This window comes from Pseudomonas sp. NPDC090752 (genome assembly GCF_055584805.1).
On sequence record NZ_JBVJLI010000016.1, the window covers coordinates 1 to 114,184 of the forward strand.

General features: G+C 62.7%; 93 protein-coding genes, 1 tRNA gene and 2 pseudogenes (1 of these 96 cut by a window edge). 46 read left to right on the forward strand and 50 right to left on the reverse strand.

The genetic code is table 11. The features are described from left to right. Positions 1–101: 101 nt before the first annotated feature. The gene (locus ACZ6YA_RS19880; RefSeq protein ID WP_465898802.1) at positions 102–503 is read right to left on the reverse strand and encodes a lysozyme inhibitor LprI family protein; all 402 of its coding nucleotides are present in this window, start codon (positions 501–503) and stop codon (positions 102–104) included. A gap of 286 nt (positions 504–789) precedes the next feature. Between ACZ6YA_RS19880 and ACZ6YA_RS19885 the strand changes: the two genes are divergently transcribed. From ACZ6YA_RS19885 to etfB, 6 genes are all read left to right on the forward strand, one after another. Beyond that, positions 790–1,767, forward strand: a complete 978-nt coding sequence (locus ACZ6YA_RS19885) for a dipeptidase (protein WP_033703163.1) — start codon at positions 790–792, stop codon at positions 1,765–1,767. A gap of 77 nt (positions 1,768–1,844) precedes the next feature. Further along, positions 1,845–2,375: a DUF5943 domain-containing protein gene (locus ACZ6YA_RS19890; RefSeq protein ID WP_027594293.1), complete on the forward strand. Its 531-nt coding sequence runs from the start codon at positions 1,845–1,847 to the stop codon at positions 2,373–2,375. 15 nt (positions 2,376–2,390) lie between these two features. Beyond that, positions 2,391–4,451: a dimethylglycine demethylation protein DgcA gene (gene dgcA / locus ACZ6YA_RS19895; RefSeq protein ID WP_465898803.1), complete on the forward strand. Its 2,061-nt coding sequence runs from the start codon at positions 2,391–2,393 to the stop codon at positions 4,449–4,451. A gap of 173 nt (positions 4,452–4,624) precedes the next feature. Then, positions 4,625–6,577, forward strand: coding sequence for a dimethylglycine demethylation protein DgcB (dgcB, locus tag ACZ6YA_RS19900; RefSeq protein ID WP_465898804.1), 1,953 nt, complete (start codon positions 4,625–4,627; stop codon positions 6,575–6,577). Further along, positions 6,577–7,809, forward strand: coding sequence for an electron transfer flavoprotein subunit alpha (etfA, locus tag ACZ6YA_RS19905; RefSeq protein WP_465898805.1), 1,233 nt, complete (start codon positions 6,577–6,579; stop codon positions 7,807–7,809). Before dgcB ends, etfA begins: the two co-directional genes overlap by 1 nt. Before the next feature lie 10 nt (positions 7,810–7,819). Next, positions 7,820–8,590 (forward strand): electron transfer flavoprotein subunit beta, encoded by a 771-nt coding sequence (gene etfB / locus ACZ6YA_RS19910; RefSeq protein ID WP_465898806.1) that lies wholly within the window; start codon positions 7,820–7,822, stop codon positions 8,588–8,590. Between the two features lie 693 nt (positions 8,591–9,283). Here etfB and gbcA read toward each other — a convergent pair. Then, positions 9,284–10,576, reverse strand: a complete 1,293-nt coding sequence (gene gbcA, locus ACZ6YA_RS19915) for a glycine-betaine demethylase subunit GbcA (RefSeq protein WP_465898807.1) — start codon at positions 10,574–10,576, stop codon at positions 9,284–9,286. Between the two features lie 295 nt (positions 10,577–10,871). Between gbcA and gbcB the strand changes: the two genes are divergently transcribed. After that, positions 10,872–11,972 (forward strand): glycine-betaine demethylase subunit GbcB, encoded by a 1,101-nt coding sequence (gene gbcB / locus ACZ6YA_RS19920; RefSeq protein WP_465898808.1) that lies wholly within the window; start codon positions 10,872–10,874, stop codon positions 11,970–11,972. Between the two features lie 273 nt (positions 11,973–12,245). Here gbcB and ACZ6YA_RS19925 read toward each other — a convergent pair whose 3' ends face one another. Then, positions 12,246–13,118, reverse strand: a complete 873-nt coding sequence (locus tag ACZ6YA_RS19925) for a methyl-accepting chemotaxis protein (RefSeq protein WP_465898916.1) — start codon at positions 13,116–13,118, stop codon at positions 12,246–12,248. A 30-nt stretch (positions 13,119–13,148) separates the two neighbouring features. Continuing rightward, positions 13,149–13,871, reverse strand: a pseudogene (locus tag ACZ6YA_RS19930) (MCP four helix bundle domain-containing protein); the annotation flags it as partial. A gap of 275 nt (positions 13,872–14,146) precedes the next feature. Here ACZ6YA_RS19930 and ACZ6YA_RS19935 point away from each other — a divergent pair. From ACZ6YA_RS19935 to ACZ6YA_RS19950, 4 genes and pseudogenes are all read left to right on the forward strand, one after another. After that, positions 14,147–14,377: a hypothetical protein gene (locus ACZ6YA_RS19935; RefSeq protein ID WP_400803857.1), complete on the forward strand. Its 231-nt coding sequence runs from the start codon at positions 14,147–14,149 to the stop codon at positions 14,375–14,377. After that, on the forward strand, positions 14,374–14,676 hold the full coding sequence (locus tag ACZ6YA_RS19940; protein ID WP_465898809.1) for a cell division protein ZapA: 303 nt from the start codon (positions 14,374–14,376) through the stop codon (positions 14,674–14,676). Before ACZ6YA_RS19935 ends, ACZ6YA_RS19940 begins: the two co-directional genes overlap by 4 nt. A 228-nt stretch (positions 14,677–14,904) precedes the next feature. Continuing rightward, positions 14,905–15,933, forward strand: a pseudogene (locus tag ACZ6YA_RS19945) (HAMP domain-containing protein); the annotation flags it as partial. 135 nt (positions 15,934–16,068) lie between these two features. After that, entirely contained in the window at positions 16,069–16,797 is a 729-nt protein-coding gene (locus ACZ6YA_RS19950) for a methyl-accepting chemotaxis protein (protein WP_465898918.1), read from the forward strand. A 90-nt stretch (positions 16,798–16,887) separates the two neighbouring features. Here the strand turns inward: ACZ6YA_RS19950 and ACZ6YA_RS19955 are convergent, their stop codons facing one another. Next, positions 16,888–17,928 (reverse strand): threonine aldolase family protein, encoded by a 1,041-nt coding sequence (locus tag ACZ6YA_RS19955; protein ID WP_465898810.1) that lies wholly within the window; start codon positions 17,926–17,928, stop codon positions 16,888–16,890. A 302-nt stretch (positions 17,929–18,230) separates the two neighbouring features. Between ACZ6YA_RS19955 and ACZ6YA_RS19960 the strand changes: the two genes are divergently transcribed. From ACZ6YA_RS19960 to fdhA, 7 genes are all read left to right on the forward strand, one after another. Beyond that, positions 18,231–19,484 (forward strand): serine hydroxymethyltransferase, encoded by a 1,254-nt coding sequence (locus tag ACZ6YA_RS19960; protein WP_465898811.1) that lies wholly within the window; start codon positions 18,231–18,233, stop codon positions 19,482–19,484. A 15-nt stretch (positions 19,485–19,499) separates the two neighbouring features. Next, complete coding sequence (locus tag ACZ6YA_RS19965) at positions 19,500–20,750, forward strand: sarcosine oxidase subunit beta family protein (RefSeq protein WP_465898812.1); 1,251 nt, start codon at positions 19,500–19,502, stop codon at positions 20,748–20,750. 14 nt (positions 20,751–20,764) lie between these two features. Further along, positions 20,765–21,100 (forward strand): sarcosine oxidase subunit delta, encoded by a 336-nt coding sequence (locus ACZ6YA_RS19970; protein WP_465898813.1) that lies wholly within the window; start codon positions 20,765–20,767, stop codon positions 21,098–21,100. Beyond that, entirely contained in the window at positions 21,097–24,114 is a 3,018-nt protein-coding gene (locus ACZ6YA_RS19975; RefSeq protein WP_465898814.1) for a sarcosine oxidase subunit alpha, read from the forward strand. Before ACZ6YA_RS19970 ends, ACZ6YA_RS19975 begins: the two co-directional genes overlap by 4 nt. 170 nt (positions 24,115–24,284) lie before the next feature. Further along, on the forward strand, positions 24,285–24,917 hold the full coding sequence (locus tag ACZ6YA_RS19980; protein WP_465898815.1) for a sarcosine oxidase subunit gamma: 633 nt from the start codon (positions 24,285–24,287) through the stop codon (positions 24,915–24,917). A gap of 12 nt (positions 24,918–24,929) precedes the next feature. Beyond that, on the forward strand, positions 24,930–25,787 hold the full coding sequence (gene purU, locus ACZ6YA_RS19985) for a formyltetrahydrofolate deformylase (protein ID WP_403131640.1): 858 nt from the start codon (positions 24,930–24,932) through the stop codon (positions 25,785–25,787). Positions 25,788–26,056: 269 nt separating this feature from the next. Beyond that, positions 26,057–27,256, forward strand: coding sequence for a formaldehyde dehydrogenase, glutathione-independent (fdhA, locus tag ACZ6YA_RS19990; RefSeq protein ID WP_465898816.1), 1,200 nt, complete (start codon positions 26,057–26,059; stop codon positions 27,254–27,256). Between the two features lie 48 nt (positions 27,257–27,304). Here fdhA and ACZ6YA_RS19995 read toward each other — a convergent pair whose 3' ends face one another. Further along, positions 27,305–27,790 (reverse strand): TIGR02594 family protein, encoded by a 486-nt coding sequence (locus tag ACZ6YA_RS19995; protein ID WP_465898817.1) that lies wholly within the window; start codon positions 27,788–27,790, stop codon positions 27,305–27,307. Between the two features lie 159 nt (positions 27,791–27,949). Between ACZ6YA_RS19995 and ACZ6YA_RS20000 the strand changes: the two genes are divergently transcribed. Continuing rightward, the gene (locus tag ACZ6YA_RS20000) at positions 27,950–28,528 is read left to right on the forward strand and encodes a DUF2780 domain-containing protein (protein WP_465898818.1); all 579 of its coding nucleotides are present in this window, start codon (positions 27,950–27,952) and stop codon (positions 28,526–28,528) included. 3 nt (positions 28,529–28,531) lie between these two features. On the opposite strand, the gene ACZ6YA_RS20005 is transcribed toward ACZ6YA_RS20000, so the two are convergent. Together ACZ6YA_RS20005 and ACZ6YA_RS20010 are read right to left on the reverse strand one after the other, a co-directional pair. Next, positions 28,532–29,881 (reverse strand): APC family permease, encoded by a 1,350-nt coding sequence (locus tag ACZ6YA_RS20005; protein WP_465898819.1) that lies wholly within the window; start codon positions 29,879–29,881, stop codon positions 28,532–28,534. Positions 29,882–30,061: 180 nt separating this feature from the next. Beyond that, positions 30,062–30,949, reverse strand: a complete 888-nt coding sequence (locus ACZ6YA_RS20010) for an acyltransferase (protein ID WP_465898820.1) — start codon at positions 30,947–30,949, stop codon at positions 30,062–30,064. Between the two features lie 182 nt (positions 30,950–31,131). Between ACZ6YA_RS20010 and rloA2 the strand changes: the two genes are divergently transcribed. Next, a complete protein-coding gene (gene rloA2, locus ACZ6YA_RS20015; protein ID WP_465898821.1) occupies positions 31,132–31,632 on the forward strand; it encodes a retropepsin-like aspartic peptidase RloA2 in 501 nt (166 codons plus the stop codon). A gap of 11 nt (positions 31,633–31,643) precedes the next feature. Here the strand turns inward: rloA2 and ACZ6YA_RS20020 are convergent, their stop codons facing one another. The 5 genes from ACZ6YA_RS20020 to aceE all read right to left on the reverse strand — a co-directional run bounded on the left by ACZ6YA_RS20020 (position 31,644) and on the right by aceE (position 40,418). Further along, positions 31,644–32,267 (reverse strand): glutathione S-transferase, encoded by a 624-nt coding sequence (locus tag ACZ6YA_RS20020; RefSeq protein ID WP_465898822.1) that lies wholly within the window; start codon positions 32,265–32,267, stop codon positions 31,644–31,646. Between the two features lie 3 nt (positions 32,268–32,270). Beyond that, positions 32,271–32,939, reverse strand: a complete 669-nt coding sequence (msrA, locus tag ACZ6YA_RS20025) for a peptide-methionine (S)-S-oxide reductase MsrA (RefSeq protein ID WP_465898823.1) — start codon at positions 32,937–32,939, stop codon at positions 32,271–32,273. Between the two features lie 169 nt (positions 32,940–33,108). After that, positions 33,109–35,796, reverse strand: coding sequence for a putative bifunctional diguanylate cyclase/phosphodiesterase (locus ACZ6YA_RS20030; RefSeq protein WP_465898824.1), 2,688 nt, complete (start codon positions 35,794–35,796; stop codon positions 33,109–33,111). 319 nt (positions 35,797–36,115) lie between these two features. Continuing rightward, on the reverse strand, positions 36,116–37,759 hold the full coding sequence (gene aceF / locus ACZ6YA_RS20035; RefSeq protein ID WP_465898825.1) for a dihydrolipoyllysine-residue acetyltransferase: 1,644 nt from the start codon (positions 37,757–37,759) through the stop codon (positions 36,116–36,118). 13 nt (positions 37,760–37,772) lie between these two features. Then, positions 37,773–40,418 carry a pyruvate dehydrogenase (acetyl-transferring), homodimeric type gene (aceE, locus tag ACZ6YA_RS20040; protein ID WP_172227487.1) on the reverse strand — a complete coding sequence of 882 codons (2,646 nt, stop codon included), beginning with the start codon at positions 40,416–40,418 and terminating at the stop codon, positions 37,773–37,775. Positions 40,419–40,801: 383 nt separating this feature from the next. On the opposite strand from aceE, the gene glnE reads away from it, so the two are divergent. The 8 genes from glnE (at position 40,802) to ACZ6YA_RS20080 (ending at position 50,815) form a co-directional block, all read left to right on the forward strand. Beyond that, positions 40,802–43,735 carry a bifunctional [glutamate--ammonia ligase]-adenylyl-L-tyrosine phosphorylase/[glutamate--ammonia-ligase] adenylyltransferase gene (gene glnE, locus ACZ6YA_RS20045; protein WP_465898826.1) on the forward strand — a complete coding sequence of 978 codons (2,934 nt, stop codon included), beginning with the start codon at positions 40,802–40,804 and terminating at the stop codon, positions 43,733–43,735. A 119-nt stretch (positions 43,736–43,854) separates the two neighbouring features. Continuing rightward, positions 43,855–44,904, forward strand: a complete 1,050-nt coding sequence (waaF, locus tag ACZ6YA_RS20050) for a lipopolysaccharide heptosyltransferase II (RefSeq protein WP_465898827.1) — start codon at positions 43,855–43,857, stop codon at positions 44,902–44,904. Further along, complete coding sequence (waaC, locus tag ACZ6YA_RS20055) at positions 44,905–45,963, forward strand: lipopolysaccharide heptosyltransferase I (RefSeq protein WP_465898828.1); 1,059 nt, start codon at positions 44,905–44,907, stop codon at positions 45,961–45,963. Further along, the gene (locus tag ACZ6YA_RS20060; RefSeq protein WP_465898829.1) at positions 45,963–47,087 is read left to right on the forward strand and encodes a glycosyltransferase family 4 protein; all 1,125 of its coding nucleotides are present in this window, start codon (positions 45,963–45,965) and stop codon (positions 47,085–47,087) included. Before waaC ends, ACZ6YA_RS20060 begins: the two co-directional genes overlap by 1 nt. Beyond that, a complete protein-coding gene (rfaP, locus tag ACZ6YA_RS20065; RefSeq protein WP_465898830.1) occupies positions 47,084–47,890 on the forward strand; it encodes a lipopolysaccharide core heptose(I) kinase RfaP in 807 nt (268 codons plus the stop codon). The genes ACZ6YA_RS20060 and rfaP overlap by 4 nt, the downstream gene beginning before the upstream one ends. After that, the gene (locus ACZ6YA_RS20070) at positions 47,890–48,624 is read left to right on the forward strand and encodes a lipopolysaccharide kinase InaA family protein (protein ID WP_465898831.1); all 735 of its coding nucleotides are present in this window, start codon (positions 47,890–47,892) and stop codon (positions 48,622–48,624) included. The genes rfaP and ACZ6YA_RS20070 overlap by 1 nt, the downstream gene beginning before the upstream one ends. Then, positions 48,621–49,373: a lipopolysaccharide kinase InaA family protein gene (locus tag ACZ6YA_RS20075; RefSeq protein WP_465898832.1), complete on the forward strand. Its 753-nt coding sequence runs from the start codon at positions 48,621–48,623 to the stop codon at positions 49,371–49,373. Before ACZ6YA_RS20070 ends, ACZ6YA_RS20075 begins: the two co-directional genes overlap by 4 nt. Further along, positions 49,373–50,815, forward strand: coding sequence for a lipopolysaccharide kinase InaA family protein (locus ACZ6YA_RS20080; RefSeq protein WP_465898833.1), 1,443 nt, complete (start codon positions 49,373–49,375; stop codon positions 50,813–50,815). Before ACZ6YA_RS20075 ends, ACZ6YA_RS20080 begins: the two co-directional genes overlap by 1 nt. Here ACZ6YA_RS20080 and ACZ6YA_RS20085 read toward each other — a convergent pair. From ACZ6YA_RS20085 to ACZ6YA_RS20120, 8 genes are all read right to left on the reverse strand, one after another. Continuing rightward, positions 50,776–53,577 carry a dermonecrotic toxin domain-containing protein gene (locus ACZ6YA_RS20085; RefSeq protein WP_465898834.1) on the reverse strand — a complete coding sequence of 934 codons (2,802 nt, stop codon included), beginning with the start codon at positions 53,575–53,577 and terminating at the stop codon, positions 50,776–50,778. The genes ACZ6YA_RS20080 and ACZ6YA_RS20085 overlap by 40 nt on opposite strands. A 68-nt stretch (positions 53,578–53,645) precedes the next feature. Then, a complete protein-coding gene (locus ACZ6YA_RS20090; RefSeq protein ID WP_465898835.1) occupies positions 53,646–53,822 on the reverse strand; it encodes a hypothetical protein in 177 nt (58 codons plus the stop codon). Further along, the gene (locus ACZ6YA_RS20095) at positions 53,819–54,931 is read right to left on the reverse strand and encodes a PepSY-associated TM helix domain-containing protein (protein ID WP_465898836.1); all 1,113 of its coding nucleotides are present in this window, start codon (positions 54,929–54,931) and stop codon (positions 53,819–53,821) included. The genes ACZ6YA_RS20090 and ACZ6YA_RS20095 overlap by 4 nt, the downstream gene beginning before the upstream one ends. A gap of 83 nt (positions 54,932–55,014) precedes the next feature. Continuing rightward, on the reverse strand, positions 55,015–57,447 hold the full coding sequence (locus ACZ6YA_RS20100; protein WP_465898837.1) for a TonB-dependent siderophore receptor: 2,433 nt from the start codon (positions 57,445–57,447) through the stop codon (positions 55,015–55,017). 193 nt (positions 57,448–57,640) lie between these two features. Then, entirely contained in the window at positions 57,641–58,597 is a 957-nt protein-coding gene (locus tag ACZ6YA_RS20105) for a FecR domain-containing protein (protein ID WP_465898838.1), read from the reverse strand. Continuing rightward, on the reverse strand, positions 58,594–59,112 hold the full coding sequence (locus ACZ6YA_RS20110; RefSeq protein WP_465898839.1) for an RNA polymerase sigma factor: 519 nt from the start codon (positions 59,110–59,112) through the stop codon (positions 58,594–58,596). The genes ACZ6YA_RS20105 and ACZ6YA_RS20110 overlap by 4 nt, the downstream gene beginning before the upstream one ends. A gap of 100 nt (positions 59,113–59,212) precedes the next feature. Continuing rightward, positions 59,213–59,923: a 3'-5' exonuclease gene (locus ACZ6YA_RS20115; protein ID WP_465898840.1), complete on the reverse strand. Its 711-nt coding sequence runs from the start codon at positions 59,921–59,923 to the stop codon at positions 59,213–59,215. Beyond that, positions 59,920–61,857: a putative nucleotidyltransferase substrate binding domain-containing protein gene (locus tag ACZ6YA_RS20120; protein ID WP_465898841.1), complete on the reverse strand. Its 1,938-nt coding sequence runs from the start codon at positions 61,855–61,857 to the stop codon at positions 59,920–59,922. The genes ACZ6YA_RS20115 and ACZ6YA_RS20120 overlap by 4 nt, the downstream gene beginning before the upstream one ends. Positions 61,858–62,036: 179 nt before the next feature. On the opposite strand from ACZ6YA_RS20120, the gene ACZ6YA_RS20125 reads away from it, so the two are divergent. Beyond that, the gene (locus ACZ6YA_RS20125; RefSeq protein WP_465898920.1) at positions 62,037–62,483 is read left to right on the forward strand and encodes a response regulator; all 447 of its coding nucleotides are present in this window, start codon (positions 62,037–62,039) and stop codon (positions 62,481–62,483) included. A 33-nt stretch (positions 62,484–62,516) separates the two neighbouring features. On the opposite strand, the gene ACZ6YA_RS20130 is transcribed toward ACZ6YA_RS20125, so the two are convergent. Continuing rightward, a complete protein-coding gene (locus tag ACZ6YA_RS20130; protein WP_465898842.1) occupies positions 62,517–64,694 on the reverse strand; it encodes a malate synthase G in 2,178 nt (725 codons plus the stop codon). Between the two features lie 455 nt (positions 64,695–65,149). Here ACZ6YA_RS20130 and ACZ6YA_RS20135 point away from each other — a divergent pair, with 455 nt between their 5' ends. Next, the gene (locus ACZ6YA_RS20135) at positions 65,150–65,668 is read left to right on the forward strand and encodes a glycine cleavage system transcriptional repressor (RefSeq protein WP_465898843.1); all 519 of its coding nucleotides are present in this window, start codon (positions 65,150–65,152) and stop codon (positions 65,666–65,668) included. A 110-nt stretch (positions 65,669–65,778) separates the two neighbouring features. On the opposite strand, the gene rarD is transcribed toward ACZ6YA_RS20135, so the two are convergent. The 4 genes from rarD to ACZ6YA_RS20155 all read right to left on the reverse strand — a co-directional run bounded on the left by rarD (position 65,779) and on the right by ACZ6YA_RS20155 (position 69,326). Then, positions 65,779–66,666 (reverse strand): EamA family transporter RarD, encoded by an 888-nt coding sequence (gene rarD / locus ACZ6YA_RS20140; RefSeq protein ID WP_465898844.1) that lies wholly within the window; start codon positions 66,664–66,666, stop codon positions 65,779–65,781. 64 nt (positions 66,667–66,730) lie between these two features. Continuing rightward, positions 66,731–67,705, reverse strand: coding sequence for a serine/threonine protein kinase (locus tag ACZ6YA_RS20145; RefSeq protein ID WP_465898845.1), 975 nt, complete (start codon positions 67,703–67,705; stop codon positions 66,731–66,733). Positions 67,706–67,797: 92 nt separating this feature from the next. After that, a complete protein-coding gene (locus ACZ6YA_RS20150) occupies positions 67,798–68,562 on the reverse strand; it encodes a TOBE domain-containing protein (protein ID WP_465898846.1) in 765 nt (254 codons plus the stop codon). Positions 68,563–68,588: 26 nt separating this feature from the next. Continuing rightward, positions 68,589–69,326 (reverse strand): double zinc ribbon domain-containing protein, encoded by a 738-nt coding sequence (locus ACZ6YA_RS20155; RefSeq protein WP_465898847.1) that lies wholly within the window; start codon positions 69,324–69,326, stop codon positions 68,589–68,591. Between the two features lie 89 nt (positions 69,327–69,415). On the opposite strand from ACZ6YA_RS20155, the gene bioB reads away from it, so the two are divergent. The 9 genes from bioB to ACZ6YA_RS20200 all read left to right on the forward strand — a co-directional run bounded on the left by bioB (position 69,416) and on the right by ACZ6YA_RS20200 (position 79,905). After that, positions 69,416–70,474 carry a biotin synthase BioB gene (gene bioB / locus ACZ6YA_RS20160; RefSeq protein ID WP_465898848.1) on the forward strand — a complete coding sequence of 353 codons (1,059 nt, stop codon included), beginning with the start codon at positions 69,416–69,418 and terminating at the stop codon, positions 70,472–70,474. Position 70,475: 1 nt separating this feature from the next. Then, a complete protein-coding gene (gene bioF, locus ACZ6YA_RS20165; protein WP_465898849.1) occupies positions 70,476–71,648 on the forward strand; it encodes an 8-amino-7-oxononanoate synthase in 1,173 nt (390 codons plus the stop codon). Then, positions 71,641–72,372, forward strand: a complete 732-nt coding sequence (locus ACZ6YA_RS20170; RefSeq protein WP_465898850.1) for an alpha/beta fold hydrolase — start codon at positions 71,641–71,643, stop codon at positions 72,370–72,372. The genes bioF and ACZ6YA_RS20170 overlap by 8 nt, the downstream gene beginning before the upstream one ends. Beyond that, positions 72,365–73,183 carry a malonyl-ACP O-methyltransferase BioC gene (gene bioC, locus ACZ6YA_RS20175; protein WP_465898851.1) on the forward strand — a complete coding sequence of 273 codons (819 nt, stop codon included), beginning with the start codon at positions 72,365–72,367 and terminating at the stop codon, positions 73,181–73,183. Before ACZ6YA_RS20170 ends, bioC begins: the two co-directional genes overlap by 8 nt. Positions 73,184–73,193: 10 nt before the next feature. Continuing rightward, positions 73,194–73,874 (forward strand): dethiobiotin synthase, encoded by a 681-nt coding sequence (gene bioD / locus ACZ6YA_RS20180; protein ID WP_465898852.1) that lies wholly within the window; start codon positions 73,194–73,196, stop codon positions 73,872–73,874. A 117-nt stretch (positions 73,875–73,991) separates the two neighbouring features. Further along, positions 73,992–74,288 (forward strand): pyrroloquinoline quinone biosynthesis protein PqqE, encoded by a 297-nt coding sequence (locus ACZ6YA_RS20185; protein ID WP_465898853.1) that lies wholly within the window; start codon positions 73,992–73,994, stop codon positions 74,286–74,288. 332 nt (positions 74,289–74,620) lie between these two features. Next, complete coding sequence (locus ACZ6YA_RS20190; protein WP_465898854.1) at positions 74,621–76,426, forward strand: phenylacyl-CoA dehydrogenase; 1,806 nt, start codon at positions 74,621–74,623, stop codon at positions 76,424–76,426. A 293-nt stretch (positions 76,427–76,719) separates the two neighbouring features. Next, on the forward strand, positions 76,720–78,003 hold the full coding sequence (locus tag ACZ6YA_RS20195) for a GGDEF domain-containing protein (RefSeq protein ID WP_465898855.1): 1,284 nt from the start codon (positions 76,720–76,722) through the stop codon (positions 78,001–78,003). 123 nt (positions 78,004–78,126) lie between these two features. Next, complete coding sequence (locus tag ACZ6YA_RS20200) at positions 78,127–79,905, forward strand: acyl-CoA dehydrogenase C-terminal domain-containing protein (RefSeq protein ID WP_465898856.1); 1,779 nt, start codon at positions 78,127–78,129, stop codon at positions 79,903–79,905. 249 nt (positions 79,906–80,154) lie between these two features. Here the strand turns inward: ACZ6YA_RS20200 and ACZ6YA_RS20205 are convergent, their stop codons facing one another. Beyond that, positions 80,155–81,069: a LysR family transcriptional regulator gene (locus tag ACZ6YA_RS20205; protein ID WP_465898857.1), complete on the reverse strand. Its 915-nt coding sequence runs from the start codon at positions 81,067–81,069 to the stop codon at positions 80,155–80,157. Positions 81,070–81,278: 209 nt separating this feature from the next. Between ACZ6YA_RS20205 and ACZ6YA_RS20210 the strand changes: the two genes are divergently transcribed. Next, the gene (locus ACZ6YA_RS20210) at positions 81,279–82,562 is read left to right on the forward strand and encodes an aspartate aminotransferase family protein (protein ID WP_465898858.1); all 1,284 of its coding nucleotides are present in this window, start codon (positions 81,279–81,281) and stop codon (positions 82,560–82,562) included. Between the two features lie 139 nt (positions 82,563–82,701). Further along, entirely contained in the window at positions 82,702–82,860 is a 159-nt protein-coding gene (locus tag ACZ6YA_RS20215) for a YqaE/Pmp3 family membrane protein (protein WP_003177654.1), read from the forward strand. Between the two features lie 53 nt (positions 82,861–82,913). On the opposite strand, the gene ACZ6YA_RS20220 is transcribed toward ACZ6YA_RS20215, so the two are convergent. From ACZ6YA_RS20220 to ACZ6YA_RS20270, 11 genes are all read right to left on the reverse strand, one after another. After that, the gene (locus ACZ6YA_RS20220; protein ID WP_465898859.1) at positions 82,914–83,660 is read right to left on the reverse strand and encodes a hypothetical protein; all 747 of its coding nucleotides are present in this window, start codon (positions 83,658–83,660) and stop codon (positions 82,914–82,916) included. A 95-nt stretch (positions 83,661–83,755) separates the two neighbouring features. Continuing rightward, positions 83,756–85,594: a S9 family peptidase gene (locus ACZ6YA_RS20225; protein WP_465898860.1), complete on the reverse strand. Its 1,839-nt coding sequence runs from the start codon at positions 85,592–85,594 to the stop codon at positions 83,756–83,758. Then, positions 85,560–86,708, reverse strand: coding sequence for a pyrroloquinoline quinone biosynthesis protein PqqE (gene pqqE, locus ACZ6YA_RS20230; RefSeq protein WP_465898861.1), 1,149 nt, complete (start codon positions 86,706–86,708; stop codon positions 85,560–85,562). Before pqqE ends, ACZ6YA_RS20225 begins: the two co-directional genes overlap by 35 nt. Then, the gene (gene pqqD / locus ACZ6YA_RS20235) at positions 86,680–86,955 is read right to left on the reverse strand and encodes a pyrroloquinoline quinone biosynthesis peptide chaperone PqqD (protein ID WP_465898862.1); all 276 of its coding nucleotides are present in this window, start codon (positions 86,953–86,955) and stop codon (positions 86,680–86,682) included. The genes pqqE and pqqD overlap by 29 nt, the downstream gene beginning before the upstream one ends. After that, positions 86,952–87,707: a pyrroloquinoline-quinone synthase PqqC gene (gene pqqC / locus ACZ6YA_RS20240; RefSeq protein WP_465898863.1), complete on the reverse strand. Its 756-nt coding sequence runs from the start codon at positions 87,705–87,707 to the stop codon at positions 86,952–86,954. Before pqqC ends, pqqD begins: the two co-directional genes overlap by 4 nt. Before the next feature lie 9 nt (positions 87,708–87,716). Further along, a complete protein-coding gene (gene pqqB, locus ACZ6YA_RS20245; protein WP_465898864.1) occupies positions 87,717–88,628 on the reverse strand; it encodes a pyrroloquinoline quinone biosynthesis protein PqqB in 912 nt (303 codons plus the stop codon). Positions 88,629–88,715: 87 nt separating this feature from the next. Further along, complete coding sequence (gene pqqA, locus ACZ6YA_RS20250; RefSeq protein ID WP_008365141.1) at positions 88,716–88,787, reverse strand: pyrroloquinoline quinone precursor peptide PqqA; 72 nt, start codon at positions 88,785–88,787, stop codon at positions 88,716–88,718. 158 nt (positions 88,788–88,945) lie between these two features. Next, entirely contained in the window at positions 88,946–91,228 is a 2,283-nt protein-coding gene (pqqF, locus tag ACZ6YA_RS20255; RefSeq protein ID WP_465898865.1) for a pyrroloquinoline quinone biosynthesis protein PqqF, read from the reverse strand. A gap of 10 nt (positions 91,229–91,238) precedes the next feature. After that, on the reverse strand, positions 91,239–92,033 hold the full coding sequence (locus ACZ6YA_RS20260; protein ID WP_465898866.1) for a carbon-nitrogen hydrolase family protein: 795 nt from the start codon (positions 92,031–92,033) through the stop codon (positions 91,239–91,241). A gap of 14 nt (positions 92,034–92,047) precedes the next feature. Continuing rightward, positions 92,048–93,730: a flavin monoamine oxidase family protein gene (locus tag ACZ6YA_RS20265; protein ID WP_465898867.1), complete on the reverse strand. Its 1,683-nt coding sequence runs from the start codon at positions 93,728–93,730 to the stop codon at positions 92,048–92,050. Positions 93,731–93,911: 181 nt separating this feature from the next. Continuing rightward, complete coding sequence (locus tag ACZ6YA_RS20270) at positions 93,912–94,373, reverse strand: Lrp/AsnC family transcriptional regulator (RefSeq protein ID WP_465898868.1); 462 nt, start codon at positions 94,371–94,373, stop codon at positions 93,912–93,914. A 121-nt stretch (positions 94,374–94,494) separates the two neighbouring features. On the opposite strand from ACZ6YA_RS20270, the gene ACZ6YA_RS20275 reads away from it, so the two are divergent. Both ACZ6YA_RS20275 and ACZ6YA_RS20280 read left to right on the forward strand, forming a co-directional pair. Then, positions 94,495–95,049, forward strand: coding sequence for a serine acetyltransferase (locus tag ACZ6YA_RS20275; protein ID WP_465898869.1), 555 nt, complete (start codon positions 94,495–94,497; stop codon positions 95,047–95,049). A 100-nt stretch (positions 95,050–95,149) separates the two neighbouring features. Then, positions 95,150–95,803 (forward strand): glycosyltransferase family 25 protein, encoded by a 654-nt coding sequence (locus tag ACZ6YA_RS20280; protein ID WP_465898870.1) that lies wholly within the window; start codon positions 95,150–95,152, stop codon positions 95,801–95,803. Positions 95,804–95,850: 47 nt separating this feature from the next. Here ACZ6YA_RS20280 and ACZ6YA_RS20285 read toward each other — a convergent pair. The 5 genes from ACZ6YA_RS20285 to rpsU all read right to left on the reverse strand — a co-directional run bounded on the left by ACZ6YA_RS20285 (position 95,851) and on the right by rpsU (position 104,226). Next, a tRNA-Ile gene (locus ACZ6YA_RS20285) sits at positions 95,851–95,927 on the reverse strand. Positions 95,928–95,943: 16 nt separating this feature from the next. Continuing rightward, on the reverse strand, positions 95,944–99,687 hold the full coding sequence (locus tag ACZ6YA_RS20290; RefSeq protein WP_465898871.1) for an EAL domain-containing protein: 3,744 nt from the start codon (positions 99,685–99,687) through the stop codon (positions 95,944–95,946). Positions 99,688–99,808: 121 nt separating this feature from the next. Then, positions 99,809–101,659 (reverse strand): RNA polymerase sigma factor RpoD, encoded by a 1,851-nt coding sequence (rpoD, locus tag ACZ6YA_RS20295; RefSeq protein ID WP_465898872.1) that lies wholly within the window; start codon positions 101,657–101,659, stop codon positions 99,809–99,811. Between the two features lie 67 nt (positions 101,660–101,726). Next, entirely contained in the window at positions 101,727–103,709 is a 1,983-nt protein-coding gene (gene dnaG, locus ACZ6YA_RS20300; RefSeq protein WP_465898873.1) for a DNA primase, read from the reverse strand. A gap of 301 nt (positions 103,710–104,010) precedes the next feature. Further along, positions 104,011–104,226, reverse strand: a complete 216-nt coding sequence (gene rpsU, locus ACZ6YA_RS20305; protein ID WP_003255575.1) for a 30S ribosomal protein S21 — start codon at positions 104,224–104,226, stop codon at positions 104,011–104,013. A gap of 204 nt (positions 104,227–104,430) precedes the next feature. Between rpsU and tsaD the strand changes: the two genes are divergently transcribed. After that, positions 104,431–105,456: a tRNA (adenosine(37)-N6)-threonylcarbamoyltransferase complex transferase subunit TsaD gene (gene tsaD, locus ACZ6YA_RS20310; RefSeq protein ID WP_403131462.1), complete on the forward strand. Its 1,026-nt coding sequence runs from the start codon at positions 104,431–104,433 to the stop codon at positions 105,454–105,456. Positions 105,457–105,473: 17 nt separating this feature from the next. On the opposite strand, the gene plsY is transcribed toward tsaD, so the two are convergent. Continuing rightward, complete coding sequence (gene plsY / locus ACZ6YA_RS20315; RefSeq protein WP_465898874.1) at positions 105,474–106,043, reverse strand: glycerol-3-phosphate 1-O-acyltransferase PlsY; 570 nt, start codon at positions 106,041–106,043, stop codon at positions 105,474–105,476. A gap of 74 nt (positions 106,044–106,117) precedes the next feature. Between plsY and folB the strand changes: the two genes are divergently transcribed. Both folB and folK read left to right on the forward strand, forming a co-directional pair. Further along, complete coding sequence (gene folB, locus ACZ6YA_RS20320) at positions 106,118–106,474, forward strand: dihydroneopterin aldolase (RefSeq protein WP_465898875.1); 357 nt, start codon at positions 106,118–106,120, stop codon at positions 106,472–106,474. Then, a complete protein-coding gene (folK, locus tag ACZ6YA_RS20325) occupies positions 106,465–106,974 on the forward strand; it encodes a 2-amino-4-hydroxy-6-hydroxymethyldihydropteridine diphosphokinase (protein WP_465898876.1) in 510 nt (169 codons plus the stop codon). Before folB ends, folK begins: the two co-directional genes overlap by 10 nt. A gap of 94 nt (positions 106,975–107,068) precedes the next feature. Here folK and ACZ6YA_RS20330 read toward each other — a convergent pair whose 3' ends face one another. The 6 genes from ACZ6YA_RS20330 to ACZ6YA_RS20355 form a co-directional block, all read right to left on the reverse strand. After that, positions 107,069–108,175 (reverse strand): multifunctional CCA addition/repair protein, encoded by a 1,107-nt coding sequence (locus ACZ6YA_RS20330; RefSeq protein ID WP_465898877.1) that lies wholly within the window; start codon positions 108,173–108,175, stop codon positions 107,069–107,071. A gap of 57 nt (positions 108,176–108,232) precedes the next feature. Further along, complete coding sequence (locus ACZ6YA_RS20335) at positions 108,233–109,801, reverse strand: SpoVR family protein (protein WP_465898878.1); 1,569 nt, start codon at positions 109,799–109,801, stop codon at positions 108,233–108,235. Further along, a complete protein-coding gene (locus ACZ6YA_RS20340; protein ID WP_465898879.1) occupies positions 109,798–111,069 on the reverse strand; it encodes a YeaH/YhbH family protein in 1,272 nt (423 codons plus the stop codon). The genes ACZ6YA_RS20335 and ACZ6YA_RS20340 overlap by 4 nt, the downstream gene beginning before the upstream one ends. Positions 111,070–111,187: 118 nt before the next feature. After that, complete coding sequence (locus ACZ6YA_RS20345) at positions 111,188–113,110, reverse strand: PrkA family serine protein kinase (protein ID WP_400798294.1); 1,923 nt, start codon at positions 113,108–113,110, stop codon at positions 111,188–111,190. A 282-nt stretch (positions 113,111–113,392) separates the two neighbouring features. Further along, entirely contained in the window at positions 113,393–113,725 is a 333-nt protein-coding gene (glpE, locus tag ACZ6YA_RS20350) for a thiosulfate sulfurtransferase GlpE (RefSeq protein ID WP_465898880.1), read from the reverse strand. Positions 113,726–113,740: 15 nt separating this feature from the next. Beyond that, a protein-coding gene (locus ACZ6YA_RS20355) for a symmetrical bis(5'-nucleosyl)-tetraphosphatase (RefSeq protein WP_465898881.1) crosses the window boundary here: on the reverse strand, positions 113,741–114,184 show its 3' portion. Its footprint extends 423 nt past the window's final position; the window shows 444 of its 867 coding nt (coding positions 424–867); its start codon lies off the right edge, out of view; it ends in the stop codon at positions 113,741–113,743.

Here is a 114,184-nt window from a genome sequence, read left to right on the forward strand (position 1 = left end):
GGCGAAAACCGCGTCCAAGCCTCAAATGTGTAAACCATGTCCCCGGTTTACTATGTAAACGATGTCTCCGGTCGTACACCCGCGAAGAGGCCGGCACGGAATTACTGTTGACCAATGGACTGCAAATACTCCGACCGGTCATCACTACGCTGCGCCACGCAGGTATTCCAAGCCGCCTCAAAAGCCTTGCTCCCAGGCTTCTCGGCATAGGTCTCGACCTTGCAATCAGCATCCCGCAACTGCGCCCACAGCTTCTCGGCCGCCTCCATCCGCGCGCTGAGCGCCGTGGCTTTGTCCGCTTCATCGGCATACTGGTCGCGAATACGCTGGATCAGGTCATCGTACGCCGACTTGAGCTCGCGCTCGGCAGTCTGCTTGTTGAACGCCGCGCAGGCATAGGTCTGCTGGTCGCTGTCGACGTTGTCGCAGGGCGTGCTTTCTTCCTCGCCAGCGTGAACGCCGCCAACGACTGCCAGCAGCACCAGCCATGCCAATGATTTCATCCTTATTCTCCTCAACAGGCGGACCAATCGCAGGGATTCTCGCTCAGCCGGGGGCAGGGCGATAGCTCCCTGACGAAATGTTCATGAACGTGCCGAAAAGGTCGTTATCGAGACTGTCTCTCATCCCCGAACGCCGTGCCAGACACGCTCATGTCGCGCATTGACGCTTTCGGCAAACCCCCTGTCGTTTTTGCATCGGGGCGCCTCGAAGCACAGGCATATGCTGGCCCCAAAGCGCCGGCAATAAGGTTTGGCGCCAAACCATTCAATAAAAGGGGACAGCCTGATGAGCCCAGCCGAATTACACGCCGACAGCATCGTCATCGACGGTTTGATCATTGCCAAATGGAACCGCGAGCTGTTCGAAGACATGCGCAAAGGCGGCCTGACTGCAGCCAACTGCACGGTGTCGGTGTGGGAAGGGTTCAAGGCCACCGTCGACCAGATTGCCGCCAGCCAGAAGCTGATCCGCGACAACGGCGACCTGGTGATGCCGGTGCGCACCACCGCCGACATCCGCAAGGCTAAAGAGCTGGGTAAAACCGGCATCCTCTTCGGCTTCCAGAATGCCCACGCTTTCGAAGACCAGATCGCCTACGTCGACGTGTTCAAGCAGCTGGGCGTGGGCATCGTGCAGATGTGCTACAACACCCAGAACCTGGTCGGCACCGGCTGCTACGAGCGTGACGGCGGGCTGTCTGGCTTCGGTCGCGAGATCGTCGCCGAGATGAACCGCGTCGGCATCATGTGCGACCTGTCCCACGTGGGCTCGAAAACCTCCGAAGAAGTGATCCTCGAATCGAAAAAGCCGGTGTGCTACTCGCACTGCCTGCCGTCGGGCCTGAAAGAACACCCGCGCAACAAGTCGGATGAAGAGCTGAAGTTCATCGCCGACCACGGCGGCTTCGTTGGCGTGACCATGTTCGCGCCGTTTCTGGCCAAGGGCATCGACTCGACCATCGACGACTACGCCGAAGCCATCGAATACACCATGAACATCGTCGGTGAAGACGCCATCGGCATCGGCACCGACTTCACCCAGGGCCACGGCCAGGACTTCTTCGAGTACCTGACCCACGACAAGGGCTACGCCCGTCGCCTGACCAACTTCGGCAAGATCATCAACCCGCTGGGCATTCGCACTGTCGGCGAATTCCCCAACCTCACCGAGACCTTGCTCAAGCGCGGCCACTCCGAGCGTGTGGTGCGCAAGATCATGGGCGAGAACTGGGTCAACGTCCTCAAGGACGTCTGGGGCGAGTAAGCCGCTCTCCAAGCCTGATAGCCCCTGCCAGCAACGCCGGGGCACCCACATAAAAAATTTTCTGGAGTTGAGTTTCCATGGCCAAGATCGCCCCGCAATTGCCAATCGAAGTCGACAGCGAGACCGGTGTCTGGACCAGTGACGCCCTGCCGATGCTGTACGTGCCACGGCATTTCTTCGTCAACAACCACATCGGCATCGAGGAAGTGCTGGGCGCCGACGCCTATGCCGAGATCCTCTACAAGGCCGGCTACAAGTCCGCCTGGCACTGGTGCGAGAAAGAAGCCGAATGCCACGGCCTGGAAGGCGTGGCGGTGTTCGAGCACTACATGAAGCGCCTGTCCCAGCGTGGCTGGGGCCTGTTTGAGATCCAGGACATCGACCTGGATAAAGGCACCTGCAGCGTCAAGCTCAAGCATTCGGCGTTCGTGTACGTGTACGGCAAGGTCGGGCGCAAGGTCGACTACATGTTCACTGGCTGGTTCGCCGGCGCAATGGACCAGATTCTCGCTGCCCGTGGCAGCAAGATCCGCACCGTGGCCGAACAGGTCTACGGCGGGTCGGAAGAAGGCCACGAAGATGGCCTGTTCGTTACAAAGCCGTTGTAAGCCGGAGATAGCGTCATGGCCTTCGAAGCAATGTTCCAGCCGATCCAGATCGGCAAACTGACCATCCGCAACCGTGTGCTCAGCACCGCGCATGCCGAGGTGTATGCCACCGACGGCGGGATGACCACCGACCGCTATGTGAAGTACTACGAAGAGAAGGCCAAGGGCGGCATCGGCCTGGCGATCTGCGGCGGCTCGTCCGTGGTCGCCATCGACAGCCCGCAGGAATGGTGGGCGTCGGTCAACCTGTCGACCGACCGCATCATCCCGCACTTCCAGAACCTCGCCGACGCCATGCACAAGCATGGCGCCAAGATCATGATCCAGATTACCCACATGGGCCGCCGCTCGCGCTGGGATGGCTTCAACTGGCCGACCCTGATGTCGCCGTCGGGTATCCGTGAACCGGTGCACCGTGCCACCTGCAAGACCATCGAGGTGGAAGAGATCTGGCGCGTCATCGGCAACTATGCGCAAGCCGCGCGGCGTGCCAAAGAAGGCGGCCTGGACGGCGTCGAACTGTCGGCCGTGCACCAGCACATGATCGACCAGTTCTGGAGCCCGCGGGTCAACAAGCGTACCGACGAATGGGGCGGCAGCTTCGAAGGCCGCATGAAGTTCGGCATGGAAGTGCTCAAGGCCGTGCGTGCCGAAGTCGGCGACGACTTCTGCGTGGGCATGCGCATCTGTGGCGACGAGTTCCACCCCGATGGCCTCAGCCACGAGGACATGAAGCAGATCGCCGCCTACTACGACGCCACCGGCATGCTCGATTTCATCGGCGTGGTCGGCTCGGGCTGCGACACCCACAACACCCTGGCCAACGTCATCCCCAACATGAGCTACCCGCCGGAGCCGTTCCTGCACCTGGCGGCCGGCATCAAGGAAGTGGTCAAGGTCCCGGTGCTGCACGCGCAGAACATCAAGGACCCGAACCAGGCCACGCGCATCCTCGAAGGTGGTTACGTCGATATGGTCGGCATGACCCGTGCGCACATGGCCGACCCGCACCTGATCGCCAAGATCAAGATGGGCCAGATCGACCAGATCAAGCAGTGCGTCGGTGCCAACTACTGCATCGACCGTCAGTACCAGGGCCTGGATGTCCTGTGCATCCAGAACGCCGCGACTTCCCGTGAATACATGGGCGTGCCGCATATCATCGAGAAGACCACTGGCGTCAAGCGCAAGGTGGTGGTGGTTGGTGCCGGCCCTGCTGGCATGGAAGCCGCTCGCGTAGCGGCCGAGCGTGGCCACGACGTGACCCTGTTCGAGAAGAAAGATCAGATCGGCGGGCAGATCACCATCGCCGCCAAGGCCCCGCAACGTGACCAGATCGCCGGCATCACCCGCTGGTATCAGTTGGAGCTGGCGCGCTTGAAAGTCGACCTGCGCCTCGGCACCGCCGCCAGCGTGGACGCCATCCAGGACCTGCGCCCGGACGTGATCGTGCTGGCGGTGGGCGGCCATCCGTTCGTCGAGCAGAACGAGCACTGGGGCGCCGCCGAAGGGCTGGTGGTCAGCAGCTGGGACGTGCTCGACGGCAAGGTGGCGCCGGGCAAGAACGTGCTGGTGTACGACACCATCTGCGAATTCACTGGCATGTCGACGGCAGACTTCATCGCCGACAAGGGCAGCCAGGTCGAGATCGTTACCGACGACATCAAACCGGGCGTAGCGATGGGTGGCACGACCTTCCCGACCTACTACCGCAGCATGTATCCCAAAGAAGTGATCATGACCGGCGACATGATGCTGGAAAAGGTCTACCGCGAAGGCGACAAGCTGGTGGCAGTGCTCGAGAACGAATACACCGGCGCCAAGGAAGAACGCGTGGTCGACCAGGTGGTGGTCGAGAACGGTGTCCGGCCTGATGAAGAACTGTACTACGCGTTGAAGGACGGCTCGCGCAACAAGGGCCAGATCGATGTGGAGGCGCTGTTCGCCATCAAGCCACAGCCGATCCTCAGCCAGCCGGGCGAGGGCTATCTGCTGTACCGCATCGGCGACTGTGTAGCCCAGCGCAACGTGCATGCGGCGATCTACGACGCCTTGCGGCTGTGCAAGGATTTCTGATCGATCTGTCGGCACACACCGGCCCCTGTGGGAGCGGGCTTGCCCGCGAAAGCGTCAGCATGAACAACAGAGTTGTCTGACCTGACGCATTCGCGGGCAAGCCCGCTCCCACAGGGCCGGTGCAGGATTCCAGGGGCCTGAACCCCTTGCAACCGCTGTTGTGGGAGCCTCCCATGTTGAACACCCTTCTACCTATCCTGCTGTTCGCAGCCCTCGGCCTGGCGCTGCTCGGCGCCGTGCGCCGGGTGCGCATGTGGCGGCGTGGCCGGCCGTCCAAGGTCAACCTGCTCGGCGGCCTGCTGGCCATGCCACGGCGCTACCTGGTGGACCTGCACCACGTGGTCGAGCGCGACAAGTACATGTCCAAGACCCACGTGGCCACGGCGGGCGGTTTTGTGCTGTCGGCCGCACTGGCGATCCTGGTGCACGGCTTCGGCCTGCAGAGCAAGATCCTCGGCTATGCCTTGCTGGTGGCCACGGTGATCATGTTCAGCGGCGCCATCTTCGTCTTCAAACGCCGTCTGAACCCACCTGCGCGCCTGTCCAAGGGCCCGTGGATGCGCCTGCCGAAAAGCCTGCTGGTGTTCGCCGCAAGTTTTTTCATCGCCACCTTGCCGGTGGCCGGCATCCTGCCCGCCAATACCGGCGGCTGGGTGATGGTCGGCGTGCTCGGCCTGGGCGTGCTGTGGGGCGTGTCGGAGCTGTTCTTCGGTATGACTTGGGGCGGCCCGATGAAACACGCCTTCGCCGGTGCCCTGCACCTGGCCTGGCACCGCCGCGCCGAACGCTTCGGCGGCGGGCGCTCCACCGGCCTCAAACCGCTGGACCTGGAAGACCGCAACGCGCCGCTGGGCGTGGAAAAACCGGTGGACTTCACCTGGAACCAGCTGCTCGGTTTCGACGCCTGCGTGCAGTGCGGTAAATGTGAAGCCATGTGCCCGGCATACGCCGCCGGCCAGCCGCTGAACCCGAAAAAACTCATCCAGGACATGGTTATCGGCCTGGCGGGCGGCACCGATGCGCAGTTCGCGGGAAGCCCGTACCCGGGCAAGCCAATCGGCGAACACGGTGGCAACCCGCATCAGCCGATCGTCAATGGCCTGGTCGATGCCGAGACGCTGTGGTCATGCACCACTTGCCGCGCCTGCGTCGAGGAATGCCCGATGATGATCGAGCACGTCGATGCCATCGTCGACATGCGCCGCCACCTCACCCTGGAAAAAGGTGCGACCCCAAACAAGGGCGCCGAAGTGCTGGACAACCTGATCGCCACCGACAACCCGGGCGGCTTCGCTCCGGGCGGGCGGATGAACTGGGCGGCCGACCTCAACCTGAACCTTCTGTCGGAAGTGAAAACTACCGAAGTGCTGTTCTGGGTCGGTGACGGGGCCTTCGACATGCGCAACCAGCGCACCCTGCGTTCGTTCGTCAAAGTGCTCAAGGCCTCGGGCGTGGACTTCGCCGTGCTTGGCCTGGAAGAGCGCGACAGCGGCGACGTGGCGCGTCGCCTGGGCGACGAAGCGACCTTCCAGCACCTGGCCAAACGCAATATCCAGACCCTGGCGCAGTACAAGTTCCAGCGCATCGTCACCTGCGACCCGCACAGCTTCCATGTACTGAAGAACGAGTACGGCGCGCTGGGCGGCGATTACCAGGTGCAGCACCACAGCACCTACATCGCTGAACTGATCGCCGCCAAGAAGCTCAACCTCGGCCAGCACAAGGGCGGCAGCGTGACGTACCACGACCCGTGCTACCTGGGCCGTTACAACGGCGAGTACGAGGCGCCGCGCGAAGTGCTCAAGGCGCTTGGCATCGAAGTGCGCGAGATGCAGCGCTCGGGCTTCCGTTCCCGTTGCTGCGGCGGTGGCGGCGGTGCGCCGATCACCGACATCCCGGGTAAGCAACGTATCCCCGACATGCGCATGGACGACATCCGCGAGACCGAAGCCGAGCTGGTCGCTGTGGGTTGTCCACAGTGCACGGCGATGCTCGAAGGCGTGGTCGAACCGCGCCCACAAATCAAGGACCTCGCCGAGTTGGTAGCCGACGTGCTGATCGAAGAGGAAACCCCGGCGGCCCCAAAGTCGCCAACGGTCAAACGTGAACCTGCGGAGGTGCACTGATGAGCGACATCATCCGCCGCGACCCACGCGCCGAGTGGATCGCCCGTAACCGTCTGCACCCGTTGCACGCAGCGATGCAGACGCAACAAACCAGCTGGATGGGGCCAAGCGGCATCATCCGCAAGAACCCGCATGCCATCGCCGCTGGCTTCATCGGCCCCGCTGGCCTCAAGCGCATCGACCGCAGCGGCGCCCAGCAGGGCACCGGTGTCGGTGGCCGGCGTACGGCAGCGGCGGCTGTGCAGTTGCCACTGCACCAGGTGCCGGCACCGGCGTTCTACATTGCCGTGGTGCCGGACATGGTCGGTGGCCGCCTGAGCAGCCACGACCGCGACCTGTTGGGCCTGGCCCACAGCCTGGCCGGCAGCGACGGCGCGGTAATGGCCGTGGTGTTTGGCGAACACAAGGAAAACAACTTTTCCACAGCCGGCGTTGACCGCTTGCTGGTCATCGAAGGTGAAGCGTTCGAAGGTTATGCACCGGAACAACTGGTGCAAGGCCTGCGGGCTGTGGATAACCAATTCGCCCCGCACCATTGGCTGCTGCCCGACAGCCGTACGGGCGGCGGCGAGCTGGGCCGACGCCTCGGCGCCGCGCTGGGCGAACGCCCGGCGACGCGGGTCTGGCAGGTCAAGGACGGGCAATGCATCGGACGTGCTGGCGCCGGCCAGCAGGACCTGCAGCGCGCCGTGCCACGGTTGATCCTGGCGGCGGCAGAGTGTGCCGAGCCGGTCAGCGAAACGCGCCACGAAGCGCTGCCGGTGGAGTTGTCCACAAGCGTCGCGCGTAGCCTGTCACGTATCGAAGACCTTGGGTCGGTAGCTGTAGACCCGGCCACCATCGCCATGGCCGAGGCCGAGTTCATCGTTTCGGGCGGTAATGGCGTGAAAGATTGGGACCTGTACCACCAGGCGACCGCCGCCCTTGGCGCCACCGAAGGCGCCTCGCGGGTGGCGGTGGACGACGGTTTCATGCCGCGCAACCGCCAGGTCGGCGCTACCGGTACCTGGGTCACGGCGCGGGTTTATGTGGCTGTGGGTATCTCAGGCGCGATCCAGCACCTGCAGGGTATCGGCGCCTGCGACAAGGTAGTGGCGATCAACATGGACCCGGGCTGCGACATGATCAAACGGGCCGACCTGTCGGTGATTGGCGACAGTTCGGCCATCCTGAAGGCGTTGATCGAGGCTGTGGACAACTTCCGCAGCGGCGGCCAACGCGACGCGGCATAAGGGCACGAGCATGAGTACGAAAGTGATCAGCCTGGTTTCCATCGGTGCTCACCCCACTTCCGGCCGCGCTCGCCGCGCCGAGCAGGATGCGCGTGCGGTGGAGCTGGGCTTGCAGCTGGCTGGGGATAACTTGCAGGTGGTGCATGCCGGAGACCCAGGTGAGGAGGCCCTGCGCGGCTACCTGGGCATGGGCTTGGAATACTTGGATGTGCTCGAACAGCCGGCCGGGGCCGATGTGCTGGGCATACTTGGCGACTACCTGCGTGACTCGGGTGCACAGCTTGTGTTGACCGGCAGCCAGGCCGAAACCGGTGAAGGTTCGGGCATGTTGCCGTTCCTGCTGGCCGAGAAGCTGGGTTGGCCGCTGATCGTAGGGCTGGCAGAGGTCGAATCGATCGACAACGGCACCGCCCAGGTGTTGCAGGCGCTGCCACGGGGTCAGCGGCGCAGATTGAAGGTGCGCCTGCCCTTGCTGGCGACTGTGGATAACGCTGCGCCCAATCCTCGGCAGAGTGCCTTCGGTCCGGCGCGTCGGGGTGTGCTGGCGGCGCGCAACGTCGCAATCGTCGAGGATGAGCTGCTTGCAGATGCCGAGCTGCAGCCAGCTCGGCCGCGGCCAAAGCGGCTCAAGGTGATCAAGGCCAAGAGTGGTGCGGACCGAATGAAAGCGGCCACGGCCAAGGCCAGTGGGGGCGGTGGCAAGGTGTTGAAGGATGTTTCTCCACAGGAGGGGGCTGAGGCTATTTTGAAGCTGTTGGTGGAGGAGGGGGTTTTACGTTGATATGGCACGGGCTTCGCCCGTGTTCGCGGGGCAAGCCCGCTCCCACAGGTACTCCACTGCCGTCAGGTTCAGTGCAATATCTGTGGGAGCGGGCTTTTCCCGCGGAGCAATCTCGAATCATTTACCCACCAATTCTGTTCGCCAAGGTGTGGATAAAGTGTTCACGCTTCGCTGTGAGCCCCGGCTGGTAAGGCCTGCACAGATTTGATCAAAAAACGATCAGTTGCGGGGATGGCAATCGCGTGTCATCTGGGTGAATGTTTGAAGGAGTTTCCCACAATCGCTGTTAGCGGCTCTGTGGATAATATGTTCGGTAATACCTACAGCCCACGCAGCCATTGGCCTGCATGGATATGATCAATAATTGATCAATTCCGCTTAAAATCTCTCCAGATCAGTGTTTTCAGTGGCTTGCGCTGTTATCCACAACGGTTTTGGCGGCCAGTTGTTTTCTGCACACAAAATCTGTTGGCCCTTCTGTGGACAAGGTGTTCGGTGAACGCTGAACGCCAGGTAATCAAAGGCTTTCATAGGTTTGATCAAAAAACGATCAATCAACGTTTGCAGAAGCACTATCAGCTGTCCACAATCTCTGTCGATAATTCTGTGGATAACATGTGCCAAAGCTCTGCATGACAATGTAAAACGCCACGGCTGACAACTCAGCCGTGGCGTTTTCGGTGCTGCGAATCGTTATTGCGCGGTCACTTCCTTGAGGTAGGGCGCAGGCTCTGCGCCGAGGTTCTCGAGCACCCGCTGGCTGTACCAGTCAATGAAGTTGACCACGCCAAACTCGTAGGTTTTCGAGTACGGGCCAGGCTGGTAGGCGGTGGAGTTGATCCCACGCTGGTTCTCTTCAGCCAGGCGGCGGTCCTGGTCGTTAGTGGCGTCCCACACTTTGCGCATGCGTTCCGGGTCGTAGTCCACACCCTCGACGGCATCCTTGTGCACCAGCCACTTGGTAGTGACCATCGTTTCCTGAGCGCTGATCGGCCACACCGTGAAGACGATGATGTGATCGCCCATGCAATGGTTCCACGAATGCGGCAGGTGCAGGATGCGCATCGAACCCAGGTCCGGATTCTTGATGCGGCCCATCAATTTCTGGCAAGCCTGCTTGCCGTCCATGGTCATCGACACGGTGCCCTTGAGCAGCGGCATGCGCACGATACGGTTACGCAGGCCATGGCTCTTGTGCAGGTATGGAATCTTCTCGGCGTCCCAGGCGGCGGCGGAGGCGGCCACGTGGTCTTTGAATTCCTGGCTGGCACGCGGGTCGTTGGTGTCGTCCCATTCCAGCAGGGTCTGCAGCAGCTCCGGGTGCGAGCCGCTGCAGTGGTAGCACTCGCGGTTGTTTTCCAGCACCAGCTTCCAATTGGCCTTTTCCATCAAGGTGGTGTGCACCGCCACCTTGGTGTTTTCCATGTCGTACGGTTCCATGTAGTGCTCAAGGGTGGCCAGGAACTCGTCGATGGCCGGCGGGTTCTCCGCCAGGCTAATGAAGATGTAGCCGCCGGCGACTTTGACGTGCACAGGTTTGAGGCCGTAGTCCTTCATGTCAAAGTCGGCGCCCATCTCGGTGCCGGCGAACAGCAGGCGGCCGTCCAGTTCGTAGGTCCACTGGTGGTAATGGCACACCAGCTTGGCCACCTTGCCCTTGTCGCTGACGCACAGGCGCGAGCCGCGGTGGCGGCAGACGTTGTGGAAGGCATGCACCTTGCCTTCGGCACCGCGCACGACGAGGATTGGGTTCTTGCCGATCTGCAGGGTGATGTAGTTGCCCTTTGCCGGGATCTCGCAGGTCATGCCGGCGATCAGCCATTCCTTCTGGAAGATCTCCTGCATGTCGATCTGGAACAGACGCTCGTCGGTGTAGAACGGCTGGGGCAGCGAGTAGGTGCGCTCGCGGGTCTGCAGCATCTCGGCGGTGGCCTTGCGTGCAGGTTCCAGTGGATCGCCCAGGCTCAGGGTTGCGGTGACGTCCATCGTGTAATCCTCGGGGCCGTGTGCGGCCGGCAAAAGGTGGCTAATCGTTGTTGTGGTGCCGCAAGACTGGCTGCCGGAAAAAGGCAGCTTCTTTTGCCGTGGAGTGTGCGTCCGAAGACGGCGGGAACCGTATCCATGGGCGACATGGCCGATATGAATTACGACGCGCCAGCCCTTGTAGCGCGGGGCTGGTCGCGATAAGCACGCCGATGTCGTTGGCAGGAATGTGCGGCGCCGTAAGCTTGCGCATTATCGCAGCCATAAAAAGGGCCATTGTCGGCCGCTGGAGATGAACATGTCCGATACCTTCCTCAATCCGGTCAGCACGCAGACCTGGGCCAATGGCCGCCACATCGTGCGCTGCGTCAAGGTCATCCAGGAGACCTGGGACGTGCGCACCTTCTGCTTCATGGCCGACCAGCCGATCATGTTCTTCTTCAAGCCCGGGCAGTTCGTCACCCTGGAACTGGAGATCGAAGGCAAGCCGGTGATGCGCTCGTACACCATTTCCAGCTCGCCGTCGGTTCCTTACAGCTTCTCGATCACGGTCAAGCGCGTGCCGGGCGGGCAGGTCTCCAACTTCCTCCACGACACCATGCACGAAGGCGCCGAGTTGCCGGTGCACGGCCCGGTCGGGCTGTTCAACGCCATCGACTTCCCGGCGGGCAAGGTGCTCTACCTTTCGGGCGGTGTCGGCATCACCCCGGTGATGTCGATGGCGCGCTGGTTCTACGACACCAACGCCAACGTTGACATGGTCTTCGTGCACAGCGCCCGCTCGCCGAAAGACATCATCTACCACCGCGAGCTGGAGCAGATGGCGTCACGTATCCCCAACTTCAGCCTGCACATCATTTGTGAGAAGCACGGCCTGGGCGAGCCGTGGGCGGGTTATCGGGGTTACCTGAACCAGCGGCTGATGGAGCTGATTGCGCCCGACTACATGGAGCGCACCATTTTTTGCTGCGGCCCGACGCCGTACATGACGGCGGTCAAACGCATGCTCGAAGCGGTTGGCTTCGACATGAAGAACTACCACGAGGAATCGTTCGGCGCGACGCCGGCCGAAGCCAAGGCCGACGCGGTGGAGCACGCCGAGCAGGCGGCTGATGCGCCGGAAGTGGATGTTTCCGACCTGAACCTGGTGGAGTTCATTGGCAGCGAGAAGAGCATTCGCGTTGCACCGGGCGAGACCGTGCATGCGGCGGCGGCGAAGGTTGGCTTGATGATCCCCAAAGCGTGCGGCATGGGCATCTGCGGGACCTGCAAGGTGCTCAAGCTGGGCGGTGAGGTGGAGATGGAGCACAACGGCGGGATTACCGAGGAAGATGAAGCCGAGGGGTACATTCTGTCTTGCTGCAGTGTGCCGAAAGGGGATGTGCGGATCGATTACTGATCTGAGGGCCTCGGGGGCTGCTCTGCAGCCCTTTCGCGGGGCAAGCCCGCTCCCACAGATACCCCACTGCACTCAGGTGTTGTTCCCTTTGAAGCTTCAGGGAAACACTAGGTCAGCTGGGGTAAGTGCGAGGTGGGGGGTTGCTGGATGTTGGGTGTCAGTGCTGGCCTTTTCGCGGGGCAAGCCCGCTCCCACAGTGGATAGGGATTGGCAATCCAAACTTGTGGGAGCGGGCTTGCCCCGCGAATGGGCCGCAACGCGGCCCCATCAATTTCAGGTGCGGAACCGAGCCACCAGCCCATTCAAGTCCACAGCCAGACGCGACAACTCCGCACTCGCCGCGCTGGTCTGATGCGCCCCGGTCGCGCTCTGCACCGACAGGTCATTGATGTTCACCAGGTTGCGGTCCACTTCCCGCGCGACTTGAGCCTGTTCTTCGGCGGCACTGGCGATCACCAGGTTACGCTCGTTGATCTGCGCCACCGCACCCGCAATGGTATCCAGCGCCATGCCAGCACCCTTGGCGATGTTCAGCGTCGACTCGGCACGCTCGGTGCTGGTGCGCATCGACTCCACCGCTTCTTCCGTACCACCCTGAATGCTGCCGATCATGCGTTCGATTTCGCTGGTCGACTGCTGGGTGCGGTGGGCCAGGGCGCGTACTTCATCGGCCACCACGGCAAAACCACGGCCTGCTTCTCCGGCACGTGCCGCTTCGATTGCCGCATTGAGTGCCAGCAGGTTGGTCTGATCGGCCAGGCCACGGATCACGTCGAGCACCTTGCCGATGTCGCGCGACTGCTCGGCCAGGTGCGTGATCAGCTTGGCAGTGGCCTGCACATCGCCGCTCATGCGCTCGATGGCGCCCACGGTTTCCATCACCAGGTCACGGCCGTCGCCGGTCGAGCGGCTGGCTTCGCTGGAGGCTTCCGAGGTGCTGACCGCATTGCGTGCCACTTCTTCCACGGCGCTGGTCATTTCGGTGACGGCGGTGGCGGCCTGTTCGATTTCGTTGTTCTGCTGCTGCAGGCCACGGGCGCTTTCATCGGTGACGCAGTTCAGCTCTTCGGCCGCCGAGGCCAGCTGGGTCGCGGAGCCGGCGATCAGCTGGAGGGTGTCGCGCAGCTTGTCCTGCATGCGCGCCATGGCTCGTTGCAGGCGGGCTGCTTCATCGGTGCCTTCGGCGCGGATGACCTTGGTCAGGTCGCCGTCGGCAATCTGCTCGGCCGCCTGCAGGGCTTCTTCGATCGGTTTGACGATGCTGCGGGTCAGCAGGAATGCGCACAGGAAGGTCAGCACGGCGGCGGCGATCAGCAGGCCGATGACCAAGGCGAAGGCTGCTGAATACTGGCTGGCGGCCGTTTCGTTGGTTTCACGGGTCTGGTCGGTGTTGATGCGCACCAGGGTGTCCATGACTTTGTTGATCTGCTCGGAGTTGTCCAGCAGGTCGCGGTTGAGCAGGGCGCGCAGGCCTTCGAGGTCGCCGGCCTGGCTCATGCTGCGCATGCGTGATTCCAGCTGGCGGTACTGGTCGAGCAACTGGCGGTACTGCTCGAAGGCGGCTTTTTCATCCGCCGCAGTCACCAGCGGCTCGTAGGCGCGCCGTGCGGTGTCGATCTGGGCATTGCGCTCATCCAGCAGGCGCAGGGTGTCGCGCTGGGTTTCTGGCTCGCGGTTGAGCAGCAGGCGGTAGGACAGCGTGCGCAGGCGCAGGTTGAGCGAGGTCAGCTCGTCGAGGGTCTTGATGCTGGGCACGCTGATGTTTTCGATGACAACACCCGCCTGACGGATGTTGCCCATCTGCATCAGCGAGAAGATACCAAGGCCGAGCATGAGCAGGCCAATCAAGGCGAAACCGAGCAATGCGCGCGGTGCGATATTCATGTTGCGTAGAGACATGGGGGAGGAATCCAGGCAAGGGAGGAAGGCGCGTTCCGTGCGACAAAATAAGACTTGCCTGGCTATCGGTCGTGACCGACCAGTCTTGAGCGTGAACGGGCAAATTTGTGAGCCAGCTAACTATTTACCTGACCGGCGGTTGACTCAGGTCGGAACAAGAACCCGGTTACCCTGTCAATCTGCCGGGTAAGAAACCTTAAGAATCCGTTATTTAATGGCGATGGCTCGCGCTTTTCTTTATCGTGTGCGCCCTTTGCAACAACTGAGATATCCCCATGCTGGAAGCCTCCCTGAATCAAATCGAGCAACTGGTCAGCGACCTGATGCAGAAAAACGCTCAACTCACCGAGCAGAACACCGCCCTCGGCCAGGAACTGGCCCAGGCCAAGGAAGAAAACGAAACCCTGCAGCTGTCGCTGATGGAGCAGGAAGAGAAGAACGGCGCCACCGCCGCGCGTATCCAGGCGCTGGTTGACCGTGCGACCGCAGGTGTCGTCGGCGCATGAGACTGCAAGCGCAGCCGGTCAATGTCGTGTCGATCCTCGGCACCGACTATTCGATCAAGGCGCCCGAAGGCCAGGAAGAAACCCTGGCGCAGGCGGTACGGATGCTCAACACCGCCCTGGCCGAGACCAAGCGTTCGTACCCGACCCTGATCGGCGACAAGCTGCTGGTGCTGGCCGCGTTGAACCTGTGCTCCAAGCAGGTTGAACTACAGAAGGAACACCAGCAGACCCTCGAGCGGACCCAGGCGCAGATCGACGCCACGGTGGACGCTATCGTTCGGACAATTGCCGAACAATAAGCATCACCCCGAGATCCCTTGTGGGAGCGTGCTTGCCCCGCGAATGCGCTGGTGAATTCACTGATGCATTCGCGGGGCAAGCCCGCTCCCACAGTTGTTTTGATTGTCTCAAGTCACTGGAATAACTGGATACGTAAGTGTATACACTTCCTCCAAAACAATAATTTGGCGGGGAGCAAGGGCATGCGTATCTGGCGTCGCAGCATCCAGTGGCAGTTGATCGCAAGCATGGGCGCGGCCCTGCTGGCGAGCATTCTGGTGGTGGTGATCATATTCACGGTGGCGCTCAATCGCCTCACCGACCGCTACCTGGTCGACACGGCGCTGCCGGCCAGCATCGAAGCGATCCGCAATGATATCGAGCGCATGCTCGGCCAGCCGTTGGTGGCAGCGGCGGACATCGCCGGCAACACGCTGCTGCGTGACTGGCTGGCGGCCGGCGAGGACCCCGCCGAGGCGCCACGCTTTCTCGAATATCTGCAGGCTGCCAAGCAGCGCAACCATGCTTTCACCACGCTGTTCGTCTCGACCGAGACCGGCCATTACTACAACGAGAATGGCCTGGACCGCACCCTCAGCCGCGGCAACCCCAAGGACAAGTGGTTCTACGGCTACATCGACAGCGGCGCCGAGCGCCTGATCAATATCGACATCGACGGTGCCACGGGTGAGCTGGCGCTGTTCATCGACTATCGCGTGGAAAAAGACGGCAAGCTGGTTGGCGTGGCTGGCATGGGCCTGCGCATGACCGAGCTGTCGAAGCTGATCCACGACTTCAGCTTTGGCGAGCACGGCAAGGTATTCCTGGTGCGCAACGATGGCTTGATCCAGGTGCACCCGGACAACGCCTTCAGCGGCAAGCGCCAGCTCGCCGAACAGCTCGATGCGAATGCGGCCAAGGCGGTGATGGCGGGCGACCAGGGCCTGCGTACCCGTCGCTTCCAGCGCGATGGCGAAAACTACCTGGCGTTGGGCTTGCCCCTGCGCGACCTGAATTGGACCTTGGTCGCCGAGGTGCCTGAGGCCGAGATCTACGCGCAGATGCGCGAGGCGGTCTGGCTTACCACCTTGATCGGTGGTGGCGTGGCGCTGCTGTCGTTGCTGCTGGTGGTGTGGCTGGCGCGTGGGCTGGTGCGGCCCATCCGCCGCGTCACTGCCGCGCTGGTGCAGATCGGCAGCGGTGCCGGGGATCTGAGCCATCGTCTGGATGATTCGCGTAAGGACGAACTGGGTGATCTGGCGCGCGGTTTCAATCGCTTCCTCGATAGCCAGCGCAGCCTGATCGGCGAAGTGCTGCGTACCACCGAACACTTGCATCGGGCGGTGGAGCAGGTGACCCAGGTTGTGGACAACACGGCCGACCGTTCCGGGCGCCAGCAGGAGATGACCGAGATGGTTGCCACTGCCGTGCACGAAATGGGGCTGACTGTGCAGGACATTGCCCGCAACGCCGGCGATGCTGCCCAGGCTTCGCAGTCGGCGCGGGAAGAAGCCCTGCAGGCGCGTGAAGTGGTGCAGCGCTCGATCCAGGGCATTGAAGGCATGTCGGGCGATATCGGCAAAGCGGCGGTAGCGGTAACCCAGTTGGCCGAAGAAGTCGCCTCGATCGATGAAGTATTGGCGGTAATCCGTAGTATTTCCGAACAGACCAATTTGCTGGCACTGAACGCCGCCATCGAGGCCGCGCGGGCAGGGGAAATGGGCCGTGGCTTTGCCGTGGTCGCGGATGAGGTGCGCACCCTGGCGCGGCGTACGCAGCTGTCCACCGACGAAGTACAGCAGATGATCCAGCGTCTCAAGCAGGGCGCGGGTTCAGCGGTGATTTCGATGCAGGCCGGGCAGCAGGCGACGGGCAGTGGTGTCGAGTCGAGCCAGCGTACCGGGGCTTCGCTGGGGGCGATCACCGATCAGGTCGAGCACATCAGCGACATGAACCACCAGGTGGCCACGGCGACTGAAGAACAGTCGGCGGTGACCGAGGAAATCAACCGGACGGTGCAGGGGATTTCCGACTTGGCCAGAGAGACGGCGGCGGAGGTGCAAGGGTGCCGGGAGGAGTGCCAGGCGCTGCGTGGGCTGGCTGATGACCTGGCGCGGCAGATGGGGGGCTTCAAGCTTTAGATCTGTGTTGGATTCTTCGCGGGGCAAGCCCGCTCCCACAAGGACTGCGCTGACCTTGTGGGAGCGGGCTTGCCCCGCGAATGCGATGTATCAGGCGCCGATGATCGCGCGGATATCCGCCGCCAACTCCCGCACCCGCGCTTCCTCGGTATCCCACGAGCACATGAACCGCGCCCCACCACTGCCAATAAAGGTATAGAACCGCCAGCCCTTGCCGCGCAGCGCTTCAATCGCAGGCTCCGGCATCTGCAGAAATACCCCGTTGGCCTCCACTGGGAACATCAGCTCCACCCCCGGCAAATCACTGACCAACGACGCCAGCAATTGCGCGCAATGGTTGGCGTGCTTGCCATGGCGCAGCCAGGCGCCGTCTTCCAGCAGCCCGACCCAGGGGGCGGACAAGAAACGCATCTTCGAGGCCAGTTGCCCGGCCTGCTTGCAGCGGTAGTCGAAGTCTTCGGCCAGGTCGCGATTGAAGAACAGGATCGCCTCACCGACCGCCATGCCGTTTTTGGTGCCGCCAAAGCACAATACATCGACGCCGGCCTTCCAAGTCAGCTCTGCCGGGCTGCAGCCGAGGAAGGCGCAGGCATTGGTGAAGCGCGCGCCGTCCATGTGCAGGTTCAGGCCCAGCTCCTTGCAGGTGGCGCTGATCGCCTTGAGCTCGTCGGGGCGGTACACCGTGCCCACTTCGGTGGCCTGGGTGAGAGTCACCACGCGGGGTTTGGGGTAGTGGATGTCCTGGCGCTTGAGCGCCACTTCGCGGATCGACTCGGGCGTCAGCTTGCCGTTGACGCTGGGCGCGGTCAGCAGCTTGGAGCCGTTGGAGAAGAACTCCGGCGCGCCGCATTCGTCGGTCTCGACGTGGGCGGTCTCGGAGCAGATCACGCTGTGGTAGCTCTGGCACAACGAGGCCAGGGCCAGGGAGTTGGCGGCGGTGCCGTTGAAGGCGAAGAACACTTCGCAGTCGGTTTCGAACAGCTTGCGGAAGTATTCCGAGGCGCGCTCGGTCCATTGGTCGTCGCCGTAGGCGCGGTCGTGGCCCTGGTTGGCTTTTTCCATCGCCGCCCAGGCTTCGGGGCAGATGCCGGAATAGTTGTCGCTGGCGAATTGTTGGCTCTTGTCTGTCATGGCACGGTCCTGTGAACGACGCAGAACAGCACTCTAAACCATTGCTGAAACGGTTGCCTATACAACCTGTGCCGGCCCTTTCGCGGGCAAGCCCGCTCCCACAATGGATCTGCGCATGCCAGACATTGTGGGAGCGGGCTTGCCCCGCGAAGAGGCCGGCACGACCAACCCGAAAGCGAATGTCGTAAACGCGCCATTGCAAGGCGTGCGCAGGCATCTGACCCACCCCGGCCAGTCATACCATCGCCACAAAGGGCCACAGTGCTCTACAGACAAAAACGATCGCTGCCGGGAGATACACGATGTTCAGCAAGCAAGACCAGATCCAGGGTTATGACGACGCACTGCTGGCGGCGATGAATGCCGAAGAACAGCGCCAGGAAGATCACATCGAGCTGATCGCCTCGGAGAACTACACCAGCAAGCGCGTGATGCAGGCCCAAGGCAGCGGCCTGACCAACAAATACGCCGAAGGCTACCCGGGCAAGCGCTACTACGGCGGCTGCGAGCACGTCGACAAGGTGGAAGCGCTGGCCATCGAGCGCGCCAAGCAGCTGTTCGGCGCCGACTACGCCAACGTTCAGCCGCACTCCGGCTCCTCGGCCAACGGCGCGGTCTACTTGGCCCTGCTGCAGGCCGGTGACACCATCCTGGGCATGAGCCTGGCCCACGGCGGCCACCTGACCCACGGCGCCAAGGTGTCGTCCTCGGGCAAGCTCTATAACGCCGTGCAGTACGGCATCAACACCGACACCGGCCTGATCGACTACGACGAAGTCGAACGCCTGGCGGTCGAGCACAAGCCGAAGATGATCGTTGCAGGCTTCTCGGCCTACTCCAAGACCCTCGACTTCCCACGCTTCCGCGCCATTGCCGACAAGGTCGGTGCGCTGCTGTTCGTCGACATGGCCCACGTTGCCGGCCTGGTTGCCGCTGGCCTGTACCCGAACCCGCTGCCGTATGCCGACGTGGTCACCACCACCACCCACAAGACCCTGCGCGGTCCACGTGGCGGCCTGATCCTGGCCAAGTCCAACGAAGAGATCGAGAAAAAGCTCAACGCTGCAGTCTTCCCTGGCGCCCAGGGCGGCCCGCTGATGCACGTCATCGCCGCCAAGGCCGTGTGCTTCAAGGAAGCGCTGGAGCCTGAGTTCAAGAGCTACCAGAAGCAGGTCATCGAAAACGCCCAGGCCATGGCCGAAGTGTTCATCGACCGTGGCTACGACGTGGTTTCCGGTGGCACCGACAACCACCTGTTCCTGGTCAGCCTGATCCGCCAGGGCCTGACCGGCAAAGATGCCGACGCCGCCCTGGGCCGCGCGCACATCACCGTCAACAAGAACGCCGTGCCGAACGACCCGCAGTCGCCGTTCGTCACCTCGGGCCTGCGCATCGGCACTCCGGCCGTTACCACCCGCGGCTTCAAGGTCGCTCAGTGCGTGGCCCTGGCCGGCTGGATCTGCGACATCCTCGACAACCTCGGTGACGCCGACGTCGAAGCCGATGTGGCGAAGAACGTCGCCGCCCTGTGCGCCGACTTCCCTGTTTACCGCTGAGTGGAGTAAACGACCATGCAACGCTACTCGGGCTTCGGCCTCTTCAAACACTCCCTCAGCCACCACGAAAACTGGCAGCGCATGTGGCGCACGCCGACCCCTAAAAAGGTCTACGACGTGGTCATCGTCGGCGGTGGCGGCCACGGCCTGGCTACGGCCTACTACCTGGCCAAGGAGCACGGCATCACCAACGTCGCGGTGATCGAGAAGGGTTACCTGGGCGGCGGCAACACCGCCCGTAACACCACCATCGTGCGCTCCAACTACCTGTGGGACGAATCGGCGCACCTGTACGAGCACGCCATGAAGCTGTGGGAAGGTCTGTCCCAGGACATCAACTACAACGTGATGTTCTCCCAGCGTGGCGTCTACAACTTGTGCCACACCCTGCAGGACATTCGTGACTCCGAGCGCCGCGTCAGTGCCAACCGCCTCAATGGCGTGGACGGCGAGCTGCTTGACACTGCCCAGGTTGCGGCTGAAATCCCTTACCTGGACTGCTCGAAAAATGCCCGTTATCCGGTGCTGGGCGCTACCGTTCAGCGCCGTGGCGGCGTGGCCCGTCACGATGCCGTGGCCTGGGGTTATGCCCGTGCTGCCGACGCCCTGGGCGTGGACCTGATCCAGCAGACCGAAGTGATTGGCTTTCGCAAGGAAAACGGCGCGGTCATCGGTGTGGAAACCAACAAAGGCTTCATCGGCGCCAAGCGCGTCGGCGTGGTGACCGCCGGTAACTCCGGGCACATGGCCAAGCTGGCCGGCTTCCGCCTGCCGCTGGAATCGCACCCGCTGCAAGCACTGGTATCCGAGCCGATCAAGCCGATCATCGACAGCGTGATCATGTCTAACGCCGTGCACGGCTACATCAGCCAGTCCGACAAGGGCGACCTGGTGATCGGTGCCGGTATCGACGGCTGGGTCGGCTACGGCCAGCGCGGTTCTTACCCGGTGATCGAACACACCCTGCAGGCGATCGTCGAGATGTTCCCCAACCTCTCGCGCGTGCGCATGAACCGCCAGTGGGGCGGCATCGTCGACACCTCGCCGGACGCCTGCCCGATCATCTCCAAGACCCCGGTCAAGAACATGTTCTTCAACTGCGGCTGGGGCACCGGCGGCTTCAAGGCGACCCCGGGTTCGGGCAACGTCTTCGCCGCGAGCCTGGCCAAAGGCGAGATGCACCCGCTGGCTGCGCCGTTCTCCATGGACCGTTTCTATAACGGCGCACTGATCGACGAACACGGCGCCGCCGCCGTCGCCCACTAACCGGAGACACCGTCATGTTGCATATTTTCTGTCCCCACTGCGGCGAGCTGCGCTCCGAAGAAGAGTTTCACGCCTCTGGCCAGGCGCACATCGCCCGCCCGCTGGACCCGGCCGCCTGCTCCGACGAGGAGTGGGGCACCTACATGTTCTTCCGCGACAACCCGCGCGGTATTCACCATGAGCTGTGGGACCACGTTGCCGGCTGCCGTCAGTACTTCAACGTCACCCGCGACACCGTGACCTACGAGATTCTGGAAACCTACAAGATCGGCGAGAAGCCGCAGGTGACCGCCAACGGTAAGCCAAACAGCGCACCGTCGACCGTCAAAGGGCAAGGGGAAAAAGTATGAGCCAGACCTATCGCCTCGCCAGCGGCGGCCGTATCGACCGCAGCAAGGTCCTGAATTTCAGCTTCAACGGCAAGACCTACCAGGGTTACGCCGGTGACAGCCTGGCCGCCGCGCTGCTGGCCAACGGCGTCGACATCGTCGGCCGCAGCTTCAAGTACTCGCGCCCACGCGGCATCATCGCTGCCGGCACCGAAGAGCCGAACGCCATCCTGCAGATCGGTTCCAGCGAAGCCACCCAGATCCCTAACGTGCGCGCCACCCAGCAGGCGCTGTACGCAGGTCTTGTAGCCACCAGCACCAACGGCTGGCCGAACGTCAACAACGACGTCATGGGCATCCTTGGCAAGGTCGGCGGCAGCATGATGCCGCCGGGCTTCTACTACAAAACCTTCATGTACCCGAAATCGTTCTGGATGACTTACGAGAAGTACATCCGTAAAGCAGCCGGCCTGGGCCGTGCACCGCTGCAGAACGACCCGGACAGCTACGACTACATGAACCAGCACTGCGATGTGCTGATCGTCGGCGCCGGCCCTGCTGGCCTGGCCGCAGCCCTGGCCGCTGCGCGCAGCGGTGCCCGCGTTATTCTGGCAGACGAGCAGGAAGAGTTCGGCGGCAGCCTGCTCGACTCCCGCGAAACCCTCGACGGCAAGCCTGCCGCCGACTGGGTCAACGCCGTGGTCAAGGAGCTGGAAAGCCTGCCGGAAGTGACCCTGCTGCCACGCGCCACGGTCAACGGCTACCACGACCACAACTTCCTGACCATTCACGAACGCCTCACCGACCACCTTGGTGATCGCGCGCCGATCGGCCAGGTGCGCCACCGTGTGCACCGTGTCCGCGCCAAACGCGTGGTACTGGCTGCCGGTGCCCACGAGCGCCCACTGGTGTACGGCAACAACGATGTGCCGGGCAACATGCTGGCCGGTGCTGTGTCCACCTATGTTCGCCGATACGGCGTGGCACCCGGCCGCAAGCTGGTGCTGTCGACCAACAACGACCATGCCTACCGCGCCGCGCTGGACTGGCACGACGCTGGCCTGCAGGTCGTCGCCATCGCCGACGCCCGCCACAACCCGCGCGGTTCGCTGGTTGAAGAAGCGCGTGCGAAAGGTATTCGCATCCTCACTTCCAGCGCCGTGGTCGAGGCCAAAGGCAGCAAGCACGTCACTGGCGCCCGCGTGGCGGCTATCGATGTGCAGGCACACAAGGTCACCAGCCCAGGCGAAACCCTCGACTGCGACCTGATCGCCACTTCTGGCGGCTACAGCCCGATCGTCCACCTGGCCTCGCACCTGGGCGGTCGCCCGGTCTGGCGTGACGACATCCTTGGCTTCGTGCCAGGTGATGCGCCGCAGAAGCGTGAGTGCGTCGGCGGCATCAACGGCGTGTATGCCCTGGGTGACGTGATTGCCAATGGTTTCGAAGGCGGCGCCCGCGCAGCCACTGAAGCCGGCTTCAAGTCCACCACCGCCACCCTGCCAAAGACCGTAGCGCGTAAGGAAGAGGCCACCGTGGCGCTGTTCCAGGTGCCGCACGACAAAGGCACCAAGGGGCCGAAGCAGTTCGTCGACCAGCAGAACGACGTGACCGCCGCCGGTATCGAGCTGGCCACCCGTGAAGGCTTCGAGTCGGTCGAGCACGTCAAGCGCTACACCGCGCTGGGCTTCGGCACCGACCAGGGCAAGCTGGGCAATATCAACGGCCTGGCCATCGCCGCCCGTTCGATCGGCATCACCATCCCGGAAATGGGCACCACCATGTTCCGCCCCAACTACACGCCGGTGACTTTCGGCGCGGTAGCGGGCCGTCACTGTGGTCACCTGTTCGAGCCGGTGCGCTTCACTGCCCTGCATGCCTGGCACGTGAAGAACGGCGCCGAGTTCGAGGACGTCGGCCAGTGGAAGCGCCCGTGGTACTTCCCTAAAGCCGGCGAAGACATCCATGCCGCCGTGGCCCGTGAATGCAAGGCCGTGCGCGACAGCGTGGGCCTGCTCGACGCCTCGACCCTGGGCAAGATCGACATCCAGGGCCCGGACGCGCGCGAGTTCCTCAACCGCATCTACTCCAACGCCTGGACCAAGCTCGACGTGGGCAAGGCCCGCTACGGCCTGATGTGCAAGGAAGACGGCATGGTCTTCGACGACGGCGTGACCGCCTGCGTCGGCGACAACCACTTCTACATGACCACCACCACCGGTGGCGCCGCACGCGTGCTGCAGTGGCTGGAGCTGTACCACCAGACCGAATGGCCGGAGATGAAGGTGTACTTCACCTCGGTCACCGACCACTGGGCCACCCTGACCCTGTCCGGCCCCAACAGCCGCAAGCTGCTCAGCGAGCTGACCGACGACATCGACCTGGACAAGGAAGCCTTCCCGTTCATGACCTGGAAGGAAGGCACCGTCGGCGGCGTGCCGGCGCGGGTGTTCCGCATCTCGTTCACCGGTGAGCTGTCGTACGAAGTAAACGTGCAGGCCAACTACGCCATGGGCGTGCTGGAAAAAGTCATCGAGGCGGGCAAAAAGTACAACCTGACCCCGTACGGCACCGAGACCATGCACGTGCTGCGGGCCGAGAAGGGCTTCATCATCGTCGGCCAGGACACTGACGGGTCGATGAACCCGGACGACCTCAACATGAGCTGGTGCGTAGGCCGCAACAAGCCGTTCTCGTGGATCGGCCTGCGTGGCATGAACCGCGAAGACTGCCTGCGCGAGAACCGCAAGCAACTGGTGGGCCTCAAGCCTGTGGACCCGACCAAATGGCTGCCGGAAGGCGCCCAGCTGGTGTTCGACCCGAAACAGCCGATCCCGATGGACATGGTTGGCCACGTCACCTCCAGCTATGCCTCCAACTCCCTGGGCTATTCGTTCGCCATGGGTGTGGTCAAGGGCGGCCTCAAGCGCATGGGCGAGCGCGTCTACTCGCCACAGGCGGATGGCAGCGTGATCGAGGCCGAAATCGTGTCTTCGGTGTTCTTCGATCCGAAGGGTGAGCGGCAGAACGTTTAAGGCCCGGCACGCAATCGGCGCTCGGGTTGGAATGAGGTCTCTGTGGGAGCGGGCTTGCCCGCGAAGAGGGCGGTGAATTCACCATCGCATTCGCGGGCAAGCCCGCTCCCACAGGATCAGCGTCGCCCCGAGCATCGTTTGTGACCTACAGAATTCAAGGCAGGTAAGAAATGAGCGCTATCAACGTCTTCCAGCAAAACCCCGGCGCCGAGGCCAAGGCTCAGTCGCCGCTGCACCACGCCGACCTGGCCAGCCTGGTTGGCAAAGGCCGTAAGAACGCAGGCGTAACCCTGCGGGAAAAGAAATTCCTCGGTCACCTGACCCTGCGTGGCGACGGCCATGACCCGGAATTCGCCGCAGGCGTGCACAAGGCCCTGGGCCTGGAGCTGCCGGTGGCCCTGACCGTAGTCGCCAACAACGAGATGTCGCTGCAGTGGCTGGGCCCGGACGAGTGGTTGCTGATCGTTCCCGGCGGCCAGGAGTTCGCCGTCGAGCAGAAGCTGCGCGCGGCCCTCGAAGGCCGGCACATCCAGGTGGTCAACGTCAGCGGTGGGCAAAGCCTGCTGGAACTGCGCGGCCCGAACGTGCGCGAAGTGCTGATGAAATCCACCAGCTATGATGTTCACCCAAATAACTTCCCGGTGGGCAAGGCTGTCGGCACCGTGTTCGCCAAGTCGCAACTGGTGATCCGCCGCACCGCCGAAGACACCTGGGAACTGGTGATTCGTCGCAGCTTCGCCGACTACTGGTGGCTGTGGCTGCAGGACGCTTCGGCCGAGTACGGCCTGAGCATCGAAGCCTAAGGAGCGCAGAACATGAGTCGGGCACCGGATACCTGGATTCTCACCGCCGACTGCCCGAGCATGCTCGGTACCGTCGACGTGGTGACGCGTTTCCTCTTCGAGCAGCGCTGCTACGTGACGGAGCACCACTCCTTCGATGACCGGCAGTCGGGGCGCTTCTTCATTCGCGTCGAATTCCGCCAGCCGGACGATTTCGACGAGGCGGGTTTCCGTGCCGGCCTCGGCGAACGCAGTGAAGCGTTCGGCATGGCGTTCGAGCTGACCGCGCCCAATCACCGCCCCAAGGTGGTGATCATGGTGTCAAAGGCCGATCACTGCCTGAACGACCTACTGTACCGCCAGCGCATCGGCCAGCTGGGCATGGACGTGGTCGCGGTGGTGTCCAACCACCCCGATCTCGAACCGCTGGCGCACTGGCACAAGATCCCCTACTACCACTTCGCCCTCGACCCCAACGACAAGCCTGGGCAAGAGCGCAAGGTGCTGCAGGTGATCGAGGAAACCGGTGCCGAGCTGGTCATCCTTGCCCGTTACATGCAGGTCCTGTCGCCCGAGCTGTGCCGGCGCCTGGATGGCTGGGCGATCAACATTCACCACTCGCTGTTGCCGGGGTTCAAGGGCGCCAAGCCTTATCACCAGGCCTACAACAAGGGCGTGAAGATGGTCGGGGCCACGGCGCACTACATCAACAACGACCTCGATGAAGGGCCGATCATTGCCCAGGGGGTCGAGGTGGTGGACCACAGCCATTATCCTGAGGACCTGATTGCCAAAGGGCGGGATATCGAGTGCCTGACGCTGGCGCGGGCGGTCGGTTATCACATCGAGCGGCGGGTATTCCTCAACGCCAATCGGACTGTCGTTCTTTAGCGGCTGTTCCGGCCTCTTCGCGGGCAAGCCCGCTCCCACAGGTTTTGTGCGTCCTTCAAGGCCAGCACTGTCCCTGTGGGAGCGGGCTTGCCCGCGAATGGGCTCACCCCTTTTCCCCTGCCGTAAAAAGGCATCCCCCTGTCGTTTTCAGTCAGCGCCTTCGGCCCCATCAAGCCCACAATTCCCTCCATTCCAGTAACACAAGCCGCCCATGGATGGCGGCGCTTCAACCAACGCTGCATCAATAAAAATCAAGCGAGGTACAAGCAATGTCTGGCAATCGTGGAGTGGTATATCTCGGCGCCGGCAAGGTCGAGGTGCAACACATCGACTACCCGAAAATGCAGGACCCGCGCGGCAAGAAAATCGAACACGGCGTCATCCTCAAGGTGGTCTCCACCAACATCTGCGGCTCCGACCAGCACATGGTCCGTGGCCGCACCACTGCCCAGGTCGGCCTGGTCCTGGGCCACGAAATCACCGGTGAAATCGTCGAGCTGGGGCGTGATGTCGAACGTCTGAAAATCGGCGACCTGGTATCGGTACCCTTCAACGTTGCCTGCGGCCGCTGCCGCTCCTGCAAAGAGATGCATACCGGTGTCTGCCTCACCGTCAACCCGGCCCGCGCTGGCGGCGCCTACGGTTATGTCGACATGGGCGACTGGACCGGCGGCCAGGCCGAATACGTGCTGGTGCCCTACGCCGATTTCAACCTGCTGAAACTGCCAGACCGCGACAAGGCCATGGAAAAGATCCGTGACCTGACCTGCCTCTCCGACATTTTGCCGACCGGCTTCCACGGCGCCGTGACGGCAGGCGTCGGCCCAGGTAGCACCGTGTACGTTGCAGGTGCCGGCCCGGTTGGACTGGCGGCGGCTGCTTCGGCTCGCCTGCTGGGCGCTGCCTGCGTGATCGTCGGCGACCTCAATCAGGCCCGCCTGGCGCACGCCAAGTCTCAGGGTTTCGAAGTGGTCGACCTGTCCAAGGACACTCCACTGCACGAGCAGATCATCGATATCCTCGGCGAGCCGGAGGTGGACTGCGCCGTTGACGCCGTTGGTTTCGAGGCCCGTGGCCATGGCCATGAAGGTGCCAAGCACGAAGCCCCGGCTACCGTGCTCAACTCGCTGATGCAAGTGACCCGCGTGGCTGGCAGCATCGGTATTCCTGGCCTGTACGTCACCGAAGACCCAGGTGCATCGGACGCCGCCGCCAAGATCGGCGCGCTGAGCATTCGCTTCGGCCTGGGCTGGGCCAAGTCGCACAGCTTCCACACCGGCCAGACCCCGACCATGAAGTACAACCGCCAGTTGATGCAGGCGATCATGTGGGATCGGATCAACATCGCCGAAGTGGTGGGTGTGCAGGTGATCAACCTGGACCAGGCACCAGAAGGCTATGGCGAGTTCGATGCAGGCGTACCGAAGAAGTTCGTGATCGACCCGCACAAGATGTGGGGCGCGGCTTAACCCTTACAAGAAACGCCCCCGCAAGGGGGCGTTTTCGTTTGCGGGGTGTTATGCCTCCGATGCCGACAGCGGCGCGTCAGCAGCCAGCACCGCCAGTGCTTCGTCCGCCACCAGCATCCCGGCCGGCCAGCGACAACCACTGACGCGGTGCAGCTCGAAGGCCCGAATATTCACCGCATCGCTTTGATTGCCACCGAGTACCAACAGGTTGCCATTGGCAGCTTTGCCGGTCACGAAACCGACATGCCCGCCGCCAACACGGGTGAAAACCACGATGCAGCCATTGACCGGTCGCGTCAGTTTGATTCCCCAGTTCAGGTAGGAACGCGCGCTTTCGAAACGTGAAGAACGCACCCCCACCCGTTCCAGCATCGCGCCGACGAAGGCTGCGCACCAAGGGGTCTCATCGTCTTTTATTCCCCCGCGCTTGATGTCCTTCCACATTTGCAGGATTTCAGGGTTGTGCTGCGTGCCGGCAATCTCTTCCAGGCCAATGTACTTGCGCGCTTCGTCGAGCCAAGGGTGGGTGCTCATGGGGAGTGCTCCGTCCGGGATAGGCCAGGCCACGTTAGCGAGCCTGGATAGCCAATGGATGCTGGCAGCATTGCCCCGATAGCCGGCCCGGAACCAAGCCCCGGTACGCCAGTCGAATGCCTCGTTTCCCAGGCCATCCCGGCCGACGAGGTCCCTCTGATGAAAGCATTCACCCTGGCAACCCTGATGACCCTGGCCGCAAGCCCGGTATTCGCCTTCAACCTCGGCGATGCGGCCAATGCCGTCTCCGCCATGCAGACCCAGAAGCAGCAGGGCCAGGTGCAGGCACCCGAAGCGCAGGCCAACCTGCTCAACACCTTGGGCAGCGAGTTGAACATCACCCCCGAGCAAGCGGTGGGCGGCGCAGGGGCGATGCTGGGGCTGGCGCGCAACAACCTCAGCAGCGACGACTATGGCCAATTGACCAAGGCTGTGCCGGGGCTCGACCTGCTTTCAGGCGCCAACGCCCTCGGTGGCCTGAGTGGCCTGGGCGAATTGCTCGGCGGCAACAGCGAAAACCAGTCGGCCTTGAGCAAGGCACTGGGCAACGATGTGGAAAATCGCACCGACCTGGACACCGCCTTCAAGGCGCTGGGCATGGATACCGGCATGATCGGCCAGTTCGCCCCGCTGATCCTCCAGTACCTGGGGCAGCAGGGCATTGCCGGGTCGCTGTTGCAGAACCTGGGTAGCCTGTGGACTACCCCGGCGCCGCTGGTGCAACAGCCGTCGGTGTAAGGTTCAAGCCGCTTCGGAGAAATCCACCAGGCGCACCGGGCGGCGGAAGCCGGCAGTCAGTACTGCCAGGTACGTCAGCCCCAGTGCGAACCAGCACAAACCGATGACCAGCGTCAGCGCCGACAGGCTGGTCCACAGCCACAGGGTCAGGCCCAGGCCGATCATCGGCACCAAGCCGTACTGCAGCAGGCCTCTGAGGTTGCGCGGGTTGGCGTCGGTCATCAGGTGGGTCTTGACCACCGCCAGGTTCACGGCCGAGAAGGCCACCAGCGCGCCGAAGCTGATCAGCGAGGCGAGGGTGGTCAGGTCGATCACCAATGCCAGCAACGAGAACGCCGACACCAGCAAGATGGCGAAGACCGGAGTGCCGAAGCGTGGCGACAAGTAACCGAAGCTGCGCTGCGGCAGTACACGGTCGCGGCCCATGGTGAACAGGATGCGCGACACGGCAGCCTGCGAAGCCAGCGCCGACCCCAGGCTGCCGGCGACGAACGCCGCGGTGAAGAAGTTGGCCAGGAACTGGCCGCCCGCCTTGAACATCACCTCATTGGCCGCCGCGTCGACATTGACGAAGTGGCTGCCAGGCAGCACCAGCTGGCTGACATAAGCCAGCGCGGTGAACAGCACGCCGGCGAACAGCGTGGTCAGGATGATCGCCCGGGGTACGTCGCGGCGGGCATCACGGCACTCTTCGGCCAGGGTCGAAACGGCATCGAAACCCAGGAACGACAGGCACAGCACCGCGGCACCGGCCATCAGTGGGCCGAAACCTGGCTGCGTGCCGTCGCCCATCAGCGGCGACAGCAGGTCCACCGGCTGACCCGCCAGCGATTGCCAGGAGAGCGCTACGAAAACGCCGATAAAGATGATCTGAGCACCGACGATCAAGTTGCTGGCCTTGGCCACCGAGTGGATGCCGACCACGTTGAGCACCGTCACCAGGGCAATCGAGGCGAGGACGATGGTCCACGCCGGGATGGCCGGGAGGGCGATGTTGAGGAACAAGCCGATCAGCAGGTAGTTGATCATCGGAATGAACAGGTAGTCGAGCAGCAGCGACCAGCCGGCCAGGAAGCCGACATTAGGGCCGAAGGCCATGTTGGTGTAGGAGTACGCCGAGCCCGCGATCGGGAAGCGTTTGACCATGAAACTGTAGGAAATGGCGGTGAATGACATGGCCAGCAGGGTGACCAGGTAGGCCCCTGCAGTGCGGCCTCCGGTCATTTCGGTGACGATGCCGTAGGTGGTGAAAATGGTCAGCGGGACCATGTACACCAGGCCGAAGAACACCAGGGCGGGGAGGCCCAGGACACGGCGGAGCTGGGCGGGGGCGGAGCAAGGTTGGTTGGCCATCGATCGATCCAGGCAATTTTTTGTAGTTGTGCTTGATCGATTTTTATCCACTTAGGTGGAAGGTGACAAAGAAGTAATCCTTATGCTGATTATTAGCCAGGGTTTTAATCACCACAGGCACCCAACGCAGAACCTGTGGGAGCGGGCTTGCCCGCGAAGAGGCCAGCCCAGACAAACGGCTTAGCCCATTTCCCCGCGCAGCTGCTCAATCCGCTGATCCTTCTCCACCCACAGCTGGTTCACCCAAGCCTGCACCGTCTGGCGAAACGCAGGATCGCCTTCGTAATCCCCCGCCCACAACGCCGGGTCCAGCTCACGCACCTGAATGTCGATAATCACCCGGTTGATGCTGCCATTGAGCAGGTCCCAGAACCCCGGCGCCTTGTTGCCCGGGTAGACAATGGTCACGTCCAGCAGCGCATCAAGCTGTTCGCCCAACGCCGCCAGCACAAAGGCCACGCCGCCGGCCTTGGGCTTGAGCAGGTAACGGTAAGGCGACTGCTGCTGCAGGCGCTTGGCCTCGGTAAAGCGGGTGCCTTCCAGGTAATTGACCACGGTCACCGGCTGGCGCTTGAACAGCTCGCAGGCGGCCTTGGTGATTTCCAGGTCCTTGCCCTTGAGCTCGGGGTGCTTTTCCAGAAACGCCTTGCTGTAGCGCTTCATGAACGGGTAGTCCAGACCCCACCAGGCCAGGCCCAGCAGCGGTACCCAGATCAGCTCCTTCTTTAGGAAGAACTTGAAGAACGGCGTGCGGCGGTTGAGGCTTTCGATCAACGCGGGGATGTCTACCCAGGTCTGGTGGTTGCTCACGGCCAGGTACGAGGTGTCCTTGCGCAGGTTGTCGACGCCGCGAATGTCCCACTGGGTAGGGATGCACAGGGCGAAGATGGCTTTGTCGACTTCCGACCAGGCTTCAGCGCACCACATCACGCCAGCGGAGGCATAGTCACGCCAGCGGCCCGGCAGCACCAGTTTGAGCAGGGCGAAGACCAGCAGCGGGCAGATCATCACCACGGTGTTGATGACCAGCAAGGTGGTCGTGAGAATGCCGGTTAGCAGGCGACGCATAAAGAAACTCTTGTTGTGGGATATAAACGGGCGGCAATGATAAGCAGCGCCGCCGCCTACGCCAAATGTCCAATGCCCAGCGGCGCGGACAAATGTTTCACAGTATGTTGTTTACCCTAGTGGCTGCGAACCTATCCTGCTTGCACAGTCTAAGCACTGACCCCTCTCAAGGAAGCCTGCCTGTGAAACCTCTGCTTGCCCTGTTGTCGCTGTTGGCGTTGCCGGTCATGGCCGCCGAGCCCACGCTTTACGGCCGCTACGAGAACATATCCCTGCCGGAACTCGGCGAAACCCTCAAGGCCAAGATGGATACCGGCGCTTACACCGCATCGCTGTCGGCCAAGGACATCGAACGCTTTACCCGCGATGGCGAGGACTGGGTACGCTTCCGCCTGGCAACCAAGGATTCGGATGGCAAGGTCTACGAGCACAAGGTTTCGCGCATCAGCAAGATCAAGAACCGTGCCGATGAAGAAGACGAGGGCGACGCTCCCGAGCTTTCGCGCAGGCCGGTGGTCGATCTGGAGCTGTGCCTGGGCGACGAGAAGCGCACCGTGGAGGTGAACCTGGTCGACCGCAGCAGCTTCAATTATCCGCTGCTGATCGGGGCCAAGGCGCTGCGCGAGTTCAAGGCCGCCGTGAACCCGGCCAAGCGGTTCACGGCGGGTAAACCTGACTGCTAAGAAGTGATCTATCAGGCAGTGGGTGCGGTTGCTACCATCGATGGCCGTTTGGCCACCTCGGCATACCACGCGGCCAACCCTGGCTGGCGCTCACGCCAGCCAAAATCAGGCTGACGCAAATCCAGATAGCCCAGAGCGCAGGCGACTCCGATCGCCGCCAGGTCAAAGCCGGACATCAGCTCGGCCAAATGTGCTTGTTCCAGGTTGGCCAGGCTACGCCGGATCTTCTCGCCCTGTGCCTCTAGCCAACCGTCCCAGCGCTTGTCCTCGGGCCGCAGGAAGCGCTCATAGCGGCTCGACACCGCCGCATCCATGATCGCATCCGCCTGCGCCGCCAGGGTCATGCGCCGCCAGCGCGCCGAGCCCTCACGGGGCAACAGCGGCAGGCCGACATGCTGCAGGTCGAGAAACTCGCAGATGACCCGGCTGTCATGCAGCACTGTGCCGTCTTCCAGGCGCAGGGCCGGGATCTTGCCGATCGGGTTGCCCTGGTTCAGCTGCTCGTCGCCGCTGACCGGGCTGACGTTCACCGGCTGCAGCGCGACGCGGTCAAGCTGACCGGTCTCGTGCAGCACCACCATGACCTTGCGCACGAATGGCGACAGCGGCGAGTGGAACAGGGTCATCGTGCTCATGGCTCAGTTGCCCTGCAGGCTAGGTGGCAGGCACACGCCAGTGCCGCCGATACCGCAGTAGCCCTCGGGGTTCTTGGCCAGGTACTGTTGGTGGTAGGCCTCGGCGAAGAACACGGTCGGCGCCTGATCGATCTCGGTGGTGATCGCGCCGAAACCGGCCTTGTTCAGCTCAGCCTGGAAGGCATCGCGGCTGGCATTGGCTTCTTCGAGCTGCTCTGGGCTGGTGCAGAAAATCGCCGAGCGGTATTGGGTGCCGACGTCGTTGCCTTGGCGCATGCCCTGAGTCGGGTTGTGCAGTTCCCAGAACATCGCCAGCAGCTCGCGGTAGCTGACCTTGTCCTTGTCGAACACCACCAGCACCACTTCAGTGTGGCCAGTCAGGCCCGAGCAGACTTCTTCGTAGGTTGGGTTGGGGGTGAAACCGCCGGCATAGCCGACCACCGTGCTGACCACGCCTTCACGCTGCCAGAAACGGCGCTCGGCGCCCCAGAAGCAGCCCAGGCCGAAGATGGCGAAATCAATATTGCCTTCGAAGAACGGGCCGAGCAGCGGGGTGCCTTCGAACACGTAATGGAACTCGGGCAGGGACATTGGCGTTTCGCGGCCAGGCAGGGCCTGCTCCGCGGTAGGCATGACGTTTTTGTTCACCAGGATTTCCGAACGCAGGACCATGGCCGTTCCTCTGTGTTTTTCAGTGGGATAGGTGGTGAGCGCTTCGCGGGGCAAGCCCGCTCCCACAGGTGTTGCACTGTTCTCAAGGGCAGTGCAACACCTGTGGGAGCGGGCTTGCCCCGCGAAGAGGCCCGAATGGATTCTATAGTGCCCGAGGATGACGCTGCTGTCAGGCCATTGGACCGCGCGGATAGCGCTTGAGTTTTTCCGCCAGTTCCCGCCCCGGAATCGGCCGGTCGAACAGATACCCTTGGCCGACGTCGCAGCGGTGCCGGCGCAAGAACGCCAGCTGCTCAGGCGTCTCGATGCCCTCGGCAACCACTTTGAGCTTGAGGTTGTGAGCCATGGCCACCACCGCCGAGGTGATTTCCATGTCGTCCTGGTTGTCGGGGATCTCGTTGATGAAGCTGCGGTCGATCTTGATGATGTCGATCGGAAACTTCTTCAGGTAACTCAGCGACGAGTAGCCGGTGCCGAAGTCGTCCATGGCCAGGGTCAGGCCCAAGGCCTTGAGTTCGTCGAGCTGGCGGTGGGTGTCCTCGGTGGCTTCCAGCAGCAGGCCTTCGGTCAGTTCCAGCTCCAGCAGGTGCGGGGGCAGGGCTTCTTCCTTGAGGATCGAGCCGATCGAGGCCACCAGGTCGGGGTCGGAAAACTGCTTGGGCGACAGGTTGATGGCCACGTGAAGGTTACCCATGCCGGCTTCGCGCAGCTCCTGGCTCATGCGGCACGACTGGCGCACCACCCATTTGCCGATGGGGATGATCAGGCCGGTTTCTTCCGCCACGCTGATGAACTGGTCCGGGCGGATCATGCCGCGCTCGGGGTGGTTCCAGCGCAGCAGTGCTTCCAGCCCCAGCAGCCGACCACTGCGCAGGCACAGCTTGGGCTGGTAGAACACCTCCAGCTCGTTCTGGGTCAGGGCGCGGCGCAGGTTGTTCTCGACGAACAGCTTGTAGCTGGCTTCGGCATTGAGCACTTCGGTGAACACCTGCACCTGGTGCTTGCCGTTGGCCTTGGCCTTGTGCAGCGCCAGGCCGGCGTTCTTCATCAGGGTGGTTGGGTCGCTGCCGTGCAGCGGCGCACAGGCCAGGCCCACGGAAGCGGTGACGTTGATCAGTTGGTTGTCGACGAACATGGGTTTGTCGAGGGTGCGCAGCAGTTGCTGGGCCACGCCCTGGCCGTCTTCCAGGCTGGTGTCGTCGAGCAGCACGGCGAACTCGTTACTGGCGAAGCGGGCCAGCACACCACCGACGCTGAGGCTGTTGCGCAGGCGCCGGGCCAGGCTGATCAGCAGTTTGTCGCCAGTCTGGTGGCCCAGGCTGTCGTTGATCCGCTTGAAGTTGTCGATGTCCACCAGCAGCAGGCAGATCGGGCTATCGCCATCACGGGCGAAGCGCTCGTCGAGGCTGCGGATGAACGCCGGGCGGTTGCCCAGGTTGGTCAGGTTGTCGGTATAGGCCAGGCGTTCGATGCGCTGTTGGGCCAGCTTGGTCTGGGTGACATCTTCGTAGATGCCGATGTAGTGGGTCAGCTCACGGTTGTCGCCATACACCTTGGAAATCGAGAGCTGCCCCCAGTACGGTTCCAGGCTCTTGCGCCGGCTCTTGAACTCGCCCTGCCAGCTGTTGCCCATGGCCAGGCTCGATGGCGTGTCGAACAGCAGCTCGCTGAGGTTCTCCAACGCCGGCAGGTCGGCCAGGTGGCGGCCCTGGACTTCGTCGGTGCTGTATTGGGTGATCGCCGTGAAGCTTGGGTTGACGTACTCCACCACGCCTTCGCGGTTGACCAGCAGGAAGGCACTGGCGCTTTGTTCGACGGCGCGCTGGAACAGGTGCAGGGCGCTGGCGGCGGTGCGCCGGTTGTGGTTGGTGATGACCTGGGCGAACTGGTCGGCCAGCTCACCGGCAAAGGCGATTTCGTCTGACTGCCAGGCCCGCGGCTGGCCGGTTTGTTCCAGGCACAGCACGCCGACCACCTGGCCATCGACGCGGACACTGGCATCGAGCATCGCGTTGTTGTCGGCGTACAGGGTTTCGGCCAGTTCCCGGGTGCGCGGGTCGTGGTTGGCGTTATGCGCATCGATGGCGCGGCTGGCGTGCAGGGCGTCGAGGTAGTCGGGAAAGCGGCTGGCATCGATCGGCTCGGGCAGGCGGTGCACCTGCTCGTTGCGCAACCAGGCGCTGATCGGCTCCAGGCGGTGGCCTTCCAGGTGCCAGATGCTGGCGCTGTCGACCTTGTAGATTTCGCAGGCGCTGCGGGTGATCAGCTGGGCGGCTTCGAGCAGCGAGTTTTCTGCACTGTAACGCTGGCGGGCAAGGCGCAGGATGAGATCCTGCTGGCTGCGCACGCGCTCCAGGTGTTCGAGCTGTTCCTGCTGGGTGCGCTGGTTGAGTTGCAAGGCCAGTTGCAAGCGGTTGTTGCGTGACTCGAGGTCGTTAGTGTCCAGGTCCAGGTCGTCGGCCTGGTCGTCGAGCACCGTCAGAAAGCCACGCAGCAATTGGCGATTGTGCTGTTTGTAGGCCTCGCCGGCTTCGAGCAGGCGCAAGGCATGCGGCTGCGCATGCAGGGTGTAGCGCACACGGTAGTACCCGCGTGTGTGCAGTTGCCGCTGGATTTCATCGTGTAGCCGATAACGCGCTTCGGGCTCCATCAGGCTGGCGTACGGTGCGTCGATCAGCGCACAGAGCTCTGAGGCCTGCAGGCCGAACTGGCGCTCGCAGGCCGGGTCGATGTAGAGCATTGCCCAGGTGGCTTCGTTGAGCCTTTCGAAACGCAGCATGCCGAGCCGCGAGGGCACGGGAAGCTGCGTGACGACCTCGGCCGCCACACGGCTGGCGGCATCGGGTTGGCTTTTCATCGAAGGCTCGCTTGAAGAGTGTGACGCGGCCTGGACGGCGGCGTATCTGGCAAGGTTGCATCATGTCCCCAAGGCTGGCAAGCGGCCATGAGGGATGTCATGTATATGTTTTCGGCCGCTGGGCGGGAAACCTTAGGTGCTAGTCGTGGGATCTTCTGCGTTTTTGAGATCGAGCGCCGCCCGCGCGGCGCTCGATCTCCCTGCCGCCATATCTCTTTCGCCAGGCAAAAAAAAGCCCCGCCAAACTGACGGGGTTGAGGTACGAGCGTGGCAGCTCGAAAAGAGTACTGCCCCTCCAGTGGAGGGGCAGTGGGCCGCCTTACAGCAGCATGGTGCGGATGTCGCCCAGCACGTCGCCCAGGCGCTTGGTGAAGCGCGCGGCGGCAGCGCCGTTGATCACGCGGTGATCGTAGGACAGCGACAGCGGCAGCATCAGCTTCGGCTGGAAGGCCTTGCCATCCCAGACCGGCTGCATGGTGGCCTTGGACACACCGAGGATCGCCACCTCAGGCGCGTTGACGATCGGCGTGAAGCCGGTGCCGCCAATGTGGCCGAGGCTGGAGATGGTGAAGCAGGCGCCCTGCATGTCGTCGGCCGACAGCTTCTTGCTACGCGCCTTTTCGGCCAGTGCAGCGGCTTCGGCAGCCAGTTGCAGCAGGCTCTTCTGGTCGACGTTCTTGATCACAGGGACCAGCAGGCCGTCCGGAGTGTCCACGGCGAAGCCGATGTTCACGTACTTCTTGCGGATGATGGCCTTGCCGCTTGGTGCCAGCGAGCTGTTGAAGTCCGGCAGTTCCTTGAGCAGGAAGGCGCAGGCCTTGAGCAGCAGTGGCAGCACGGTCAGCTTGACGCCAGCCTTCTCGGCCACGGCCTTCTGCGCAACGCGGAAGGCTTCCAGCTCGGTGATGTCGGCGGAGTCGAACTGGGTCACGTGCGGCACGTTCAGCCAGCTGCGGTGCAGGTTGGCGGCGCCGACCTGCATCAGGCGGGTCAGGGCCACTTCTTCCACTTCACCGAACTTGCTGAAGTCGACAGCAGGGATCGGCGGGATGCCAGCGCCGCCAGTCGCGCCGGCGACTGCCGGGGCTTCTTTGGCTTTCTGCATCATCGCTTTGACGTAGACCTGCACGTCTTCCTTCAGGATGCGACCGTGCGGGCCGGTGGCAGCGACAGCGCCCAGCTCGACACCGAATTCACGGGCCAGCTGACGAACCGCCGGGCCTGCGTGCACCTTGGCATTGTTGCCAGCAGCCGGCGCGGTCGCGACCGGAGCAGGAGCAGCAGCAGCCGGGGCGGCAGCGGCAGGTGCGGCAGCCGGAGCCGCCTCAGCCTTGGCCGGAGCAGCGGCGGCAGGCGCCTGCGCGGCAGCCGGTGCGGCGCCAGCAACTTTCAGCTTGAAGATCAGGTCGCCAGTGCCGACTTCATCTTCCAGCTTGCACAGCACTTCTTCGACCACACCAGCAGCAGGCGACGGGATCTCCATGGAGGCCTTGTCGGACTCCAGGGTGATCAGCGACTGGTCGGCTTCGACGGTGTCGCCGACCTTGACCAGCACTTCGATGATCTTGGCCTTGCCCGACGAGCCGATGTCCGGCACGTGGATGTCCTGCACGCTGGCGGCAGCAGGGGCTGCAGCCGGCGCAGGGGCCGCTTCGGCAGCCGGCTTTTCAGCGGCGGCCGGCGCAGCGGCAGGCGCGGCCGCGGCCGGAGCCTCAGGTGCCGCAGCGGCGCCCTCGACTTCCAGGACCAGCAGCTCGTCGCCTTCTTTCAGGCGATCGCCCAGCTTGACCTTCAGTTCCTTGACGACGCCGGCCTTGGGGGCCGGGATCTCCATGGAGGCCTTGTCGGACTCCAGGGTCAGCAGGCTCTGGTCAGCCTCGATACGATCACCGACCTTGACGAACAGCTCGATGATTTCACCTTCACCGCTGCCGATGTCAGGTACGCGAATGAGTTCGCTCACTTAAAAATACTCCTCAGCAGTCCAGTGGGTTGCGCTTGTCCGGATCGATGCCGAACTTGACGATAGCGTCAGCCACCACTTTCGGTTCGATCTCGCCACGGTCAGCCAGGGCTTCCAGGGCAGCCAGCACCACGAAGTGGCGGTCGACTTCAAAGAAGTGACGCAGCTTCTTGCGGCTGTCGCTGCGACCGTAACCATCGGTACCCAGGACTTTGAACTCTTTGCTCGGCACCCACTGGCGAATCTGTTCGGCGAACAGCTTCATGTAGTCGGTGGAAGCGATGACCGGGCCTTTGCGGCCGTTCAGGCACTGCTCGACGTAGGTCTCTTGCGGCTTCTGGCCAGGCTTGAGGCGGTTGGCGCGTTCCACGGCCAGGCCGTCGCGACGCAGTTCGTTGAAGCTGGTGACGCTCCACACGTCGGCACCGACGTTGAACTCTTCACGCAGGATCTTCGCCGCTTCACGCACTTCGCGCAGGATGGTGCCGGAGCCCATCAGCTGAACGTGGTGTGCCGCTTCGCGGGTGTCTTCTTCCAGCAGGTACATGCCCTTGATGATGCCTTCCTCGACACCGGCCGGCATGGCTGGCTGCTGGTAGGATTCGTTCATCACGGTGATGTAGTAGAAGATGTCCTGTTGCTCTTCGGTCATCTTCTTCATGCCGTCCTGGATGATCACCGCCAGCTCGTAGCCGTAGGTCGGATCGTAGGTGCGGCAGTTCGGGATGGTGCCCGCCATCATGTGGCTGTGACCGTCTTCGTGCTGCAGGCCTTCACCGTTGAGGGTGGTACGGCCGGCGGTACCGCCGATCAGGAAGCCACGGGTGCGGCTGTCGCCAGCGGCCCAGGCCAGGTCGCCGATACGCTGGAAGCCGAACATCGAGTAGAAGATGTAGAACGGCAGCATCGGCTGGTTGTGGCAGCTGTACGAGGTACCGGCAGCGATGAACGACGACATCGCGCCGGCTTCGTTGATGCCTTCCTCGAGGATCTGGCCCTTCTTGTCTTCCCGGTAGAACATCACCTGGTCTTTATCGACTGGCTCGTAGAGTTGGCCGACCGACGAGTAGATGCCCAACTGACGGAACATGCCTTCCATACCGAAGGTACGGGCTTCGTCCGGGATGATCGGAACGATGCGCTGGCCGATGTCCTTGTCCTTGACCAGCTGCGCCAGAATACGCACGAAGGCCATGGTGGTGGAGATTTCGCGGTCGCCCGAGCCGTCCAGGATCGCTTTCAGCGTTTCCAGTGGCGGGGTCGGCACGCTGAAGCTCTTGGCGCGGCGCTGTGGAACGAAGCCGCCCAGGGCTGCACGGCGCTCGGCCAGGTACTTGGCCTCGGCAGAACCTTCTTCCGGCTTGAAGAACGGCAGGTTCTCAAGGTCGGCGTCCTTGACCGGGATGTCGAAGCGGTCACGGAAGTGACGCAGGCTGTCGACGTCGACCTTCTTGGTGTTGTGCGCGGTGTTCTTGGCTTCGCCAGCACCGGTGCCGTAACCCTTGATGGTCTTGGCCAGGATGACGGTCGGCTGCTCTTTGTGGTTCACCGCCTGGTGGTACGCCGCGTACACCTTGTACGGGTCGTGGCCGCCACGGTTGAGCTTCCAGATCTCGTCGTCGGACAGGTCTTCGACCATGGCCTTGAGTTCTGGAGTATTGAAGAAGTTCTCACGAACGTACGCGCCGTCTTTGGCTTTGTAGTTCTGGTACTCGCCGTCGATGACTTCGTCCATGCGGCGCTGCAGGGCACCGTTGGTGTCCTTGGCCAGCAGTGGGTCCCAGAAACGGCCCCAGACGACTTTGTTGACGTTCCAGCCACCGCCACGGAACACGCCTTCGAGTTCCTGGATGATCTTGCCGTTGCCGCGAACCGGGCCGTCGAGGCGCTGCAGGTTGCAGTTGATGACGAAGATCAGGTTGTCCAGCTTCTCGCGGCCAGCCAGGGCGATCGCGCCCAGGGATTCCGGCTCGTCGCACTCGCCGTCGCCCATGAAGCACCAGACCTTCTGCTTGCCGGCCGGGATGAAGCCGCGGGCTTCGAGGTACTTCATGAAGCGCGCCTGGTAGATCGCCTGGATCGGACCCAGACCCATGGAAACGGTCGGGAACTGCCAGAAGTCAGGCATCAGCCACGGGTGCGGGTACGAAGACAGGCCCTTGCCGTCCACTTCCTGACGGAAGTTGTTCATCTGCTCTTCGTTGATGCGGCCTTCCATGAACGCACGGGCGTAGACGCCTGGCGAGGCGTGGCCCTGGAAGAACACCAGGTCGCCGCCGTGTTCGTCGGTCGGGGCCTGGAAGAAGTAGTTGAAGCCGATGTCATACAAGGTGGCACTGGAGGCGAAGCTGGAGATGTGGCCGCCCAGGTCCGAGTCCTTCAGGTTGGTGCGCATCACCATGGCCAGCGCGTTCCAACGCACCATCGAGCGAATGCGGCGTTCCATGAACAGGTCGCCAGGCATGCGTGCTTCGTGGGTGACAGGGATGGTGTTGCGGTATGGCGTGGTGATCGCGTACGGCAGCTGGGAGCCACTGCGGGTGGCCAGCTCGCCCATGCGGGTCATCAGGTAATGAGCGCGGTCTTCGCCTTCTTTGTCGAGGACCGACTCCAGGGCATCCAGCCATTCCTGGGTTTCGATTGGATCGAGGTCTTGCATGGCTTGCTCCAGGGCGGAAAGGCCACCAGAATCGGGGGCCTGAGTTTGCGACTGGCCTTATGGGCAGACGTCGTGAATTCTTGGACTACCGGGGTATGAACCGGCGGCGTGTAGTTTTACTACATTTGCTCCGGCATTTCATGCTTTTGCACGCCAGGGATAGTAGTAAAACTACACAAATGCGACGTTTGGTCGCACCTTGGCTTGTGAGGAAAAACGTTCATGTTGGTTGGCGGTGTGCCATGAGCGGGGGTTTGTTGATGTTTTTTGCCAATAGTTATCTTTTTTCAGCTATTTCCAACTTTTGTACGACAGTCCAACCGTGCTCCAGCGTCCCCGTGGCCGCTTTTTCCCCTCACTTTCACGCCGATCAAGGATAGACCATGCGCCTGCCTTTGCCGCTCGAACTGCCTGCCACCCTGCAACCACTGGTCGCGCGTAATCAGCAGTTTCTGCTGGATGCGCTGGCCAGCCGCCCAGAGCTCGACCTGAATACCTGGAGCGCCGCTCATCGGCAGCAGTTCGACCAGGTGGCCGCCGCCAGTGACTTCGTCCTCGGCCTGGCCCAGCGCGACCCTGCGCTATTGTTCGCGTTGCTGGCCAGCGGCGAGTTGGAACGCCGTTACGCCCCGGGCGAACTGCGCGGGCATGTCGCTGCAGCGGCCCAGACGGCGCAGAGCGAAGACGAGCTGGCACGCAACCTGCGCCGCGAGCGCAACCGCCAGCAGTTGCGCATCATCTGGCGCGACATCACTCGCCTGGCCGAACTGGGCGAAACCTGTCGCGACCTGTCGGACCTGGCCGACGCCGCCATCGACGAAGCTTATCAATGGCTGTACCCGCGCCACTGCCAGCAGTTCGGCACCCCCATCGGCAACCGCAGCGGAGAGCCGCAGCACATGGTGGTGCTGGGCATGGGCAAGCTGGGTGCGGTGGAACTGAACCTGTCGTCGGACATCGACCTGATCTTCGCCTTCCCGGAAGGCGGCGAGACCGAAGGGGTCAAGCGTTCGCTGGACAACCAGGAGTTCTTCACCCGCCTGGGCCAGCGCCTGATCAAGGCACTCGACCCGGTCACCGTCGATGGCTTCGTGTTCCGCGTCGACATGCGCCTGCGCCCTTATGGCTCGGCCGGTGCGCTGGTGCTCAGCTTCAATGCCCTGGAGCAGTACTATCAGGACCAGGGCCGCGACTGGGAACGCTACGCGATGATCAAGGCGCGGGTGGTGGCTGGCGACCAGGCCGCTGGCGCGCAGTTGCAGGAAATGCTGCGCCCGTTCGTCTACCGGCGTTACCTGGACTTCTCGGCGATCGAAGCGCTGCGCACCATGAAGCAGCTGATCCAGCAAGAAGTGCGACGCAAGGGCATGTCCGAGAACATCAAGCTCGGCGCCGGTGGCATCCGTGAGGTGGAGTTCATCGCCCAGGCCTTCCAGCTGATCCACGGTGGGCGTGACCTGAGCCTGCAGCAGCGGCCGTTGCTCAAGGTGCTGGCTACCCTGGAAGGCCAGGGTTACCTGCCGCCGGCTGTGGTCGGGGAGTTGCGTGAGGGCTATGAGTTCCTGCGCTATACCGAGCATGCCATACAGGCCATCGCCGACCGCCAGACGCAAATGCTGCCCGATGACGAAACTGATCGTGAGCGCGTGGCCTATATGCTCGGCTTCGCCGACTGGCAGCGCTTCCATGACCAGCTGATGCACTGGCGCGGCAGGGTCGACTGGCACTTCCGCCAGGTCATTGCCGACCCGGATGACGAGGACGGTGAGGGCGAGTTGGTGGTGGGCGGCGAATGGTCGCCGCTGTGGGAGCAGGCGCAGGATGAGGAGGCCGCTGGCCGTCAGTTGCAAGAAGCCGGCTTCGCACAACCCGCCGAAGCCTTGCGCCGCTTGGCTGCGCTGCGCGCCAGCCCCCAGCTGCGTTCGATACAGCGTATCGGCCGCGAGCGCCTCGACGCCTTCATCCCACGCCTGCTGGCCCAGGCCGTGGAACATGACAACCCAGACCTGGTGCTGGAGCGCGTGCTGCCGCTGGTCGAAGCGGTGGCGCGCCGCTCAGCTTACCTGGTCCTGCTCACCGAAAACCCTGGTGCCCTGCGCCGGCTGCTGACCCTGTGCGCGGCCAGCCCGTGGATCGCCGAACAGATGGCCCGCTACCCCCTGCTGCTCGACGAACTGCTCAATGAAAGCCGGCTGTTCAGCCCGCCGCTGGCGCCAGAGCTGGCGGCCGAGTTGCACGAGCGCCTGACTCGCATCCCCGAAGACGACCTCGAACAACAAATGGAGGCCTTGCGCCACTTCAAGCTGGCCCACAGCCTGCGCGTGGCCGCCTCGGAAATCAGCGGCAGCCTGCCGTTGATGAAAGTCAGCGACTACCTCACCTGGCTGGCCGAAGCCATTCTCGACCAAGTGCTGGCCCTGGCCTGGCGCCACACCGTGGCCCGCTACGGCCAGCCCAAGCGCAGCGACGGCAGCCTGTGCGACCCAGGCTTCATCATCATCGGTTATGGCAAGGTCGGTGGCCTGGAGCTGGGCCATGGTTCGGACCTGGACCTGGTGTTCATCCACGACGGCGATCCACAGGCGGAAACCGACGGCGCCAAGCCTATCGACAGCGCGCAGTTCTTCACTCGCCTGGGCCAGCGCATCATTCACCTGCTGACCACCCAGACCAACTCTGGCCAGCTCTACGACGTCGACATGCGCCTGCGCCCGTCCGGCGCCTCGGGGTTGCTGGTCAGTTCGCTGGGTGCGTTCGAGCGCTACCAGCAGAACGAAGCCTGGACCTGGGAGCACCAGGCCCTGGTACGCGCCCGCGTGCTGGTCGGCTGCAAGCAGGTGGCCACGGCGTTCGAAGGCGTGCGCGCCAAGGTGCTGGGTCAGGCCCGGGACCTGCAGAAGTTGCGCAGCGAAGTCAGTGAAATGCGCGCCAAGATGCGTGACAACCTGGGGACCAAGGCCACTGCTGCGGGCACGGCGGCCAACGCCTTCGACGCGGGTGTGGCGTTCGATATCAAGCAGGATGCCGGCGGTATCGTCGATATCGAATTTATGGTGCAATACGCCGCTTTGGCCTGGTCCCATGACCATCCGGCCATACTTCGATGGACCGATAACATCCGCATTCTGGAAGAGCTGGAGCAGGCAGGATTGATGCCGGCCAGTGATGCGGTGCTGCTGCGCGAAGTGTACAAGGCGTTTCGCGCTGCCTCGCACCGCCAGGCCCTGCAGAAGCAGGCCGGGGTGATCGACGCGGCGCAGTTTGCCGATGAGCGCCGCGAGGTGCGGCGGATCTGGGGGCAACTGGGCCTGACCTGACCGTTCAGGGCAGTGACAGGGCCCTAGTGGTACACTGCACGCCACATAGCCTGAATATAAAGAGGGGAGGCCAGGCTGTACCGCAGTCTGCAGCCTCCCCGAGCGTTTCTGGACTAAGCATGAGAATACTGATCATTGGCCCCAGCTGGGTCGGCGACATGGTGATGGCGCAGACCCTGTTCCAGTGCCTGAAACAGCAGCACCCCGACTGCGTGATCGATGTGCTGGCCCCCGAGTGGAGCCGGCCGATCCTCGAACGCATGCCCGAAGTGCGCCAGGCCTTGAGCTTCCCGCTCGGCCACGGCGCGCTGGAACTGGCCACGCGGCGGCGCATCGGCAAGTCCCTGGTCGGCCAGTACGACCAGGCGATCCTGCTGCCCAACTCGCTCAAATCGGCGCTGGTGCCGTTTTTTGCCGGCATTCCCAAACGCACCGGCTGGCGAGGCGAGATGCGCTTCGGCCTGCTCAACGACGTGCGCAAGCTGGACAAGGCCCGCTACCCGCTGATGATCGAGCGCTTCATGGCCCTGGCCTATGCGCCGGGTGCCGAGCTGCCGCAGCCTTACCCACGCCCGCTGCTGCAAATCGAAGCGCAGAGCCGCGACGCCGCCCTGGCCAAGTTCGGCCTGGCGCTGGACCGCCCTGTCCTGGCGCTGTGCCCAGGCGCCGAGTTCGGCGAGGCCAAGCGCTGGCCGGCCGAGCACTATGCCGAGGTGGCCGATGCCATGATCCGCCAGGGCTGGCAGGTATGGCTGTTCGGCTCGAAGAACGATCACCCGGTGGGCGAGCAGATTCGCGACCGGCTGATCCCGGGGTTGCGTGAAGAATCCTACAACCTGGCGGGCGAAACCTCGCTGGCCGAGGCCATCGACCTGATGTCCTGCGCCGATGCCGTGGTGTCCAACGACTCCGGGCTGATGCACGTGGCAGCGGCGTTGAATCGCCCGCTGGTGGCGGTTTATGGCTCTACCTCGCCGGGCTTCACCCCCCCGTTGGCCGAGCAGGTGGAGGTCGTGCGCACCGGCATCGAGTGCAGCCCGTGCTTCGACCGCACCTGCCGCTTCGGCCACTACAACTGCCTGCGCCTGTTGGAGCCCGGCAGAGTCATCGCCGCCCTGCACAGCCTGGGCGGGCCGAACCTGATCGATACCGTGGCCGAGGTCGACTAAGTGCGGGTACTGATCATCAAGACCTCGTCGCTGGGTGATGTGATTCACACCCTGCCAGCGCTGACCGACGCCGCCCACGCGATCCCGGGCATCCGTTTCGACTGGGTGGTCGAAGAAGGCTTTGCCGAAATCCCCAGCTGGCACCCGGCAGTCGACCAGGTCATCCCGGTGGCCATCCGCCGCTGGCGCAAGAATCTCTGGCAGACCATCAAGAGCGGCGAGTGGAAAGCGTTCAAGCAACGTGTGAGGGCGAATAAGTACGACCTGGTGATCGATGCCCAGGGCCTGGTCAAATCGGCCTGGCTGACACGCTACGTCAAGGCTCCGGTGGCCGGCCTCGACCGTTACTCGGCCCGCGAAGGCTTGGCCAGCCGCTTCTATGACCGACGCCTGTCGGTCGCCACCGGCCAGCACGCGGTAGAGCGTGTGCGCCAGCTGTTCGCCATGGCCCTGGCCTACGACCTGCCGGAAGGCATCGGCAACTACGGCCTCGACCTCGACCGCCTGCAACTGCCGCCAGCTGCGCCATACGTGGTGTTCCTGCATGGCACCACCTGGGCGACCAAGCATTGGCCCGAGGCCTACTGGCGCGAGCTGGCCGAGCGCCTGGGCCGACGCAAGCTGCAGGTTCGCCTGCCGTGGGGCAACCCAGCCGAGAAGGCACGCGCCGAGCGTATCGCCCAGGGCTTGAACAACTGCCAGGTACTCCCCAAATTGAACCTTGCCGGCGTCGCCCGTGTGCTGGCAGCGGCAAAGGCCTGCGTGGCCGTCGACACCGGCCTTGGCCACCTGGCCGCGGCGCTGGACGTGCCGACCATTTCGCTGTTCGGCCCGACCAACCCTGGGCTGACTGGCGCCTATGGCCGCGTGCAGGTTCACCAGGCCAGCGATTTCCCCTGTGCCCCGTGCCTGCAAAAGAAATGCACTTACAAACCGAGCGCTGACGACCTGCGCCGGTTCGATCTCAAACGCGAGTGGCCACTGTGCTTCACTCGCCTGAATCCCGAGCATGTGGCGAGCCGCTTGAGCGCGTTGCTGCTGGCTGAGGATGTCCGTTGATGCAACTGGCTTTCGTGCTTTACAAATATTTCCCCTTTGGCGGGCTGCAGCGCGATTTCATGCGCATTGCCCTGGAATGCCAGAAGCGGGGCCACCAGATCCGCGTGTATACGCTGATCTGGGAAGGTGACATTCCGCCGGGCTTCGAGGTGCTGGTGGCGCCGGTCAAGGCGCTGTTCAACCACCGTCGCAACGAAAAACTTAGCGCCTGGATGGAAGCTGACCTGGCCAAGCGCCCGGTCGACCGGCTGATCGGCTTCAACAAGATGCCGGGCCTGGACGTGTACTACGCTGCCGACGGCTGCTTCGAGGACAAGGCCCAGACCCTGCGCGGCGGCCTGTACCGCCGCTGGGGTCGTTACCGGCACTTCGCCGAGTACGAGCGGGCGGTGTTCGACAAGGATGCACGCACCGAGGTGCTGATGATTTCCGAGGTGCAGCAGCCGCTGTTCATCAAGCACTACGGCACCCCCGTGGAGCGCTTCCACCTGCTGCCGCCAGGCATTTCCCAGGACCGTCGCGCGCCGGCCAATGCCGCCGAGATCCGCGCCGAATTTCGCAAGGAATTCAACCTGGGCGATGACGACCTGCTGCTGGTGCAGATCGGGTCCGGCTTCAAGACTAAGGGCGTCGACCGCAGCCTCAAGGCCCTGGCCGCGCTGCCGTCGGCGTTGCGCAAGCGCACCAAATTGATGGTCATCGGCCAGGACGACCCCAAGGTGTTCCAGCTGCAAAGCGCGACCCTGGGCCTGGGCGATCAGGTGCAGTTCCTCAAGGGCCGCAGCGATATCCCGCGCTTCCTGCTCGGTGCCGACCTGCTGATCCACCCGGCCTACAACGAGAACACCGGCACCGTGCTGCTCGAAGCCCTGGTGGCGGGTTTGCCGGTGCTGGTGTCCAAGGTCTGCGGCTATGCCCATTATATCGACGAGGCCGATTGCGGCCTGGTGCTCGACGAGCCGTTCGAGCAGGAGCAGCTCAACGCCTACCTGCAACGTATGCTCGACGACCCGCAGGCGCGTGCCGACTGGTCGCGCAATGGCCTGGCCTTCGCCGACACCGCCGACCTGTACAGCATGCCGCAGCATGCGGCTGATGTGATCCTTGGGCAGGAGACCGCATGAAGCTGATACTGGCCGAACCGTTCAAGCGCCTGTGGGCCGGTCGCGACCCTTTCGAGGCCGTGGAAGCCCTGCAAGGTGAGGTGTACCGCGAACTGGAAGGGCGCCGCACGCTGCGTACCGAGGTGGATGGCGAGGGCTTTTTCGTCAAGATCCACCGGGGCATTGGCTGGGGCGAAATCTTCAAGAACCTGTTCAGCGCCAAGCTGCCGGTGCTCGGCGCCGGCCAGGAATGGCGCGCCATCCAGCGCCTGCATGAGGTCGGTGTGCCAACCATGACCGCCGTTGCCTATGGCGAGCGGGGCAGCAACCCGGCTACCCAGCACTCGTTCATCGTCACCGAAGAGCTGGCGCCGACCATCAGCCTGGAAGACTTGAGCCTCGACTGGGTCAAGCAGCCGCCGCAGCCGCGCCTCAAGCGTGCGCTGATCGCCGAAGTGGCGAAGATGACCGGCGGCATGCACCGCGCCGGGGTCAACCACCGCGACTGCTACATCTGTCACTTTTTGCTGCACACCGACCGCCCGGTGACGGCGGATGACTTCAAACTGTCGGTGATCGACCTGCACCGCGCGCAAACCCGCGCCAAGATCAGCCGCCGCTGGCGCGACAAGGACCTGGCCGCGCTGTACTTCTCGGCGCTGGACATCGGCCTGACCCGGCGCGACAAGCTGCGCTTCCTGCGCGCCTACTTCCAGCGCCCGCTGCGCCAGGTGCTCACTGACGAGGCCGCACTGCTCGCCTGGCTGGAGCGCAAGGCGCAGAAACTCTACGACCGCAAGCAACGCTATGGGGATGCACTCTGATGGCGGGTTGGACACTGGCGCCGGGCTACGAGCAGCTGGCGGCGGACTTCGGCAGTATCGATGCGGTGTTCGCCCTGCAAGGCGAGCGCCTGACCCGCGACCCACTGAGCGAAGTGATCCGCGTCGAGCGTGACGGGGTCAACTACTACGTCAAACGCTACACCGGAGCGGGCAAACACATGCGCCGCTACCTGGGCCGGCCACGCATCAAGGCCGAATGGCAGAACCTCAAGCAGTTCGCCAAGTGGGGCATCCCCACCGCCGAAGTCGTCGCCTGGGGCCTGGAGCGCAATGGCCTGGCATTCGGCCGAGGTGCGATGATCACTCGCGAGTTGCCCAATACCGAAGACCTGTCGGTACTGGCCGAGCGCAATGATCCGCGCCTGGCAGATCGCGCCTGGGTCGATCACATCAGCCAACAGCTGGCGCGCCATACCCGGGTCATGCACGAGCACCGTTTTGCCCACAACGACCTGAAGTGGCGCAACTTGCTGGTCGATGACCAGGGCACGCTATTCTTCATCGACTGCCCGACCGGCGATTTCTGGCGCGGCTTCATGTGGCGCCACCGGCTGGTCAAGGACCTGGCGTGCCTGGACAAGGTCGCCAAATACCACCTGACGGCGACCCAGCGCCTGCGCTTCTACCTGCAGTACCGCGGCCGCGAGCGCCTGAACACGCGCGACAAGCGGCGGATTCGCCAGGTGCTGAGCTTCTTCGAGGGAAGGGAATGACCGACTACCTGGCCAGCGCGGACCTCGCGCTGCTCAAACGCCATGGCCTGAACGACTTCGAGGCGCTGTGGGCGCTGCAGCTCGATGCCGTGGACGAACCCAACACCGGACGTGGCGGCTGGAGCAGTGTCTTCCGCCTGGAGCTTGAAGGTAAAGGCTATTACCTCAAGCGCCAGAGCGATTACCTGACCCGCACCCTGCACAGCCCGTTCGGCGAACCGACCTTCGCCCGCGAGTTTCGCAACATCAGCCGTTACCAGAAGCTGCACATCCCGGCGTTGCAGGCGGTGTTCTATGGTGAGCGCAAGCAGGCCGGCCAGCACCGCGCGATCCTGCTGACCCGTGCCCTGGACGAGTGGAGCGACCTGGACAGCCTACTGGCCCAGTGGCCGCAGCTCAGCGAGGCGTCGCGCAACGGCATCCTCCAGGCCTGCGGCCAGCTGGCGCGCACGCTGCACCGTGCAGGGCAGGTTCACGGCTGCTTCTACCCCAAGCACATCTTCCTGCGCCAGCGCCGCGAAGGCTGGGACGCGCAATTGATCGACCTGGAAAAGACCCGGCCGCTGCTGTTTGGCAAGCGCGACCGCCTCAAGGACCTGGAGCCGCTGCTGCGCCGCGCCAGCGTCTGGAGCGAGGCGGACGTGCGCCAACTGCTCGCCGCCTACCTGAGCCAGCCGGCCGACGCACCGCTGGTCGGCGTCTGGCTGCAACGCCTGACGCAACGCCGTCGTGAAAAAGAGGCCCGCTGATGCGTTTGTCTGAATTGAAGGATGCCGGGCGCAGTCCATCGCTGCCCTTGTCTATCACCCTGGCCGATGCCGCGGGCAGCGCCGAGTTGCAGCTGCTGAGCCTGCTGCGGGTGTTGCCGGGCCAGCGCTACGTGGGTGCAGGTGTGTGGCGGGGTACGCCGGTCTTGGCCAAATTGCTGGTGGGCGGTAGCGCTCCACGCCATTTCCAGCGCGAGCTGGACGGTGTGAAGCTGTTGGCCGAGCAGGGGCTGACCACGCCGAAACTACTCGCCGACGGCCTCAAGGAAGGCGAGGGAGGCTGGCTGCTGTTCGCGTTCCTCGACGGCGCCGAAAGCCTGGCTGATGCCTGGGATGCAGTGGCCAGCCTGCCGGTACTGGCCGACGAGCAGCATCTGGTGCTGGGGGAAGCACTGACCGCCGTGGCGCACATGCACGCCAAGGGCCTGTGGCAGGAAGACCTGCACCTGGACAACCTGCTGCGCCATGGCGGCAAGCTGTTCTTGATCGACGGTGCCGGCATCAAGGCCGAAACCCCCGGCCAGCCGCTGTCGCGCCCGCGTGTGTTGGAAAACCTCGGGGTGTTCTTTGCGCAATTGCCCAAGCGCCTGGAACCGTTCATCGAAGAGCTGCTGGTGCATTACCTGCTGGCCAACGCCGAGCATGCGTTGCCAATGGAAGCGTTGCAGAAGCAGGTGGACAAAGTGCGCAACTGGCGCCAGAAGGACTACCTGGAAAAGGCCGGCCGTGAATGCAGCCTATTCAGTGTCGAGCGCACGCTTTCCGGACTGAAGGCGATCCGCCGCAGTGAAACCGAGGCAATGCTGGCGGTGCTCGAACACGCCGATGCGCTGATCGATCAAGGCCATCTGTACAAGACCGGGGGCGCCGCGAGTGTGGCCCGCATCGAAGTCGGTGGCCGTACGCTGGTGCTCAAACGCTACAACATCAAGAACACCGCACATTGGTTCAAACGCTTCTGGCGCCCAAGCCGGGCCTGGCACTCGTGGATCGAAGGCCATCGCCTGGAGTTCCTCGGCATCGCCACACCGCGCCCGCTGGCGGTGTATGAACAGCGTGTGATGGGCCTGCGCAGCCGCGCCTACCTGGTGACCGAATACGCAGATGGCCCTGACCTCACGGCGAGCTTCGCGCCCTATGTGGAAAATGGCGAAGCGCCCGAAGAGCAGGTCGATGCCCTTGTCCAACTGATGCAGCAACTGATCCGCGAGCGCATCAGCCACGGCGACTTCAAGGGCCACAACCTGTTCTGGGACAACGGCCAATGGTCCCTGATCGACCTCGACGCGATGTGCCAGCACGTCACCCAGCTCAGCTTCGCCCCGGCTTATGCCCGCGACCGGGCACGGCTGTTGCGCAACTGGCCGAGTGGCAGTGCTTTGCATCAGCGTCTGGACCGGTTGTTGCCGCGGTTGACCGAGTAGGCTGAAGGCAGCGCCATCCAGCTGCTGCTGCGCCCCGCCTGGCGCACGCGAAGCTGCCATTGGCCGTCGATCCAGCGCAGTACGGCCCAGGGCACCACACCGGCTTCGTGGGCGTTGGGGATCGGCAGGTGATAGCGGCCCGCGAGCACGTGTTGGCGCAGCGGCAGCTGCCCGCCCTCGGTCTGCAGATACAGTTGTTCGTCGGCCTGGTACAGGCCGTCGACGCTGTCGATTGGCTCGCCAGTGAGCGGTTCTGCCAGCAGGCACAGTTGCAGCAGCTTCTCCAGGTCCGGAAGCCCGTCGTACCACAGCACAGGGGAGTCGATCACCCAGTCGCCGTTAGCCCGCTTCTTCAACGGCTGCTGGAGGTAGGCGTCGGGTTGTTCGGGGTCAATGGCGCGCCAGCGCTGCCCGTCGAAGGCAACTTTATAATGACGGCCTTGTGAGTCCTGGATGAAGTACTGGGTAAGGCCTTCGAATTCGGAGACCTGTTCGTAGACACCCTCGCCGTAGATGCCGTCGATGCGAAAACGCAGGTTATCCACATCGGGTATCACGCTGTACCGCGAAGGCAGCGGCAACGGCGGTTGCGCTGGCACGCCGCGCAGCATGCGGCGCATCACGCCGGTGGCGACGAAACCAGTGGTGGCGTCATTCAGGTGGCTCAAGGCGTTGTACACATGCTGCAGCACCTCGTCGATGTCTTCCTTGCGGTAGGCCTGTACCCCATCCCAGATCTCGATGGCCATGCGGCCCAGTGAGAGCGGGATGAACAACCTGGCCGGTACAGCCAGACCGATCAGGTCCAGTAGCCGCCAACCGATGGCCATGGCTTGTTGCAAATCGGTTTCGCCCGTAGTCCGGCTGTTGGCTCTTGCAATCGCCATGAGCCCCCGTACGGCTGCCATGTAGTAAGCGTAGAAAAAATCGTCTTCGACTGCCGGGGTTGCCAGTGCGCTACCCAGGCCGCCTTTGAGCATCAGGCGCCGGGTTTGGTCGGCTGGCGAATGCGGCAGGCAATCGATGAGATAGGCCAACAGCGCGGGTTTTTTACGGATCAAGCGCAGCAGTGCGCGTGTATTTGGCACGCTGCGCCATACGCGGCGGTCGGGTGCGTCAGGGGTGTAGAGCACGAAGGCGTCTTCGCCAGATGCATCGCTGTTGATCAGCAGCACGCCCTGCAAGCTCTGATTGTGAAGGGTAATCTGGCGCACGATGAGGCGCTGGCCATCCACCGGTGGGCGTAATGCATTGTGCGGATGGGCCAGCACCTGTTGTACCCAGCGGTAGCTACGTTCGCTGTGGTCATTGGCAAGGTGCCCGGCATAGCGGGCCTTGGCCAGCTCAGCGTCCATGCGTGCACGGTTGACCCTGGCATGCGCGTTGAGGCGCCGGGCGCCAAGCGGTGCATCGACGAGCTGGGTTTGCAGAAACTCAGCGTAGGTGCCGCCGACGTTGAGCTGCCTGACCAGGCGCTTGACGTAATCGGCTGACAAAGTGATCGGCAGCTGCTTGCCGTGCCGATGGCTGATGCGCGCGGTGAGCCAGTAATCGTAATCGAACCATGCCACGTTGCGCAGTGCCATTTCATCCAGCGAGTAGGTTTCCCTGATGATTTCTACCAGTTCCCCGCCAACATGCTTCAGCCCGCGCCAGGTGATCCAGCTCGACGGATGGAAAGGATTGACGTGCGGCCCTACCTGACGGGTGTGCACCACATGAACCAGAATGTCGGTGGCCGGATAGGTCAGGGCAAAGTCATCGCGCAGGCACTGCTCGACCTTGGTTCGGGCCCAGTTGCGCAGGCTGTGCTGCTGATGAAACTCGCTGAAGGTGAGAATGCCAGGCGCGGCCACGCTGTTGCCGGTGGCGACCAGCACTTGCATGGTCTGCATGATGTGGGCAAGCCCCTGATCACCTGCCGTGCGCAACCAATTGGGCAAGTTGTGCTCAAGCAGGACTGAGTAGCGGGTGTCGAGCAATGCACGTTTTCCGGCCTCCCCGTCCAGCGCAACGGCTTGTGCCAACGCCTCGCTGTCAACCGGTGTCGAGGCCGGGAGCGTTGCCCATACCCGACGCACCCGCAGGCGCTGGGCGTCGATCAGGCAGTCCACCTGCGCCAGCAAGGGGTCATCGGCGTACCATTCGTAGCGCAGGCGGTCAGCCTGCAAGGCCGCGTCGATGCGCTCCTCGTCCACCAGCAGGCCCACCAGTGGCCTGCCCTGAATCGGGTCCTCCAGGCGTTGGCACAGCTCCAGGTGCAGCTGCGCGAGCGATGAGTAGGCTTCGATCCCCTGAACCAGGCCGAACAGCAATACCGGCCCGGTTGCCTGTTGCGGATCAAGTGGCGCGCCGTCTTCGGTGCCGCTTGCCACCACGAACATGCCGGGCAGCGCCGCTCGCCAAAGGGGGCGGCTACGGCCAAGCACCGGGCGATACACCTGCGGGCGCCCGGCAACCCGCTGATGCCGGCGTTGCCAGGCGGCAGGGTAGTCCAGGCAGTTGCGCATCAGTTCTGCAAGGTGGCTGGCCAAGGTCTGATCGGCCAGGCGCAGGTCCAGTTCGGCGTGCATCAGTGCCCGTCGCAAATCACCCAGGCGTGTTCGGCGCGAGAGGCCCTGGGCATCCTGGTCAGTCCAAAACGCCGCCAGCTCTGCGTGGAGCGCCCGACGCTCTGGTGGTTGAGGGCTGGCAAGCGTGAGCTGGGCGAGCAGTTCAAGGACCAGCCCATTCAGAAATTCGATACGTTCCAGGGGGGGCACGGCGTTGGCTCCATGATGAGGGGAGCAACGAGCCTAGCCAGCGTCTGACCGGCCTCGGTGGTAGACGGTTACCGACCGCACAAACCCCGTAGGCCAAGTACCGCTGGAACACCCAGGCCCAGCCAGGCCAACGCATCCCAGGCGCCATCGCCCAGCAAGGCCGCGAACAACCCTGCTGCGCCGAGCACGGCGATCAGCGCGGGCCAGGCGAAGATCCGCCGATTCGTTCGTGAACGGAGGCTCATGCGCGTGCCCCAATGCTCTTGCGTTGCTTGCCCCACCACAGGTACACGCCGCTGCCCAGGACGATGATGGTCAGGATATCCAGCACCGCCCAGAGAATCTGCATGGGCCGCCCGCCGTAGTCGCCGAAGTGCAGTGGCTGGGACAGGCCCATGGCGTCCATGTACCAGGGACGCTCGCCGACGGCGGTCACCTGCAGGGTGCGCGCATCGATCAGCACCGGGGTGAACAGATGCGAGGTCAGGGGCGTGCCGCCTTTCATGAACACCGCGTAGTGGTGCTCGCTGGAGAAGCGGGTACCGGGGAAGGCGATGAAGTCCGGGCGCATGCCCGGCGCGGCTTGCTCGGCAATGTCGAGGAGGCGGGTGGCGGGGGCGCGATCTGTGAGCGGCGGTGCATCACGGTAGGGCGCAACCATCGCCGCCAGGCTGTCGTTGCGCCAAGCGGCGATCACCAGATCGGACAGGGCGCTGATCACGCCGGTGACGCCTACCGTCAGCGCCCAGGCCAGGGTTACTACACCGATCAGATTGTGCAGGTCGAGCCAGCGCAGGCGGCGAGACTTGTCGCGGCGCACCGTGGCGAACTCCAGGCGGCGCATGAACGGTGCGTAGAGCACGGTGCCGGAGACGATGGCGACAATGAACAGCAGCCCCATGAACGCCAGCAGCAGCTTGCCGGGGAGCCCGGCGAACATGTCCACGTGCAAGCGCAGCATGACCATCATGAAGCCGCCGTTGGCGGCTGGCATGGCCACGGCTTCACCGGTGCGGGCGTCGAGCATGAAGGTGTGCGACGAATTGGGTTCGGTGCCAGCGGTGGCGGCGGTGATCGCCACCACGCCGTTGCGCTCGTCCTCGTCATAGCCGAAGTACTGCATCACCTCGCCGGGGCGATGTTGTTCGGCTTTCAGTACCAGCTGCTGCAGGTCCAGGTGAGGTGTACCTGCGGGCATTTCACGCAGCTCGAAGGCATCGCCGAGCAGGTGTTCGAGTTCGTGGTGGAAGATCAGCGGCAGCCCGGTGAGTGCCAGCAACAGCAGGAATACGGTGCAGACCAGGCTGCTCCAGGTATGGATCACGGACCAGCGGCGGATGGTGGGGCTTTTCATATCATTATATTTCTCGAGGTCCAGAAACACCAAAGCCGCCCCACGCGGGACGGCTCGGTTTGCCAGCTCAGAGCGTCAGCTGCTTACCATTTGTAGGAAGCACTGGCGACGACGCTGCGTTCATCCCCGTAGTAGCAGTAGTAACTGTCACAGGTGGAAATGTAGTCCTTGTTGAACACATTGGTCGCGTTCACCGCTACCGATGCACCCTTGAGGCTGTTGCTCAGGCGGCCAAGGTCGTAATGCACCGACGCATCGAACACGGTGTAGGCGTTGGCCTTGCCCAGCCAGGTGTTGCCCTGGTCGCCGTAGGTGTTGCCGGTGTAGCGCGCGCCACCGCCGATGCCGAAGCCGTCGAGCACGCCGCTGTGCCACGTGTAGTCGGCCCACAACGAAGCTTGCTGGTTGGGCATCAGTTGCAGGCGATTGCCTTTGTACAAACCGTCCTGCACCTCGGACTTGGCCAGGGTGTAGGCTGCGGTCACCTTGAGGTTTTCGGTGACGTCGGAGACAGCTTCGAGCTCGAGGCCGTGAACCTTCACTTCACCAGTCTGGCTGGTGATCGGCACGCCACCGACGTTATTGGTGACCGAGACGTTCTTCTGGGTCAGGTCATACACGGCTGCCGAAAGCAGGGTGTTGGAACCTGGCGGCTGGTACTTGATGCCCAGTTCCCATTGTTTGCCTTCGGTCGGCTTGAACGAGTCCGTCGCAGTGGCACTGGCGTTGGCGGTCGGTTGGAACGACTCGGCGTAGGACAGGTACGGAACGAAGCCCGAGTCGAACACGTAGCTGATCGCGGCGTTGCCGCTGAACTTCTTGTCGCGTTGGGTATTGGTGGCATCGCCCTGGTTGAGGAACTTGGTGCTGGTGTGCACCCAGTCTTCGCGGCCGCCCAGGGTCAGGCGCCAGTTGCCCAGGGCCATCTGGTCCTGGACGTACACACCGGTCTGGCGGGTTTTCTGGTTGTAGTCGTAGAACGCCGTGGAGCGGTCCGGGCGGGTGATCGGCACGCCGTAGACCGGGTTGTTGACGTTGCTGTCTGGCAAGCCGAAGCCGAATACCGACAGGTAATTGGTGTTGACGCGCTGGTGGTCCAGGCCCAGCAGCAGGGTGTGGGTGACGTCACCGGTGGCGAAGTCGGCCTGGAAGTTGTTGTCCACGGCGAACTGGCTGATGTCTTCATCGGTGTTGGTCGACATGCGGCTGACGGTGCCGTCGTCCTGCACTGGTCCGCCTGGCGAGTAGTAACTGCCGGGGGTGATGGTCTGGAAGGCCAGGTCGGTCTTGGTGTAGCGCAGGTTCTGGCGGAACTGCCAGACGTCGTTGAGGCGGTGCTCGAAGGCATAGCCCAGCGCGTAGTAGGTGCGGTCGTAGAACTCGTAGTCCGGGTCACCCAGGTTCTTGTGGTGCGAGATCTTGCCGAACGGCATGTCGATCTTGGTGCCCTGGATCGGCCGGAACTGGCTGGTGGCGCCGGTATCGTCGCGGGTGAACTGGGTCAGCAGGGTCAACGAGGTGTCGTCGTCAATGTTCCAGGTCAGGCTTGGGGCGATGTTGTAGCGCTTGTCGTCGATATGGTCGATCTGCGTGCCGCCATCGCGAATCACGCCGCTGACGCCGTACAGGAAGCGGCCCTCGTCATCGATCTTGCCGGTGCTGGCAAAGTTGATCTGGCGGTGGTTGTCGCTGCCGTACTGCACTTCGATTTCGTGAGCGCTCTCGGCCTGCGGGCGACGGCTGACCATATCGAGCAAGCCGCCCGGCGGGGTCTGGCCATAGAGCGAGGACGCCGGCCCGCGCAGCAATGCGAGGCGGTCGAGGTTCCAGGTTTCAGCTTTCGGGTTGGCGTAGACGCCACGCGGCAGCGGCAGGCCGTCGAGGAACTGGGTGGGTTCGAAGCCACGCACGCGCATCCAGTCATAGCGGGTGTCGCTGCCGTAACTGGCGGAGACGATGCCTGGCATGTAGCGCACAGCGTCGTCGAGGCTGTGCACGCCTCGGTCGCTCATCTGCTGACGGGTGGCGACGGAGATGGAGCGGGGGATCTCGACCAGTGCGGTATCGGTCTTGGTGCCGACCGCACTGCGCTTGGCCAGGTAGCCTTCGACCGGGCCCCAGGCGCTTTCGCTGTCACTGTTGGCGTTCACGCTGGTTTCCGGCAACGCCAGGCTGCCTTCAGGCACAGCCACCAGGCTGTAGCTACCGACGCTGCTCTGCTGCAGCTGCAGGCCGGTGCCGCGCAGGGCCGCCTGCAAGGCGCCCAGGCCGGTGTACTGGCCGCTGACCGGCGCCGAAGTGCGGCCGCTGACCAGAGCCGGGTCGATGGCCAGGGCAACGCCCGTCTGGCTGGCGATCTGGTTCAGGGTGGTGGCCAGTGGGGCGCTGGGCAGCTCGAAAGCACGCGGGGCTGACTGCTCGGCGGCGAACAGGGCAGGGCTGGCCAACGGCGCGGCCAGGGCGATGGCCAGGGCCATCAGGCTGGGGCGCAAGATACGATCAACAGCACGGGACATGCAGCGGCTCCTCGACGGATAAGTGCTAACTGCTTCCTTGCCGAGCGAGAATTGAGAAGTGACAGGGGAGTCTGAAAAAAAAGTGTTTATTAGTGCCGGCCTCTTCACGGGGCAAGCCCGCTCCCACAGTAGACCCCACTGCTGGCCAAATTCTGTGGGAGCGGGCTTGCCCCGCGAAGAAGTCACCGCCTAACTACTTGGGCACCACCGTGACCCACCACTGGGTATGCCGCTCGATCTTCACCGGCAGCGCCGGCACCAGCGAGGCCAGCGCCAGGTCGGTATTGGTCAGTGGGAAGCTCCCGGTCACGCGCAGGTCGGCTACTTCATCGGCCACCCCCAGGTGCCCGCTGCGATATTGCCCCAGCTGAGCCAGCAGGTCGGCCAGGCGTACGTTGTCGACCACCAGCATGCCGCGCGTCCAGGCATCCGCGCCGGCCTCGACCGAGGCGACTTCACCCAGGCCGTTGGCGTTCATCAGCACCTGCTGACCTTCGCGCAGCACCCGCTCGTCACCACTGTTGACCGGCATGGCGCCGACCGAGGCCTGCATCACCTCAAGGCGCGTGCCGTCGGCGTCGCGGCGGACCAGGAAGCGCGTACCCAGTGGACGCAAGCGGCCATCTTCGGTGCGTACCAGCAAAGGGCGTGGGTCGTCATGGCCGGTTTCGACCGAGATCTCGCCCTGGTGCAGCACCAGCAGGCGCTGGTCGCCTTGATAGTCGATATCCACTGCGGTGTGCGTGTTCAGGCTCAGCAGCGTGCCGTCTTCCAAGCGCAGGGTACGCAGTTCACCGGTGGCGGTGCGCTGGTCCGCCAGCCAATAGCTGGCCGACAGCGACGGTGCGCCGCCCCAGGCCAGCAGCGAGCCGAGCAGGAACATACCGGCCAGCCCACTGCCGACCTTCGCCACTCGGCGCCGCAGCCCTACGCGTGATTGCTGCAGGGCTTGACGCGCCGGGCCGGCGGCGGCACTGACGCGCTGATCAAGGGTGCCGAGCTGACGCCAGGCCCGGGCATGTTCTTCGCTGGCGGCATGCCAGCGGAGGAATTCGTTGCGGTCGTCGGGCGTGCCAGTGGCATCGTCCAGGCTCAGCTTCCAGGCGATGGCGGCTTCCAGAACTCCGGCGGAAACCGGGGCATTGTTCACGTCGGCTCCCCGTACAGGGCCACGTAGCACTGGCGCATGCCCTGGGCGATGTACTGGCGCACACGCGACACCGACACGCCCAGGCGCTCGGCGATCTCGGCGTGGCCCATGCCATCCAGGCGATTGTGCAGGAAGGCTGCGCGGGCCTTGCTCGACAACTTGCCGAGCAGACGGTCGATGGCCTTGAGGTCTTCGAGGATCAGGTGCTGCATTTCTGGCGAAGGTTGCTCGGCTTCCGGCAAGCGCATCAGTTCGGCCAGGTAGGCCTGCTCCAGCGCGGCGCGGCGGAAGTGGTCGAACATCAGTCCCTTGGCCACGGCAGCGAGGAACGCGCGCGGCTCGCGGGGGCTGTCCAGCTGCTCACGGCCAAGCAGGCGCACGAAGGTGTCCTGGCTCAGGTCTTCGGCGCGTTGGCGACAAGCCATGCTGCGCTGCAGCCAGGCGAGCAGCCAGCTGCGATGGTCGCGGTACAGCGTACTGACCAGTTCGGCGTGTGGGCTCTGAGCAGAAGACAAGCAGTGTCCCCCCCGGAACGAATGCATTAACTAACGATAATTATTCGCGATTGTTGCAGAGGCGGGGGGCGCCGCGCAATGGACGCTTATCGGATTGCCACTACAGGCCGTGGCTATGCAGGTTTCGCCGGCGCCAGGTGCGCAGACGCTGTTCGAGCTGCAACGGGCTGTCGAGCTGCTGGCGGCGGGCCTGGCTGAACAGGATCAAGGCCAGTTCGGCGGTCACCTGGGCATCGGCACTGGCGTGATGGCGCTCCTCTACCTGGAGGCCGAATCGGGCGACCCAGTCGTCCAGCCCCGCTTCGCGCAGCACGGTATCGGGATTGAGCAAAGGAGCCAGTTCGGCCACGTCGAGAAACGGCTGTTGCAGGCGACAGCCCAGGCTTTCTTTCAGCGCACGGGCCAGCATGCGCTGATCGAACGCCGCATGGAAAGCCAGTACCGGGCTGTTGCCGATGAACTCCAGAAGTTCCAGCAATGCCTCGGCGGGATCGCTGCCCGCGGCCAAGGCACTCGGGCCCAGGCCGTGGATGAGCACGCTGGCGTTGGTCTTCTGTGTCGGGCGGTGCAGGGTGCGTTCGAACTGCTGCGAGAAATCGATGGCGCCGTCTTCGATCGCCACCGCACCGATCGACAGCACCTGATCCCGGTTGGGGTTCAGGCCGCTGGTCTCAAGGTCGAGCACCACCCAGCGCTGTTCACGCAGTGAGCACACGCCCAGCGGTATAGCCTTGGGCAATTGGGCCAGGCGCTGCTGCAATGTCTCGTTCAGCACCGGAGCGGTGGGGCGTAGCCAGGCGAACAGGCTCATAATTGGTACCGCAAGGCCAGGCTGCTTTGCAGGCGCTGGGCCTGACGCAGCGACTCACGCAGGATGCGCCGGTCAAGGTGGTTGAGGCTGTCCGGGTCGAGCCGGTTTGAATACGGCAGGTTTTCGCGGGTCTGGCGCTGGTGCTGCTGCATGCGGGTTTGTTGAATGAAGTGATAGGCCTCTTCATACGCCGCGCCATCGAGAGGCTCGATGACGCCCTTGTCGACCAGCTGGCGCAGGCGCTCCAACGTATTGCAGGCGGCGATGCCGTTGGCCAGGGCCAACAGCCGGGCGCCATCGACGAACGGCGTCAGGCCCTGCACCTTGAGGTCGAGGGTCGCGGCCTTGTCGTTGCCCTGGCGGGTCAGCACGAACTCGCGCAGGCGGCCCACTGGTGGCCGCTGGCGCAGGGCGTTGTCGGCCATCATGCGCTGGAATAGGCGGTTGTCTGCGACGTGTTCCAGCACGCTGCGGCGCAACTGTTCGCAGCCTTGTTCGTCACCCCAGACCACACGCAGGTCGAAATAGATGCTCGAAGCCAGCAGGTTCTCAGGGCTGGCTTCACGTATGAAACCGGCGAAACGCCGTGCCCATTCGCTGCGCGACAGGCACAGTTCGGGGTTGCCGGCCATGACGTTGCCCTTGCACAAGGTGAAGCCGCATTGGGCCAGGCACTGGTTGATGTACTGGGCCAGTGGCAGCAAGCGGGTGCGAATGGCTTCGGCCTCAAGGGTGTCGGCCGCGTCGAAGAGGATACCGTTGTCCTGGTCGGTGTGCAGTGTCTGTTCACGACGCCCTTCGCTGCCGAAGCACAGCCAGCTGAACGGCACGCCTGGGTCGCCGCGCTCGGCCAGGGCCAGTTCGATCACCCGGCATACGGTGTGGTCGTTGAGCAGGGTGATGATCTGGGTGATCTGCGTCGAGGAGGCGCCATGGGCAAGCATGCGTTCGACCAGCTGGCCGATCTCGCCGCGCAGCGAAACCAGCGTGTCGAGGCGCGGCGCGTGGCGGATGGTGCGTGCCAGGTGCACCAGGTCGACCCGCTGCAGGGAAAACAGGTCACGTTCGGACACCACGCCGCACAGGCGCTGGTTGTCCACCAGGCAGACGTGGGCAATGTGCCGCTCGGTCATCGCCATGGCGGCATCGAAGGCACTGGCCTGCGGGGTGAGGTAAAACGGTTTGGCAGTCATGTGCCGGTCGATCGGCGCGCCAAGGTCGGCATCGGCGGCGGCCACTACCTGGCGCAGGTCGCGCAAGGTGAAAATGCCCACCGGGTAACGCTGCGGGTCGACCACCACGATGCTGCCGACTTGCTGTTCATGCATTAGCCGCACGGCGTCGCGCAGCGGCAGGTCAGGCGCACAGACCACCGGGTGACGCATGGCCAGTTCGCCCAGTGGAGTGTTCAGCGAATACTGGGTGCCAAGGGTTTCCACGGCGCGCTGGCGCACCTGTTGGTTGACCTGGTCGAGCAGGCTGCTGACGCCACGCAGGGCAAAGTCGCGAAACACTTCCGACATTGAGAACACGCGAATGAATGCGGCCTTGTTCAGCTGCAGGCAGAAGGTATCTTCACCGGCCAGGTGCTCGGTACGGGTGGCGCGTTCGCCGAGCAGCGCCGCCAGGGGGAAGCATTCGCCACTGGTGATTTCGAAGGTGGTTTCCACGCCCGGCTTGACCAGGTGCTGGCGCTCACCGATCACGCGGCCTTGCTTGACGATGTAGAAATGCTCAACCGGCCCGTCGGCGGGCTTGATGATGCTTTCTCCGCGGGCATGGAAACGCAGCTGGCACTGCTCCACCAGGAACGCCAGGTGACTGTGTTCCATCTGGTTGAACGGCGGAAAACGCTGCAGGAACTGCAGTGTGCTCTGGATGTTTTGCAGCACCGCCGTCCTGCCTGCCTGACTGTAGGCGTCCTTTTTGCTCATGAAACTGACCGTATCGCTACGCCGAACTATATATATCTATATAGGTGCCGGCCTTGTTGTTCTCGACCTCCATGGTCGGCTGACGGCGGTGTGGTGCCCATTGGACGTAAGTCTATGAGCGCGGTGTGATCTATTTCGCAGGGAGCGGTCTTACCGGTGAGCAAGATTCAACTGAAGAGATGACCATGGTTGACGACGACATCCTGAGTGACGCCGAACGCGAGGCATTGGCCGTGGTGAGTGCGCCTGTGGCGCAGAAGCCGGTGGTGCTGGTTGTCGATGACAATCCGGTGAATAGCGAGGCCCTGTGCCTTTACCTGAAAAGCAGGGGGATCGATTGCATGACTGCTGACGGGGCGCAGGAGGCGATGTTCAAGTTGTATTACGAGCCACGCATCGCGCTGTTGATTACCGACCTGCGCATGCACCCCCATGATGGCCTGGAGCTTATCTCGCAAATTCGTCATTCGGAGCGGGCAGCTTTGTCGATCATCGTGGTGTCGGGCGACACCGATGTACAGGAGGCGGTGGACGTGATGCACCTGGGCGTTGTGGATTTTCTGTTGAAACCCGTGGACCTGGGGAAGTTGCTGGAGCTGGTAAAGAAGGAATTGAGGATCGGGTAAAACAAATGGGGCCGCAAAAGCGGCCCCATTTGATTACAAGCCGTTACGCGCCTTGAACTCGCGACGGCGACGGTGCAGCACCGGCTCGGTATAACCGTTCGGCTGTTTGGCGCCCTCGACCACCAGTTCAACGGCAGCCTGGAACGCAATGTTGTCGTCGAAGTTCGGCGCCATCGGACGGTACTGGGCGTCGTTGGCGTTCTGCGTGTCGACCTTGGCAGCCATGCGCTTGAGGCTTTCGAGCACCTGATCCTCGGTGACGATGCCATGGCGCAGCCAGTTGGCGAGCAGCTGGGCCGAGATGCGCAGGGTGGCGCGGTCTTCCATCAGGCCGACATCGTTGATGTCCGGCACTTTCGAGCAACCTACGCCGTGGTCGATCCAGCGCACCACGTAGCCGAGAATGCCCTGGGCGTTGTTGTCGAGCTCGTTGCGCTTCTCTTCGTCAGACCAATTGGTGTCGGCCGCCAGCGGAATGGTCAGGATGTCGTCGACCGACGCCGGGGTACGGCTGGCCAGCTCGCGCTGACGGGCCTGCACGTCGACCTTGTGGTAGTGCAGGGCGTGCAGCGTCGCGGCCGTCGGCGACGGTACCCAGGCGGTGTTGGCGCCGGCCAGCGGATGGGCGATCTTCTGTTCGAGCATCGCCGCCATCAGGTCAGGCATGGCCCACATGCCCTTGCCGATCTGCGCGCGGCCTTGCAGGCCAGTGGCCAGGCCGACGTCGACGTTGTTGTTTTCGTAGGCGCCGATCCACTTCTCGTTCTTCATGGCGCCTTTGCGCACTACGGCGCCGGCTTCCATCGAGGTGTGGATTTCATCACCGGTGCGGTCAAGGAAGCCGGTGTTGATGAACACCACGCGCTCGGCGGCCGATTTGATACAGGCTTTGAGGTTGACCGTGGTGCGGCGCTCCTCATCCATGATGCCGACCTTGACGGTGTTGCGCGGCATGCCCAGCAGGTCTTCGACGCGGCTGAAGATTTCGGCGGCGAACGCCACTTCTTCAGGGCCGTGCATCTTCGGCTTGACGATGTACACGCTGCCGCTGCGGGTGTTCTTACGGCTGGTGTTGCCGTTGAGGTTGTGCAGGGCGATCAGGTTGGTGAACAGGCCATCCTGGATGCCTTCCGGAATTTCGTTGCCTTGGGCATCGAGGATCGCCGGGTTGGTCATCAGGTGACCGACGTTGCGCACGAACAGCAGCGAACGACCGTGCAGGGTTACGCTACCACCATTCGGCGCGACGTATTCACGATCCGGGTTCATGGTGCGGGTAAAAGTCTTGCCGCCTTTGCTCACGCTTTCGGCGAGGTCGCCTTTCATCAGGCCCAGCCAGTTGCGGTAGACGATGACCTTGTCGTCGGCATCGACGGCGGCGACCGAGTCTTCACAGTCCATGATGGTGGTCAGTGCCGATTCCATCAGGATGTCGGTGACGCCAGCGGCGTCGGTGCTGCCGACCGGGGTGCTGGCGTCGACCTGGATTTCGAAGTGCAGGTTGTTGTGCTTGAGCAGCACGGCAGTCGGTGCGGCGGCGTCGCCCCGGTAGCCGATCAGCTGGGCGTCATCACGCAGGCCACTGTTGCTGCCACCCTTGAGGGCAACCACCAGCTTGCCGGCGTCGATGCGGTAGGCCGTGGAGTCGACGTGCGAGCCTGCGGCCAGCGGGGCGGCTTCGTCGAGGAAGGCGCGGGCGAAGGCGATGACCTTGTTGCCACGCACCTGGTTGTAACCCTGGCCTTTTTCCGCGCCGCCTTCATCGCTGATGGCGTCGGTGCCGTACAGCGCATCGTACAGCGAACCCCAGCGGGCGTTGGCGGCGTTCAGGGCGAAGCGGGCGTTCATCACCGGCACCACCAGCTGCGGGCCGGCCATGTGGGCGATTTCTTCGTCTACATTTTGCGTGGTGGCCTGGAAATCGTCGGCTTGTGGCAGCAGGTAGCCGATTTCCTGGAGAAAGCCTTTGTAGGCCACGGCGTCGTGTACCTGGCCTTTGCGTGCCTGGTGCCAGGCGTCGATCTTGGCTTGCAGCTCGTCGCGCTTGGCGAGCAGGGCTTTGTTCTTGGGGGCGAGGTCGTTGATGATCTTCTCTGCCCCGGCCCAGAATGCATCGGCCTTGACGCCGGTTCCAGGGATCGCTTCGTCGTTGACGAAGTCGTACAGGGCCTTGGCGACCTGAAGGCCACCGACTTGAACGTATCCAGTCATTGCTTGCCTCACCTCTGCTCAGCTATTTCGCTTTCGCTCTTCTGTATTAAGCCTGTAGCGCTTCTCTAAACACGGCACCAGTACATGCTCTTGCCACTGCGAGAGCGGCTGGGTGCGGCTCGCCAGACAGGCTGGCGGGCGGTTGGCGTATTTTCACAGGCGCCTTGGCAGACATCGAAACGACGTTTTGTAGTCTGCGCCAACGCATACTACATGAAGCAGCAGGCGGGTAAACATCAGACTAAAAGCGCCGTTCTGCGACCGGTTGGTCGCGTCGGGTCACGCTGGGAGTGGCTATGTTCGCAAAAAACTTAGGGATTGTTCCAGATAAATCTTGAAACAGTACACGATTAGTTCGGCAGACTGTCCTGCGGCAGGTTGCCGCGCCTTGCCTATACTGAGTCGATCCCCCGAATTTCCGCCGTTTAGGGCGGCCCGACGCAGAGGAAGCCCCTGTGGATCATCTTGTACTGACCGTGATCGCCCCGGACAAGGCCGGCCAGGTCGAACGCATTGCCCAATGCATCGCCGACCACAACGGTAACTGGTTGGAGAGCCGTATGTCGCGCATGGCCGGGCAATTCGCCGGGATTCTGCGGGTGGCGGTGCCTGCGGAAAACTACGATGAGTTGGTGAAGTCGCTGCAGGCCTTGAGCCAATACGCTATCCGGGTGCTGATCGCCGAGAGTGGGATCGAGCCGTCGTGTACCTGGAAGCCCATCGCCATGGAACTGGTGGGTAATGATCGGCCGGGGATCGTGCGCGACATCACCCGCTTGCTGGCTGAACAGGGTGTGAACCTGGAGCGCTTCACCACCGAAGTGCGCCCGGCACCGATGAGCAGCGAGCCGTTGTTCCATGCCGATGCCTTGCTGGCGCTGCCGTTGACCTTGTCGCTGGATGACCTTCAGCAGAAGCTGGAAAGCTTGGCGGATGACTTGATGGTGGAATTGAAGTTGCGGCCGGAAGAATGATCCACGATTTCCCTGTGGGAGCGGCTTTAGCCGCGAAGCAAGCGACGCGATAGATGGCACCGGCTTCGCCGGTGTTCGCGGCTGAAGCCGCTCCCACCGGGTAACTTTGCTCAGGCGCGCTTGCGCAGATTCAGCCAGGCATCAACGCTGTACAGCGCCAACCCTGCCCAAATGCAGATAAATGCCACCAGGCTGCTCGACGACAGGTGCTCGTCAAACAGCAGCACGGCCTGCAGCAGCACCAGCGTTGGTGCCAGGTATTGCAGGAAGCCCAAGGTGGTGTACGGCAGGTGGCGCGCGGCGGCGTTGAAGCACACCAGCGGGATCAGCGTCACCGGCCCTGCGGCCATCAGCCACAGCGCTTCGCTGGTGGTGTAGAACTCACCTTGTGCGCTCATCGCAGCAGGGTGCAGCAGCATCCAGCCCAGTGCCAGCGGCACCAGCATCCAGGTTTCCACCACCAGGCCGGGCAATGCCGCCACTGGTGCCTGCTTGCGGATCAGGCCGTAGAAACCGAAAGTCAGGGCCAACACCAGCGATACCCACGGCAGGCTGCCGACCTGCCACACCTGTTGTGCCACACCCAGTGCGGCCAACCCCACCGCCAGCCATTGCAGGCGGCGCAGCCGCTCACCCAGCAAGAGCATGCCCAGCAGTACGTTGACCAGCGGGTTGATGTAGTAGCCCAGGCTGGCTTCGAGCATGCGACCGTTATTCACGGACCAGACGTAGGTTAGCCAGTTCGCCGCGATCAGCGTCCCGCTCAGGGCAAGGATCGCCAGGCGACGGGGGTTCTCACGCAGCTCGCGCCACCAGCCGGGGTGTTTCCACACCAGCAGCAACAGTGAACCGAACAAGGCCGACCAGAGCACCCGGTGGACAATGATCTCCACCGCTGGCACGCTCTGGATCGCTTTGAAATAAAGTGGGAACAAGCCCCAGATGATGTAGGCCGAAAGGCCAAGAATGTACCCGCGACGCGGGTTTGCGGCGTGCATGCAGAATCCTTGCTTAGGTAGCTAAATACAGCGACGCCTATTGTAGTCAGACCCTGGCAGGGATTTAGAACAATTTCAGTGGTTGCTCGTCGAGGGCCGCGGTTTGCTCGCGCAGGGCAAGGATCTGGTCGCCCCAGTAGCGCGGCTGGCCGAACCAGGGGAAGCTGCGGGGGAATGCCGGGTCGTCCCAGCGCCGCGCCAGCCAGGCGCTGTGGTGCAGCTGGCGCAGCGCGCGCAGGGGCTCGATCAGGGACAGCTCGCGTGGGTCGAAGTCGTGGAACTCGTTGTAGCCGTCCATCAGCTCTGCCAGTTGGCCGAGGCGTTCCTCGCGGCTACCGGCGAGCATCATCCACAGGTCTTGTACGGCGGGGCCCATGCGGCAGTCATCAAGGTCGACGATGTGGTAGGCGTCGTCACGATGCATCAGGTTGCCGGGGTGCAGGTCGCCATGCAGGCGCATGACCTGATGCGGCGTTCGCGCATAGATATCCTCGACCCGCTTCAGCAGCTCGCGGGCCACGGACTCGAATGCGGGCAGCAACTCGCGAGGTACGAACTCACCTTCCAGCAGGGTTTGTAGCGAGTCATGACCGAAGTTATCCACAGTCAGCTCTTCGCGATGTTCGAACGGGTGGGTTGCCGCAACGGCGTGCATGCGGCCGAGCAACTGGCCGAGGCGGTAGAGCTGATCCAGGTTGCCAGGCTCCGGAGCGTGCCCGCCACGGCGGGGGAACAGGGTGAATCGGAAGCCCTGGTGTTCGAACAAGGTCTGGCCTTCGTGCTTCAGCGGCGCGACCACCGGCACTTCGCAGTCGGCCAGTTCGGCGCTGAAGCTGTGTTCCTCGAGAATTGCCTCGTCGCTCCAGCGCCCCGGGCGGTAGAACTTGGCGATCAATGGCTGCTGGTCTTCGATACCCACCTGGTAGACGCGGTTCTCGTAGCTGTTCAGGGCCAGTACCCGGGCGTCGCTGAGAAAGCCGAGACTCTCCACGGCGTCGAGGACCAGGTCGGGGGTGAGGGTAGCGAAGGGGTGCGACATGAGTGCTCCGGGGTGGGGTGCAAGGGCCAATGGTATCAGTGCCGGCCCTGTGGGAGCGGGCTTGCCCGCGAACCGCGCGCAGCGCGGCCATATTACACCGGCACCCCCAGCAAAACATTGGCGGCGTGGAACTGCACCCGAATTTCGCTGCCTGCCATTACCGCCTCACGTACCAGCCAATCCCCCTCGGCAAACCCGCACAAGGTCTGCCCATTCCCCAGCGCCAGCCGCACCTCACTGGGCGCGTGCCCATCAGCCAGCACCTCTTCGATGGTCGCCTTGAGTACATTGCAGCCGGCCTCGGGTTGATCCTCAGCGCCCAGCAATTGCACCCACCCGGCCTTGAGCAAGGCCACCACCATGGTGCCCAGTGTCAGCTCCAGGCGTGCGGTGCTGTCGTGGGTGATCAGCACTTCGATTTCCAGCCCACCGCCCAGCGCCAGGCTCACTCGATCGTGTCGGCCCTCACGGCGCAAGCCGCTGACCTGGCCTTGCAGCTGGTTGCGGGCGCTGGTGCGCAGCATCAGGCGCCCGAGCAGGTCGAGGTCGGCGGATTCTTCGGCGGCTTCGAGTATTTGCGCCTGCAACGCCTGCAACCGTTGGTACAGACGCAGCACCCGTTCGCCTTCTGCTGATAGCCGCGCCCCGCCGCCGCCGCGGCCACCGGTACTGCGCTCAACCAGCGGCTGGCTGGCCAGGTTGTTGAGTTCGTCGATGGCGTCCCAGGCGGCTTTGTAACTGATGCCGGCCGCCTTGGCGGCGCGGGTGATCGAACCTTGCTCGGCGATGTGCTGGAGCAAGGCGATGCGTTGCGGGCGGCGGGCGATATGCTGGGTAAGGAGTGCGGGCAAGGACATGATGACGCCTATCTGAGACTGACCCGTCAAGCTTGCCCCGGTTTCGCCGTACGTGCCAGGCAATACACATCGACCCGGCGTGCACCGGCATCACGCAGCAGAGCGGCGATGGCTTGAGCGGTGCTGCCGGTAGTCAGCACGTCATCGACCACAGCCACATGCAGACCCTCAAGGCAGCCTGTCTCGGCCAAGGTGAAGGCCCGCTGCAGGTTGCGTCGCCGCGCCTTGGCATCCAGGCCTTGCTGTGCGGGCGTTTCGCGCGTGCGCAGGACCAGCCGCTCGTCGCAACTGATTGCCAGGCTCTTGGACAACCAGCGCGCCAACATGCCGGCCTGGTTGAAGCCGCGCTGGCGCTGTCGACACCTGGCCAGCGGCACAGGCAACAGCAGCTTGGGTTTTACCAGGCCCTCGGCATAGCGATGCTGCAGACCATGGCCCAGCATGTCGGCCATCAACCGCCCCAGCGGCCATTGCCGGTTGTGCTTGAAACGGCTGATCAGCGCGTCCACCGGGAAGCCGTAATGCCACAGCGCGATGACCTGATCGAAGGCCGGTGCATGGCCGCTGCACTGGGCGCAGGTCAGCCCGGCCATCGGCAACGGCAACGCGCAGCGACGGCAGTATTCACTCAACCAAGGCAGCTCCTGCTCACACGCTAGGCATACCGGGTAGGGTTGCTCGGTGGACTCGTCGCACAGCAAACACGATTGTTCAATATTCGTACACTTGTAAACCAGTGCTTTTAACCAAGGTTGACAGTTCATAGGCCTTCCATGACTATGCGAGCTATCCGTGATGCGCTGGTGGGCATTCTTGTCCCTGCGCTAGTGACAGCCTAAACAAGGAAACGCCGATGAGCGCCAGCACAACTGCAACAACACGTCACGACTGGTCCCTGGCCGAGGTCAAGGCTCTGTTCCAGCAGCCGTTCAATGACTTGCTGTTCCAGGCGCAGACCGTGCACCGCGCGCACTTCGACCCGAACCGCGTACAGGTTTCGACGCTGCTGTCGATCAAGACCGGCGCCTGCCCTGAAGATTGCAAATATTGTCCGCAGTCCGGCCACTACAACACCGGGCTGGAAAAACAGAAACTGATGGAAGTGCAGAAGGTGCTGGAAGAAGCCGCGCGGGCCAAGGCCATCGGTTCGACCCGCTTCTGCATGGGCGCGGCCTGGAAGCACCCGTCGGCCAAGGACATGCCCTACGTGCTGGAGATGGTCAAAGGGGTCAAGGCCATGGGCCTGGAAACCTGCATGACCCTCGGCAAGCTCGACCAGGACCAGACCCAGGCCCTGGCCCAGGCCGGCCTGGACTACTACAACCACAACCTCGACACCTCGCCGGAGTTCTACACCAGCATCATTACCACCCGCACCTACAGCGAACGCCTGCAGACCCTGGCCTACGTGCGCGATGCCGGGATGAAGATCTGCTCCGGAGGCATCCTTGGCATGGGCGAATCGCTGGACGACCGCGCGGGCCTGCTGATCCAGCTGGCCAACCTGCCTGAGCACCCGGAGTCGGTGCCGATCAACATGCTGGTGAAAGTGGCTGGCACCCCGCTGGCCGAGGAAGAAGACGTCGACCCGTTCGATTTTATTCGCATGCTGGCGGTCGCGCGGTTGCTGATGCCCAAGTCGCACGTGCGGCTGTCCGCCGGCCGCGAGCAGATGAACGAGCAGATGCAGGCCCTGGCCTTCATGGCCGGTGCCAACTCGATCTTCTACGGCGAGAAGCTGCTGACCACGGCCAACCCGCAGGCCGACAAGGACATGCAGCTGTTCGACCGCCTGGGCATCAAGCCCGAGGCGCGCGAAGAGCATGCCGACGAAGTGCACCAGGCCGCCATCGAGCAGGCGCTGGTCGAGCAGCGCAGCAGCGAACTGTTCTATAACGCCGCGTCAGCCTGAGATGGCCTTCGATCTGGCGGCGCGCCTGGCCGAACGGCGCGCCGCAGACCTGTATCGGCAGCGGCCAATGCTGCAAAGCCCGCAAGGGCCGCAGGTGGTGGTCGACGGCCAGCCGTTGCTGGCCTTCTGCAGCAATGACTACCTGGGCCTGGCCAACCACCCGGAGGTCATCACCGCCTGGCAGGTGGGCGCCGAGCGCTGGGGTGTCGGTGGCGGCGCCTCACACCTGGTGATCGGCCACAGCACGCCGCACCATCAGGTCGAAGAAGCGCTGGCCGAGCTGACTGGCCGCCCGCGTGCGCTGCTGTTTTCCACTGGCTACATGGCCAACCTGGGCGCCATTACTGCGCTGGTGGGGCAGGGGGACACGGTGCTGCAGGACCGCCTGAACCACGCCTCGCTGCTCGATGGCGGCTTGCTCAGCGGTGCGCGCTTCAACCGTTATCTGCACAACGATTCGGCCAGCCTGGCCAAGCGCCTGGACAAGGCGACCGGTAATACCCTGGTGGTCACCGACGGTGTGTTCAGCATGGATGGCGACCTGGCCGACCTGCCGGCACTGGCCGAGGTCGCGCGGGCGCGGGGTGCCTGGCTGATGGTCGACGATGCCCATGGCCTGGGTACCCTGGGTGCCCAGGGCGGCGGTATCGTCGAGCACTTCGGCATGGGCATCGAGGATGTGCCGGTGCTGATCGGCACGCTGGGCAAGGCCTGTGGCACGGCGGGTGCTTTTGTCGCCGGCAGCGAAGAACTGATCGAAGCGCTGGTGCAGTTCGCCCGGCCCTACATCTATACCACCAGCCAGCCGCCGGCTCTGGCCTGCGCCACGCTCAAGAGCCTGGAACTGCTGCGCCGCGAAACCTGGCGCCGCGAGCATCTCGCCGCGTTGATTCGCCAGTTCCGCCTGGGTGCCGAGCAAATCGGACTGCAGCTTGTGGACAGCCCGACGCCGATCCAGCCGATCCTGATCGGCGACAGTGCACAGGCCTTGCGCCTGTCGCAGATGTTGCGCGAGCGCGGCCTGTTGGTGACCGCGATCCGCCCGCCCACCGTGCCTGCTGGCAGCGCACGCCTGCGGGTCACCCTGAGCGCCGCGCACAGTGAAGCGCAGGTGCAGCTATTGTTGAATGCATTGGCCGAGTGTTATCCACAGCTAGAGGCCGCCGATGCGTAACCGACTGATCCTTCTACCCGGCTGGGGGCTGGGTACCGCAGCGCTGGAACCGCTGGCCGCCAGCCTGCGGGCCCAGGACGCCCGCCTGCAGGTCGAACTGATGCCCCTGCCGGAACTGGCCGAAGCCGATGTGCAGGCGTGGGTCGACCACCTGGACCGTACCGTCCCGACTGACACCTGGTTGGGTGGCTGGTCGCTTGGCGGCATGCTCGCCAGCGAGCTGGCGCGCAAGCGCGGCGACCATTGCTGTGGGCTGCTGACCCTGGCCAGCAATCCCTGTTTCGTCGCGCGTGCCGATTGGCCACACGGCATGGCCGACGATACCTTCGGGACCTTTCTCGACGGTTGCCGCAGCCACACCTCGGTGACGCTCAAGCGCTTTCGCACCTTGTGCAGTGACGGCGCCCTGCAGCCCCGCACATTATTGCGCCAGTTGGGTGTTGGGGTGCCGGATACCGACCCGCTCTATCTGGCCACCGGCCTTGAAGTACTGGCCAAGCTCGACACCCGAGAAGCACTGCAGGCCTACGGAGGCCCGCAGTTGCATCTGTTCGCGGGTGGCGATGCCCTGGTCCCGCCCGAGGCGGCCAAGGCGCTTAGCGAGCTGTTGCCCGACGTCGAGGTTGGCCTGGTCGAAGACAGTTCCCACGCCTTCCTGCTGGAGTACCCACTGGAGCTGGCAGAGGGCATCAAGAGTTTCCTGCATGAGAGTGGCGATGACTGACCTTTCCCGTCCAACCCTGCCCGGCGCGCTGCCGGACAAGCGCCAGGTGGCGGCTTCGTTTTCCCGCGCGGCAGCCAGCTACGACAGCGTGGCCGCCTTGCAGCGCGCAGTAGGTGTCAGCCTGCTGGAGCAACTGCCGGATGCACTGTTGCCGTCGCGTTGGCTCGATCTGGGCAGTGGCACCGGTTTTTTCAGCCGGGTGCTGGCCGAGCGTTTTGCGCCAGCCAGTGGCCTGGCCGTGGACATTGCCGAAGGCATGTTGCGTCACGCCCGGGGCGAGCAGGGCGGTGCGCAGTATCACGTGGCGGGCGATGCCGAGCGGCTGCCGCTGCGTGATAGCAGCGTCGACCTGGTGTTTTCCAGCCTGGCCGTGCAGTGGTGCAGCCAGTTCGGCAGCGTGCTGGAAGAAGCAAAGCGGGTATTGCGACCGGGTGGCGTGCTGGCCTTCAGCAGCTTATGTGTCGGCACCCTCGACGAACTGCGCGCCAGTTGGCAGGCAGTCGATGGGATGGTGCACGTCAACCGCTTCCGCCGCTTCGAAGATTATCAACGGCTGTGCGCGGCCAGCGGCCTGGAGCCGCTCGGGCTGCGTCAACAGGCCCATGTGTTGCACTACCCGCACGTGCGTGGACTGACTCATGAACTCAAGGCCCTGGGGGCTCACAACCTCAACCCGGGGCGTCCGTCAGGCCTGACCGGGCGCGCGCGCATGCAAGGGTTATTGCAGGCGTACGAAGCATTCCGTCAACCGCAAGGGCTGCCAGCCACCTATCAGGTGGTCTATGGTGTGTTGCGTAAGCCACAGGCGTGAGAGGAGCGACATGAACCCGGCCTATTTCATCGCGGGGACCGATACTGATGTCGGCAAGACCACTGTCGCTGCCGGGTTGTTGCATGCGGCGCGGCTGCAGGGCTTGAGTACGCTGGGGGCAAAGCCGGTAGCGTCCGGTTGCACGATGACAGCCAAGGGGCTGCGCAATAGTGACGCTCAGGCGCTGATCGACGAAAGTTCGATCAAGCTGGCCTATGAAGAGGTCAATCCTTTTGCCTTCGAACCCGCCATCGCGCCCCATGTGGCTGCGCGCGAGGCGGGTGTTGCGCTGGACGTGCCGGCCCTGCGCAGGGCCATGCAACACGTGCTGGACCAAGGCGCGGATTTCACCTTGGTCGAGGGTGCGGGAGGCTGGCGGGTGCCGCTGTCCGATCACGCCAACTTGTCGGACCTGGCCATTGCCCTGAAGCTACCGGTGATTCTGGTGGTTGGGGTGCGGCTGGGTTGTATCAATCACGCGTTGCTCAGCGCTGAAGCGATCGCCCGTGATGGCCTGCAACTGGCAGGCTGGGTGGCCAACATCATCGAGCCGCGTACGGCGCGCCTGGAAGAGAACCTCGCCAGCCTGGCCGAGCGTTTGCCAGCACCCTGCCTGGGACGGGTGCCCAAGCTCAAACTGGCGACCGCGGATGCGGTGGCGGAGCACCTGCAACTGGACTTGCTGGACTGAGGTGCATGCCCCGCGTCTATTGGCTGGCAATGAGCTATTAGGGATTTAAACGGGCCTTTTGCGCCCTGGCCTGCTTTAATTGCCACTGATCACATCCAGCGTCATTGGAGTTTTGACATGGAAATCACCGGTAGCTCCGCGTACTACGCGGGCCTCAGCGTCATCCAGAGCGGTCAGAACCGCATCGACCAGGCAGCCAGCCAGATCGCCAATAGCGGCGTCGAACGCGCCGCCACCAGCCAGTCCAGCGACTTTCAGGCCGAGCGCCTGCGCGCGGTCGATCGCAGCCAGCAGATGGACCTTGCCACCAGTACCGTGCAACTGGCCCTGGGCAAAACCGAAGTCGAGCTGGGGGCCAAGGTCGCCAAGGCTTCCGACGAAATGCTCGGTCGGTTCATCGATACCTACGCCTGATATCGACCTATCAGCGTTATCTCTGTGGGAGCGGGTTTGTGGGAGCGGGCTTGTCCCGCGAAGGCGTCAGTAAAGACACAACTGGTTGTCTGCTCTGGCGCCTTCGCGGGACAAGCCCGCTCCCACAAAGCCCGCTCCCACAGTCGTTTTCGGTCCTTGAAAACGCTCAATGGCATAACCGCCATCTTTCGCGGCGTAAATGGCACCATAGTCCCTCCTTGACATCGGTCAGTCCTAAACGTAAGTTTCAAACACCTGTTTGACCGAAAGCCGGCAAGAGCTGGTCGGTATCAGCGGTCTCCCCACCGGACTCATCACAGAGGTTCATCGCAATGCCTGATTACAAAGCCCCCTTGCGTGATATTCGCTTCGTTCGCGACGAGCTGCTTGGCTATGAGGCGCACTATCAGAGCCTGCCGGGTTGCCAGGACGCTACGCCCGACATGGTCGACGCGATCCTCGAAGAAGGCGCGAAATTCTGTGAGCAGGTGCTGGCCCCGCTGAACCGTGTCGGCGACCTCGAAGGCTGCACCTGGAGCGAGTCCGGCGTTAAAACCCCGACCGGCTTCAAGGAAGCCTACGAGCAGTTCGTCGAAGGCGGCTGGCCGAGCCTGGCGCATGACGTTGCCCACGGTGGCCAGGGCCTGCCCGAGTCGCTGGGCCTGGCGCTGAGCGAAATGGTCGGTGGGTCGAACTGGTCGTGGGGCATGTACCCAGGCCTGTCCCATGGCGCGATGAACACCATCTCGGCCCACGGCACCGAGGAGCAACAGCACACCTACCTGACCAAGCTGGTGTCCGGCGAGTGGACCGGCACCATGTGCCTGACCGAGCCACACTGCGGTACCGATCTGGGCATGCTGCGCACCAAGGCCGAGCCACAGGCCGACGGTTCCTACAAGATTTCCGGCACCAAGATCTTCATCTCTGCCGGTGAGCACGACATGGCCGGCAACATCGTCCATATTGTCCTGGCCCGCCTGCCCGATGCACCGGCCGGCACCAAAGGCATCTCGCTGTTCATCGTGCCGAAGTTCCTGCCCAACGCCGAAGGCGGCGTGGGTGAGCGCAACGGCGTGAGCTGCGGCTCGCTCGAACACAAGATGGGCATTCACGGCAACGCCACCTGCGTGATGAACTTCGACAGTGCCACCGGCTACCTGATTGGCCCAGCCAACAAGGGCCTGAACTGCATGTTCACCTTCATGAACACCGCCCGCCTGGGCACCGCGCTGCAAGGCCTGGCCCATGCCGAGGTAGCCTTCCAGGGCGGCCTGAAGTATGCCCGTGACCGTCTGCAGATGCGTTCGCTGACTGGCCCGAAAGCGCCGGACAAGGCGGCCGACCCGATCATCGTCCACCCGGACGTGCGCCGCATGCTGCTGACCATGAAGGCCTTCGCCGAAGGCAACCGCGCCATGGTCTACTTCACCGCCAAGCAGGTGGACATCGTCAAGTACAGCCAGGACGAAGAAGAGCGCAAGAAGGCTGACGCTCTGCTGGCGTTCCTCACCCCAATCGCCAAGGCCTTCATGACCGAAGTCGGTTTCGAAGCGGCCAACCACGGCGTGCAGATCTACGGCGGCCACGGCTTCATCGCCGAGTGGGGCATGGAGCAGAACGTGCGCGACAGCCGTATCTCCATGCTGTACGAAGGCACCACTGGCATCCAGGCGCTCGACCTGCTCGGCCGTAAAGTGCTGATGACCCAGGGCGAAGCGCTCAAGGGCTTCACCAAGATCGTGCACAAGTTCTGCCAGGCGCAGGAAGGCAATGAGGCTGTCAAGGAGTTCGTCGAACCGCTGGCTGCGATCAACAAGGAATGGGGCGAGCTGACCATGAAAGTGGGCATGGCCGCCATGAAGGACCGTGAGGAAGTGGGTGCCGCTTCGGTGGATTACCTGATGTATTCCGGTTATGCCTGCCTGGCTTACTTCTGGGCCGACATCGCTCGCCTGGCTGCCGAGAAACTGGCTGCCGGTACATCGGAAGAGGCGTTCTACACCGCTAAGCTGCAGACCGCGCGCTTCTACTTCCAGCGTATCCTGCCGCGTACCCGCACCCATGTAGCGACCATGCTGTCGGGCGCCAACAACCTGATGGCGATGGACGAAGAGCACTTCGGCCTGTCCTACTAAGCCGCCAGGCTCTACAAAAACCCGCTTGCCCTCACCGGCAGGCGGGTTTTTTCGTTTTAACCTTGTGGGAGCGGCTTTAGCCGCGAAGTAAGCGACGCGGTAGATGGCACCGGCTTCGCCGGTGTTCGCGGCTGAAGCCGCTCCCACAGAACCACCAAGATCCAGTTAAAAGAAAAGCTCAAGCCCTCCGCCCCCGCTGCCGTTAACACAGCGGTGTATTCATCAATTCATGTGCGCTGCCGATGAAGTAAAGGCACAATGCCATTATTGATCTGCCGGGTCGGAGATTACCCTTGTTTCGTTTAAACGCTGTACGCGCGAGCCACTTCCTGCCTTCGCTGATTCTGTTGTTGGCAGGGCTTGCGGCGGCTTACGTGAGAGACCTCAGCGTCTTCTTCACGTCACTGTTCAACGTCCTGCCCACCTTGGTCCTGCTGCTGGGCGGCGCCTACTGCGCCGTGTACCGCCGCCAGCGCGAATTGTTCCTGATGGTCACGGTGTACATCGCCTATTTCCTGCTCGATACCCAGACCGACTACTACCGCGACAACGGTCGCGTGCGCGAAGACGCGGCGGTGATCTTCCACCTGGTGTGTCTGCTGCTGCCTGCGTTGTACGGCCTGTTCGGCGCCTGGCAGGAGCGCACCCATCTGGCCCAGGATCTGCTCGCTCGCTTTGCCGTGTTGTTTGCTGTCGGTAGCGTGGCGGTGGCGCTGGAGCAGAGTTTTCCCGCGGCGCTGCTGGCCTGGCTGGCAGAAATCCGCTGGCCGTCGCTGCATGGCCAGTGGATGAGCCTGATCCAGATGGTCTACCCGTTGTTCATCGGCGTGTTCATTCTGCTGGTGGTGCAATACCTGCGCGAACCCAGGCCTTTGCACGCGGCGCAGGTCATTGGCTTGATTGGCATCTTCTGGATGCTGCCCAAGACATTCATTCTGCCGTTCACCCTGAACATCATGTGCAGCCAGGTGATGCTGATGATTGCCGCAGCGGTTTCCCACGAGGCCTATCAGATGGCCTTCCGCGACGAACTCACCGGCCTGCCAGGGCGCCGCGCGCTGAACGAGCGCATGCAGCGCCTTGGGCGCAACTATGTGATCGCCATGACCGACGTCGACCACTTCAAGAAATTCAACGACACCCATGGCCACGATGTCGGCGACCAGGTGCTGCGCCTGGTGGCCAGCCGGCTGTCCAAGGTCAGCGGAGGAGGGCGCGCCTACCGCTATGGCGGTGAGGAATTCGCCTTGGTGTTCGCTGGCAAGACGGCAGAAGAATGCGTGCCGCACGTGGAGGCAGTGCGCGAGATGATTGCCAACTACACGATGTACCTGCGTGACCAGAACAATCGCCCGCAGGATGACTCCGCTGGGCGTCAAAGGCGCAATGGCAGCGCCAGTGGCACGGTGTCGGTGACCATCAGCATCGGCGTGGCTGAGCGCCTGGCCGAGCACCGCAACCCGGAAGAAGTGCTCAAGGCCGCCGATCAGGCGCTTTACAGTGCCAAGGGCGCAGGGCGTAACTGTGTCATGGTCTATGGTCAACAATCGAGGCGCGGGGCAGTTCGCATGGCGTGACTATGTCTGACCATATGGTCGCGTGATGACCCTATGTCTCGCAAAAGTTGTTCAGTTACACTGGGTTCAACCCCGTGTTGCGGTCCTAGGTGACCGCCCCGACCCGACCTGCGAGAGGTTGTCATGGCTGACTATAAAGCGCCGCTGCGCGACATGCGCTTCGTTCTGAATGAAGTCTTCAACGTGGCAGAGTTGTGGGCGCAACTGCCCGAGCTGGCCGAGGCAGTCGATGCCGAAACTGCACTGGCCGTATTGGAAGAGGCCGGCAAGGTCACCAGCAAGTCCATCGCCCCGCTCAGCCGCGCCGCTGACGAAGAGGGCTGCCACTGGGACAACGGCGCGGTACGTACCCCGGCTGGCTTCATCCAGGCTTACAGCACCTACGCCGAAGGCGGCTGGGTTGGCGTGGGCGGTGACCCACAGTACGGCGGCATGGGCATGCCCAAGGCGATTTCGGCCCAGGTCGAAGAAATGGTCAACGCCTCGAGCCTGGCCTTCGGCCTGTACCCGATGCTGACCGCCGGTGCCTGCCTGTCGATCAACGCCCACGCCAGCGAAGCGCTGAAAGAACAATACCTGCCGAACATGTACGCCGGCGTTTGGGCCGGTTCCATGTGCCTGACCGAGCCGCATGCCGGTACCGACCTGGGCATCATTCGCACCAAGGCCGAGCCCCAGGCCGATGGCAGCTACAAGGTCAGCGGCACGAAGATCTTCATCACCGGCGGCGAACACGACCTGACCGAGAACATCATCCACCTGGTGCTGGCCAAACTGCCGGATGCGCCGGCCGGGCCCAAGGGCATCTCGTTGTTCCTGGTGCCCAAGTTCATGGTCAACGCCGACGGCAGCCTCGGCGCTCGCAACCCGGCGACCTGCGGTTCGATCGAGCACAAGATGGGCATCCAGGCCTCGGCCACCTGCGTGATGAACTTCGACGAAGCCGTCGGCTATATCGTCGGCGAGCCTAACAAGGGCCTGGCGGCGATGTTCACCATGATGAACTACGAGCGCCTCGGTGTCGGTATCCAGGGCTTGGCCACTGCAGAGCGTTCCTACCAGAACGCCGTCGAGTATGCCCGCGACCGCTTGCAGAGCCGTGCTCCTACCGGCCCGCAGGCCAAGGACAAGGCAGCCGACCCGATCATCGTCCACCCGGACGTGCGCCGCATGCTGTTGACCATGAAAGCGCTGATCGAAGGGGGCCGAGCGTTCTCTACCTACGTGGCGATGCAGCTGGACAGTGCCAAATACAGCGAAGAGCCAACCACGCGAAAACGCAGCGAAGAGCTGGTGGCGCTGCTGACTCCTGTGGCCAAGGCGTTTCTCACCGATCTGGGCCTGGAGTGTGCGGTGCATGGGCAACAGGTGTTCGGTGGCCACGGCTACATTCGCGAGTGGGGCCAGGAGCAGCTGGTGCGCGATGTGCGCATCACCCAGATCTATGAAGGCACCAACGGCATCCAGGCCCTGGACCTGATGGGGCGCAAGGTGGTGGCCAGTGGAGGAGCTTATTACAAAGTGTTCTCCGACGAGATTCGCCAGTTCATCACCCATGCAGGCAGCGAGCTGGAAGAGTTTGCCACGCCGTTGGGGGCTTACCTCGATCAACTCGACGGCCTGACAGAGTGGGTCTTGCAGCAGGCCAAGGGCAACCCCAACGAGATCGGCGCGGCCTCGGTCGAGTACTTGCACGCCTTTGGTTATGTAGCCTACGCCTATATGTGGGCCCTGATGGCGCGCGCGGCAAAGGCCGGCGAGGGCGATGAAGCGTTCTATTCGGCCAAGTTGGGGACGGCGCGTTTCTACTTCGCGCGTTTGTTGCCGCGGGTGGACTCGCTGGCGGCGTCGGTGAAGGCAGGCAGCGAGTCTCTGTACCTGCTAGATGCCGAACAGTTCTAGCGGCAGGCAACATGTTTGTGAATGTGTCCTTTTTGTAAGCAATCTCCTACACGCCGTGGTGACCTTTCGCCACTGGTGTCAGATTGGATCCACGGCTAATCTTTGTACATGGACGTTGCGCAGGAAGCGCAAAGGACAGAACAGGGACAACGAAGGATTTCCTGCCAGGACGGTGGGGCGATAGGGATGTCACAGGGAAACAGTCTGGAAAACCCCGCTTCGGCGGGGTTTTCTTTGTGCGCATGTTTTTCAGGCGAGCGGCGTGGCGATCGAGTGCCGGGCGTCCGTTTCAGCTTCGAGCAACGTACGCAGCAACTCCACCGACGCCTGCTGGCGTTGGGCGTCGCGAAATACCAGGCCCACCTTCAGCGGCACCCGTGGTTCGCTCAAAGGCTTCCACAGCAAACCTTGGTCATCTTCTGCAGCATCCTTGGCACGTCCCGGGAGAATGGTGGCCAGCTGGGTGTGGGCCAGGCTGTCTAGAATGCCGCCCATGTTGTTCATCTCTGCCTGTACCTGCGGCCGACGGCCCTGGCTGGCGAGCTGTTCCTTCCAGATCTGGCGAATCTGAAATTCTTCGCCGAGCATCAGCATCGGCAATTCAGCGGCTTGTCTGATCGACACCTTCTTGAAGTCCTTCAAGGGGTGGGTATCGGGGATGACCAGTTGCAGCTCGTCTTCGTACAGCAGCATGCCATGTAGCCCCGGCTGGCGCGGTGGCAAATAGCTGATGCCAATGTCCAGGTTGCCATTGAGCAGGCGCCGTTCGATTTCCAGCCCTGACAATTCATAGATCTGCACCACCAGGTGCGGCTGGGCCTTGCGTACCCGCTCCAGCAACTGCGGGACCAGGCTTGGGCGTACAGTCTGCAGCACGCCGATGGCCAGCGTACGCAGCGACTGACCTTTGAAGTTGCGCATGGCTTCATGGGCGCGTTGCAGCCCGTCGAGCAGGGGCAGCGCATGGTTGTACAGGGTATGCGCTGCCAGGGTCGGCAACAGGCGCTTGTTGCTGCGCTCGAACAGGTTCAGATCAAGGCTGTGCTCAAGCTGGCGGATCTGCTGCGACAGCGCCGGCTGCGACAGCGACAGGCGCTCGGCGGCGCGGCCGACATGGCCTTCTTCGTACACCGCGACGAAATAACGCAGTTGGCGGAAATCCATAAGCAACACTTATCGAAAAAGCTGGAAAAACGAAATGGCCGCAGGGCCTTACGGAGCCTAGTCTATCGCCGTATTCCAACGGGTTACAGCAATCAATCAGCGCATTGTTACCCCGTTTGAAAAACACTTTTGATAGGCAAGACAAAATATCAAGCACCGGCATCACGACCGGCTGCTGGCCCCCCTTACCGTGCCTGGCTGGAGCCCCGATGAACCTGTTCAACCTGCGTCGCTCGGCCCCCGTCGCAGCTACCGAGCCCAAGTGTGCGCCGGTGGTCGTGGCGGATGCGCTGCCGTTGTCCCGTGAACGCCTGATGCCCAGCAGCGAACGTGCCGCTCAGGTATTCGTGCGTGGCCAAGGCTCCTGGTTGTGGGACAGCGAAGGGCACGCTTACCTGGACTTCACCCAGGGCTGCGCGGTCAACAGCCTCGGCCACAGCCCCAGCGTGCTGGTCAAGGCGCTGGGCAACCAGGCTCAGGCATTGATCAACCCAGGCTCGGGCTTTCACAGCCGCGGGCTGCTGGCGTTGGTCAACCGCCTGTGTCAGAGCACCGGCAGCGAGCAGGCGTACCTGCTCAACAGCGGTGCAGAAGCCTGCGAGGGGGCGATCAAGCTTGCGCGCAAATGGGGCCAGCTGCACCGCAACGGCGCCTATCACATCATCACGGCCAGCCAGGGGTGCCATGGGCGCAGTCTCGGCGCGTTGTCGGCATCCGACCCGCTGCCGTGCAACCGTTGCGAGCCAGGGCTGCCGGGCTTCAGCAAGGTACCGTTCAACGATCTGGCGGCGCTGCATGCGCAAGTCGACTCGCGCACCGTGGCGATTATGCTCGAGCCGATCCAAGGTGAGGCTGGCGTAATCCCGGCGACCAGGGAGTACCTGCAGGGCGTCGAGAAACTATGCCGTGAACTGGGCATCCTGTTGATCCTCGACGAGGTGCAGACCGGCATCGGTCGCTGCGGCGCGCTGCTGGCCGAAGAAATCTACGGCGTGCGCGCGGACATCATCACTCTGGGCAAGGGCCTCGGCGGGGGGGTGCCGTTGGCTGCTTTGTTGGCCCGTGGATCGGCCTGCTGCGCGGGGCCCGGCGAGTTGGAAGGCAGCCACCACGGCAATGCCCTGATGAGCGCCGCTGGCCTGGCCGTGCTGGACACCGTGTTGGAGCCGGGCTTTTTCAAGCAGGTTCATGACAGCGGTCGTCATCTGCGCGATGGCCTCAGCCGCCTGGCTGGCCGCTACGGCCAGGGCGAAGTGCGCGGTGAAGGCCTGCTCTGGGCCCTACAGTTGCAGGAGCCCCTGGCCAAGGACCTGGTGCAGGCGGCCTTGCATGAGGGCCTGCTGCTCAATGCGCCGCAAGTGGATGTGGTGCGCTTTTCGCCGGCGCTGACGGTGAGCAAAGGCAACATCGATGAAATGCTCCTGCGCCTGGCCCGGGCTTTTGCCCGCCTGCATGCGCAACAACAGCAAGCACGCCGCGAAGTCTCGGCGTAATACGAATTCAACGAACCGTCTGGCGTTTCTGCGCATCGCCCCTGGCCTGTTTCACTTGGCCCGGGGCGTTTTTTTTGCCTGGTGGAACCTCTGCGATGCCCAGCTAGTCTCTGTTTAGACCCTTTGAGGAGAAACTTGCATGGACTTTATTCGCATCATCATCGCCATCCTTCTGCCACCGCTGGGCGTGTTTCTGCAGGTGGGGTTCGGCGGGGCGTTCTGGCTGAATATCCTGCTGACCTTGCTGGGGTATATTCCGGGCATCGTGCATGCGGTGTACATCATCGCCAAGCGCTGAGGCGTCCAAGGACAGCGGTTGAAGATGGTCGGGCCTTCAACCGCCTTTTTTGCTCAGCGAATACGCTTGATGCGCATTCGGTCAATGTAGTGCTTGATGGCGTGGAGGTGCTGGTGGCGGTTGTAGGCGCCCCACTTCGGATAGATTCCACGCCCCTCATCCAGCGTACGGCAGACCAGGATGTCACTGACCTCGGCTTCATCGTCACGGTTGCGCTGGAACTGTTGAGGCTCGCCGTTGAAGAACAGCTCCAAGGTGCCCGCCCGTTCGTTCTTAGACAGGGTTACCCTAACTTTCACGTCGAACCATTTTCTACTCTCAATCGAGCCTCGCCAAACGACTATCCACTTACCGGCACGGTTGGAGTGAACCAGTCTCAACTGGTTCTGGTGGACCGTGAACAGAAATGGATAATTTTGAATACCTTCAGGGTAGGACTTCCACTGGAAGATAACGAAGTCACCATAGGTACTGCTTTCGGTATCGTCTAACTTGCTACTCCAGGAAATATCGTAGGTTTCCCTTTCTTGCCAACGCTCGTAGGATTTGCCTTGTGAAATGATGCCGTTGGATTCGCATCGATAGCTATCGGTATCAGAAGCATTGGAGGGTTTGTCGAAAAGCCAGACCATTCCCCGCTCGGCATCCTGAACTACATGGATCCTGCTACCGGGTTGAAGCTCGATGCGACGAAAGATCTCAAGTGGGTTTTTTTGAGGTTGTGGCGTGGTTGAACCATTCGGCAGCGTGGTCCCGGTCCAATCCAGAAAATCCTGAGTAACTCGCAACGGTTTATTCATCACAGTGCCCTCACGTTGGTTCGAAAAACCGCGTCTTGAACGTAAGGGAAGCGCCCTGGGCAGTCCATTGACAGGATTTCCAGGTGAGTGCGTTGCTACTGTTTGCCATCTTGATGGCAGATCAGACTGCGGAAGAACAGCCACTCCTGTTCCAGCGCATGCGCCAAGTTTTCCGCTTTTCGCAAGCCATGCCGTTCTTGCGCATAGAAATGCGCCTCTGCCTGAACCCCATTGGCCTTGAGCGCTGCAAGCATGCTGCGGGTCTGCTCCGGTACCACCACCGCATCCAGCTCACCCTGGAAGAAAATTACCGGCACTTTGATCTGCTCGGCATGCACCAGTGGCGTGCGTCGGCGATATCGCGCGGCATCCTGTTGCGGATCACCAATCAGCCAGTCCAGATAATCGCCTTCGAACTTATGCGTGGCCCGGCCCAGGGCAATGGGGTCGCTGACCCCGTAAAGGCTCGCGCCCGCCCGGAAAACATCACGAAATGCCAGGGCGCAAAGCGCGGTGTAGCCGCCGGCACTGCCACCGCGAATGAACACGTTACTGGCATCGATCAAACCTCGTTCGGCCAGATGTTCGACTGCGGCGCAGGCATCCTGCACATCGCTCTCGCCCCAGTTCAAATGCAGGGCCTGGCGGTAGTCGCGACCATAACCCGTGCTGCCCCGGTAGTTCAGGTCGGCGATGGCGAAGCCGCGTTGAGTCCAGTACTGGATGCGCGGGTCCAGCACCGGGTAGCAGGCTGAAGTTGGGCCGCCATGGATGAACACCACCAGCGGCGAGGGGCCTTTAGCGTAAGCTGCCGGGTAGAAGAAACCATGGGCAATCTCGCCGTCGCTGGGGTAAAGCATCGAGCGTGGCAGGCTGATAGATTCAGCCGGCAGTAACTCGGCGCCACCTGCCAGAATGCGGACCTCGTGATTCAAGCGGTCGATGGCGATGACCGCTGGTGGGCTGATAGGCGACGCGGCGATGGCGTAGAGGTACTCGGCATCCATGGCCAGGTTGCGAAAACGAGTGTAGGCGCTGGCGAAACGCTCCACCTGGCCATCGGCAGTACGTAGCCCCAGCTGGCCGAAACCGGCTTCGAACCACGTGGCGAGATAGCTTTGCGGCCCGAGTGCCTGCCAAGTGCTGGAACCGAGCTGCCAAGGGGCGGCAGCGTGATCTGCAGCTTTGGCCGGCAAAGCCTGCCATTGGCCGCCGAGTTCACCCCAGGGCTGCCAGAAGCCGTTGCGATCTGACAGGCAATACAAGCGCCCCTCGGCGTCGAAGCGCGGTTGCTGCAAGGACTCATCATCCGCCGTGATGCAGCGAGCTGTGGCCCAACTGCCGTCATCGAGCCGTTGGCGACACATCAGCCGGGTTACCGTCCACGGCTGCGCCGGACGGTCCCATTCGATCCAGGCCAGGCGTTGGCCATCGGCACTGACGGTCGGCGAAGCATAGAAGTCGGCACCCTCGGCGAGCACTTCAATGGCGCCCTCGGTCAACGCCACCAGGCGATGCTCGACGCCCTCGCCATGGCACTCCTCGACCGCCAGCACCTGGCCGTTGTGCCATTGCAGGTCGCCATAGCGGCTCTGCTCATTACAAGTAAAGGCAACCGGTGCTGCGCCATCCAGCCCTTGGCGATAGACTTGCTGGTCCTTTTCATTGACGAACCAGAGCGCATCGTCGCCCAGGCAGAAGCTGCCACCCCCGTACTCATACACCCGGCTGCGCACGCTGAAACCGTCCGGCGTCAGGCATCGGGCCTGCTGGTCGCGCCAGTGCCAGATGCGGCAGGCGCCATCGGCGGGGCGGAATTCGTTCCAGTACAAGCCGCGGTCGTTGGCTTTGAGTTCGGCAAAATCGGTACCGGCGGCGACTGCCTGCGCGGCACTGAGCTTAGCCGCGGGCGATGACACGGGAGTTGCGCTCATTGCGGAAGGTCATCTGTTCAATGGCGAGTTGGGCAGTCTCTGCCTCCTCGCGGGCCTTGAGGATGATGCCGTGGTCGGCCGACTTGGCGCACACCGGGTCGGCATTGCTGGCATCGCCGGTGAGCATGAAGGCCTGGCAGCGGCAGCCACCGAAGTCCTTCTCTTTTTCGTCGCACGAGCGGCAGGGTTCGGGCATCCAGTCGTAGCCCCGGAAACGGTTGAAGCCGAACGAGTCGTACCAGATGTGGTGCAAGTCGTGGTCGCGCACATTGGGGAACTGTACGGGCAACTGGCGCGCGCCATGGCAGGGCAGGGCGGTGCCGTCCGGGGTGATGGTCAGGAACAGGCTGCCCCAGCCGTTCATGCAGGCCTTCGGGCGCTCTTCATAATAATCGGGGGTGACGAAAATCAGCTTGCACGGGCTGCCGGCCGCCTTGAGTTTGTCGCGGTACTCGTTGGTGATGCGTTCGGCACGCTCCAGTTGCTCGCGGGTCGGCAGCAATCCCAGGCGGTTGAGGTGCGCCCAGCCATAGAACTGGCAGGTGGCAAGCTCGACGAAGTCGGCTTCCAGGGCGATGCACAGCTCGATGATGCGGTCGATCTTGTCGATGTTGTGCCGGTGGGTGACGAAGTTGAGCACCATCGGGTAGCCGTGGGCCTTCACTGCCCGGGCCATCTCCAGCTTTTGCGCAAAGGCTTTCTTCGAGCCGGCCAGCAGGTTATTGACCTGCTCGTCGCTGGCCTGGAAGCTGATCTGGATATGGTCCAGGCCCGCTTCTTTGAACGCGGCGATGCGCGCTTCGGTCAGACCGATGCCCGAGGTGATCAAGTTGGTGTAGTAACCCAGGCGCCGCGCTTCGCCGATCAGCTCGGCGAGATCCTGGCGCACCAGCGGTTCGCCGCCGGAAAAGCCAATCTGCGCCGCGCCCATCTCACGGGCCTCGGCCATCACCTTGAACCACTGCTCCGTGCTCAGCTCTTTACCCTGCTGGGCGAAGTCCAGCGGGTTTGAACAGTATGGGCACTGCAGCGGGCAACGGTAGGTCAGCTCGGCCAGCAGCCACAGCGGCAGGCCGACCGGCACCTCAGGCGAGGGTGATCCAGTGTTCGCCACGGGCCACCTCCATGAATTGCTCGATGTCGTCGGCGACTTCAGGCACACCCGGGAACTGCTGTTCCAGCTCGCCGATGATCGCTGTGACATCGCGTTTGCCGTCGATCAGGCCACCGATCAGGCCCGCGCTTTCGTTGAGCTTGATCATGCCTTCAGGGTAAAGCAGCACGTGGCCTTTCTGCGCTGGTTCATATTGAAAGCGGTAGCCAGGGCGCCAGTTCGGGACTTGCTTGCGGTCGAAGCTCATAGGGCGATCCCCTTGTGCCACACCCGTTGCTGGGTGACGCTGTGATACGGCGGGCGGTTCAGCTCGTAGGCCATGCTCATGGCATCGAGCATGCTCCAGAGGATATCCAGCTTGAACTGCAGGATTTCCAGCATACGCTCCTGGCCGTCGCGGGTGGTGTAGTGCTGCAGGGTGATTGCCAAGCCGTGCTCGACATCACGCCTGGCCTGGCCCAGACGGGTGCGGAAGTACTCGTAGCCGGCCGGGTCGATCCACGGATAATGCTGTGGCCAGCTGTCCAGCCGTGACTGGTGGATCTGCGGGGCGAACAGCTCGGTCAGCGAGCTGCTGGCGGCCTCCTGCCAACTGGCGCGGCGGGCGAAGTTGACGTAGGCATCGACGGCGAAGCGCACACCGGGTAGTACCAGTTGCTGGGAGCGCAGCTGGTCCGGGTCGAGGCCCACCGCCTGGCCCAGGCGCAGCCAGGCTTCGATGCCGCCCTCTTCGCCGGGGGCGCCGTCGTGGTCGAGCAGGCGCTGGATCCACTCACGACGCACTTCGCGGTCCGGGCAATTGGCCAGGATCGCGGCATCCTTCATGGGGATGTTCACCTGGTAGTAGAAGCGGTTGGCCACCCAGCCCTGGATCTGTTCGCGGGTGGCGCGCCCTTCGTACATCGCCACGTGGTACGGGTGATGGATGTGGTAGAAGGCGCCCTTGGCGCGCAGGGCCTGCTCGAACTCGGCAGGCGACAGTGGCAATGCTTCGCTCATCAAGCCTCCTTACAACTCGATGCTCATGCCGTCGAAGGCGACTTCCACGCCGCGGCGCTGCACTTCGGCGCGCTCCGGGGAGTCTTCATCGAGGATCGGGTTGGTGTTGTTGATGTGGATAAGGACCTTGCGCTGGCGCGGGAAGCCGTCCAGCACTTCGAGCATGCCGCCGGGGCCGTTCTGCGCCAGGTGGCCCATCTCGCGGCCGGTGCGGGTGCCGACACCACGGCGCTGCATTTCATCATCCTCCCACAACGTGCCGTCGACCAGCAGGCAGTCGGCGCCGTGCATCATCGTCAGCAGCTTGTCGTCGACCTGGCCCAGGCCGGGCGCGTAGAACAGCTTGCCGCCGGTGCGCGTGTCCTCGACCAGCAGGCCGAGGTTGTCGCCCGGGTGTGGGTCGAAGCGGTGCGGCGAATACGGCGGCGCGGCGCTGCGCAGCGGGAAAGGCGTGAACCTGAGGTTGGGGCAGGCTTGGATGACGAAGCTGCCTTCGAGCTCGATGCGGTTCCACTGCAGGCCACCGTTCCAGTGGCTGAGCATGTTGAACAGCGGGAAGCCGGTGGTGAGGTCCTGATGGACCATGTCGGTGCACCATACCTGGTGCGGGCAGCCTTCGCGCAGGCTGAGCAGGCCGGTGGTATGGTCGATCTGGCTATCGAGCAGGACGATGGCGTTGATGCCAGTGTCGCGCAGTGCCCGGCCCGGCTGCATCGGCGCGAAGCCCTGGAGCTGGGCGCGGATGTCGGGTGAGGCGTTGCACAGGATCCAGTGCACACCATCATCGGAGAGGGCGATCGATGACTGTGTGCGTGCCATGGCGCGCAAGCTGCCATCGCGAAAGCCCTTGCAGTTGACGCAGTTGCAGTTCCACTGCGGGAAGCCGCCGCCGGCGGCGGAGCCGAGAATCTGGATGTACATGGCTGTTCTCTATCCGAACGGGGCAAAAACCCTGTGCAAAAAACGACGACGCCCCGGCGGGCCGAGGCGTCGTTGCGCAAGCTGGGCTTAGCGGCTGGCGAAGTACATGGTCACTTCGAAGCCGATACGCAGGTCAGTGTAGGCAGGTTTGGTCCACATGGGCGTTCTCCTTCAGGATGGGTTAGGGCACTTCAGCTACTAGATTGGTTGCCGCCTGGAGCAGGAGGTTCCATTGGCTGAGATAGCGTTATCTTACAAGAAAATTATGTACCGAAAGGTTAATTCTTCGAAAAGCGCCCTTGCGGTAAACGTAACAATCAGTGCCAGGCCTCATCCGGTGCAGGGGCGTTCGCCAAGCACAGCCAGCTGGATTTGGCGTTTAGCAGGGCGCCTGACAGCGCGTCCAAATCCGCTTGTCGTGTCATCAGAATAGACTTGCGCAGCGCAGGCAAGTCGTCGGTTTGTGTCGCCAGGTGTGTCTGCCATGCCCATTCGGCGACATCGGCGTTGGCCATGGCCGGTTCGTCGAACTGCTCGGCCAATGATTGGCGGGCAGCGGGGGCAAGGGTCACGCCCTGGCGCAGCAGGGTTAGCAGATGATCGAGAATTTCGGCTTGGGTAGCGTGGGGCGATTGCACGCCGAACAGCAGCCCGCCGACCCCTTCGATCTGACGAAAGGTACTGAAAACTGCGTAGCCAAGTTGCAGTTCCACACGCAGGCGTTGATAGAAGGGCCCTTGCAGCAATTGGGCGAAAAGACGGGCACAAGCGTGCTGCTCGGCCGGCACTGGGCAGAACAGCAACAGTGCGTGTTCAGTGCCCGGCACCTGCGCGTCGTGCCAGCGGCGGCCCTGCCACCGCGGCACTGCAGCTGCAGCGCCGACCTGCCCAGGACACGTGTGCAACACGGCGCTGAGCGATTGCAGGGCGGCGGCATCGAAGCCGACGGCGAGGCCGTGCCATCGGCTCTGTCGCCAGGCGTCGTCCAGCGCTTGCTGATCGAGCGTGGCGCCAGCTTTTGGCATTGGCGTTGGGCCGCGCAGCGCATCGGGCAATTGCTTGAGCAGGGCTCTGATCGGAATCAGGGTGGGCTCCTGTTCTGCAGGAAGTGTCCAGTCACCAGGTGAAATCAAGTGCGCCAGGGCGCATTCGACAGCGCGAACTACGGCTGCAGGCTGACCGTTGCAGCGAAGTTGCCAGTATTCACCCGCGGTGCTGAATTGCAGTTGCAACGAAGCACGTTTGCAACGTTCCTGAAGCGGGTGTAAGGCGCGATCGAGCACATCGTACAGGGGCCGGTGCACGGGTGCAGGTACATGCCAGCGCAGATAAACTGCTGCATATTGGCGGGCTGTGGGGAGTAGATCACTGACCATCAGCGCCGCAGGTAGCGGCCTCGCTTGGAGGACAGGCAAGTCGGCAAGCAGCAGCGGGTCGGGCGCAGGTAGCTGCCATTGTCCGAGCTCACGGTGTGGCAGGCCTTCGAGTATCGCCCGAAGCGCCAGCAGCGCTTGAGCGTCCAATGCTGCGAATGGCAGGCCTGCACTGTCGCGGCGGGCCAGCTGAAGTGAGCTGGCGTTGCGTGCCTGGTTTTGCTGCAGCAGGCTGAACTCGGCGTTGAGGTGCGCAGGATCGGCCTGTCGGATGAAGTTGAACCAACCGTGCAGCAGGTCGCGGGCCTGCTCTGAGCAAGCGTCGGTAACGAGCTTCAGGTCGATGTGCCAGAGCATCTGGCCGGCGAAGGCATACAGCATTTCTGCTTCGAACCCTTGCAGCCAGCCGCGCTGGCGCAAGGCATCCAGCCAATTACCCGGCCTACTGTCACTCAAACAGGCGATCAACAGTTCCAACGCGTGATCGGCGCCAACGGGCAGGTTTTCGTGGGTGAACACTAGCCCGGTAGACGTGCTGGTCAAGGCTGGCGGCAGTATTTGCGCGGCCCGTTCCCCAGGCGCAAACACCTGCGCAAACTGCAAGCCGAGCTGTTCCAGTTCGTCCAGTGATTGCGGACCGCACAGGCTCAGGGTGATCTGACCCGCGTGGTAGAACCGTTGATGAAAACCCATGAGGGCATGCTGGAATGCTGGATCCTGCAGTGCCAGGGTATGCCGATTGCCTGCATGAAAGCCGCCCAGCGGATGCCCTGCCGATACTGACTGCAGCAGGGCGAAGTGTTTCTGCGCCTGCGGGTTGCGTGACCAGGCAATGAATTCGGCATGAATCACTTCCCGCTCACGGCGTTGGCGCTCAATGCCCAGGTCCGGTTCTGCGAGCATCTGGCACAACCGCTCCAGCCCGCCGGCCAAGGCGGCGGGTGGCACTTCGAAGAAGAAGTCGGTGGTGCGTTCGCGGGTGCTGGCATTGACCTGGCCGCCGAGGGCCTGGACGTAGCGCATCAAGCCGTCATCCAGTGGGAAACGAGCGTTGCCCAGGAAGAAAAGGTGTTCGAGAAAATGCGCCAGCCCTGGCCATTTCACCGGGGCGTCGTGGCTGCCGGCATGCACACGCAGTGCTGCAGCCGCGCGCTTGAGCCGCGGCGCATGGCGCAGGGTAAGGTGCAGGCCGTTGGCCAGGGTGAGCGTGCGCATGGGGTCAGGCATGGCGCTTCACTCAGCCCCTGCGCAGGTGCAGTTCCTGGCGCAGGTCAGCCAGATACGGAAACGCTTCGCGACCGTTCAACACGCGTTCATGCTCAAGGTCCGCCAGCAACTGGCACTCATCGCGTCCGGCCATGGCCAACAGGCTGCCATCCGGCCCGATGATGCTGCTCTGCCCGCAATACTGGATTTCGCCCTCGGCTCCACAATAGTTGGCGTAGACCAGGTAGCACTGGTTTTCCTGCGCCCGCGAGCGCACCGTCACTTGGCAGACGAAATCGTAGGGGGTCATGTTTGCCGTCGGCACCAGGATCAGCTCGGCCCCGCTTAGTGCCAGGCGCCGGGCATTCTCCGGGAACTCGATGTCGTAGCAGATCAGCAAGCCGACCTTCCAGCCTTCCAGTTCGACCACCGGGAAGTGATCGGCCCCCGCGCTGAACATCGCGCGATCCAGCTCACCGAACAGGTGCGTCTTACGGTAGTTGCACAGGCTGCGGCCTTGGGCATCGATCAACTGCACGCTGTTGTAGATCGCCCCATCTTCGGCACGCTCGGGGTAGCCATAGACGATGGCAATACGGTGCGCCTGGGCGATCTCCACCACCTCCATCGCCGATGGACCATCGTCAGCCTCGGCCAACCGTTCGACCTGCTCCAGGCCGATGTTATAGCCGCTCAGGAACATCTCTGGGCACACCAGTAACTGCGCACCACGCTCGGCCGCCCGTTGCGCCTGGTGGCGCAGCCGTTGCAGGTTGCCGGGCACGTCCAGCGGGTGGGGTGCGCCCTGGAACAGAGCGATGCGCATGCTGCCTCCTTAGGTCAGTCGGCCAGGGCGATGGGCCCGAGTTCATCGAACACGTCGCCTGGGCCGGGGTTGTCGGGGTGGGTGTGGCCACCGAAGTGATTCATGATACCCCACACGGCATTGAGCGAGGTCTGCACCGCGCCTTCGACCCAGGCCGGCGTCCATGACACATCGTCGCCGGCAATGAACATGCCGCGTTGTTCGGCCGGCATGTCCTGCTGCATGAAATGCGCGTACATGCGCTGGTTATAGCGGTAGTGGCCCGGCAGCGCGCCCTTGAAGGCGCCGAGGAAGTGCGGGTCGGCCTCCCAGGAAATGGTGATCGGGTCGCCGATGATGTGCCCGGCGATGTCGGTCTTCGGGTAGATCTTCTTCAAGGCATCCAGGGCCAGCTGCACGCGTTTTTCCACTGGGTGCGGCAGCATCTTCAGGGCGTCGCTCATCCACGCGTAGGACAGGCAGATCACCCCCGGCTTGTCGTCACCGTTGTCGAACAGGTAGGTGCCACGGGTCAGGCGATCGGTAAGGGTCATGCTCATCAGGTCACGGCCGGTTTGTGGGTCTTTGTCCTTCCAGAAGGGCCGGTCGACCATGACGAAGGTTTTCGACGACTGCATGTAGCGGGTACGGTCCAGCGCCATCCACATCTTCTGCGAGAACAGCGACTCTTCGCAGTCGATCTGCGTGGTCAGCAGCCAACTCTGACACGTGGCGAGCACGGCGCCGTAATGGCGCGTGTCACCCCAATTGTCGGTCACTGCCAGGCGCCCATCGGCGGCGCGGGCAATGCGCTTGACCCCAGTGCGTGGCGCGCCCCCGTGCAGCGAACTCAGGCTGGTGCCCTCGGGCCAGTGTGCGCAGCGTTCCGGCACGTGGCGCCAGATGCCCTGCGGCACCTGTTCCACGCCGCCGACGATCAGGTGCTGGTGGTCGTCGCAGTTGGTCATCACTACGCGGAAGATTTCCAGCATCGAGTTGGGGAAATCCGAATCCCAACCCCCAGTGCCGAAACCGACCTGACCAAACACCTCGCGGTGCTGGAAACTCAGTTTGGCGAACGCGCGCGAAGTGGCGACAAAGTCATAGAAGGTGCGGTCGTCCCACAGCGGCACCAGCGTGTTCCACAATGCTTTTAGGCGCGGAACATCGCGGTCGCGAATCGCTTGCTGGATATCGGCGAATTGCGCGCCGCTTTCCAGCGCGTCGGCCCAGGCGTCGGCCACTTCATGGAACAGTGTGGGCAGGTCGCTGGCCTTCTCGGCGTAGTAGGTCTGGCCTTCCAGGTCGATGACCGTGCTGCGCGATGCTGGCGTCAACGGGTTGGGAAACGGCTTGGTCTCCAGGCCCAGCTTGTCGACATAGTGATAGAAGGCGGTGGAAGACACCGGAAAGCGCATGCCGCCGAGCTCGGCGATGATCCCGTCGGTACCGTTGAAGGCCTGCGAACGCAGCCGTCCACCCAGCTTCGAGGCTTCGTACACCACAGGCTTGAGGCCAAGCTTCATCAACTCGTAGGCGGCCACCAGGCCTGCGATGCCGGCGCCGACGATTGCCACTTCCTCACCGTGCCTTGCTGACGGGATGCTGCCCAGGCCAGCCGGGTGTTCCAGCCAGTCGTCGAAGCCGAACGGGAAATCCGGGCCGAAGATGGTGATTGGTTTTTTGCCGTCGGCGGGGTGGCGGTTGTTCTTGTTCATGAAGTGACCTTGCCAGAGCGGCTGCGCGTGGGCGGAGCCTGAGTATAGGAGATGCCAGGTGGTCATTTTATGAAGCGGGGAGGTCGTAAATAAGGCGCAAATTAGCGTCGAATTGATAAGTAATCGCTCAAAGTGACGTTGCTTTGATTAATTTAGACGATACAACCCGAGTGCATTGATTTCAGACTGGCTGCCCACGATCCACCTTGCTGCTCAGAATGATCGAAGTCGTGGTCTTCTCAACCCCCTCGACACTGCCAATCTGGTCGAGCAACTGGTCAAGTTGTTCCGGCGAATCGCTACGCAGCCAGGCCACATAGTCGAACTCGCCGCTCACTGTGCACAATTGCTGCACCTGGCCCATGGCACTGAGGCGGCGCACCACCTCTTTGCCTGAGCGTGGCTGCACCTTGATCCCGACATAAGCCTGCAGCCCGCCACCCATCAGACGCTGGCCCAGGCGCACGCCATAGCCGGTGATGACCTTGCCTTTCTCCAGCCGTGCCAGCCGCGAGTTGACCGTGGTGCGAGCGATGCCCAGTTGACGGGCGAGGGTGGCGACGCTTTCGCGGGCGTTGATCTGCAGCAGGGCGATCAACTGGCGATCGACTTCGTCGAGGGTGATGGTGCGCGAGTCTGACATGGTGAGTCTCTGAAGTAGGCTCGCTAGCCTAGCCAGCCCGTGGCAGGCAGATCAAGGGCAGGGGCTGCGTCGCTGCCGATATTGCGGCATCATGGTCTGGCAACCTTAATGGACCCCCGTTTTGAATTTCGACCTCTTGATGGAATGCTGGCGACAGGAAGTTTCCAACAAGACAAAGCCCGGGCGCCGGATCAGCCTGCTCTTCAACGTCCTGCGCCGCGTACGCAAGGACAACAAGCTGCGCTTCCTCTTTGCCTACCGCCTGGCGCAATACCTCGATGCCCGCGGCGGCCTGTGCAGGCGCCACGCCCGTGGCATGCAGCAGCGGCTGAACCTGAAGTACGCGGTGGATATCGACATCGGTGCGCAGATCGCGCCGGGCCTGCGTATCGCCCATCTGCCTGGCGTGGTAATCACCCGCCACGTGAGCATCGGACGTAATTTCTTCATCCGCCAGAATTGCTCCATCGGTATCAAGACATTGGGTCTGGAGCACTACGCGCTGCACATCGGGGATAACGTCAGTCTCGGTGCCAATAGCTGCATCATTGCCGATCAGATAGACATCGGTGACAACGTGGTAATTGGTGCCATGTCGCTGGTTACACGTGATATCCCGGCCGGTTGCACGTTTTACAACCCACGAGAAACGAGGATGGCTGCTAGAAAGCATTAACACTAAGTTACTTGATGGCTTTGTGATGCTAATGGCTGCCCGTTATCATCCGTGAGGGTTCGCTATTGCGTAAGACAGGCTCGATTTAAAGGATTGATGGGTGAGCAGGGTTCATTTCGACGTAAATGCCGTCTATTGCATTTCGCTGGATACACGCGCTGACCGGCGCGCTTTGTTTGAGCAAAGCATTGCAAATCAGCTCGCAAACCCTGTGACGTTTCACGTGGTGCAGAAAGACAGCGATCCGAAGCGGGGCTGCTACCAGTCCCATCAGCAGCTTGCACAGCGTGCTTTGGATGAAGGGCTGGAGCGGATCCTGGTGTTTGAGGATGACGTCAAACCTTATGAGCTGAAAACTTCTCGGGTCCGTTGGGTAAACCGCTTCATGCGTTCACATCGCTTCGAGGCACTGCACCTGGGTTACTCGATGGGCCGTACTTGGCTCATTTGGTTTCCGTTCATTGCCCGAGGCCGGGTGGTTGCCTTGCATGCGTATGTGCTGTCGCGCGAGGGATGCCGGATACTGGCCAATACGCCCTACGCGGGTGAGCCGGTCGATGTCATGTTCAAACGCCGGATCAAGCAGCACTGCGTGTTTCCGATGATGTTCCGTCAGCATGCAGCGGGAGTGGCCGGGAGTGACCTGGAAACGGTTGTGTGCAATGAAGATGCATGGTGGGAAAGGAATTGGCGTAAACACTGGCGATCGCCGCTGAAGAATCTGTGGCGGACCGCGCTGCGCTTGAATTTCTGAAACCCTGAAAATGACAAAGCCGCGCAGATGCGCGGCTTTGTCATATCTGGTGGGCCCACACGGACTCGAACCGTGGACCAAAGGATTATGAGTCCTCTGCTCTAACCAACTGAGCTATAGGCCCTCAGTAAGTGCCCGGATTATAACGAGGGTTTTGAAACCGTGCCATCCGAAAGATCGGTTAGTGCTATACGAAGAAAGGTAGCAGCGAATTCGTCCGGGGGCAGCGGCAGGCTGACGATATAGCCCTGGATCTGTTCACACCCTTCCACGGCCAGGAAGCGTTGTTGCGCCTGGTTTTCCACCCCTTCGGCAATGATCGTCAGCTGCATGCTGCGGCCCAGCGCGATGATGGCTCGAGCGATAGCCGCATCATGTGGGTCTTCCGGCAGGCCGCGGATGAATGATTTATCGATCTTGAGGATGTCCAGCGGCAGGCGCTTGAGATAGCTCAGTGACGAATAGCCGGTGCCAAAGTCGTCTATGGCCAGCTGCACCCCAAGTTGCTTGAGCTGGTGCAACACCGCCAAGGCCTCCTCGGCCTGGCTCATGATGAAGTTTTCGGTGATCTCCAGTTGCAGGTCGCCCGCCTTTAGCTGATACGTCTTGAGCAGCTGCTCAATACGCTTGGCCAGGCCATGGTGACGCAATTGCGCACCCGCGAGGTTGATCGACAGCGGGCCGAAGGCCTGGTAACTCCGCTTCCACTGATGCATTTGCCGGCAAGCCTGTTCCAGCACCCAATCGCCGAGCTGAAGAATGGTGCCGTTCTCCTCGGCGAGGTGGATGAAATGCTCTGGCGGGACTTCGCCGAACGTTGGGTGATTCCAGCGGATCAGTGCTTCGGCGCCTACCAGGGTCTGGGTTTTGAGGCTGAACTTGGGCTGGTAGCACAAGCTCATTTCGTTGCGTTCCACGGCCCGGCGCAACTCGTGCTCCAGCGCGATACGTTCGCTGGCCTGGGTCGTCAGGTCGCGGGTGTAGGCTTCGACGCGGTTGCGGCCCTTGGCTTTGGAGCGATACATGGCGGCGTCGGCGTTGCGGATCAGCGTGGCGACGTCGATGCCGTCCTGCGGGTAGAGGCTGATGCCGATACTGGCGCTGGTGAAGAACTCGTGCTCGCCGGCCTGGAAGGGGGCGCTGAAGCAGGCCAGCAGTTTGTTGGCAATGGCGCTGGCGTCGCTGGGTTTGTGCAGGCCGGGCAGGAGGATGATGAACTCGTCGCCGCCCAGGCGCGCTACGGTGTCGACATCGCGCACCTGTTCCTTGAGGCGCTGGGCGATGCCCTTGAGCAGCAGGTCGCCGACCGGGTGGCCAAGGCTGTCGTTGATGTGCTTGAAGCGGTCCAGGTCGAGGAACAGCACCGCGCCCTGGCGATTGCTCACTTGCGCACAAGTAAGTACGGCTTGCAGGCGGTTCTCGAACAGCGCGCGGTTGGGCAGGCCGGTGAGCGGGTCGTGGTGGGCCTGGTAGTCGAGCTTGGCCTGGGCGTGCTTGAGGCTGGAGATGTCGGCGAATACGGCGACGAAATGCGTGATTTCGCGGTCGCTGTTACGCACGGCGCTGATGGTCAGCCAGCCAGGGTAGAGGTCGCCGTTTTTGCGCTTGTTGTAGATCTCGCCCTGCCAGTGGCCCTCGTCGGTAAGCTGGTGCCACATGGCCGCATAGAAGGCGCTGTCGTGCTGGCCAGAGGCGAGCAGGCGTGGGGTTTGGCCGAGGGCTTCGATTTCGCTGTAGCCAGTGATCTCGCTGAACGCGCGGTTGACCGCGCTGATACGCTGGTCAATATCGGTGATCAGTACACCTTCGGCGGTATTTTCGAACACGGTGGCTGCCAGTTGCAGTTTTTCCTGCATCAGGTGGCGTTCGGTGATGTCGCGGGCGATGGTCAGCATGCAGTCGACGCCGCCGATCGGCAGCGGCCGTGCAGACAGCTCACACAGGCGGATCTGCCCATCACTGCGGCGGATATGGCAACTGAAATCGCGCACGAAGCCTTCACGGGCAAGCTGGTCGATCAGGCGTTTGCGTTCGTTGAGGTCAACCCAGATACCCAGGTCGAACGAGGTCTGGTCGATGGTTGGGTTGAGGTCGTAGCCAGTCAGGCGGCAGAAGCCCTCGTTAACTTCAAGCAGCAGGCCGTCGCTCTGGCGCGACAGCAGCAGGCCATCGGGCGAGGCGTGGAAGGCTTTGGCGAATTTCTCCTCGGAGGTTTGCAGCTGCTGTTGGGTTTCTTTCAACTGACTGATGTCCCGTACGGCAACCACGAAGGCCAGGGTGCCATCCAGTTCAAAGGTTTCGGCGGAGGTCAGGCCGGTGAACATCTGCCCATTGCTACGGCGGTAGTTCATTTCCAGGTTGCGGATACCGCCCTGATGCAGGCGTTCAAGCAAGACCGGTCCGGTGCCCTGTACGCCCCATAGGTTCAGCTCCGTGGCAGTGCGGCCGATCACCTGGCCAGGTGTCAGGCCGATCTGCTCTTCGAACGCTTCATTGACTTCCAGCAGGCAGCCGTCGCTGTGACGGGCAATCAGCAGGATGTCGGGGCACTGCTGGAACACCGAAGCGAATTTCTGCTCCGACAGGCGCAGTGCATCCTCGGTCCGTTTGGTTTCGCTGATATCGATCATCAGCCCGCGCATTACCGGCCGGTGGCCATGCTCGATCATGCTGACGATGTTGCGTACCCAGAGTGGCTGGCCATCGGCGTGCATCACCCGGTAATCGAGGCTGTGGTCGCGGCCTGCTGCGGTTTCGCTCTCGCAGTAGGCCTGGGCCCACAGCGCGTCTTCCGGGTGCAGGATGCTGCGCCAGAAGCCAGGTTTGAGCCAGTCATGAAGGGGGTAACCCAGCAGATCTTCGGCATGTGGCGAAACGTAGCTGTAGGTGAAATCGTTGGCGTCGGCCTCCCAGGCGATCGCCGAGAGGCTTTCGATCAGGCCGCGGTAGTGATACTCACTGCTGCGCAACTCCTGCTCCAGGGCGATGCGCCGAGAGATCTCAGAACTGAGGCGGCGATTGATGCGGATCACCGCAGCGAGGATGGCGACCAGCAGCAGGACGGCGGGCAGGCCATAGATGAGCATGTCGTGCCAGAAAGTGCGCTGGTCCACTACGTTGCCCACCCAACGCTGCTGGATCTGGCTGATCTCCTCGCTGGACATGTCGGCCATGACCTTGTCGAGGATGCCGATAAGGATTTTTTTATCGCGCGGGGCGGCCATTGCCAGTTGGTAGCGATAGGGCGTTTCGCCGCTGACATACAAACCGTCGAGCTTGAGCTGGCGCAGGCTCCAGATGCTTGAAGCGAGGTCTCCGACCACGGCATCCACTTCGTCGGTGGCCAAGGCCTGCAGCGCCGAGCTGACATTGGGCAAGGCCACCAGGTTGAGGTCGGGGTGATGGGTTCGCAACAGCTCGTGGGGGGCATAATTCTCTACCACGGCGATTTTCAGGCCGTACAGATCGTTGAGGGTGCGCGGTTGCGGGCCACCTTCGTGAGCGAGGATGACGATGGGGAAATCCAGGTAAGGGCGGGTGAAGGCCAGGTAACCCTGGCGTTCCGGGGTCGACATGACGCCAGGCAACAGGTCGATGCGGCTCTCACGCGCCTGCTGCAACACCTCGGTCCAGCTGCTGGGCTCGATGGGTTTGAGCGTTATACCCAGGCGCTCCTGAAGCAAGGCGATGTAATCGGCGGCCAATCCCTGGTACCGGCCTTCTTGGTCTCGAAACTCGAACGGTGGCCAAGAAGCGTCGACGCCCAGCTTCAACTGCGGGTGGGCAGTCAGCCAGGATTTCTCTTCGTCAGTCAGGGTCAGGGCGCCGGCCGTTGTGTTCCACAGGATCAGGAGCAGCAACAGAATGGCCGGCATTGGCGGCATGGCAGCCTCGCATTCAGATAGTCTGAAGTCGAGTGTAGACGGGCATTCATACCACTGGGTAGCTAGTTGCCACGACCATTTGTCACATAAGAAAAACCCCGGCCTGGGCCGGGGTTCGTCATCACTCGTCGAGGAAGGAGCGTAGATGCTCGCTGCGGGTTGGGTGGCGCAGTTTGCGCAACGCTTTCGCTTCAATCTGACGGATCCGTTCACGGGTCACGTCGAACTGCTTGCCCACCTCTTCGAGGGTGTGGTCGGTGTTCATGTCGATACCGAAACGCATGCGCAGCACCTTGGCTTCACGTGCGGTCAGGCCCGAGAGCACGTCACGGGTCGCTTCCTTGAGGCTTTCGACCGTGGCCACGTCGATCGGGGACTGCATGGTCGAGTCCTCGATGAAGTCACCCAGGTGCGAATCTTCGTCATCACCGATCGGCGTCTCCATGGAGATCGGCTCTTTGGCGATTTTCAGCACCTTGCGGATCTTGTCCTCCGGCATCTCCATGCGCTCACCGAGCTCTTCCGGGGTCGGTTCGCGACCCATTTCCTGCAGCATCTGCCGGGAAATACGGTTGAGCTTGTTGATCGTCTCGATCATGTGCACCGGAATACGGATGGTGCGCGCCTGGTCGGCGATCGAGCGGGTAATGGCCTGACGGATCCACCAGGTAGCATAGGTCGAGAACTTGTAGCCGCGACGGTATTCGAACTTGTCCACCGCCTTCATCAAACCGATGTTGCCTTCCTGGATCAGGTCGAGGAACTGCAGGCCACGGTTGGTGTACTTCTTGGCAATGGAGATCACCAGACGCAGGTTCGCCTCGACCATTTCTTTCTTGGCGCGGCGGGCCTTGGCCTCACCGATGGACATGCGACGGTTGATGTCCTTGATCTCGGCGACGGTCAGGCCAGTCTCGGTCTCAAGGTCGATCAGCTTTTGCTGGCAGGCAACAATAGCGGCGTCCTTTTCACCCAGGGCGGCAGCCCACTTGGTGTTGCGCTTGGCGAGGTCACCGCTCCAGGTCTGGTCGGTCTCGTTACTCGGGAACAGGCGCAGGAAGTCGGCCCGCGGCATGCGCGCATCACGTACGCACAGCTGCATGATCGCCCGCTCTTGCTGACGCAAGCGGCTCAGGGCATCACGCACACGCTCGACCAGTACGTCGAACTGCTTCGGTACCAGCTTGATCGGCATGAACAAATCAGCCAGAGCCTGCATCGCACCGATGCTCTCGGCATGGTCGCGGCCATGCTTTTTCAGCACCTTGAGGGTGTTGACGAGCTGGTCGGATACCGCGCCGAAACGTTGGGCTGCGACGACGGGGTCGGGACCGCTCTCGGTCTCTTCCTCATCGTCACCGCTGTCGTCGCTTTCCTCTTCGTCGTCAGACTCTTCTTTCGCGGCAGCGGCCTTGGCACCAGGAATCGGCACTTCTTCGGTCGGCGCGGCGATATTGTCGTCAGGGTCGATATAACCGCTGAGAACGTCGGACAGACGGCCACCTTCGGTGGTGACACGGTTGTATTCGCCGAGGATGTAGTCGACTGTGCCCGGGAAGTGGGCGATGGCGCCCATGACTTCACGGATGCCTTCCTCGATACGCTTGGCGATTTCGATTTCGCCTTCGCGGGTCAGCAACTCGACGGTACCCATTTCCCGCATGTACATGCGCACCGGGTCGGTCGTGCGGCCGATATCGGTTTCAACGGCCGCCAACGCTGCTGCGGCTTCTTCGGCCGCGGCTTCGTCGGTGTCGGCTTCCGCCAACAGAAGGGCATCCGCATCCGGAGCACTCTCGAATACGTTGATCCCCATGTCGTTGATCATGCGGATGATGTCTTCCACCTGCTCCGGATCTGAAATATCCTCGGGCAGGTGGTCGTTGACCTCCGCGTAAGTCAGGTAGCCCTGCTCACGACCGCGGGTGATCAACTCTTTGATACGAGACTGCTGTTGCGCTTTTCCGGACATAACACCCTATCCACTGAAGGTCTTGGCGGGCAAAAAACAAGCCGAGGATTATACCCGAGCATGGGCCTCACGCGCCAGATGAGGTCGGCGTTTGTGCGGGAACATTACGGCTGAGGAGGGCGAGAAGCTGTGATTTTTCCTCGCTGGTCAATTCGCTTTGACGTGATTTCCTGAGCAGTTGTTCCAGGCTGCGCTCGCGTTGGCGGGCGGACAAGCTAGTAATGGTGTCGAAAAACTGTTGTTCAAGGCTGTCGGCCACGATCAGCCATTCCTTTTCCGCCAGCGCCCGCAGCAGGCGGCCCTGTTCGGTACCATGCCAGCGCGCGATCAGCTGCATTGAGCTTAGCCCAGGATTTTTCTGAGCGGCTTCGATCAGTGCAACCAGCAGCTGGCTGTAAAGGTGTTCTTCGTCGGCGAAATGGCTGGCGTCCTCGACCTTGCCTGCCAGCAGCGGGTGGTGCAGCAGGGTGCGCAAGGCCGCGAGAGTCGGGGGCTCCACCGGTGCCGGTGTGCGAGGTGGTGGCTCATCGCGTTGCTGCCAGGGCTTGCCGCCTTTGCGGTTTTTGTCCCATGGCTTGTCACGCCACGGCTTCTTGCCGCCACCCTTGTTTGGCTTCCACTGTTGTTCCTGTTGCGCAGGCGCATAGTCGTGCTGCGGCATGTCGCCGTAGTCCGGGGTGTAGCTGGCCATGGCGTCATAGTCGTAGCCGGGGTCGTAGTCCGGCACGCTGCTGGTTGCAGGGGCCTGCTGGGCTAGCTGCTCGACCTGCTGTGGATCCAGCCCGGTGATTTCTTTCAGGCGGTTGCGCATCAACTGGCGCAGGTTGGCGCCGGGAATCTTTTCGATCAACGGTGCTGCCAGGGTCGCCATGTGCGCCTTGCCTTCCAGCGAGCGTGGGTCGGCCTCGTTGCTCAATTGCTCGAAGAAATAGTCGGCCAATGGTTGCGCGTGCTGATTGATGCGGGCCATGAAGGCGTCGGTGCCTTCGGCGCGCACCAGGCTGTCCGGGTCTTCGCCTTCGGGCAGGAACAGGAAGCGCGCGCGTCGTCCGTCCTGCAGGGCCGACAGGGTCGACTCCAGGGCGCGCCACGCGGCTTTTCGACCGGCCTGGTCGCCGTCGAAGCAGAACAACACGCTGGGCACCACGCGGAACAGGCGCTTGAGGTGTTCTTCGCTGGTGGCGGTGCCTAGGGTGGCCACGGCGTTGCGCAGGCCCTGCTGGGCCAGGGCGATGACGTCCATATAGCCCTCGACGACGATGATCTCGTCGAGGTTGCGGTTGTGCTTGCGTGCCTCGTAAAGCCCGTAGAGTTCCTGGCCTTTGTGAAACACCGGAGTTTCCGGGGAGTTGAGGTACTTGGGCTTGTCGTCACCCAGTACACGGCCGCCGAAGGCGATGATGCGGCCACGGCTGTCGCGGATCGGGAACATCACCCGGTCGCGGAAACGGTCGTAGCGCTTGCCGCTTTCGGCGTTCTCGATCAGCAGGCCGGCGTCGATCATCACCTTTTGTTGCAGGGTATCGGCACCCAGGTGCTTGAGCAGGTTGTCCCAGCCTGGCGGGGCGAAGCCCAGGCCGAAGTCGCGGGCGATTTCGCCAGAAAGACCGCGGCCTTTGAGGTAATCCACCGCTGCCTTGCGGGTCGGGTGGTTGCGCAAGGCCTGGCGGTAGAACTCCGAGGCGGCGTCGAGCAGCGGATACAGCGGTGAGTCGGTCGGCTGGCGGGGTTTTTGCCCGCGGCGGCCCTCTTCGCGGGGGACTTCCATGCCGGCGGCGCGGGCCAGCTCTTCGACGGCCTGGGGGAAGTCCAGGTTGTCGTGGTCCATGACGAAGCCGAGGGCGTTGCCGCCGGCGCCGCAGCCGAAGCAGTAATAGAACTGTTTGTCCGGGCTGACCGTGAAGGAGGGGGTTTTCTCCTTGTGAAACGGGCAGCAGGCGGAATAATTTTTGCCGGCCTTTTTCAGCTGGACGCGCGAACTCACCACGTCGACGATGTCGAGGCGGTTGATCAGGTCGTCAATGAAGCTTTGGGGAATCAGCCCGGCCATGGCAGTCTCGTCATCTGGCAACTGGCAAGTCTAATCGCTAGCGCGCCGTTTGGGGCGAGTGCTGCTAGGGGAAGTGCGAGGGAGTGTGTGCTCGTCTGCAGCTACCAGAACAACTGGTGGCTCGTCAGTGAGGACGTGCACGCACTGGTCGAAACCAGTTCTGACGTTGTGATGCGTTTTGTCCATTGCGTGATGCGATGGACGCCTTGGGCTAGCTGCTCAAGGTTGAAACAAACCGCTGCCATCGGCCCGGCGGTGAGCCGGGCAGGGCAGAAGCTTTGCGTAGAACGCTTGTACTGAATCAGTACAGGCGAACGGCGCGGCGCTGTTCGCGCTGAACTTTCTTGGCGTGACGCTTAACAGCAGCAGCTGCTTTACGCTTACGCTCGGCGGTCGGCTTCTCGTAAAACTCGCGGCTACGAACTTCAGCCAGTACACCGGCTTTTTCGCAGGAGCGCTTGAAACGACGCAGAGCTACGTCGAAGGGTTCGTTCTCTTTAACTTTGACGGCTGGCATCCAGGGCTACCTTAATTCATTACCGGGGTAGACGTGCTCCTGGCAAAACAAAGGTGTGCTGGAGTACGTCGGTTTTCAAGGGTTGCGGATGTTAACCCTTAGCACGCCGGAATGCAAAGCCTCTGATCGAAAACCGCTGGTCGGCACCCGGCACGGGGACTATCATGCGCGGCTTCGAATTCAGCCCCCACAAGGGACGAGCCCATGCTAGTACTGGGATTGGAAACATCCTGCGACGAAACCGGCGTCGCATTATACGACAGTGAACGCGGTTTGTTAGCCGACGCGCTGTTCAGCCAGATCGACCTGCACCGTGTGTTTGGCGGGGTCGTGCCCGAGCTTGCCTCGCGCGACCACGTCAAGCGCATGCTGCCACTCATCCGCCAGGTGCTGGACGAGGCAGGCTGCGTCGCCACCGAGATCGATGCCATCGCCTACACCGCAGGCCCTGGCCTGGTCGGTGCGTTGCTGGTCGGCGCTTCGTGCGCCCAGGCGTTGGCGTTTGCCTGGGATATTCCAGCCATTGGTGTACACCATATGGAGGGTCACCTGCTGGCGCCCATGCTGGAGGAAAACCCGCCGCAATTCCCGTTCGTCGCTTTGTTGGTGTCTGGCGGCCATACCCAGCTTGTTCGGGTCGATGGCATCGGCCAATACGAACTGCTGGGCGAGAGCCTTGATGACGCGGCAGGCGAGGCGTTCGACAAGACCGCCAAGCTGATAGGCCTCAATTATCCAGGCGGCCCGGAAATCGCCCGCCTGGCCGAGCAAGGTGTGCCGGGGCGCTTCAAGTTCCCGCGGCCGATGACCGACCGCCCAGGCCTGGCGTTCAGCTTCAGCGGCCTCAAGACTTTCGCCCTGAACACCTGGCAGCAGTGCCGCGATGCGGGTGACGACAACGAGCAAACCCGTTGCGATGTGTCTCTGGCGTTTCAGCAGGCGGTGGTGGAGACGCTCACCATCAAGTGCAAGCGCGCCCTGAAGCAGACCGGTCTCAAGCGCCTGGTGATTGCCGGTGGCGTGAGCGCCAACAAGGCACTGCGGGCGTCCCTGGAAGACATGCTCGCCAGTATCAAGGGCAACGTTTACTACGCGCGTCCGCAATTTTGTACCGACAATGGTGCGATGATTGCCTATGCCGGCTGCCAGCGGCTGTTGGCCGGACAGCAGCAGGACCTGGCGATCAGCGTGCAGGCGCGCTGGCCGATGGAGCAGTTGCCACCGTTGTAAAAAGGTCTAGGCGAACGTCAGAAGTGGCGTTCGCGTCCGGCGAACAGGTCGCGCAGATTATTGCGGTGCCGCCAGACGATCATCAGGGTCAGTACGCTGATCGGCAGCAGCGCCTCGGGCTCGCGCCAGGCCAGCAGCGGCAGGGTCAGCGGTGTCGCCACCAGCGCAGCCAGCGAGGCGGTGCGGGTGAGGTAGAAGGTCAACAGCCAGGCGCCGATGGCCAGTAGCGCGGCGGGGAAGTACAGGCCCATGAGCATGCCTGCCGCAGTCGCCACACCCTTGCCGCCCTTGAAGCGAAAGTACACCGGGAACAGGTGGCCGAGCACCGCGCATACACCGACCCAGGCCTGTTCTTGCAGGTCGAGTCCGGCCAGGCGTGCAAGGAGTATCGGCAACAACCCCTTGCACAGGTCGCCAAGCAGGGTCAGGATCGCCAGTTTACGGCCTGCCAGGCGTAGCATGTTGGTGGCGCCGGCATTGCCTGAACCACTGGAGCGAGGGTCCGGGCTGCCCGTGAGGCGGCTGAGGACGATGGCGAAGGACAGCGAGCCGAGCAGGTAGGCGAGCAGCGCCAGTAACCAAAACATGCTAACTATTCCGGGCGAGGACGCCCTGATTCTAACGGCGCCAGTCGCCCTTGTCGTGCTGTGGAGAGAAGTGCTTGGACAGAGTGTTCATCGAAGGCCTGGAAGTCGAGACCGTCATTGGTGCCTATGACTGGGAACGGGATATTCGCCAGTGCCTGCGCCTGGACTTGAGTTTCGCCTGGGACAACCGCCCGGCGGCGGCGGGGGATGACCTGACCTTGGCGTTGGACTACGCCAGTGTTTCGGCGCGAATCCAGGCCTTTGCCGAGCAGGCGCGTTTCGAGTTGGTGGAGACCTTCGCCGAGCGCCTGGTCGCCACCCTGATGGACGAGTTCCACATCCCTTGGGTTCGGCTCAAGCTGATCAAGCCGGGCGCCGTACCGGCGGCCCGTGGCGGTGTTGGCGTGGAGATCGAGCGCGGATGTCTCTGAGCACGGTTTACCTGGGCCTTGGCAGTAACACCGAGCGCCATGCACATCTGTGTGCTGGGCTTGATGCATTGGCGTCGATCCTCACTGAAATGCGCTGTTCTCCGGCATTTGAGAGCCAGGCGGTGGGGATCAAGAGCGGCCCGTTCATCAACTTCGTGGTGACTGGCAAGACGGACTTGCCTTTGATGGAGCTGGACCGCCGGCTGAAGTTCATCGAGGCCGACAATGGTCGCTATGCGCCTGAGCGCAAGGGCTTGCCGCTGGATATCGACGTGCTGATGTATGACCATCTGTGTGGTACGTTCGATGGCCTGGTGTTGCCAAGGGCGGAGATCTTGAAAAATGCCTTTGTGCTGTGGCCGCTGTCCTTGCTGGCCCCTGAGTTGGTGCATCCGGGAGTGGGCAAGCGCATGGCGCAGCTGTGGCAGGAAGCGCAGATCGAGCAGGTGCTGGCACCGGTGGCCTTTGAGTGGCGCGGGTTACAGCTGACGCCTGCGTGAACCTGGGCCGGCCTCTTCGCGGGCAAGCCCGCTCCCACAAGGACGGTGAGGATCTCTGTGAGAGCGGGCTTGCCCCGCGAATGGGCCGGTGTGATCAACCGAGCTTGTAAGCCTCGAGCGCCTTCAGCCGCTCACCTTTGAGAGCTTCACCCAGCCCCTGGCCAGTTAGCCCAGCCTCAACGAGCGGCTTCACATCCACCGCCCGGGCTGCTTCAGCCGCCCCGCGCAAATGATCAGCCTGTGGATAACTTGACTGGTCACGCCCCAGTGCCCCCATCTGGCACGCGGCGATGAAATCTTCGAAGCGTTGCGGTCGTCGATAAACATCGAATTTTTGCAGCATCTCCAGTAAGGCTGAGGCGGACAGCTCCAGTGCCTCGTCGGCGCGTTCAGCGAACTCCCCGACCAACACTGCCAGCTCCTGGCACTCGCGCGGCGCCTTGAAGCGCAGATTGAGCGCCTTGATCGCTGCAGGCTCCAAGGCCCGTAGCAAACACGCCCAGCGTACAGAAAGCGGCTGGTCGTGCTCCGCTGCCTGCTGCAGCGACGCCAGTGTATCCGCGCCATGCTCCAGCTCTGGCATCAGCTCACCAAGGGCGCCACATTCACGCAGCACCTGGATGAATACTTGCGGCGCGCTTTCCATCAGCGCCCGCTCGATTTCCTTCCAGCTGCGCTCGGCGGTCAGTGCCTGCAGCTCACCGGAGCTGGCGATTTGGCGCATCAATTCCAGCGTTTCGTCAGCGACTTTGAAGCCCATTGGCGCGTAGCGCGCGGCGAAGCGGGCAACTCGCAATACGCGCAAGGGATCTTCGGCGAATGCCGGAGAAACGTGGCGCAGAATGCGAGCTTCAAGGTCGGCTTTGCCGTGATAAGGGTCGTAGACAGTACCCTGGTCATCCTCCGCCATCGCATTGATGGTCAGATCACGACGAATCAGGTCTTCTTCGAGCGTTACGTCTGGGCTGGCATGGAAGGTGAACCCGCCATAGCCGCGCCCGCTCTTGCGCTCGGTACGCGCGAGCGCGTATTCCTCGCCCGTTTTGGGATGCAGGAAAACCGGAAAATCGGCGCCAACAGGGCGAAAGCCCTGGGCGTGCATCTGTTCGACGGTAGCGCCGACCACCAGCCAATCGATGTCACTGACCGGGCGCCCGAGCAGGCGATCGCGCACGGCGCCGCCGACTTTGTAGATGTGCATGTGCAGCCTCCATTACTGCCGACAGGATACCCTGTCGGCAGTAATGGCGGGTGCTGGCTAGAGATGATGAATAACGGCCAGGTCCATGCGGCCATAGTCGCCGCTTTCACCGTGCTCGCCACGGGGTGGCATGTGGTGGGTCTTGACCACCTGGTCGCCCTGTACGGTCTCCAGATGGATGTCGAAGCCCCAGAGGCGGTGCAAGTGCTTGAGGACTTCCTCGGTGGAGTCGCCGAGCGGTTTGCGGTTGTGCTGCTGGTGGCGCAAGGTCAGCGAGCGGTCGCCACGTCGGTCGATGCTCCAGATCTGTACGTTGGGTTCGCGGTTGCCGAGGTTGTACTGGGCGGCCAGCAATTCGCGGATGACCCGGTAGCCAGCTTCATCGTGAATGGCTGGCACCAGCAGGTCATCGCGTTGGTCGTCGTCGAGGATGCTGAACAGCTTGAGGTCGCGGATCACCTTGGGAGACAAATACTGCAGGATGAAGCTCTCATCCTTGAAACTGCTCATGGCGAACTTCAGGGTAGAAAGCCAATCACTGCCAGCAATGTCGGGGAACCAGCGGCGATCCTCTTCAGTAGGGTTTTCGCACATGCGGCGGATGTCGGTGTACATGGCAAAACCCAGTGCATAAGGGTTGATGCCGCTGTAGTAGGGACTGTCGAAGCCTGGTTGGAACACGACGCTGGTGTGCGACTGCAGGAACTCCATCATGAAGCCTTCAGTGATCAGGCCTTCGTCGTAGAGGTCGTTCATCAGGGTGTAGTGCCAGAAGGTCGCCCACCCTTCGTTCATCACCTGGGTCTGGCGTTGCGGGTAGAAGTACTGGGCGATCTTGCGCACGATGCGCACCACTTCGCGCTGCCACGGCTCCAGTAAAGGCGCGTTCTTCTCGATGAAATACAGGATGTTTTCCTGAGGCTCGGCGGGGAAGCGCGCGTCGTCGCGCTCGCCGCCTTTATCGGCGCCCTTGGGAATGGTTCGCCAGAGGTCGTTGATCTGGCGCTGCAGGTGCTCTTCGCGGTCCTTCTGTCGACGACGCTCTTCCTCGGCAGAGATGGGGTAGGGCCGCTTGTAGCGGTCCACCCCGTAGTTCATCAGCGCGTGGCAGGAGTCGATCAGGTCCTCCACGGCATCGATGCCATGGCGCTCCTCGCACTGGGCGATGTACTGCTTGGCGAATACCAGGTAGTCGATGATCGAAGTGGCATCGGTCCACGTGCGGAACAGGTAGTTGCCCTTGAAGAAGCTGTTGTGACCATAGCAGGCGTGGGCGATCACCAGTGCCTGCATGCACATGGTGTTTTCTTCCATCAGGTAGGCAATGCACGGATCGGAGTTGATCACGATTTCATAGGCCAGGCCCATCTGGCCGCGGCTGTAGGACTTCTCGGTACTGAGGAACTGCTTGCCGTAGGACCAGTGGTGATAACCCAGCGGCATGCCGACGGAGGCGTAGGCGTCCATCATCTGCTCGGCGGTAATCACCTCGATCTGATTGGGGTAGGTGTCCAGGGCATAACGTTCGGCCAGGCGGCTGATTTCCCGGTCGTAGGTCTGGATCAGCTCGAACGTCCACTCGGACCCGGTGGAAATGGGTTGGCGTCTCTGTGCTCTGGCGGTCATGTGGCTAACCTGCGCTGGAAGAGTTCACGGAAGACCGGGTAGATATCGCCGGCCGAAACCAACTGCTGCTGGGCGAACGTGTCGGGGTAAGCCTCGCCAATCCGCTCGTACTCGTACCACAACGCCTGATGCTCACGCGGGGTGATCTCGACGTAAGTGTAGTACTGCACGTGCGGCATGATCTGCTTGGAAAGGATCTCGCGGCAGATGGGCGAGTCGTCGTTCCAGTTGTCGCCGTCGGAAGCCTGGGCGGCATAGATATTCCAGTCACTGGCCGGGTAACGCTCGGCCATGATCTCCTGCATCATCTTCAACGCGCTGGAAACGATGGTGCCGCCGGTCTCGCGAGAGTAGAAGAATTCTTCCTCATCCACTTCGCGGGCGCTGGTGTGGTGGCGAATGAACACCACCTCGATGCGGTCATAGTTACGCTTGAGGAACAGGTACAGCAGGATGAAGAAACGCTTGGCGATGTCCTTGGTGGCCTGGGTCATCGAGCCGGACACGTCCATCAGGCAGAACATCACGGCCTTTGAGCTGGGGTTGGGCTGTTTGACCAGCAGGTTGTACTTGAGGTCGAAGGTGTCGAGGAAGGGCAGGCGATTGATGCGTGCCTTGAGGCGCTCGATTTCTTGCTCGGTTTCCTGGATGTCGGTGAAGTTGTCTGGCTCTTCGACCTTCAGCCGGGCTAGCTCCTTCTGTGCTTCGCGCAGCAGCGCACGGCTGCTGCCGGTCAGGGCGATGCGCCGGGCATGGGCCGAGCGCAAGGTACGCACGATGTTGATGCGTGATGGGTTGCCTTCGTTGGCGATACCGGCGCGCACGGTCTTGAAGGTATCGGCACCGGTCAGGTGACGTTTGACCAGGTTGGGCAGTTCAAGGTCTTCGAACATGAATTCGAGGAACTCTTCCTGGGTGATCTGGAAGACGAAGTCATCCATGCCGTCGCCGGAATTGCCCGCCTTGCCGCGCCCGCCGCCGCCACCACCGCCTTGCGGCCGGGGAATATGTTCGCCGGCAGTGAATTCCTTGTTACCTGGATGCACGATGGTCTGCTTGCCGCCACGGCCATGGTGCAGCACCGGTTCGTCGATGTCGCGTCCCGGAATGCTGATCTGTTCGCCGTGTTCCATGTCCATGATGGAACGGCGGCTCACGGCCTCTTCGACGGCTTTCTTGATGTGTTCACGGTAACGCCGCAAAAAGCGCTGGCGGTTGACCGTGCTCTTGTTCTTGCCGTTCAGGCGTCGGTCGATAACGTAGCTCATGGTCCCTCCGGTAGCTGGGAACAGCTGCACGCTTCAAGCTACGAGCTGCATGTAAATCAGCCGCCGCCGCCCGCAGCTGGCAAGCCAGCCTTGGGCGTGCGGTGTGTAGCTTGCCGCTTTATTGCGATTTCCTGACCCGCAGGTACCATTCCGACAGCAGGCGCACCTGCTTGTCGGTGTAGCCACGCTCCACCATCCGCGTGACGAAGTCGTTGTGTTTCTGTTGATCCTCCTTGCTGGCCTTGGCGTTGAAGCTGATGACCGGCAGCAGGTCTTCGGTGTTGGAGAACATTTTCTTCTCGATCACCACCCGCAGCTTCTCGTAGCTGAGCCAGCTCGGGTTCTTGCCGTTGTTGTTGGCGCGAGCGCGCAGCACGAAGTTGACGATTTCGTTGCGGAAATCCTTCGGATTGCTGATGCCTGCCGGTTTCTCGATCTTTTCCAGTTCTTCGTTGAGGGCGATGCGGTTGAGGATTTCGCCGGTTTCCGGATCGCGGTATTCCTGGTCCTGGATCCAGAAGTCGGCGTACAGCACATAACGGTCGAAGATGTTCTGGCCGTACTCGCTGTAGGACTCGAGGTAGGCGGTCTGGATCTCCTTGCCGATGAACTCGATGTAGCGTGGTGCCAGGTACTCTTTCAGGTAGCGCAGGTAACGTTCGCGCACTTCTGCGGGGAACTGTTCCTGCTCAATCTGTTGTTCCAGCACATACAGCAGGTGCACCGGGTTGGCCGCCACTTCATGCGGGTCGAAGTTGAACACCTTGGAGAGGATCTTGAAGGCGAAGCGGGTCGACAGGCCGTTCATGCCTTCGTCGACGCCCGCAGAGTCGCGGTACTCCTGAATCGACTTGGCTTTCGGGTCGGTGTCCTTGAGGTTTTCGCCGTCGTAAACCCGCATCTTCGAGTAGATGTTGGAGTTTTCCGGCTCTTTGAGGCGCGAGAGCACGGTGAACTGGGCGAGCATCTTGAGGGTGTCTGGCGCGCAGTGGGCTTTGGCCAGGGAGCTGTTGATCAGCAACTTGTCGTAGATCTTGATCTCGTCGCTGACGCGCAGGCAGTACGGCACCTTGACGATGTAGATCCGGTCGATGAACGCTTCGTTGTTCTTGTTGTTACGGAAGGTGTGCCACTCCGATTCGTTGGAGTGCGCCAGCAAAATCCCGGAGTAGGGGATCGCGCCGAGGCCTTCGGTACTGTTGTAGTTGCCTTCCTGGGTGGCGGTGAGCAGTGGGTGCAGGACCTTGATCGGCGCCTTGAACATCTCGACGAATTCCATCAGGCCCTGGTTGGCCCGGCATAACGCGCCCGAGTAGCTGTAGGCGTCGGCGTCGTTCTGCGGAAATTCCTCCAGCTTGCGGATATCCACTTTACCGACCAGCGCCGAGATGTCCTGGTTGTTCTCGTCACCCGGTTCGGTCTTGGCAATCGCGATCTGGTTGAGGATCGAGGGGTACAGCTTGACCACTTTGAACTTGCTGATGTCGCCGCCAAATTCCTGCAGGCGCTTGGTGGCCCATGGCGACATGATGGTGTTCAGGTATCGCCGCGAGATGCCGTACTCTTCTTCGAGAATGGCGCCATCTTCGGTGGCATTGAACAGGCCCAGCGGCGACTCGAACACCGGCGAGTCCTTGATCGCGTAGAAGGGTACCTTTTCCATCAGCTGCTTGAGTTTTTCGGCCAACGACGATTTGCCGCCGCCCACCGGACCCAGCAGATAGAGGATCTGTTTCTTCTCTTCCAGGCCCTGGGCGGCGTGGCGGAAGTACGACACGATCTGGTCGATGCACTCTTCCATGCCATGGAAGTCGGCAAAGGCCGGATACCGGCGGATCACCTTGTTGGAGAAGATACGCGACAGTCTGGAGTTGCTTGAGGTGTCGATCAGTTCTGGCTCACCGATGGCCAGCAACAGCCGTTCGGCCGCCGAGGCGTAGGCACTGCGATCCTCTTTGCACAGCTCGAGGTACTCCTGCAGCGAGAGTTCTTCCTGGCGCGTGGACTCGAAACGTTGTTGGAAGTGGCTAAAAATACTCATGACGTCACCTCGCTCGATACGTGGAGACGACGCCGGATCAGTCAGCTGATGCTGGCATGCAATCGGGTTCGCCGATTGCTGTATACCCCCCAGAACACCCTGTAACGCTACCGATGACCCGCACGCCGGTGTACCGGCTCTCCCCTTTTTTGGATGGCCTGCGCTTAAGAATAGTTGGTTATCCGCAAGGTCAAGGGCAAGCGGTGGAGAAGTTACCAACGACCGTTCGTCAGGTGAGGCGCAAGCCCGCGTGGGGCGCGGGCTGTAGTACAAATGAAAAAATTATTCGGCGCTGCCTTGGGCGGTCTCGGCGGGGTAGGTGGCACGCCATAGTTCGAAGCCGCCATCGACGCTGTACACGTCGGAGAAACCCTGGCCAACGAGGTAGGCGGCCGCGCTCTGGCTGGAGTTGCCGTGATAGCAAACCACCAGGGTCGGGGCATCGAGGTCGGCGTTGCGGATGAAGTCGGGCACCGATTGGTTATCCAGGTGCAGAGCACCGGTGATATGGCCAGCGGCATAGGCTTGCGGGTCGCGAATGTCGACGACGACCGCACCTTCCTGCTTGCGAAGCTCCAACGCCTGCTCAGGGGGGATGCGCTTGAATTCGCTCATGGGGATGGCTTTCCTTCAGGGGTGGTCATTGAGTTTAGTCGGTTGTGCCGGCGTGCGTAGGGTGCCGTCGTCGGCGCAGTCGCAGCGGTGGTACTCACCGCTGTCGACGTTGTACAGGGTCATGGCGCCGCCCCACACGCAGCCGGTATCCAGGGCGATGATGCCCGGTTCGTCGACGCGACCTTCCAGGGCGGCCCAATGGCCGAAGATGATCTTCACATGCCGTGAGCGGCGGCCCTTGTGCGCGAACCAGGGCTTGTAGCCTTTCGGTGCCGTGCCCAGGCCTTCTTTGCTCTTGAGGTCGAGCTTGCCTTCGGCGGTGCAGAAGCGCATGCGGGTCAGGTAGTTGGTGATGACCCGAAGGCGTTCGATGCCGCTGAGGTGCTTGCTCCACTTGTTCGGCTCGTTGCCGTACATGCCGTCGAGGTACAGCTTCAGGCGACCGTCGTCGCGCAACAC

Excerpts from the sequence above, each read along its gene's own strand:
- ACZ6YA_RS19965 (WP_465898812.1), top strand. The coding sequence starts at position 19,500 with ATGCAACGCTACTCGGGCTTCGGCCTCTTCAAACACTCCCTCAGCCAC.
- ACZ6YA_RS20270 (WP_465898868.1), bottom strand. The coding sequence starts at position 94,373 with ATGTCAGACTCGCGCACCATCACCCTCGACGAAGTCGATCGCCAGTTG.
- ACZ6YA_RS20075 (WP_465898832.1), top strand. The coding sequence starts at position 48,621 with ATGACCGACTACCTGGCCAGCGCGGACCTCGCGCTGCTCAAACGCCAT.
- ACZ6YA_RS20215 (WP_003177654.1), top strand. The coding sequence starts at position 82,702 with ATGGACTTTATTCGCATCATCATCGCCATCCTTCTGCCACCGCTGGGC.
- fdhA (WP_465898816.1), top strand. The coding sequence starts at position 26,057 with ATGTCTGGCAATCGTGGAGTGGTATATCTCGGCGCCGGCAAGGTCGAG.
- ACZ6YA_RS19975 (WP_465898814.1), top strand. The coding sequence starts at position 21,097 with ATGAGCCAGACCTATCGCCTCGCCAGCGGCGGCCGTATCGACCGCAGC.
- folK (WP_465898876.1), top strand. The coding sequence starts at position 106,465 with ATGTCTCTGAGCACGGTTTACCTGGGCCTTGGCAGTAACACCGAGCGC.
- ACZ6YA_RS20090 (WP_465898835.1), bottom strand. The coding sequence starts at position 53,822 with ATGAGCCTCCGTTCACGAACGAATCGGCGGATCTTCGCCTGGCCCGCG.
- ACZ6YA_RS20130 (WP_465898842.1), bottom strand. The coding sequence starts at position 64,694 with ATGACTGGATACGTTCAAGTCGGTGGCCTTCAGGTCGCCAAGGCCCTG.
- rarD (WP_465898844.1), bottom strand. The coding sequence starts at position 66,666 with ATGCACGCCGCAAACCCGCGTCGCGGGTACATTCTTGGCCTTTCGGCC.
- ACZ6YA_RS19995 (WP_465898817.1), bottom strand. The coding sequence starts at position 27,790 with ATGAGCACCCACCCTTGGCTCGACGAAGCGCGCAAGTACATTGGCCTG.
- glpE (WP_465898880.1), bottom strand. The coding sequence starts at position 113,725 with ATGAGCGAATTCAAGCGCATCCCCCCTGAGCAGGCGTTGGAGCTTCGC.
- bioD (WP_465898852.1), top strand. The coding sequence starts at position 73,194 with ATGAACCCGGCCTATTTCATCGCGGGGACCGATACTGATGTCGGCAAG.
- ACZ6YA_RS20170 (WP_465898850.1), top strand. The coding sequence starts at position 71,641 with ATGCGTAACCGACTGATCCTTCTACCCGGCTGGGGGCTGGGTACCGCA.
- etfA (WP_465898805.1), top strand. The coding sequence starts at position 6,577 with ATGAGCGACATCATCCGCCGCGACCCACGCGCCGAGTGGATCGCCCGT.
- glnE (WP_465898826.1), top strand. The coding sequence starts at position 40,802 with ATGCGCCTGCCTTTGCCGCTCGAACTGCCTGCCACCCTGCAACCACTG.
- ACZ6YA_RS20120 (WP_465898841.1), bottom strand. The coding sequence starts at position 61,857 with ATGAGCAAAAAGGACGCCTACAGTCAGGCAGGCAGGACGGCGGTGCTG.
- ACZ6YA_RS20080 (WP_465898833.1), top strand. The coding sequence starts at position 49,373 with ATGCGTTTGTCTGAATTGAAGGATGCCGGGCGCAGTCCATCGCTGCCC.
- ACZ6YA_RS20115 (WP_465898840.1), bottom strand. The coding sequence starts at position 59,923 with ATGAGCCTGTTCGCCTGGCTACGCCCCACCGCTCCGGTGCTGAACGAG.
- ACZ6YA_RS19885 (WP_033703163.1), top strand. The coding sequence starts at position 790 with ATGAGCCCAGCCGAATTACACGCCGACAGCATCGTCATCGACGGTTTG.
- dgcB (WP_465898804.1), top strand. The coding sequence starts at position 4,625 with ATGTTGAACACCCTTCTACCTATCCTGCTGTTCGCAGCCCTCGGCCTG.
- ACZ6YA_RS19935 (WP_400803857.1), top strand. The coding sequence starts at position 14,147 with ATGCTGGAAGCCTCCCTGAATCAAATCGAGCAACTGGTCAGCGACCTG.
- ACZ6YA_RS20010 (WP_465898820.1), bottom strand. The coding sequence starts at position 30,949 with ATGCGTCGCCTGCTAACCGGCATTCTCACGACCACCTTGCTGGTCATC.
- msrA (WP_465898823.1), bottom strand. The coding sequence starts at position 32,939 with ATGGTCCTGCGTTCGGAAATCCTGGTGAACAAAAACGTCATGCCTACC.
- bioF (WP_465898849.1), top strand. The coding sequence starts at position 70,476 with ATGGCCTTCGATCTGGCGGCGCGCCTGGCCGAACGGCGCGCCGCAGAC.
- ACZ6YA_RS20185 (WP_465898853.1), top strand. The coding sequence starts at position 73,992 with ATGGAAATCACCGGTAGCTCCGCGTACTACGCGGGCCTCAGCGTCATC.
- bioB (WP_465898848.1), top strand. The coding sequence starts at position 69,416 with ATGAGCGCCAGCACAACTGCAACAACACGTCACGACTGGTCCCTGGCC.
- ACZ6YA_RS20205 (WP_465898857.1), bottom strand. The coding sequence starts at position 81,069 with ATGGATTTCCGCCAACTGCGTTATTTCGTCGCGGTGTACGAAGAAGGC.
- ACZ6YA_RS19940 (WP_465898809.1), top strand. The coding sequence starts at position 14,374 with ATGAGACTGCAAGCGCAGCCGGTCAATGTCGTGTCGATCCTCGGCACC.
- ACZ6YA_RS20290 (WP_465898871.1), bottom strand. The coding sequence starts at position 99,687 with ATGCCGCCAATGCCGGCCATTCTGTTGCTGCTCCTGATCCTGTGGAAC.
- ACZ6YA_RS20340 (WP_465898879.1), bottom strand. The coding sequence starts at position 111,069 with ATGAGCTACGTTATCGACCGACGCCTGAACGGCAAGAACAAGAGCACG.
- tsaD (WP_403131462.1), top strand. The coding sequence starts at position 104,431 with ATGCTAGTACTGGGATTGGAAACATCCTGCGACGAAACCGGCGTCGCA.
- pqqF (WP_465898865.1), bottom strand. The coding sequence starts at position 91,228 with ATGCCTGACCCCATGCGCACGCTCACCCTGGCCAACGGCCTGCACCTT.
- ACZ6YA_RS20260 (WP_465898866.1), bottom strand. The coding sequence starts at position 92,033 with ATGCGCATCGCTCTGTTCCAGGGCGCACCCCACCCGCTGGACGTGCCC.
- purU (WP_403131640.1), top strand. The coding sequence starts at position 24,930 with ATGAGTCGGGCACCGGATACCTGGATTCTCACCGCCGACTGCCCGAGC.
- rpsU (WP_003255575.1), bottom strand. The coding sequence starts at position 104,226 with ATGCCAGCCGTCAAAGTTAAAGAGAACGAACCCTTCGACGTAGCTCTG.
- ACZ6YA_RS19960 (WP_465898811.1), top strand. The coding sequence starts at position 18,231 with ATGTTCAGCAAGCAAGACCAGATCCAGGGTTATGACGACGCACTGCTG.
- ACZ6YA_RS19970 (WP_465898813.1), top strand. The coding sequence starts at position 20,765 with ATGTTGCATATTTTCTGTCCCCACTGCGGCGAGCTGCGCTCCGAAGAA.
- dgcA (WP_465898803.1), top strand. The coding sequence starts at position 2,391 with ATGGCCTTCGAAGCAATGTTCCAGCCGATCCAGATCGGCAAACTGACC.
- ACZ6YA_RS20190 (WP_465898854.1), top strand. The coding sequence starts at position 74,621 with ATGCCTGATTACAAAGCCCCCTTGCGTGATATTCGCTTCGTTCGCGAC.
- ACZ6YA_RS20060 (WP_465898829.1), top strand. The coding sequence starts at position 45,963 with ATGCAACTGGCTTTCGTGCTTTACAAATATTTCCCCTTTGGCGGGCTG.
- ACZ6YA_RS20155 (WP_465898847.1), bottom strand. The coding sequence starts at position 69,326 with ATGAACTGTCAACCTTGGTTAAAAGCACTGGTTTACAAGTGTACGAAT.
- plsY (WP_465898874.1), bottom strand. The coding sequence starts at position 106,043 with ATGTTTTGGTTACTGGCGCTGCTCGCCTACCTGCTCGGCTCGCTGTCC.
- ACZ6YA_RS20345 (WP_400798294.1), bottom strand. The coding sequence starts at position 113,110 with ATGAGTATTTTTAGCCACTTCCAACAACGTTTCGAGTCCACGCGCCAG.
- ACZ6YA_RS20265 (WP_465898867.1), bottom strand. The coding sequence starts at position 93,730 with ATGAACAAGAACAACCGCCACCCCGCCGACGGCAAAAAACCAATCACC.
- ACZ6YA_RS19980 (WP_465898815.1), top strand. The coding sequence starts at position 24,285 with ATGAGCGCTATCAACGTCTTCCAGCAAAACCCCGGCGCCGAGGCCAAG.
- ACZ6YA_RS19880 (WP_465898802.1), bottom strand. The coding sequence starts at position 503 with ATGAAATCATTGGCATGGCTGGTGCTGCTGGCAGTCGTTGGCGGCGTT.
- pqqB (WP_465898864.1), bottom strand. The coding sequence starts at position 88,628 with ATGTACATCCAGATTCTCGGCTCCGCCGCCGGCGGCGGCTTCCCGCAG.
- ACZ6YA_RS20210 (WP_465898858.1), top strand. The coding sequence starts at position 81,279 with ATGAACCTGTTCAACCTGCGTCGCTCGGCCCCCGTCGCAGCTACCGAG.
- ACZ6YA_RS20020 (WP_465898822.1), bottom strand. The coding sequence starts at position 32,267 with ATGAGCACGATGACCCTGTTCCACTCGCCGCTGTCGCCATTCGTGCGC.
- ACZ6YA_RS20330 (WP_465898877.1), bottom strand. The coding sequence starts at position 108,175 with ATGCACATCTACAAAGTCGGCGGCGCCGTGCGCGATCGCCTGCTCGGG.
- ACZ6YA_RS20005 (WP_465898819.1), bottom strand. The coding sequence starts at position 29,881 with ATGGCCAACCAACCTTGCTCCGCCCCCGCCCAGCTCCGCCGTGTCCTG.
- bioC (WP_465898851.1), top strand. The coding sequence starts at position 72,365 with ATGACTGACCTTTCCCGTCCAACCCTGCCCGGCGCGCTGCCGGACAAG.
- ACZ6YA_RS20335 (WP_465898878.1), bottom strand. The coding sequence starts at position 109,801 with ATGACCGCCAGAGCACAGAGACGCCAACCCATTTCCACCGGGTCCGAG.
- ACZ6YA_RS20095 (WP_465898836.1), bottom strand. The coding sequence starts at position 54,931 with ATGAAAAGCCCCACCATCCGCCGCTGGTCCGTGATCCATACCTGGAGC.
- ACZ6YA_RS20070 (WP_465898831.1), top strand. The coding sequence starts at position 47,890 with ATGGCGGGTTGGACACTGGCGCCGGGCTACGAGCAGCTGGCGGCGGAC.
- ACZ6YA_RS20145 (WP_465898845.1), bottom strand. The coding sequence starts at position 67,705 with ATGTCGCACCCCTTCGCTACCCTCACCCCCGACCTGGTCCTCGACGCC.
- ACZ6YA_RS20225 (WP_465898860.1), bottom strand. The coding sequence starts at position 85,594 with ATGAGCGCAACTCCCGTGTCATCGCCCGCGGCTAAGCTCAGTGCCGCG.
- pqqC (WP_465898863.1), bottom strand. The coding sequence starts at position 87,707 with ATGAGCGAAGCATTGCCACTGTCGCCTGCCGAGTTCGAGCAGGCCCTG.
- ACZ6YA_RS20000 (WP_465898818.1), top strand. The coding sequence starts at position 27,950 with ATGAAAGCATTCACCCTGGCAACCCTGATGACCCTGGCCGCAAGCCCG.
- gbcA (WP_465898807.1), bottom strand. The coding sequence starts at position 10,576 with ATGGACGTCACCGCAACCCTGAGCCTGGGCGATCCACTGGAACCTGCA.
- ACZ6YA_RS20100 (WP_465898837.1), bottom strand. The coding sequence starts at position 57,447 with ATGTCCCGTGCTGTTGATCGTATCTTGCGCCCCAGCCTGATGGCCCTG.
- rfaP (WP_465898830.1), top strand. The coding sequence starts at position 47,084 with ATGAAGCTGATACTGGCCGAACCGTTCAAGCGCCTGTGGGCCGGTCGC.
- rpoD (WP_465898872.1), bottom strand. The coding sequence starts at position 101,659 with ATGTCCGGAAAAGCGCAACAGCAGTCTCGTATCAAAGAGTTGATCACC.
- ACZ6YA_RS20125 (WP_465898920.1), top strand. The coding sequence starts at position 62,037 with ATGACCATGGTTGACGACGACATCCTGAGTGACGCCGAACGCGAGGCA.
- pqqD (WP_465898862.1), bottom strand. The coding sequence starts at position 86,955 with ATGAGCTTCGACCGCAAGCAAGTCCCGAACTGGCGCCCTGGCTACCGC.
- ACZ6YA_RS20030 (WP_465898824.1), bottom strand. The coding sequence starts at position 35,796 with ATGAAAAGCCAACCCGATGCCGCCAGCCGTGTGGCGGCCGAGGTCGTC.
- ACZ6YA_RS19955 (WP_465898810.1), bottom strand. The coding sequence starts at position 17,928 with ATGACAGACAAGAGCCAACAATTCGCCAGCGACAACTATTCCGGCATC.
- ACZ6YA_RS19925 (WP_465898916.1), bottom strand. The coding sequence starts at position 13,118 with ATGGCGCGCATGCAGGACAAGCTGCGCGACACCCTCCAGCTGATCGCC.
- aceE (WP_172227487.1), bottom strand. The coding sequence starts at position 40,418 with ATGCAAGACCTCGATCCAATCGAAACCCAGGAATGGCTGGATGCCCTG.
- waaF (WP_465898827.1), top strand. The coding sequence starts at position 43,855 with ATGAGAATACTGATCATTGGCCCCAGCTGGGTCGGCGACATGGTGATG.
- ACZ6YA_RS20220 (WP_465898859.1), bottom strand. The coding sequence starts at position 83,660 with ATGAATAAACCGTTGCGAGTTACTCAGGATTTTCTGGATTGGACCGGG.
- ACZ6YA_RS20150 (WP_465898846.1), bottom strand. The coding sequence starts at position 68,562 with ATGTCCTTGCCCGCACTCCTTACCCAGCATATCGCCCGCCGCCCGCAA.
- ACZ6YA_RS20200 (WP_465898856.1), top strand. The coding sequence starts at position 78,127 with ATGGCTGACTATAAAGCGCCGCTGCGCGACATGCGCTTCGTTCTGAAT.
- etfB (WP_465898806.1), top strand. The coding sequence starts at position 7,820 with ATGAGTACGAAAGTGATCAGCCTGGTTTCCATCGGTGCTCACCCCACT.
- ACZ6YA_RS19890 (WP_027594293.1), top strand. The coding sequence starts at position 1,845 with ATGGCCAAGATCGCCCCGCAATTGCCAATCGAAGTCGACAGCGAGACC.
- dnaG (WP_465898873.1), bottom strand. The coding sequence starts at position 103,709 with ATGGCCGGGCTGATTCCCCAAAGCTTCATTGACGACCTGATCAACCGC.
- ACZ6YA_RS19950 (WP_465898918.1), top strand. The coding sequence starts at position 16,069 with ATGGTTGCCACTGCCGTGCACGAAATGGGGCTGACTGTGCAGGACATT.
- gbcB (WP_465898808.1), top strand. The coding sequence starts at position 10,872 with ATGTCCGATACCTTCCTCAATCCGGTCAGCACGCAGACCTGGGCCAAT.